The 115,343-nt window shown below is 45.2% G+C and carries 87 protein-coding genes, 8 tRNA genes, 3 rRNA genes, 2 pseudogenes and 1 riboswitch (1 of these 101 cut by a window edge); of the genes and pseudogenes, 65 read left to right on the forward strand and 35 right to left on the reverse strand.

The genetic code is table 11. The features are described 5' to 3' along the window. Positions 1 to 569 precede the first annotated feature (569 nt). From GOL65_RS00715 to GOL65_RS00735, 5 genes are all read left to right on the forward strand, one after another. A complete protein-coding gene (locus GOL65_RS00715) occupies positions 570 to 2,690 on the forward strand; it encodes an FKBP-type peptidyl-prolyl cis-trans isomerase N-terminal domain-containing protein (protein ID WP_179038110.1) in 2,121 nt (706 codons plus the stop codon). A 267-nt stretch (positions 2,691 to 2,957) separates the two neighbouring features. Continuing rightward, a complete protein-coding gene (locus tag GOL65_RS00720) occupies positions 2,958 to 3,272 on the forward strand; it encodes a PTS lactose/cellobiose transporter subunit IIA (RefSeq protein ID WP_140920515.1) in 315 nt (104 codons plus the stop codon). A 4-nt stretch (positions 3,273 to 3,276) separates the two neighbouring features. After that, positions 3,277 to 3,573 carry a PTS sugar transporter subunit IIB gene (locus GOL65_RS00725; RefSeq protein WP_140920516.1) on the forward strand — a complete coding sequence of 99 codons (297 nt, stop codon included), beginning with the start codon at positions 3,277 to 3,279 and terminating at the stop codon, positions 3,571 to 3,573. A gap of 89 nt (positions 3,574 to 3,662) precedes the next feature. Continuing rightward, positions 3,663 to 4,931 (forward strand): PTS sugar transporter subunit IIC, encoded by a 1,269-nt coding sequence (locus GOL65_RS00730; RefSeq protein WP_140920517.1) that lies wholly within the window; start codon positions 3,663 to 3,665, stop codon positions 4,929 to 4,931. Between the two features lie 16 nt (positions 4,932 to 4,947). Continuing rightward, entirely contained in the window at positions 4,948 to 6,006 is a 1,059-nt protein-coding gene (locus tag GOL65_RS00735; protein ID WP_179038111.1) for a tyrosine-protein phosphatase, read from the forward strand. Positions 6,007 to 6,075: 69 nt separating this feature from the next. Here GOL65_RS00735 and GOL65_RS00740 read toward each other — a convergent pair whose 3' ends face one another. After that, complete coding sequence (locus GOL65_RS00740; protein WP_140920519.1) at positions 6,076 to 8,763, reverse strand: sigma 54-interacting transcriptional regulator; 2,688 nt, start codon at positions 8,761 to 8,763, stop codon at positions 6,076 to 6,078. Positions 8,764 to 9,217: 454 nt separating this feature from the next. On the opposite strand from GOL65_RS00740, the gene GOL65_RS00745 reads away from it, so the two are divergent. The 4 genes from GOL65_RS00745 to GOL65_RS00760 all read left to right on the forward strand — a co-directional run bounded on the left by GOL65_RS00745 (position 9,218) and on the right by GOL65_RS00760 (position 11,314). Beyond that, a complete protein-coding gene (locus GOL65_RS00745) occupies positions 9,218 to 9,595 on the forward strand; it encodes a BON domain-containing protein (RefSeq protein WP_140920520.1) in 378 nt (125 codons plus the stop codon). A gap of 99 nt (positions 9,596 to 9,694) precedes the next feature. Further along, complete coding sequence (locus tag GOL65_RS00750) at positions 9,695 to 9,856, forward strand: DUF1328 domain-containing protein (RefSeq protein WP_140920521.1); 162 nt, start codon at positions 9,695 to 9,697, stop codon at positions 9,854 to 9,856. 156 nt (positions 9,857 to 10,012) lie between these two features. Continuing rightward, positions 10,013 to 10,540, forward strand: coding sequence for a hypothetical protein (locus GOL65_RS00755; RefSeq protein ID WP_140920522.1), 528 nt, complete (start codon positions 10,013 to 10,015; stop codon positions 10,538 to 10,540). A gap of 21 nt (positions 10,541 to 10,561) precedes the next feature. Continuing rightward, complete coding sequence (locus GOL65_RS00760; RefSeq protein ID WP_140920523.1) at positions 10,562 to 11,314, forward strand: toxin-antitoxin system YwqK family antitoxin; 753 nt, start codon at positions 10,562 to 10,564, stop codon at positions 11,312 to 11,314. Here the strand turns inward: GOL65_RS00760 and GOL65_RS00765 are convergent. Beyond that, on the reverse strand, positions 11,307 to 11,984 hold the full coding sequence (locus GOL65_RS00765) for a hypothetical protein (RefSeq protein ID WP_179038112.1): 678 nt from the start codon (positions 11,982 to 11,984) through the stop codon (positions 11,307 to 11,309). The two genes, GOL65_RS00760 and GOL65_RS00765, sit on opposite strands and share 8 nt — an antisense overlap. A gap of 160 nt (positions 11,985 to 12,144) precedes the next feature. Continuing rightward, positions 12,145 to 13,008 (reverse strand): YicC/YloC family endoribonuclease, encoded by an 864-nt coding sequence (locus GOL65_RS00770; RefSeq protein ID WP_140920525.1) that lies wholly within the window; start codon positions 13,006 to 13,008, stop codon positions 12,145 to 12,147. A gap of 188 nt (positions 13,009 to 13,196) precedes the next feature. On the opposite strand from GOL65_RS00770, the gene rph reads away from it, so the two are divergent. Continuing rightward, positions 13,197 to 13,913, forward strand: coding sequence for a ribonuclease PH (gene rph / locus GOL65_RS00775; protein WP_130590045.1), 717 nt, complete (start codon positions 13,197 to 13,199; stop codon positions 13,911 to 13,913). 85 nt (positions 13,914 to 13,998) lie between these two features. Beyond that, positions 13,999 to 14,640, forward strand: coding sequence for an orotate phosphoribosyltransferase (pyrE, locus tag GOL65_RS00780; RefSeq protein WP_140920526.1), 642 nt, complete (start codon positions 13,999 to 14,001; stop codon positions 14,638 to 14,640). A 72-nt stretch (positions 14,641 to 14,712) separates the two neighbouring features. Here the strand turns inward: pyrE and glpX are convergent, their stop codons facing one another. From glpX to GOL65_RS00795, 3 genes are all read right to left on the reverse strand, one after another. Continuing rightward, positions 14,713 to 15,723: a class II fructose-bisphosphatase gene (gene glpX / locus GOL65_RS00785; RefSeq protein WP_140920527.1), complete on the reverse strand. Its 1,011-nt coding sequence runs from the start codon at positions 15,721 to 15,723 to the stop codon at positions 14,713 to 14,715. 530 nt (positions 15,724 to 16,253) lie between these two features. Further along, entirely contained in the window at positions 16,254 to 17,765 is a 1,512-nt protein-coding gene (gene glpK / locus GOL65_RS00790) for a glycerol kinase GlpK (protein WP_140920528.1), read from the reverse strand. Positions 17,766 to 17,813: 48 nt separating this feature from the next. Continuing rightward, on the reverse strand, positions 17,814 to 18,632 hold the full coding sequence (locus GOL65_RS00795; protein WP_140920529.1) for an MIP/aquaporin family protein: 819 nt from the start codon (positions 18,630 to 18,632) through the stop codon (positions 17,814 to 17,816). A 486-nt stretch (positions 18,633 to 19,118) separates the two neighbouring features. Between GOL65_RS00795 and zapB the strand changes: the two genes are divergently transcribed. Continuing rightward, the gene (zapB, locus tag GOL65_RS00800; RefSeq protein WP_140920530.1) at positions 19,119 to 19,358 is read left to right on the forward strand and encodes a cell division protein ZapB; all 240 of its coding nucleotides are present in this window, start codon (positions 19,119 to 19,121) and stop codon (positions 19,356 to 19,358) included. A gap of 77 nt (positions 19,359 to 19,435) precedes the next feature. Here the strand turns inward: zapB and GOL65_RS00805 are convergent, their stop codons facing one another. The 8 genes from GOL65_RS00805 to priA form a co-directional block, all read right to left on the reverse strand. Then, entirely contained in the window at positions 19,436 to 20,305 is an 870-nt protein-coding gene (locus GOL65_RS00805) for an AraC family transcriptional regulator (protein WP_140920531.1), read from the reverse strand. Between the two features lie 228 nt (positions 20,306 to 20,533). Further along, complete coding sequence (rraA, locus tag GOL65_RS00810) at positions 20,534 to 21,019, reverse strand: ribonuclease E activity regulator RraA (protein ID WP_140920532.1); 486 nt, start codon at positions 21,017 to 21,019, stop codon at positions 20,534 to 20,536. Positions 21,020 to 21,170: 151 nt separating this feature from the next. Further along, positions 21,171 to 22,088 carry a 1,4-dihydroxy-2-naphthoate polyprenyltransferase gene (locus tag GOL65_RS00815; RefSeq protein WP_140920533.1) on the reverse strand — a complete coding sequence of 306 codons (918 nt, stop codon included), beginning with the start codon at positions 22,086 to 22,088 and terminating at the stop codon, positions 21,171 to 21,173. 207 nt (positions 22,089 to 22,295) lie between these two features. Then, positions 22,296 to 23,627 (reverse strand): HslU--HslV peptidase ATPase subunit, encoded by a 1,332-nt coding sequence (gene hslU, locus GOL65_RS00820; protein WP_140920534.1) that lies wholly within the window; start codon positions 23,625 to 23,627, stop codon positions 22,296 to 22,298. Between the two features lie 11 nt (positions 23,628 to 23,638). Beyond that, positions 23,639 to 24,169: an ATP-dependent protease subunit HslV gene (gene hslV, locus GOL65_RS00825; protein ID WP_108901085.1), complete on the reverse strand. Its 531-nt coding sequence runs from the start codon at positions 24,167 to 24,169 to the stop codon at positions 23,639 to 23,641. 196 nt (positions 24,170 to 24,365) lie between these two features. Beyond that, positions 24,366 to 25,211: a cell division protein FtsN gene (gene ftsN / locus GOL65_RS00830; RefSeq protein ID WP_140920535.1), complete on the reverse strand. Its 846-nt coding sequence runs from the start codon at positions 25,209 to 25,211 to the stop codon at positions 24,366 to 24,368. A gap of 76 nt (positions 25,212 to 25,287) precedes the next feature. Further along, positions 25,288 to 26,310, reverse strand: coding sequence for a DNA-binding transcriptional regulator CytR (cytR, locus tag GOL65_RS00835; protein ID WP_140920536.1), 1,023 nt, complete (start codon positions 26,308 to 26,310; stop codon positions 25,288 to 25,290). 278 nt (positions 26,311 to 26,588) lie between these two features. Beyond that, positions 26,589 to 28,784 carry a primosomal protein N' gene (gene priA, locus GOL65_RS00840; protein ID WP_140920537.1) on the reverse strand — a complete coding sequence of 732 codons (2,196 nt, stop codon included), beginning with the start codon at positions 28,782 to 28,784 and terminating at the stop codon, positions 26,589 to 26,591. A 287-nt stretch (positions 28,785 to 29,071) separates the two neighbouring features. Between priA and rpmE the strand changes: the two genes are divergently transcribed. After that, positions 29,072 to 29,287, forward strand: a complete 216-nt coding sequence (gene rpmE / locus GOL65_RS00845; protein WP_027273653.1) for a 50S ribosomal protein L31 — start codon at positions 29,072 to 29,074, stop codon at positions 29,285 to 29,287. Positions 29,288 to 29,490: 203 nt separating this feature from the next. Here rpmE and metJ read toward each other — a convergent pair whose 3' ends face one another. Further along, the gene (gene metJ / locus GOL65_RS00850; protein ID WP_130590057.1) at positions 29,491 to 29,808 is read right to left on the reverse strand and encodes a met regulon transcriptional regulator MetJ; all 318 of its coding nucleotides are present in this window, start codon (positions 29,806 to 29,808) and stop codon (positions 29,491 to 29,493) included. 251 nt (positions 29,809 to 30,059) lie between these two features. Between metJ and metB the strand changes: the two genes are divergently transcribed. The 3 genes from metB to metF all read left to right on the forward strand — a co-directional run bounded on the left by metB (position 30,060) and on the right by metF (position 34,895). Continuing rightward, a complete protein-coding gene (gene metB / locus GOL65_RS00855) occupies positions 30,060 to 31,220 on the forward strand; it encodes a cystathionine gamma-synthase (RefSeq protein WP_140920538.1) in 1,161 nt (386 codons plus the stop codon). Between the two features lie 2 nt (positions 31,221 to 31,222). Beyond that, positions 31,223 to 33,658, forward strand: coding sequence for a bifunctional aspartate kinase/homoserine dehydrogenase II (locus GOL65_RS00860; protein ID WP_140920539.1), 2,436 nt, complete (start codon positions 31,223 to 31,225; stop codon positions 33,656 to 33,658). A gap of 349 nt (positions 33,659 to 34,007) precedes the next feature. Continuing rightward, entirely contained in the window at positions 34,008 to 34,895 is an 888-nt protein-coding gene (gene metF, locus GOL65_RS00865; RefSeq protein WP_140920540.1) for a methylenetetrahydrofolate reductase, read from the forward strand. A gap of 112 nt (positions 34,896 to 35,007) precedes the next feature. Here the strand turns inward: metF and ppc are convergent, their stop codons facing one another. Further along, the gene (gene ppc, locus GOL65_RS00870; protein ID WP_140920541.1) at positions 35,008 to 37,644 is read right to left on the reverse strand and encodes a phosphoenolpyruvate carboxylase; all 2,637 of its coding nucleotides are present in this window, start codon (positions 37,642 to 37,644) and stop codon (positions 35,008 to 35,010) included. Between the two features lie 231 nt (positions 37,645 to 37,875). Beyond that, on the reverse strand, positions 37,876 to 39,030 hold the full coding sequence (gene argE / locus GOL65_RS00875) for an acetylornithine deacetylase (protein ID WP_140920542.1): 1,155 nt from the start codon (positions 39,028 to 39,030) through the stop codon (positions 37,876 to 37,878). 174 nt (positions 39,031 to 39,204) lie between these two features. Here argE and argC point away from each other — a divergent pair, with 174 nt between their 5' ends. The 4 genes from argC to argH all read left to right on the forward strand — a co-directional run bounded on the left by argC (position 39,205) and on the right by argH (position 43,898). After that, a complete protein-coding gene (argC, locus tag GOL65_RS00880; protein ID WP_140920543.1) occupies positions 39,205 to 40,209 on the forward strand; it encodes an N-acetyl-gamma-glutamyl-phosphate reductase in 1,005 nt (334 codons plus the stop codon). Positions 40,210 to 40,220: 11 nt separating this feature from the next. Continuing rightward, the gene (gene argB, locus GOL65_RS00885; protein WP_140920544.1) at positions 40,221 to 40,994 is read left to right on the forward strand and encodes an acetylglutamate kinase; all 774 of its coding nucleotides are present in this window, start codon (positions 40,221 to 40,223) and stop codon (positions 40,992 to 40,994) included. A gap of 92 nt (positions 40,995 to 41,086) precedes the next feature. Beyond that, entirely contained in the window at positions 41,087 to 42,304 is a 1,218-nt protein-coding gene (locus GOL65_RS00890; RefSeq protein ID WP_140920545.1) for an argininosuccinate synthase, read from the forward strand. A gap of 217 nt (positions 42,305 to 42,521) precedes the next feature. After that, the gene (gene argH / locus GOL65_RS00895; protein WP_140920546.1) at positions 42,522 to 43,898 is read left to right on the forward strand and encodes an argininosuccinate lyase; all 1,377 of its coding nucleotides are present in this window, start codon (positions 42,522 to 42,524) and stop codon (positions 43,896 to 43,898) included. Positions 43,899 to 43,976: 78 nt separating this feature from the next. Here argH and GOL65_RS00900 read toward each other — a convergent pair whose 3' ends face one another. After that, a complete protein-coding gene (locus GOL65_RS00900; protein ID WP_140920547.1) occupies positions 43,977 to 44,549 on the reverse strand; it encodes an Ail/Lom family outer membrane beta-barrel protein in 573 nt (190 codons plus the stop codon). A 648-nt stretch (positions 44,550 to 45,197) separates the two neighbouring features. Here GOL65_RS00900 and GOL65_RS00905 point away from each other — a divergent pair. Further along, positions 45,198 to 46,376: a DUF4056 domain-containing protein gene (locus GOL65_RS00905; protein WP_140920548.1), complete on the forward strand. Its 1,179-nt coding sequence runs from the start codon at positions 45,198 to 45,200 to the stop codon at positions 46,374 to 46,376. 539 nt (positions 46,377 to 46,915) lie between these two features. After that, the gene (locus GOL65_RS00910) at positions 46,916 to 48,358 is read left to right on the forward strand and encodes a capsule assembly Wzi family protein (RefSeq protein WP_140920549.1); all 1,443 of its coding nucleotides are present in this window, start codon (positions 46,916 to 46,918) and stop codon (positions 48,356 to 48,358) included. A 137-nt stretch (positions 48,359 to 48,495) separates the two neighbouring features. Here GOL65_RS00910 and GOL65_RS00915 read toward each other — a convergent pair whose 3' ends face one another. The 4 genes and pseudogenes from GOL65_RS00915 to GOL65_RS00930 all read right to left on the reverse strand — a co-directional run bounded on the left by GOL65_RS00915 (position 48,496) and on the right by GOL65_RS00930 (position 56,865). Next, positions 48,496 to 52,443: a two-partner secretion domain-containing protein gene (locus tag GOL65_RS00915; protein ID WP_140920550.1), complete on the reverse strand. Its 3,948-nt coding sequence runs from the start codon at positions 52,441 to 52,443 to the stop codon at positions 48,496 to 48,498. 81 nt (positions 52,444 to 52,524) lie between these two features. Next, positions 52,525 to 54,231 (reverse strand): ShlB/FhaC/HecB family hemolysin secretion/activation protein, encoded by a 1,707-nt coding sequence (locus tag GOL65_RS00920; RefSeq protein WP_140920551.1) that lies wholly within the window; start codon positions 54,229 to 54,231, stop codon positions 52,525 to 52,527. A 353-nt stretch (positions 54,232 to 54,584) separates the two neighbouring features. Beyond that, positions 54,585 to 56,033: a dihydrolipoyl dehydrogenase gene (locus GOL65_RS00925; RefSeq protein ID WP_179038113.1), complete on the reverse strand. Its 1,449-nt coding sequence runs from the start codon at positions 56,031 to 56,033 to the stop codon at positions 54,585 to 54,587. 92 nt (positions 56,034 to 56,125) lie between these two features. Further along, positions 56,126 to 56,865: pseudogene (locus tag GOL65_RS00930) on the reverse strand (glutathione peroxidase). Between the two features lie 161 nt (positions 56,866 to 57,026). Here GOL65_RS00930 and oxyR point away from each other — a divergent pair. The 3 genes from oxyR (at position 57,027) to GOL65_RS00945 (ending at position 59,129) form a co-directional block, all read left to right on the forward strand. Continuing rightward, complete coding sequence (gene oxyR / locus GOL65_RS00935; RefSeq protein WP_140920553.1) at positions 57,027 to 57,953, forward strand: DNA-binding transcriptional regulator OxyR; 927 nt, start codon at positions 57,027 to 57,029, stop codon at positions 57,951 to 57,953. A 139-nt stretch (positions 57,954 to 58,092) separates the two neighbouring features. Further along, entirely contained in the window at positions 58,093 to 58,725 is a 633-nt protein-coding gene (gene fabR / locus GOL65_RS00940) for an HTH-type transcriptional repressor FabR (RefSeq protein WP_108901107.1), read from the forward strand. A gap of 29 nt (positions 58,726 to 58,754) precedes the next feature. Beyond that, positions 58,755 to 59,129 (forward strand): YijD family membrane protein, encoded by a 375-nt coding sequence (locus GOL65_RS00945; protein ID WP_140920554.1) that lies wholly within the window; start codon positions 58,755 to 58,757, stop codon positions 59,127 to 59,129. A gap of 85 nt (positions 59,130 to 59,214) precedes the next feature. Here GOL65_RS00945 and trmA read toward each other — a convergent pair whose 3' ends face one another. After that, positions 59,215 to 60,318 carry a tRNA (uridine(54)-C5)-methyltransferase TrmA gene (gene trmA, locus GOL65_RS00950; protein WP_179038114.1) on the reverse strand — a complete coding sequence of 368 codons (1,104 nt, stop codon included), beginning with the start codon at positions 60,316 to 60,318 and terminating at the stop codon, positions 59,215 to 59,217. A gap of 130 nt (positions 60,319 to 60,448) precedes the next feature. Further along, a riboswitch (cobalamin riboswitch) is annotated at positions 60,449 to 60,655 on the forward strand. 69 nt (positions 60,656 to 60,724) lie between these two features. On the opposite strand from trmA, the gene btuB reads away from it, so the two are divergent. The 9 genes from btuB (at position 60,725) to GOL65_RS00995 (ending at position 69,276) form a co-directional block, all read left to right on the forward strand. Continuing rightward, positions 60,725 to 62,572: a TonB-dependent vitamin B12 receptor BtuB gene (gene btuB, locus GOL65_RS00955; RefSeq protein WP_140920556.1), complete on the forward strand. Its 1,848-nt coding sequence runs from the start codon at positions 60,725 to 60,727 to the stop codon at positions 62,570 to 62,572. 23 nt (positions 62,573 to 62,595) lie between these two features. Then, positions 62,596 to 63,387 carry a glutamate racemase gene (murI, locus tag GOL65_RS00960; protein ID WP_140920557.1) on the forward strand — a complete coding sequence of 264 codons (792 nt, stop codon included), beginning with the start codon at positions 62,596 to 62,598 and terminating at the stop codon, positions 63,385 to 63,387. A 378-nt stretch (positions 63,388 to 63,765) separates the two neighbouring features. Continuing rightward, a 16S ribosomal RNA gene (locus tag GOL65_RS00965) occupies positions 63,766 to 65,308 on the forward strand. Positions 65,309 to 65,382: 74 nt separating this feature from the next. Next, a tRNA-Ile gene (locus GOL65_RS00970) sits at positions 65,383 to 65,459 on the forward strand. 131 nt (positions 65,460 to 65,590) lie between these two features. Continuing rightward, positions 65,591 to 65,666 (forward strand) — tRNA-Ala (locus GOL65_RS00975). 201 nt (positions 65,667 to 65,867) lie between these two features. Next, a 23S ribosomal RNA gene (locus GOL65_RS00980) occupies positions 65,868 to 68,773 on the forward strand. A 126-nt stretch (positions 68,774 to 68,899) separates the two neighbouring features. Further along, positions 68,900 to 69,015 (forward strand): 5S ribosomal RNA (gene rrf / locus GOL65_RS00985). Together the 16S, 23S and 5S rRNA genes with 4 tRNA genes alongside form the textbook arrangement of a ribosomal RNA operon. A gap of 56 nt (positions 69,016 to 69,071) precedes the next feature. Further along, positions 69,072 to 69,148 (forward strand) — tRNA-Asp (locus tag GOL65_RS00990). A gap of 52 nt (positions 69,149 to 69,200) precedes the next feature. After that, positions 69,201 to 69,276 (forward strand) — tRNA-Trp (locus tag GOL65_RS00995). Between the two features lie 93 nt (positions 69,277 to 69,369). Here the strand turns inward: GOL65_RS00995 and hdfR are convergent. Continuing rightward, complete coding sequence (gene hdfR / locus GOL65_RS01000; RefSeq protein ID WP_140921366.1) at positions 69,370 to 70,206, reverse strand: HTH-type transcriptional regulator HdfR; 837 nt, start codon at positions 70,204 to 70,206, stop codon at positions 69,370 to 69,372. A gap of 116 nt (positions 70,207 to 70,322) precedes the next feature. On the opposite strand from hdfR, the gene GOL65_RS01005 reads away from it, so the two are divergent. Continuing rightward, entirely contained in the window at positions 70,323 to 70,661 is a 339-nt protein-coding gene (locus tag GOL65_RS01005; protein ID WP_130590082.1) for a DUF413 domain-containing protein, read from the forward strand. Positions 70,662 to 70,686: 25 nt separating this feature from the next. Here GOL65_RS01005 and GOL65_RS22520 read toward each other — a convergent pair whose 3' ends face one another. Both GOL65_RS22520 and GOL65_RS22525 read right to left on the reverse strand, forming a co-directional pair. Continuing rightward, positions 70,687 to 71,310, reverse strand: a complete 624-nt coding sequence (locus tag GOL65_RS22520) for a magnesium chelatase subunit ChlI family protein (RefSeq protein WP_407657446.1) — start codon at positions 71,308 to 71,310, stop codon at positions 70,687 to 70,689. After that, a complete protein-coding gene (locus tag GOL65_RS22525) occupies positions 71,253 to 72,215 on the reverse strand; it encodes a YifB family Mg chelatase-like AAA ATPase (protein WP_407657447.1) in 963 nt (320 codons plus the stop codon). The genes GOL65_RS22520 and GOL65_RS22525 overlap by 58 nt, the downstream gene beginning before the upstream one ends. Before the next feature lie 327 nt (positions 72,216 to 72,542). Here GOL65_RS22525 and ilvL point away from each other — a divergent pair, with 327 nt between their 5' ends. The 7 genes from ilvL (at position 72,543) to GOL65_RS01045 (ending at position 79,893) form a co-directional block, all read left to right on the forward strand. Then, positions 72,543 to 72,641 (forward strand): ilv operon leader peptide, encoded by a 99-nt coding sequence (gene ilvL, locus GOL65_RS01015; protein ID WP_130590084.1) that lies wholly within the window; start codon positions 72,543 to 72,545, stop codon positions 72,639 to 72,641. 150 nt (positions 72,642 to 72,791) lie between these two features. After that, entirely contained in the window at positions 72,792 to 74,441 is a 1,650-nt protein-coding gene (gene ilvG / locus GOL65_RS01020) for an acetolactate synthase 2 catalytic subunit (RefSeq protein ID WP_140921368.1), read from the forward strand. Further along, entirely contained in the window at positions 74,438 to 74,695 is a 258-nt protein-coding gene (gene ilvM, locus GOL65_RS01025; protein ID WP_130590085.1) for an acetolactate synthase 2 small subunit, read from the forward strand. Before ilvG ends, ilvM begins: the two co-directional genes overlap by 4 nt. Positions 74,696 to 74,715: 20 nt before the next feature. Further along, a complete protein-coding gene (locus GOL65_RS01030) occupies positions 74,716 to 75,645 on the forward strand; it encodes a branched-chain amino acid transaminase (protein ID WP_130590086.1) in 930 nt (309 codons plus the stop codon). Between the two features lie 71 nt (positions 75,646 to 75,716). Continuing rightward, complete coding sequence (ilvD, locus tag GOL65_RS01035) at positions 75,717 to 77,567, forward strand: dihydroxy-acid dehydratase (protein WP_140921365.1); 1,851 nt, start codon at positions 75,717 to 75,719, stop codon at positions 77,565 to 77,567. 5 nt (positions 77,568 to 77,572) lie between these two features. Continuing rightward, complete coding sequence (gene ilvA, locus GOL65_RS01040; protein ID WP_140921364.1) at positions 77,573 to 79,117, forward strand: threonine ammonia-lyase, biosynthetic; 1,545 nt, start codon at positions 77,573 to 77,575, stop codon at positions 79,115 to 79,117. A gap of 80 nt (positions 79,118 to 79,197) precedes the next feature. Further along, entirely contained in the window at positions 79,198 to 79,893 is a 696-nt protein-coding gene (locus GOL65_RS01045; protein ID WP_140921363.1) for a DUF2461 domain-containing protein, read from the forward strand. 11 nt (positions 79,894 to 79,904) lie between these two features. Here the strand turns inward: GOL65_RS01045 and ilvY are convergent, their stop codons facing one another. Next, entirely contained in the window at positions 79,905 to 80,786 is an 882-nt protein-coding gene (ilvY, locus tag GOL65_RS01050; RefSeq protein ID WP_140921362.1) for an HTH-type transcriptional activator IlvY, read from the reverse strand. Between the two features lie 163 nt (positions 80,787 to 80,949). Between ilvY and ilvC the strand changes: the two genes are divergently transcribed. The 3 genes from ilvC (at position 80,950) to dctP (ending at position 85,692) form a co-directional block, all read left to right on the forward strand. Beyond that, entirely contained in the window at positions 80,950 to 82,428 is a 1,479-nt protein-coding gene (gene ilvC / locus GOL65_RS01055; protein WP_140921361.1) for a ketol-acid reductoisomerase, read from the forward strand. A 137-nt stretch (positions 82,429 to 82,565) separates the two neighbouring features. Then, a complete protein-coding gene (gene rep, locus GOL65_RS01060) occupies positions 82,566 to 84,590 on the forward strand; it encodes a DNA helicase Rep (RefSeq protein WP_140921360.1) in 2,025 nt (674 codons plus the stop codon). A gap of 121 nt (positions 84,591 to 84,711) precedes the next feature. Beyond that, positions 84,712 to 85,692: a TRAP transporter substrate-binding protein DctP gene (gene dctP / locus GOL65_RS01065; RefSeq protein ID WP_228723023.1), complete on the forward strand. Its 981-nt coding sequence runs from the start codon at positions 84,712 to 84,714 to the stop codon at positions 85,690 to 85,692. A 44-nt stretch (positions 85,693 to 85,736) separates the two neighbouring features. Here the strand turns inward: dctP and gppA are convergent. Both gppA and rhlB read right to left on the reverse strand, forming a co-directional pair. Then, positions 85,737 to 87,235: pseudogene (gene gppA, locus GOL65_RS01070) on the reverse strand (guanosine-5'-triphosphate,3'-diphosphate diphosphatase). Positions 87,236 to 87,272: 37 nt separating this feature from the next. Beyond that, positions 87,273 to 88,556 (reverse strand): ATP-dependent RNA helicase RhlB, encoded by a 1,284-nt coding sequence (rhlB, locus tag GOL65_RS01075; RefSeq protein WP_140921357.1) that lies wholly within the window; start codon positions 88,554 to 88,556, stop codon positions 87,273 to 87,275. Between the two features lie 145 nt (positions 88,557 to 88,701). On the opposite strand from rhlB, the gene trxA reads away from it, so the two are divergent. The 14 genes from trxA to wecG all read left to right on the forward strand — a co-directional run bounded on the left by trxA (position 88,702) and on the right by wecG (position 103,838). After that, complete coding sequence (gene trxA, locus GOL65_RS01080) at positions 88,702 to 89,028, forward strand: thioredoxin TrxA (protein WP_140921356.1); 327 nt, start codon at positions 88,702 to 88,704, stop codon at positions 89,026 to 89,028. Between the two features lie 491 nt (positions 89,029 to 89,519). Next, entirely contained in the window at positions 89,520 to 90,779 is a 1,260-nt protein-coding gene (gene rho, locus GOL65_RS01085; protein WP_047782390.1) for a transcription termination factor Rho, read from the forward strand. A 72-nt stretch (positions 90,780 to 90,851) separates the two neighbouring features. Then, positions 90,852 to 91,949 (forward strand): UDP-N-acetylglucosamine--undecaprenyl-phosphate N-acetylglucosaminephosphotransferase, encoded by a 1,098-nt coding sequence (wecA, locus tag GOL65_RS01090; protein WP_140921355.1) that lies wholly within the window; start codon positions 90,852 to 90,854, stop codon positions 91,947 to 91,949. A 21-nt stretch (positions 91,950 to 91,970) separates the two neighbouring features. Continuing rightward, positions 91,971 to 93,011 carry an ECA polysaccharide chain length modulation protein gene (gene wzzE / locus GOL65_RS01095; RefSeq protein ID WP_140921354.1) on the forward strand — a complete coding sequence of 347 codons (1,041 nt, stop codon included), beginning with the start codon at positions 91,971 to 91,973 and terminating at the stop codon, positions 93,009 to 93,011. A gap of 69 nt (positions 93,012 to 93,080) precedes the next feature. Beyond that, a complete protein-coding gene (wecB, locus tag GOL65_RS01100) occupies positions 93,081 to 94,211 on the forward strand; it encodes a non-hydrolyzing UDP-N-acetylglucosamine 2-epimerase (RefSeq protein WP_140921353.1) in 1,131 nt (376 codons plus the stop codon). Continuing rightward, positions 94,208 to 95,470: a UDP-N-acetyl-D-mannosamine dehydrogenase gene (wecC, locus tag GOL65_RS01105; RefSeq protein WP_140921352.1), complete on the forward strand. Its 1,263-nt coding sequence runs from the start codon at positions 94,208 to 94,210 to the stop codon at positions 95,468 to 95,470. Before wecB ends, wecC begins: the two co-directional genes overlap by 4 nt. Further along, on the forward strand, positions 95,461 to 96,534 hold the full coding sequence (gene rffG, locus GOL65_RS01110; RefSeq protein WP_179038116.1) for a dTDP-glucose 4,6-dehydratase: 1,074 nt from the start codon (positions 95,461 to 95,463) through the stop codon (positions 96,532 to 96,534). Before wecC ends, rffG begins: the two co-directional genes overlap by 10 nt. A gap of 113 nt (positions 96,535 to 96,647) precedes the next feature. Further along, entirely contained in the window at positions 96,648 to 97,529 is an 882-nt protein-coding gene (rfbA, locus tag GOL65_RS01115; RefSeq protein ID WP_140921350.1) for a glucose-1-phosphate thymidylyltransferase RfbA, read from the forward strand. Beyond that, positions 97,507 to 98,220, forward strand: coding sequence for a dTDP-4-amino-4,6-dideoxy-D-galactose acyltransferase (gene rffC / locus GOL65_RS01120; protein ID WP_140921349.1), 714 nt, complete (start codon positions 97,507 to 97,509; stop codon positions 98,218 to 98,220). Before rfbA ends, rffC begins: the two co-directional genes overlap by 23 nt. A 42-nt stretch (positions 98,221 to 98,262) precedes the next feature. Beyond that, positions 98,263 to 99,393: a dTDP-4-amino-4,6-dideoxygalactose transaminase gene (rffA, locus tag GOL65_RS01125; RefSeq protein ID WP_140921348.1), complete on the forward strand. Its 1,131-nt coding sequence runs from the start codon at positions 98,263 to 98,265 to the stop codon at positions 99,391 to 99,393. Position 99,394: 1 nt separating this feature from the next. After that, complete coding sequence (gene wzxE / locus GOL65_RS01130; protein WP_140921347.1) at positions 99,395 to 100,645, forward strand: lipid III flippase WzxE; 1,251 nt, start codon at positions 99,395 to 99,397, stop codon at positions 100,643 to 100,645. Further along, positions 100,642 to 101,730, forward strand: a complete 1,089-nt coding sequence (locus GOL65_RS01135; protein ID WP_140921346.1) for a TDP-N-acetylfucosamine:lipid II N-acetylfucosaminyltransferase — start codon at positions 100,642 to 100,644, stop codon at positions 101,728 to 101,730. Before wzxE ends, GOL65_RS01135 begins: the two co-directional genes overlap by 4 nt. Then, the gene (gene wzyE, locus GOL65_RS01140) at positions 101,730 to 103,100 is read left to right on the forward strand and encodes an ECA oligosaccharide polymerase (protein WP_140921345.1); all 1,371 of its coding nucleotides are present in this window, start codon (positions 101,730 to 101,732) and stop codon (positions 103,098 to 103,100) included. Before GOL65_RS01135 ends, wzyE begins: the two co-directional genes overlap by 1 nt. A gap of 9 nt (positions 103,101 to 103,109) precedes the next feature. Then, entirely contained in the window at positions 103,110 to 103,838 is a 729-nt protein-coding gene (gene wecG / locus GOL65_RS01145) for a lipopolysaccharide N-acetylmannosaminouronosyltransferase (RefSeq protein ID WP_140921344.1), read from the forward strand. A gap of 32 nt (positions 103,839 to 103,870) precedes the next feature. Here wecG and sstT read toward each other — a convergent pair whose 3' ends face one another. Then, positions 103,871 to 105,124, reverse strand: coding sequence for a serine/threonine transporter SstT (gene sstT, locus GOL65_RS01150; RefSeq protein WP_407657448.1), 1,254 nt, complete (start codon positions 105,122 to 105,124; stop codon positions 103,871 to 103,873). Between the two features lie 363 nt (positions 105,125 to 105,487). Here sstT and GOL65_RS01155 point away from each other — a divergent pair. From GOL65_RS01155 to GOL65_RS01170, 4 genes are all read left to right on the forward strand, one after another. Beyond that, positions 105,488 to 105,564, forward strand: a tRNA-Arg gene (locus GOL65_RS01155). A 65-nt stretch (positions 105,565 to 105,629) separates the two neighbouring features. Beyond that, positions 105,630 to 105,705 (forward strand) — tRNA-His (locus GOL65_RS01160). Between the two features lie 41 nt (positions 105,706 to 105,746). Next, a tRNA-Leu gene (locus GOL65_RS01165) sits at positions 105,747 to 105,832 on the forward strand. Between the two features lie 39 nt (positions 105,833 to 105,871). Next, a tRNA-Pro gene (locus GOL65_RS01170) sits at positions 105,872 to 105,948 on the forward strand. Between the two features lie 93 nt (positions 105,949 to 106,041). On the opposite strand, the gene GOL65_RS01175 is transcribed toward GOL65_RS01170, so the two are convergent. The 5 genes from GOL65_RS01175 to hemC form a co-directional block, all read right to left on the reverse strand. Beyond that, positions 106,042 to 106,422, reverse strand: a complete 381-nt coding sequence (locus GOL65_RS01175) for a DUF1294 domain-containing protein (RefSeq protein WP_140921343.1) — start codon at positions 106,420 to 106,422, stop codon at positions 106,042 to 106,044. Between the two features lie 580 nt (positions 106,423 to 107,002). After that, positions 107,003 to 108,184 carry a protoheme IX biogenesis protein HemY gene (gene hemY, locus GOL65_RS01180; protein WP_140921342.1) on the reverse strand — a complete coding sequence of 394 codons (1,182 nt, stop codon included), beginning with the start codon at positions 108,182 to 108,184 and terminating at the stop codon, positions 107,003 to 107,005. A gap of 2 nt (positions 108,185 to 108,186) precedes the next feature. Beyond that, entirely contained in the window at positions 108,187 to 109,404 is a 1,218-nt protein-coding gene (gene hemX, locus GOL65_RS01185; protein ID WP_140921341.1) for a uroporphyrinogen-III C-methyltransferase, read from the reverse strand. Between the two features lie 17 nt (positions 109,405 to 109,421). Continuing rightward, positions 109,422 to 110,165 carry a uroporphyrinogen-III synthase gene (gene hemD, locus GOL65_RS01190; protein ID WP_140921340.1) on the reverse strand — a complete coding sequence of 248 codons (744 nt, stop codon included), beginning with the start codon at positions 110,163 to 110,165 and terminating at the stop codon, positions 109,422 to 109,424. Then, entirely contained in the window at positions 110,165 to 111,103 is a 939-nt protein-coding gene (gene hemC, locus GOL65_RS01195) for a hydroxymethylbilane synthase (protein ID WP_140921339.1), read from the reverse strand. Before hemC ends, hemD begins: the two co-directional genes overlap by 1 nt. A 365-nt stretch (positions 111,104 to 111,468) precedes the next feature. On the opposite strand from hemC, the gene GOL65_RS01200 reads away from it, so the two are divergent. Continuing rightward, positions 111,469 to 114,015, forward strand: coding sequence for a class I adenylate cyclase (locus tag GOL65_RS01200; RefSeq protein ID WP_407657449.1), 2,547 nt, complete (start codon positions 111,469 to 111,471; stop codon positions 114,013 to 114,015). Positions 114,016 to 114,453: 438 nt separating this feature from the next. Then, positions 114,454 to 115,343, forward strand: partial view of a type VI secretion system Vgr family protein gene (locus GOL65_RS01205; protein ID WP_140921337.1) — the 5' portion only. The gene runs 1,288 nt beyond the window's last position; the window shows 890 of its 2,178 coding nt (coding positions 1-890); the start codon lies at positions 114,454 to 114,456; its stop codon lies off the right edge, out of view.

Here is a 115,343-nt window from a genome sequence, read left to right on the forward strand (position 1 = left end):
TATTAGAACTAACTATAAAAGTAACAATGAGATATTTTGTTGAATGTAAGATCGAGTTTTAGATTAAATGTAGTAAGAGCAACTTCTGTATCAACGATAGTATTGGAATATTTTTTATGCTGTTACTTCAGCAGTAATTCTGTAATTAATATCTTATTGTTTTTCAATGTTATTATTTGATTATCAAAAGATAATGTCAGATACCGATAATTCATTATTATATGCTATTTATATTATTTAATTAAAATACTAATAAAAGCTTATAAAAAATTGAAATTAAATGGCTATGCTTTGTAAATCAGAATAGTTGTTGGCTATTAATCAGGTAGTGAAATTGTATCAATAATCATGAAGTATAATTGAGTTGATTCTTATGTTTTATTTTAAGGTATACACCTGTTAATCAATCGATTTTTTACTTATTATACGGCGATTATATATGCTGGTGTCTTTGAGATGGGTATGTTGAGGGAATGATGGATTGTAATAATAAGAGTCGTTATAGATTTTTTTTCGCTCTAATTTTACCTTTGGTTTTACCTGTTAATGCGGCTTCATTGGATGAAAGCATGATTGGGGTAAGGGTTAAGGGTGGAAGTTCTCATAGCCAAACATCGACTCCTGCTTCTGAAGTCGAATCGCCAAATCGCAGATCTACTCCGGAACAGAGCACAGCATCACCGAAAACCTCCTCTAAGGTAGCTTCCAAAAGTACAAGCGATCGACAACATCAGACTGACTCCAGCAAAAAGATTGCTGAACTTGAAAAGAAAATTTCAACCCTCGAGTCAGAGTTAAAAGCATCTAAAGCTAAACCGCCGGTATCTGATGGAAAAGGCACTATTTCTCAAGCGCAAGAGAGTAAGCTGGATCAGCAGATAACGACGCTAAAATCACAATTATCAGGTGCAGAGTCTCGCCTGCAAGCTATGCAAAAAACGGCAGATGCAGAAAAAAAACAGCTGGCGGAATTGAAGGCTCAGAACGAAAAATTACAAAGCAATAAAACAGAAGAGCAGAAAAAGCAGTTATCTGTATCCGGCGTGCAGATAAATCAAATTGCGGCGTTAGAGAAACAACTGGCTGAGTCCAAAGCGAAGCAGGAAAAACTTCAGGTGAGCAGCGCCGAAGAGTTGAAAAAGCAGCAAACCGCTTCAGCGGCTCAGGCCACACAAATCGCCGCGCTGGAAAAACAGCTGACCGAATCCAAAGCACAGCAGGAAAAACTTCAGGGCAGCAGCGCTGAAGAGCTGAAAAAGCAGCAAACCGCTTCAGCGGCTCAGGCTACACAAATCGCTATGCTGGAAAAACAGCTGGCAGATGCTAAAACGCAACATGACAAACTTCAGGGGAGCAGCGCCGAAGAGCTGAAAAAACAGCAAACCGCTTCAGCGACTCAGGCTAAACAAATTGCTGCGTTGGAGAAGCAACTGACCGAAGAGAAAACGCAGCGTGACAAGTTGCAAAGCATCAGCTCTGAAGAACAGAAGAAACAACAGGCCACTGCTGTTGCTCAAGTAGCGCAAATTGCCGCACTGGAAAAGCAACTGACGGGAGAAAAAGCTCAACGGGAGATACTGCAAGGTAATAGCAGTGAAGAGCAGAAAAAACAGCAAGCGGCATTTGCAGCGCAATTGAAGCAAATCACCGATCTGGAAAAACAGCTGGTGGAAGCGAAGGCGACACCTGCATTAAATACCGAAGAGCAGTCTAAACAGAAGTTGGCCGCAACCCAGTCTGTTCAGGAAATTGAAACACTAAAAGCTCAGTTAGCAGAAGAAAAATCTCAGCATGAGCAGCAGAAGAGTCGTGCTGACACTCTGGTTAAACAACAAGTCGCCGGACAAGAGCTGTTGGCTTTATTTAATAAACAGCTTACTGCCCAGCAGCCACTAGCCAGTAACGCCGCAAGTAAGCCTGATGAGTCGGCAAATAAGCAGGTTACCAACTTAGAAAATGAATTGAAAACAGCTCAGGCTCAATTGAAGGCATTGCAGGAAAAACAAACCGTTGCTACATCTGAAACTGCTGAACCTAAAACTACAGGTGATAAGCCAACCATTCCGAAGAAGGAAGATGAATTAATTGCTTATGCGCTGGGTGTGCAGTTGGGGGATAAGGTTCAGGATTCACTGACAGAAAATGCTGAGTTGGGCCTGAGTGTTAATACTAACTGGGCGTTGCTTGGTCTGGTAGATACCGTGAAGCAGCAGTTACAGGTAGATCGCGGTGTTCTGATGGATAGTCTGAATAAAGTGAGTGATACCATCCGTCGTAATATGCTGGCGAAAAAGCAGGAAGCGGAAAAAAGCGGTAAACAATATCAAAAAGAGTTCGCAGCAAAACCCCAGGTGAATAAAGATCCAACGGGTTTCCATTATCGTATTGAATACGGTGGGGATAATAAGATCCCTGATAATGCCAATATCATGATTTCAGTAAAAGAGAGTCTGGTTGATGGTACGGTTATCGAAGATATGGATGTTCAGCGTCGCTATGTAACTCAGCCGCTGACCAAATACCCTCCGGTATTTAAAGCTGCACTGGCCCGGTTGCGCGATCACGGTAGCATGACGTTGGTGGTACCTCCGGAATTAGCTTATGGTGACCGGGGGTTGGCGCCATTGATTCCACCAGGTTCTACTATTGTCTATAACATTCGGATTGTAGGGGTCACAACCTCGAAATAGGGCCGAAGGTTAATTGATATAACCAAATATAAAAATGGGGTGGAGAGTAATTTCCACCCCATTTTTAATGGTTACCATTCAAGGCCCTTTGGGGCCTTGTGTTTTTGGGCTGCACAATTCAGTTTTATCAGTAAAACACATCGAAACAGATTGAATAAATAATTTTAATCTCATGATAATTATAATTATTTATTGTTTTGGCACGGTTCGTGCAATTATCTTTTTAAACGAAACAGAATCAGAACAGAGTAATACCGGGGGGATATCTTGGATCTTGAAAATATAGTTATGCAAATCATTATCAACAGTGGCGAGGCCAGAAGCCATTGTCTTAACGCCATTCGTGAGGCGCGTCAGAAAAATTATTCAAAAGCAGAAGAGTTACTACAAACGGCAAAAGAGGCTCTTTCACGGGCTCATCAGATTCAAACCGAGATGATACAGGAAGAGATCAGAGGAAACGGACAGCCAGTCTCCATGATTATGGTGCACGCTCAGGACCACTTAATGAATGCGTTAACCGTGCGTGATTTAGCGACGGAAATGATCGAGATAGTCAAAAACCAGAACATAAAGGAGTAATCGAATGAAATATAAAATTATGCTCGCTTGTATGGGTGGCTTCTCAACCAGCATGCTGGTAAAGAAAATGCGTGAAGCCGCAGAGAAACAAGGTATTGATGCTGAAATTGATGCAGTAGCGGAAACGGAGCTGGATAAGTATAACGACCTCAATATTATCCTGCTGGGCCCACAAGTAGGCCATTTGTTGGGTGAACTTCGTTCTAAGTTTGAGACACCTATCATTATTATCGATTCAATGGATTATGGATTAATGAACGGCGAAAAAGTATTGAAGGATGCGTTAGAGCATTTGAAGTAACCACAATTTATAAATAAAAATTCTGTTATATCAGGCGCAGTGCTGTCAGGCAGTGCGGGCCTGGCTTTTACCTAAAAAAGGTGATTTATATGGATACCCGCATTACAGGATTGAGAAATACACTACAAAAAGGCATGGGCGTAATGCAATCCAGCAAATACGTTCAGGCTATTTCTGGCGGCATGATGTTGCTGTTGCCGGTAATGATGGTAGGGTCGTTTGCCAGTGTATTAGGTAGCATCAATATTGAATCTTATCAGTCGTTTATTACCAGTTTTGGGCTAAAGAGTGCTTTTAAATATTGCGCTTCTGCCACTATGAGCATTATCTCTATTTATGTCGTCTGTGCTCTGGCCTATAAAATGGCAGAGTTACATAAGAAAGACGGTATTCTGGCGGCAACGCTGGCAGTGATGGCTTTCTTTCTGGTTACGCCAATCAGTAGTTTTGAAAAAATTAAGGCCATCGAACTGACTTTCCTTGGTGCCCGAGGCATGATTGTGGCCATGATAACCGGATTAATTGCCGCCCGGTTATATGTCTGGCTAATTGATCTAAAACTAACGATTAAGCTCCCTGACTCGGTACCAGATTTCGTATCCAAATCATTCTCCAGTCTGATCCCTGCCTTTATCATTGGTTTTATATTTGCCATGGTTAATGTGCTGTTTGGTCTGACATCATTCAATAATATTCACGATTTTATTTATTATCTTGTCCAAAGCCCGCTGCAAGGGTTAGGTGCAAGCCTGACTGCGGCATTGTTAATTGTTTTTCTGGCTGAGTTTTTGTGGTTTTTTGGTATTCACGGCACGATGGCAACATCAACTATCCTGTTTACTCTATTCTACCCGCTGGATGTTGAGAACCTGAATGCCTTCCAGGCTGGTGAAGCCTTACCGTTTATTGTCACCATGACTTTTATCAATGCGCAGAAAGGACCTCGTTATCTGGCCATGTCAATTCTATTGTTGCGTTGTAAGAGTGCTCAGATGAAGAGTTTGGGTAAAGTTGGTGTGATCCCGGGTTGTTTTGGGATCAGTGAACCCTACAAATTTGGCCTGCCAATGGTATTAAACCCTGTACTGTTTGTTCCATTGATTACGGCAGGTACGTTGAATGTGGCGCTCTCTTACTTTGCTACCGTGATGGAAATTATTCCACGGGTAAATGGCATGCCATTGCCTGCAGCCGGAACACCAGAAATTATCAAAGGTTTTATGATTGGTGGTTGGCAAATGGCGATATGGCACGTGGTTCTACTGGTTGTCGCGATGCTGGTTTACTATCCGTTCATTCGTTATATGGATCGTCAAAAGCTGGTAGCAGAGACCGAAACTGCACCGCAGACTGCATAACTGGTGGATGAATATAATGAATATTATTTTTGAACGAATTAATCAGCGTGAGATTTCCCTCAAATGGGATAACCCACAGGGGCTATCGACGACTGTTGATATGCTACCAACACGTACCTATGGTGCAGAATCAGGGCAGCAATTGATTGAAACAACAAAGGATAATTGTGTTATCCATCACCGTAGTTTCTTCAAGCCAACTTATCGACTGACTTGCGGCAATCAAAGCCATATTGTGTCAGAGCGGGTACTGCCGCTGGAAGGGGCTAATAACTTCCGTGATGCTGGTGGATATGAAACGGAAGATGGCCTGATGGTACGTTGGGGGAAGCTCTACCGTTCCGACCATCTACATCGTTTAACCGATAATGATCTTATCTATTTGCAGCCGCTTGGTATTCGATCGGTGGTTGATTATCGTAATGCAAAAGAGGCAGCAAAACAGCCAAACCGCCTGTGGGCTGATGATATTCAAAGCGTATTTTACACCCCGGATGCCTCTTCGGCAGAACTGGCTGCTAAAGCTTCTAATGATGCGGAGAAAATCGATTTCCTGTTGCAGCTGGCTAAAAGTGGCGATAGCCAGTTGGCTATCGATAACTCGGGCAAGATTATGGAAGATCAGTATCGTGACTTTATTCACCATCCTGATTCTGTCGATGCTTTTCGAAATATGCTGTTGTTGCTGGCACAAAGCGGAGAGTGGGCGGTAAATCAGCACTGTCGGGGTGGTAAAGATCGCACCGGGTTTGGTATTGCGTTAGTGCACCTGGTATTAGGTGTTAAAAAAGAGTCTATTTATCATGACTATATGTTAACCAACGTTCTAAGGGCTGAGCGAAATAGCCGCAGAATGGCGCAGTATCGGGAGCAAACTACCGATCCGAACGTTCTCGGTTTTCTCTCTTCAATGATGGAAACTCGATATTCTTATCTGGATGCTTCTTTGGATGAAATAGCGCAACGCTACGGTAGTGTAGAGCGCTATATTCGTCAGGGATTGGGTATCGATCAGCAAACCATTGACTGCCTGAAAGCAATTTTCCTTACAGCTAAAAGCGGTGGTACCGTATAACCATGTTTTCCTTGTTGCCGGAACAATCAGCAGTTGTTCCGGCTTTTTTTCACCTGGCCTGAGTAGAGATTACTGTCGGTAAAATCGGTGAATTGAACAAAGCTCATCATCCACCAGTGTCACATTAAACGCTTGTTCCAGCGAAGTGATTGCCTGTTTTATTAGTCTTATTTCATCAGCATGCTGTTCAAGATACTGTGGCTTATCTTTAAAGCGGTGTCCCGACTCGCCTGCTTTGAGTCGATCCAGCATACAGGCTATATGCATAATCAAACCGATCAGCAGATTCGTTGACTGTGATACACCCAGTGACGCGATAATTTTATTATTGAACTTACGTATCTCACTGACCAAATAATCTGGCGGTAGATTGACAATCAGCTGTTCCAGCGTGCCGGTAACCAGCGAGTAAGTGGCTTCAGTATCGATTAACGATTGCAAACTGGATATGCCATTACGATGCAAAATATCGGCCAAATCAAACAGTGGAATATCGCAATATATCGGGAAAGGGCTAACAATAGCGATGATCATATAGTCAGCAGACAGGCGTTCAATATGACGTTTTACGCTGGACTCGCTATTGATGTTTAACGGAATGATATCAATTAAATTTTTACGGTAAGAGAGGGATTTTATCAATAAATTTTCAATGACTTGTGCGGTTCCCTCTCCGGTTGTGCACAAGGTAATAATCGCCAGTTTACGACTAATCAAATGTTCCCTGACGGGGGATTGCGTTGAGTCGGTCGGGTTAACTTGCGATGTCAGGAATTGATTTACTTTCTGTACATCCTGATACACCTCTGACAATGAATTACCGTTCATTGCGCTTTGAATCGCTTCAATGACGTGCATGGTGCTGATCAACTGTAGTGAAGCGACTTTTATGCCACATTGCTGTTCAATTGTAGCTGCAAAGGTGGTCAGTGATCCCATGTCTACCAGCAACATAATATCGGACTGATTTTTACTGGTTCGGATGTAATCAATAATGCGTTCCAGCACCTGTTGAGCTTTTTCCTCCAAAGGTGCATTAAATGCTATGGCATAATTTACACCCAGCAATTCATTGGCCGTATCTGCCAGCGCACTGGCGGTATTTTTACCGTGTGCCACTACGAAAATCTGTACGTCATTATGTTGCAGGTCGATGCCCCGCTCACCAAACACCAGAAACATGGTAAGAAAGCCTGCTTCATCAATGGGAAGCGTGACTTCCATCACTCGTTCAATCATATGCAGGCAATCCAGCGCCACATTAAACATTTCACTGTGGGAAGTGCGAATACGATTAAGCTGCGGGTGAACAATACACTTATTGCTGCGCACTCGTTCAACCGCATGTTCAATGTGGTTAGCTAAACCATAATATAGTCGTGGATTTAGAGGGCGTTGAAATTTCACTTCAACATACTGAATCAGTTCTTCGGTGAGACGTAGCGTTTTCTCGGATACCAGGCTGTCCAGCTTGCTGGAGTTATAGTGACGGGTGGCGCTGTTGATATGCATCTGAAAATATTCAGCGATATCATTCTCAATGGTTTTTTCTAATACGCTATCGTCAACACCCAGACTTTTTAACTCAGACATGCGTAAATTTAGCATGTCATAAATATTGTCTGCGGGATGATCTTCAACAAATATGCAGGCATCATCGGCAGAGAAAACGATGCTTTTTTTATTGATGCCAATGATTTTATTCCAGATTTGGCGATGTTCAATATGAGTAAACAAAGCGTTGTTGGCATAGTCTGGCAAAGTACGGCTATACACTTCAATTTGAGCAGTTTTACCGGAGCAATATTCCACATAAGCACTGGCACAGGCAAAACGAATATCTGATTTTAACTGGCCAACATTATTGGCACAGTCGTAGCTGAGTAAGGCCCGTAGCGTATTGGCTGAAACCGTAATTTGGCTATGCAAATGACCAGCTTCCTGACTAAAAAAGCGTTTAATCAAGTTAAAGCGTTCTTCAAACGTTCGCGATCGCAGCGCCGGTAGGGTGATTGCCATAGGAAAGCGTCGGGTAAAGGTATTTAACAACGCTGATTGTGGTGATTCCGTCGTGGCAGCAAAAATACGTACCGGTGCGGTGCGTTCTATCGCGGTTTCTCCCAGGCGACGGTAAATTCCCTTATCAATAAAGGTAAAGAACATCTCCTGCCCTTCGGGGGGCAAGCGGTGAACTTCATCCAGAAATAATATTCCCCGATTGGCTTTTTCCAGCAAACCGATACGTTCTTCATCGGCACCAGTGTAGGCCCCACGTTTGGCACCAAATAGTTGAGCAAGAAGCAGTTGTGGGTTGTTGGCATAATCAGCACAGTTGAAAATGACAAAAGGAGCATCTTGCGCAATTTGTTGAGTTTCGATGGCATAGGCATGAAGCATTTCTGCAAACATAGATTTGCCAACACCTGTTTCACCCAGCAATAACAGGTTCATACCCTGGGGTGGATAGAGTATGGCGGCTTTAGCCTGAGCGACTGCGGAATAAAGGCTGGGATTTTGTTCAACAAAAGTATCTAACTGCTGACTGAGAACCTGTTGCGGAACATCCTGGGCTTCGACACAGAAATAATAGACGGGTTTCCCTTTAGTCTTGGTCGCTTTTCCCTGGTTAACCAGCTTGTTTAATTCACTGCTAACATTAGCACGTGATAAACCCGTATTTTCGGCTAACTGAGAGGCGGTAATACCTTCTGGTTGATTACTCTTTCTCAAATAATCATAAACAATGTCGATTCTCATATTCTTATTATTACTTTGTGATACCAGTCAGTATTGTCAAAGGAGAGCGTGACGGAGTCTCCATATATGGCTGGTTGATTATGGTGACTTTAATTGAATAAATAACGATAACCATGATGCCCCATGGTACACATAAACACGCATACTTCGGATATTAAGTTGGCTATTTTAGAGCTGAGTCTCATTTGTTAAGTCACTAATGGCAAGGACGGAGAAGTGAATATGAATGATGGGCGGTAAACGGCATCGTAAATTTTTTACCAATAGAATTATCAGATAATCAAATAGTTGTTCAGGTAGAAAAATTATTTTTATTTATATGTATTAACGGCATAAAACCAGTTCTTTAATCTGGGTTATGATGAATTCATCATACTTTTCGCTAATGGTCTATACTTATTAATATAGTGTTAACTATAGGGTTAAATATTTTGTCAACAAGAAGGAAAGCGTAATGAAGAATATTCAATTAGCGAAAGTAATGACGGCAGCTGTTTTGGGTACGGTGTTATTAAGCGGTAGTGCATTTGCTGAAGAAAGCGTAGTTGATAAGGCCAAGTCCGCAGCCAGTGATGCCGGTGATAAAATTGAGCACTCAGCGAAGAAAGCCGATCTGTATATGGGTGATAGTGCCATCACAGCAAAAGTTAAAACGGCATTACTGGATGCTAAAGATATTAAAAGTACCGAAATCTCCGTAGAAACCATTAACAGTATGGTTTATCTGACCGGTAATATCGCCAGCAAAGCACAGGCTGAACAAGTGGTTCAACTGGTTGGTAAAGTCGAAGGTGTTACCAGCGTTAAAAATGATCTGGTGATTAAACCCTGATTGAACGGCTCTTGGTTAATTAAACAAGAGTGCCACAGTGTTTCCCCCTAATTCATAGTTTATCTAATTTCATTGCAATTAATGAGTAAGGAGCTGGTTATGTTTCGTTGGGGAATTATCTTTTTGGTGATCGCGCTGATTGCTGCCGCATTAGGTTTTGGCACGCTGGCGGGAACTGCCGCCTCAGCAGCGAAAATCGTATTTGTTGTCGGGATTATCCTGTTTATTGTTAGCCTGTTTACCGGGCGAAAACGGCCCTGAAGGCCATGTGAATATCTGATTCATAAGTGAATATTGATAGCGAAAAAGTCTGCAGAAATGCGGGCTTTTTGTTTTATTGGGGCTTTTGTTTATTGGGTGTATTAGGGTAGCCTGTCTCTTGCTGGTATCACCGACTGGGGCTTGAAGGGAATCGTAATGAAAAAAGGGCTATCACTATTATTCATATTTGCCTGTTTCAGCGTATGGGCCAACTGCGATGATACCCCGCCAGATTTAGCCAACATGCTGAGTCATTCTGTTGGCAGTAAAGATGTTATTGCGGTAGTGAAAGGCAGTATTCATCCTGAATTTGACGCAGAAGGTCAGGTTTATGTGGATTACTTCGATGTCGTCCGATCCTATGGCTTAGATATTTCCAATGGACGTTATCTGTTGAAGGTTAATCGTAACTGGGGCAATGGATGTCACTTTTATGCCGAAGATGTGAAACTCCATGAGCAGGGCGACGCGAAAGGTATGGTTTATCTGGCCTTGAGTCGGGTGCACGGACGTACGTTGGTGATGCCAGAAGGGACGGGATTTGGATTGTCTCTGGAGAATAATATGGTTATTTATCGGACTGGCGATCGGGAAGTTAAGCAGATTGAGCAGCAGTTATTTGAGCAACATGTGCTTAAAGGAATTCCGCTGAAACTTTGGCAGAGGCTAAAGGAAAATGAGTAGATCAAACTGGAATGAACGAGAGTGAGACGAATTCTTTTAGTGATTTTTAGTCTTTTCATCTTTAGTGCAAATGCTGAAGAGATGGAACATAAGGCAAATATGATGACAGCGCCTGAAGCAACATGGAAGAAAGGAGATAAGGTTGCCGAATATCTGATCTCTTTAGATAACGGTTTCTTTGAGATAGACCGTCAATTTCTGGGAATAACCAAAGAGGGTTTCTACCAGGTACAGGATTTTTATCAGAAAGACGGCAGGAAGTTTACCGATCCTTTCTTACTGAAGACGCAGCAAGGAATTCCTCAGGACTGGATGGAGTTTATGGATCTTTCTCCTGCTGTCTTGTCCGGTGATTATTTTCAATACCATGCAGATGGTTCCAAAATGGTGGAGATAAAAAGCACTGGCTTGAACAGCTATCAAAAAAAATCCTGGTATAACAATGGCCAACTGCAAAGTCAGGTTAGCTATGAAAATGGTAAACAAGAAGGGATGTTTACTTTTTGGCATGCCAATGGAAAAAAGCTGCGCGAAGGGGAGTTACTGCACGGCAAGCATAATGGCGTCTGGAAAAGCTGGCATGAAAATGGGGTGTCAGGTACCGAGGTCAGATATATCAATGGGGTACTTGATGGTGAAACATTCGGATGGCATGAAAACGGTCAGAAATACCATCAGGGAATGTACCGTAATGGTAACGCTGTTGGTATGAGTTATGTCTGGGATCAGGATGGGAATTTGGTTGAGGAGAAGGATAATGGCGGTGCTATTTAGCACATAGCCATGTACTGTATTGTTGCTTAGAAACCGGAATTTCAATATTTCGGCTCTTACTGGTTTCACCACATTGGTATATTTCGCTGGTCTTCAAAATTAAGTCGTCATTTTCCCAACGAACAAAATCAATATCGTCATATTTGTCGTAGCCATCATCTAGCTCTTTATGGATATCGACCCATGTTGTTTCAATCATCGGCTGGCTAAAATTCAAAATATGAATACCGAAAGGGCAGGCCCAGAAGCATCCTGACACCACAAGGATATTATTGACAGGGTTATAGATAATATCTGTCCAGATGAAGGTTTCATTCTCTTTGGGAATATAGTGGAACGCCTTATTCTCAGTGATATTAAAAACGCTATAACCATAAAGGTCTGTGCGAAAAATAATATAGATATTTCCATTCGAGTGATTGATTAACTTACAGAATTCTCCACTGTCATCAAGGTTTCGATAACGGTAAATAATGTCGTTTTTACTGTTTAACAATGTATTTTCAGTTGCTGAAATATTAGCTGAGGCATAAGTATTCTTTTCAACTCGATATTCCGGACTTAATTGAATGACTTCGCTGTCCTGAAAATTGGATGCGGTGAAAATGGTTTCCTGTTCTTTTCGCTGGGCCTGGTATTTTTCGGTGCAGGCGATGTTGGTCATGTCCATGTTGGTTTTTTCTCTTCCTGAGTGTGGTTTGGCTATTTTGGTGTTTTGAATCAGATATCAGGATTCGACTGTGGGTTCATGAAACTACATGGTAAAAGGAATAATTGATTGAAAAGCCCGCATGATACGGGCTTAACGCTTTATATAAGAAGAGAGATTCCTACTCGATGTTTTGAATCTGCTCCCGCATCTGCTCAATCAACACCTTCAACTCAATCGCCGATGCCGTCACCTCTGAATTAATCGACTTCGACGCCAGCGTATTCGACTCGCGGTTAAATTCCTGCATCATAAAATCTAAACGGCGACCAACGGCCTCTGGTTTTTTCAGAATGGTATACGTCTCTTTCACATGAGCATCAAGGCGGTCCAGCTCTTCGGCTACGTCAGTACGCTGTGCCAGCATGACTAACTCTTGCTCCAGACGATTATTTTCCAGCTGTACCTGTGCTTCTTCCAGTTTGCTGAGCAGTCTTTCGCGCTGCCAAACCAGAACCTCCGGCATACGGGCACGGACTTTCACCACCTCTGCACTTACCCCTTCCAGACGCTGTTCAATCAGGGTTTTCAGCGATGCACCTTCCCGCTCGCGGGCATCGATAAATTCATTAATGGCGATTTCCAGCGATCCCATCAGTTCGGTACTGATAGCATCCAGATCCTGACTTTTTGCCGACATAACCCCAGGCCAGCGTAGAATATCTACCGGATTAATCTCACCTTCATCGCTCTGCATTTTCACCCAGTTGGCGGCCTGAACCAGCTGTTGTGCCAGCTCTTTGTTCAGCATCATCTCGGTTTGGGCGGAAGGATCAATTTCAAACCGCAGGTTACACTCGATTTTTCCACGGGTCAGACGCGTACGTAAGCGCTCACGAATTACCGGCTCCAGACTGCGAAATTGTTCCGGCAGGCGGATGTAAGTCTCTAAATAACGCTGGTTAACGGAACGGAGTTCCCAGGTTGCGCTACCCCATTCCCCTTTGGTTTCATGGCGTGCATAAGCGGTCATACTGCGGATCATAATCAGGTACCCGTTTGTCGAAGAAAAAAAGATTATACCCTTGAGTGCCAACCCATGATAGGCATTAGGTCACGAAGTCAGTATAATGCGCGGTCACAGAAGCAGGGTGTGTTCCTCAGTATTATCGAGAAGCTACTGTGGAACACCTCCTGAGCCAATCCTGAAACTAAATCAGCGGAGATTATTGCATGCGTCCAGAAGGTCGAAGTGCTCAACAAGTACGCCCTATCACCCTTACTCGCAACTACACAAAGCATGCAGAAGGCGCTGTTCTGGTAGAGTTTGGCGAAACCAAAGTATTATGTACCGCTACCATTGAAGAAGGCGTTCCGCGTTTTCTGAAAGGTCAGGGACAAGGTTGGATTACCGCGGAATACGGTATGTTGCCGCGTTCAACCCACACCCGTAACCCGCGTGAAGCGGCAAAAGGTAAGCAGGGTGGCAGAACGCTGGAAATTCAGCGCCTGATTGCTCGCTCATTGCGCGCAGCGGTGGACCTGACCCAACTGGGTGAGTTTACCATTACCTTAGACTGTGATGTGTTACAGGCCGATGGTGGCACCCGTACCGCCTCTATTACCGGAGCTTGTGTAGCGTTAGCCGATGCGTTGAACAAGCTGGTTGCTGACGGTAAGCTGAAACAAAATCCGATGAAATGCATGGTTGCTGCGGTCTCCGTTGGGATTGTAGGCGGGGAAGCGGTGTGCGATCTGGAGTATGTGGAAGACTCTGCAGCAGAAACCGATATGAATGTGGTGATGACTGACGATGGCCGCATGATTGAAGTGCAGGGTACCGCAGAGGGGGAACCCTTCACTCATGAAGAGCTATTGAGCCTGTTGGCGCTGGCGCGTCAGGGAATTGATACTATCATCAAGGCGCAAAAAGCAGTACTTGGACAATAAGTTGAAAAGCGACGGAGACGTCGCTTTTTTTACGATCGAATTTTTACGATTTAAAGTTGTGTAATCAGTTGAGGAGATGTCGTTTATGAAACCCTATCAGCGCCAGTTTATTGAGTTCGCACTTAACAAGCAGGTATTAAAGTTTGGTGAGTTCCACCTGAAATCAGGCCGAATCAGTCCTTACTTTTTTAATGCGGGTCTCTTTAATACCGGTCGCGATCTGGCTTTGTTAGGGCGTTTTTATGCAGCGGCGCTGGTAGATTCCGGCATTGCGTTTGATCTGCTGTTTGGTCCGGCCTATAAGGGTATTCCTATTGCGACCACCACGGCAGTGGCGTTATCCGAACATCACGATCGCGATGTGCCTTACTGCTTTAATCGCAAAGAAGCTAAAGATCATGGTGAAGGTGGTCATTTAGTGGGTAGTCCACTGGCGGGTCGCGTCATGTTGGTGGATGATGTGATTACTGCCGGTACTGCTATTCGTGAATCCATGGAAGTGATTCGCCAGCATGATGCGACATTAAGCGGCGTATTGATCTCTCTGGATCGTCAGGAACGAGGACGTGGAGAACTGTCTGCCATTCAGGAAGTGAAGCGAGACTACCAGTGTGAAGTCATCACTATTATCACTCTGGATGATTTGGTGGAGTATCTGACAGAAAAGCCGGAGATGGCGGAACATCTGGTGGCGATTAAGGCTTATCAGAATGAGTATGGTGTTTGATATTTTGTGATGAGTCGCGAAATATTTCGTCCACTGAGCATACAGTGGACGAAAGGATACCGGGCTAATTAATTACAGCAAAATATCACAGAGAGCAGGATCTTTACGGTCCAGATAGTGAATTGACTGAATGCGGCGAATGGTACGTGATTTACCGCGAATCATCAGCGTTTCGGTAGTTGCCATATTGCCAGTACGCTGAATGCCATTGAGCAAGTCACCTTTAGTGATGCCGGTGGCAGAGAAAATGATATTGTCGTTACGGGCCATTTCTCCCAGTTTGAGCACTTTACCTGCATCAATACCCATCTGTTTACAACGCGCCAGCTCCTGTTCACCAATACGACGGTTTTCTTCGCTGTCACCTTTAACCTGATGACGAGCCAGCAGACGGGATTGCATATCGCCATCCAGCGCGCGAATAACTGCGGCGGAAATAACCCCTTCCGGTGCGCCGCCGATACCGTACATAACGTCTACTTCACTATCCGGCATACAGGTCAGAATGGAGGCGGCCACATCGCCATCAGGAATAGCAAATACCCGAACGCCAAGCTGCTGCATCTCTTCAATCATTTTATCGTGACGTGGTTTAGCTAAAGTAATCACCGTCAGCTCCGACAGCGGCTTATTGAGTTTTAGCGCGATACGCTTGAGATTTTCGGTTAAAGGCAGATTCAGATCGATAGTGTCTTTAGCGCCGGGGCCTACAACCAATTTTTCCATATACATATCAGGTGCGTGCAGAAAAGCGCCTTTTTCCGCTACTGCTAATACCGCCAGCGCATTAGCCTGGCCCATAGCCGTCATACGTGTACCTTCGATTGGGTCTACCGCGATATCAACCGCATCACCATTGCCAGTACCGACTTTCTCACCGATATACAGCATTGGCGCTTCATCGATTTCACCTTCACCGATGACAATTTCACCGTCAATATTGACCTGATTGAGTACTATCCGCATGGCTTCAACTGCCGCACCGTCCGCTTTATTTTTATCGCCACGGCCTAAGTAGCGATAACCAGCCAGCGCAGCAGCCTCGGTGACGCGAGAAAACTCAATCGCAAGTTCACGTTTCATGTATTGGGGTCCGTAATATATTGAATAATTAAGATGAGTAAAAAACTGCCGGGATCTTACCACAGTTAAAGCGTGGTGAAATGGCGAGGGGAGAGAATAATCCATAGATTAAAGGGCCCGTATGGACCCTTAGGTTGTGAATAAAATCAATTATTGGGCTAAGTCTAATGTTCCAGATTGATAATAAAGTCTGATTTGTTCAGTTTTGTATTTTAAAATAGTCAATTGTCGGGAGGGGCTGCCGTGGGGGTCGACTTGGCGTAAGCCAACGAAGTGCCCGTAGGCAGACCAGGCCCGACATGCACTGAAACCAAGTACGGACGGTCTTCCGGTCGAGTATAAAGCCAATATAAGCACTTTAGACTTTACGACCGGAATATTCATTAAAGTTAATTTATCTGGTTTGCCAGCCGTTCTCTGTTATTGAGTACGATAGTTTTCCGACCGTGCACAAAGGTAATACGGGCTCTTTGTTTTTACGGTCGGAATACCCTCATCAGCTGATTCGAAAGAAGTCTCACAGAGCAACATTACTCATCATGCTCTTCCCAATCACGAGCGCGCTCCACCGCTTTCTGCCAACCTTTGTAACGATAGTTACGTTCGGTGGTTTCAATGCCCGGTTTAAACACTCGCTCGATATCGGCTTTGCTCTTCACTTCATCCAGATCGCCCCAGAAGCCAACCGCCAGACCAGCCAGGTAAGCTGCACCTAATGCAGTAACTTCACGAACCGCAGGACGCTCCACCGAAGTGCCAAGAATGTCTGACTGGAACTGCATCAGGAAGTTATTGGAAACTGCACCACCATCAACCCGTAGGGCTTTCAGACGGGTACCCGCATCAGCCTGCATCGCATCCAGCACGTCGCGAGTCTGATAAGCAATAGATTCCAGCGTCGCACGGATAATGTGGTTTGAGTTCACACCTCGAGTCAGACCAAGAATGGCTCCACGAGCGTACGGGTCCCAATATGGTGCACCAAGGCCAGTAAATGCAGGTACAACGTATACACCATTACTGTCTTTCACTTTGGTGGCGAAATATTCGGAGTCCATAGCATCGGTGAACAGTTTCAGTTCATCACGCAGCCATTGAATAGAGGCTCCGCCAATAAATACCGCACCTTCCAGTGCATAGTTCACTTCACCGCGTGGGCCACAGGCAATAGTGGTTAACAGACCGTGCTCTGATTTAACCACTTCTTTACCGGTGTTCATCAGCAGGAAGCAGCCGGTCCCGTAGGTATTTTTTGCCATACCCGGCTGAACGCACAGGTGGCCAAATAACGCTGCCTGCTGATCGCCTGCCATACCGGAAATTGGAATACGCGTTCCGCCTTTACCACCAATATTAGTTTTGCCATAGATTTCAGACGATGGGCGAACTTCTGGCAGCATTTCACGTGGAATATCCAACACTTCCAGCATGCGCTCATCCCACTGAAGGGTTTTAATATTAAACAGCATGGTACGAGAGGCGTTGGTATAGTCAGTGACGTGGGTACGACCTTGGGTCATGTTCCACACCAGCCAGGTATCAACGGTACCAAACAGCAGCTCGCCACGTTTAGCACGGTCACGAGCGCCTTCTACGTGATCCAGAATCCATTTTACTTTGGTGCCTGAGAAGTAAGGGTCGACGACTAAACCGGTATTTTCACGGATATAGTCGGTCATTCCTTCTTTTTTCAACTGCTCACAAATACTGGCGGTTCTGCGGCACTGCCAGACAATCGCGTTATAAATAGGTTTACCGGTAGCCTTATCCCAAACGATAGTGGTTTCACGCTGGTTGGTAATACCGATAGCGGCGACTTCGTCAGAACTGATACCTGTTTGCGCCAGTACTTCAACCAGTACTGCGCTCTGAGTTGCCCAAATCTCCATTGGGTCATGCTCTACCCAACCTGCATGAGGGTAAATTTGAGTGAATTCACGCTGTGATACGCCAATAATGTTGGCATCGTGGTCTAATACCACCGCACGTGAACTTGTGGTTCCCTGATCGAGGGCGACAATATATTTTTGCTCAGTCGTCATTGCGGTAACTCCGTGAATTGACGTAGTAAAAAGAGGTAAGAACGGCCATTATTTTTCATCTTCGATAGTGCAGGCTTCACAGGGTAAATTACCACCGATAAATGCCTTATAGCCCCATGCTCCCAGGCAGCCACCGATAATAGGCCCCAGAATTGGTATGATAAAATAAGGAATATCTCTTCCACCAGTGAGGGCGATGTTACCCCAGCCGGCGAAATAGGCGAACAGTTTTGGACCGAAGTCACGGGCCGGGTTCATGGCGAAACCGGTTAATGGGCCCATTGATGCACCAATAACAGCAACCAGAATACCGATCAATAATGGTCCCAGTGAACCACGTGGCACGCCGTTGCCATCATCAGTTAAGGCCAGAATCAGGGCTAACAGGGTGGCAGAAATGACTACTTCTACACAGAATGCCTGAAATACGTTAATTGCCGGGTTTGGATAAGTAGAGAAGGTACCTGCCAGTGACAGGCTATCTACACTGCCCCGGACAATATTTTGAGCCGCTTCTACTTCGTAGAACAGGCTGAAATAGAGAGCATATACCATTGCCGCACCGCAAAATGCGCCGGCAACCTGTGAGAGAATATAAGGGATAACTTTTTTACGATCGAAGCAGGCAAATAACCATAGAGCAACAGTAACTGCCGGATTCAGGTGGGCACCCGATACGCCCGCTGTTAAGTAGACGCCCAGCGCAACCGCCAGACCCCAGATAATACTAATTTCCCATTGCCCAAAACTGGCACCGGCGACTTTTAGTGCAGCAACACAACCGATACCAAAAAAGAGAAACAGTCCCGTACCAAGAAATTCAGCAATACATTGCCCTTTTAAAGTAGGGCCAGCATTTTGGCTCATAAATATAATCCTCCGTTGAAGGGTAGAGTGGCAATTTGATTACCTGTTTTCGCCTCTATTTTTTTAGTTATAGAGGATATGACAAGATTTTATCGTTATCGCGCTATATCGAAAAATAACGAAAGTATAATTTTGTGTATTCGGTCAAGTTATTGCTCTTATGAGTTCGAAAAGTGATAAGTTGAGCAGGTTTCTATTAGGGCATGATTCGTTTCAGATGAGATGAGTAGTTGTCATGATAAGATAAGTAACCACTGGTTTAATCATTTTTTGCCGTTAGTGAGCTAACTGTACTGCCAGATTGACAAAATTTCTGAACATTCGTGCTTTATATAGGTCTATGTCTGGACAGCGTTCGATCAGGTAAATACAATCAGGCTGTTGATTTTGGCGTTCCACCAATGGGATGTGCGAGTCTTGCCGCTAGCGGCTGTTATAAATGTTAGGTTTTCCGCTTTGCGGTTATGTCTATATGAGGACAAAATAATGTCATTTGAAGTATTTGAAAAACTGGAAGCTAAGGTCCAACAGGCTATTGATACTATTACCCTGTTGCAGATGGAAATCGAAGAGCTGAAAGAGAAAAATAACTCTTTATCTCGTGAAATTGAATCATCAGCTAACGGACGCGAGTCATTAGTGAATGAAAACGCTCAGTTGAAGCAAGAACAACAAGCCTGGCAGGAACGTTTACGTCTTCTGTTGGGTAAAATGGATGAAGTTTAATCGCTCCAGCGATGAGCCATCAGACAATAAAAACGCCGCTTATGCGGCGTTTTTATTGGCGCTTTGTTAATTAAACATCACTTCAGCGGTAAATAAATATCCGTCAGTAGCTCATGTTCCGCCACTTCGTGCACAAAATTGAAGTAATGAAAGTAGAGCGGAAAATCACGCAGTTCCTCTCCACTGGCAGGAAGCCATTCACTGTATAAACGACGAGCACTTTCGGTCAGAGTCTGATGCGATCCCTGATGGCGGGCTACGGCACATCGTCCACCGGGTATCAGGCCGTTGACTACACCAAATGGATTATCTTCGGGAATAGCTGCATTTATCGATCCACCAAGATCAAAACGAAACTCTTCAACCGCTGTCGTTGCCGGATCGTGAAAGGCAATTCCATAAGTTTGACTGGTACATACCGGCGATAGTCCGGTACTTTTACGCCATTCAATAAAGTGCGTAGCCGTTACATTGATCAAGTCCGGATTGCCCCGGTGAGTCAACATAGCAATCGGAGTATCAGGAAAGTTGACTATCTTCACTTCCATGGTTTGGGTCCTTATATATTTTTGCTCAGGGATGCGCTGATGCCAGTCAAGCCAGTCGGGCTGTTGCCGAAACTGACTGGGTGTTTTTCCCAGCGCTTGCTTGAAGGCACGACTAAATGACTCGGGATTTTGAAATCCGGCATCAAGTGCAATGTCGATGATTTTTTCCAGCGGGTTAAAGGCCAGTCGGTACGATGCTCGTCTGATTCGCATCCACTGAATATAACGACCTATCGGCATTCCACAGTAAGTGGTGAATTGCCGGTGAAAGTGAAAAGGTGAGAAATTGGCAATTTCACTCAGTAACTCAATGGTCAGTGGGTCATCAAGGTGTTGTTCAATATAGCTGAACACCTTATTAAATCGCCTGGCATAGGCATCGGTTTTATCATCGAACATTACATCCTCCATGCTCAATACTTTGACAGAAAACCATCGGCACAGCCTGACCGATCTTGCTGAGATGCAGAGTGATGATAAATATTATGGGGGAATTGTCGGCAGGATAAAAATGAAGTTGAAACTAAAACATCAGGCAACTGATGTTATATGAAGCCATCGCGGCCCAGTCTGTTTTTAACCGGAAATTAAAATAACGGAAACCCGAATGTTTCCGCTTATTATGGCTTACTCGATGTCCAGCGCTTCTTCTGACAGGATGATACCGGTATTGTCGGCATACAGATGGTCACCAGAGAAAAAGGTTACGCCACCAAAGTTAACGCGAATATCACTTTCGCCGATGTTCTGTGAGTCAGCGCCAACCGGGATAGCAGCTAAAGCCTGAATGCCAATATCCAGCTCTTCCAGTTCATCTACCTGACGAACCGCGCCGTAAACCACCAGTCCTTCCCATTCGTTTTGAACAGCAAGACGGGCTAACTCGGCATCGATCAGTGCACGGCGAACTGAACCGCCGCCATCGATTAGCAATACGCGACCCTGGCCATTCTCTTCCAGCAGTTCGTACAGCAGGCCATTGTCTTCAAAGCATTTAACCGTGGTGATTTGACCACCAAAAGAGGGGCGTCCGCCAAAGTTAGAGAACAGGGGTTCCACAACGTTGACTTCTTCATGATAGATGTCACATAACTCGGAAGTATCATATTTCATAAAATCGTCGCCTGTTTCCGTTGGTTCATTTTTCGCCATGAATAATCAGTATATCCTGATTTTTACAAGGATAGCAAAGCCATCCTGGCATTGAGGCCGCCGGAGCGGCTTATTCAATAGGGATAATGATAAAAATGATTGGTGAGCAGAGTTAGCTAAGTACCACGCCAATAGCAAACAGAATATTGGTCAGTAATGCACCTTTAACCATTTGTTCCAGCATTGGACGCATGGCTACTGCCGTTGGCTCATGTAATACATACATAGCGTGACGGTAAAGTAGCGGTACAGCCAGAATAAACAGCCAGCCACTCCAGCTGCGTAAATCAAACAGGGCGAACAGAACCAGACACAAAAGTGCGCCAGCCAGTAACATGAAATGATAGCGACGGCCCCATAGTGGACCTAAGCGTACTGCAAGCGTGTTTTTACCATTCATGCGATCGTTGTCAATGTCGCGCAAGTTGTTGATATTTAACACGGCAGTTGCTAATAAACCACAGGCGGTAGCTGGCAGCATGACCACGGTATCGAAGGTTCCGGCCTGTAGATAATAGGTACCGGCAACGCTTAACCAGCCAAAGAAAATCAGAACAGAAATATCTCCCAGCCCCATATAGCCATATGGTTTGCGGCCAACGGTATAGGTAATGGAAGCAATAATAGCCAGTAAGCCCAGCCCCAGGAAGCCAATGATATCCTCTGGTTTTTTACAGGCCAGAGCGATAAGTACAATGCCGGAGGCGATAGTCAGAATAATCACAATAATCAGGGCACGTTTCATCTGGGCCTGATTAATCAGCCCTTTTTGCATGCCGCGGTTGGGACCAATACGTGTTTCCGTATCGCTGCCTTTTATGGCATCGCCGTAGTCATTCGCCAGATTAGATAAAATCTGTAGCATCGCCGCGGTCAGCAGCGCCATCAGTGCAATATCCAACTGAAAATGGTGCATCCAGGCTGCCAGCGCAGAACCGGTAACAATCGATGCCAGTGCCAGAGGCAATGTACGGGGGCGCAGACTTTCAATCCAGGCCGCTGTTTTACTTGTTGAGTGAGTTTGGCTCATGTTTTAGTTTTAATTTAGTAACTTTTAATTTGAGAATAATTTCATAGCGGGCAAATCGGCTAGCCGCTAACTATACGCGTATTATAGAGAAGTTAACGAGAGTTTGCTTTGATTCTGGGATAAAACCAAACGAATACTAAGGGATAAGTTTACGGGAGGCTAGTGCCTCCCGTAAATACAACTGATTGAGTAAGGTTATAAAAAACGTTACAGAATGAAACGGCTTAAATCTTCATCATCAACTAATTCATCCAGATGACGACGCACATACTCGGCATCAATATCAATATGGGTACCGTTACTTTCGCTGGCGTCATAGGAAATATCTTCCATTAAACGTTCCAGAACAGTGTGTAAACGACGGGCACCGATGTTTTCTGTGCGCTCGTTTACCTGCCATGCCGCTTCTGCAATACGACGAATACCGTCGGCCTGGAAGTTGACAGTGACCCCTTCTGTTGCCATTAACGCTTTGTACTGCTCGGTTAATGATGCACTTGGTTCAGTCAGGATACGTTCAAAATCTTCAGTGGTCAGGGCTTGCAGCTCAACACGAATCGGTAAACGACCTTGCAATTCAGGGATAAGATCCGAAGGGCTGGCGGTCTGGAATGCACCGGAAGCAATAAACAGAATGTGGTCAGTTTTAACCATGCCGTGTTTAGTCGATACAGTACAACCTTCTACCAGCGGCAGTAAGTCACGCTGAACCCCTTCACGGGATACATCCGGGCCCGAAACTTCACCTCGCTTACAGATCTTGTCGATCTCATCGATAAATACAATACCGTGTTGTTCCACGGCATCAATGGCTTGCTGTTTCAGCTCTTCCGGATTGATCAACTTACTGGCTTCTTCTTCAATCAGCAGTTTAAATGCGTCTTTGATCTTCATTTTGCGCGGTTTTTGCTTTTGTCCGCCCAAGTTTTGGAACATAGACTGTAGCTGATTAGTCATCTCTTCCATGCCCGGAGGTGCCATGATTTCTACACCCATGGACATAGACGCCAGCTCAATTTCGATCTCTTTATCGTCCAACTGACCTTCACGCAGTTTTTTGCGGAATGCCTGGCGCGCAGTGGAGCTGTCAGAATTGTTTTCAGTCTGTCCCCAGTTGTCGCGCGCCGGTGGAATCAATACGTCAAGAATACGCTCTTCTGCCAGCTCTTCGGCACGAAAACGCATTTTCTCAACGGACTGCTGACGCACCATTTTGATGGCAGCATCGGTTAAATCGCGGATGATAGAGTCAACTTCTTTCCCTACATAGCCCACTTCGGTGAACTTGGTCGCTTCGATTTTGATAAATGGCGCATTGGCCAGTTTAGCCAGACGACGGGCAATTTCAGTTTTACCTACACCGGTCGGGCCGATCATTAAAATATTTTTTGGCGTGACTTCATGACGTAATACTTCATCAAGCTGCATACGGCGCCAGCGGTTACGCAGAGCAATGGCCACTGCACGCTTGGCTTTGTTCTGACCGATGATATAGCTGTCAAGTTCACTGACGATTTCGCGAGGGGTCATTTCAGACATCATTACGGTCCTTATTCTTTAGCTTTTAATTCTTCGATGGTTTGGAAACGGTTGGTGTAAATACAGATATCACCGGCAATAGACAGAGATTTCTCCACGATATCTCTGGCGTTCATATCGGTATTTTCCAACAGAGCTCTGGCCGCTGATTGGGCATAAGGGCCACCAGAACCAATAGCAATCAAATCGTTTTCTGGCTGAATTACATCACCATTACCGGTAATGATCAGGGAGGCGGTTTCATCAGCTACCGCTAACAGTGCTTCTAATCGACGCAACATGCGGTCGGTACGCCAGTCTTTCGCCAGCTCAACAGCGGCTTTCGTCAGATGCCCTTGATGCATCTCCAGCTTGCGCTCAAAGCGTTCAAACAGGGTGAAGGCATCTGCAGTGCCTCCGGCAAAACCAGCAATCACACGGTCGTTATACAAACGGCGAACTTTGCGGGCATTACCTTTCATTACGGTGTTACCCAGTGTTACCTGACCATCACCCCCAATTACTACATGACCGTTGCGGCGAACGCTTACAATTGTTGTCACGTGCAGATCCTCATTAGCTGATAAGAGCAGCCTTACATCAGAGGCAAGGCATAATTGGTATTTAGATGGGGGGATGGCGTCAGGTTTTCAACCCTACAGAAGTAAAATATTCAGCAAGCTATCAGGGTGAACAATAGCAGTCTGGCTGCCATGAGGCAGCCAGATATGAGGAATAAATGTTATAATTTACAGTCTATTACTTACCAGAAGCTACAGGGATACAGCTGCTTACGCCATTGCTTTTTAACCGTTGTAAAGTTTTGTCTGCAGCTTCACGATTGTTATAAGGACCCAGAATGACCCGGTTCCAGCCATCGCTGGTGCTGATCCGGCTTTCAATACCGGAGAACGCCAGATTAACTTTCACCGACTCGGCCTGATCGAGGGCTTTGAATGAGCCACACTGAATAATCCAGCGTTGACTTTGTGCCTGAGCCGCGGTCTGGCTGGTGGTCTTCGGTGTTGATGTCACCGGTGCTGGCGTCTGGGTTGGTGTTGACGCTGGCGGATTGGCTTTCTTTGGTGGTGTTTGCGTTTGTGTTTGAACCTGCGGCTGAGTATTAGTCGCAGCAGTATTATTTAACGCCGGTTTAGTTCCACCATCACGAGCAGTAGATGGTCGCCCACTGGCATCGACGCCAGAAAGTTGAATCGGTGGCTTTTGCATATCAGCCTGAATTTGATCCAACATTCTTTTTTGTTCCGATGTCAACGGTGCCTGAGTATTAGTTTTGGGCTGGCCTGTTGAGTTAGGGGAGTTGGTAACCTGACGATTTTCCAGCTCTTTTATGTAGCTCCAACGCTCTTCCGGTTTTGGTGGTAATCCGTCGCCCGGTTTAACCGGAGGTGTTCCGGCAGCCGGTACCGTTTCAGGTTTATGCTGGGTAATATAGTAAAGGCCTCCGCCAAATACGACCAATACGGCGAGGGCAAGCACAATCATCAGCTTGGATGCGCCGCCTGATGAGCTTTTTTTCTTTCTGCTATTTTTTTTACTCCGCGCCCCCGATCGGCTACGGCTTACATAATCTCGTTGTGCCACTATGACTTCACTACGTTTGTTTTTAAAAAACAGATTAAAAGAGAACCGTTATAGTACGTAATATGTGGTACTTTGGCTAGTTGTGTGGTTTCGCGGTACTGGCGCGAACAATCAATTCACTGTCAAGCAAGACAGATCCCCCTTTGGTTCCACTCCCTTGTAGTAGCTCAAGCAGCATCAGCACTGCCTGTCGGCCAATTTTATACCGGGGTTGTGCAACGGTGGTTAACGGCGGATCGACATATTGTGCCAGAGCAATATCATCAAATCCAACGATAGACAGCTGCTCCGGAATACGGATTCCCATCTTTTTTGCCTGAGAAATAGCGCCAATTGCCACAATATCGCTGTGGCAGAATATAGCACTGGGCGGTTGAGGTAATGCCATTAACTGAGAGAGTGCCTCAGCTCCGGTTTCAAAACTTAGAGGGCCAGAGGTGATGTAACTCTTTTCTACTGCAATTCCACTTCGCTGTAATGCCTGAACATAACCCTGTTGACGGTAGTGGCTAAGGTGTAAATGATCCGGACCCGAAATACAGGCAATACGACGGTGTCCCAATCGTTGCAAGTAATGCACTGCATTAAATGCAGCAGTCAGATTATCAATATGGATGGTGGGTAATTTTAGCTCCGGCAGATATTCATTGGCCATCACCATTGGGGGGAGTGGGTGATTGGCTTCGTCATGTCTTTCAAACGGAAAATTGGCTCCCAACAGAATAACACCATTAACCAGTTGCAATATCGTTGGCAGGGAAATGGTTTCGATGGGTTGCTGGCGATTATCCAGAAACAGAACGATATAGCCATAATCAGCCGCGGTCTGTTGAATGCCTTGCATTACATCGGTAAAAAAAGGGTCAGTGATATCCAGCGCCATCGCCAGCAATATTTTGGACTCTCCCTGTTTCTGACCTTTGGTTAGAGCATAAGGAATATATCCCGTTTGTTTAATGGCTTTTTCTATTCTGTCCTTGGTTTGCCAGGAGACCTTTTCCGGCATCATCAATGCCCTGGAGACGGTGGCTGTTGATACGCCAGCCAAATCGGCGACATCTTTCATGGTCACCTGAGCCGGGTGTTTATTTTGTTCCAAAGAGGGGATCCTCCCAATGGCAATATGCCCTATGCATATATAGGATATAGCCTGTTATTCTCCCTGATATTTATTCTTTTGTTTTCAGGAGGAATATTGAATGAAGCGCAGTAGCGTACCCCTGCCTGAACGCAGGCCAATGGCCTGTTATTAACTTGTCTGTTTCAATGAATAAATAGTTGGGACTCATTATTTCTGGCAACAGTTTTATGCTATTCCGTTACTGAATTGTATGCTGTGAATCAACTTTTTAGAGCCAGTTCTCAATAATGTGATCTCTAACCTTCTATTGGATCAATATCGAGCGTCCATTTCACTTTTTTTGCCTGTGGCATTGCGGCTATTTGTAATCTCAGTGCGTGTAAAATTTGCTGCAAACGACCGCGAGAGGGGTGCTGGATCAACAATTGCCAGCGGAAACGACCGCCGCGTTTAGCCTGTAACGCAGGGACAGGGCCAAGAATCCACAGTGAACCGTCGCTGGCTCTGACGTTTTCCAACAGTTCTTTCAGTTGCTGTAAAAATTGCGATGCCTGCTGGTTATCATGATCTTCGGCACGAAACAGGGCATGGAAGGTAAACGGAGGTAAGAAGACGCTTTTGCGCTCTTCAATTGCCTGTTTAGCAAAGGCATCATAGCCTTGATGCAGCAAGGTTTGTAACAGAGGATGTTCCGGATGGTGAGTTTGTAGTAACACTTCCCCCTGTTTACCTGCACGGCCCGCACGACCAGAAACCTGAGTGTACAGCTGAGCAAAGCGTTCAGCGGCGCGGAAATCGGCAGAGAATAGTGCGCCATCCACATCGATCAGGCCAACCAGTGTGACATCCGGGAAGTGGTGACCTTTTGCCAGCATCTGTGTACCAATCAGAATACGAGCGCCACCCTGATGAATATCCGCAAGGTGTTGCTCCAGCGAGCCTTTACGACTGGTAGTGTCCCGATCGACACGAGTGATTGGCGTATCCGGAAACAGGCGAGCTAGTTCGTTATCCAACTGTTCTGTTCCCACACCAACCGGCACCAAGTGGGTCGAACCGCATTTAGGGCATTGATAAGGAACCGGACGTTGGCTGTCACAGTGGTGGCAGCGCAGCATGCGCTGATTCTGATGCAGCGTGTAGTAACGCTCACAGCGGCTACATTCTGCTATCCATCCACATTCATGACATAACAAAGCCGGGGCATAGCCTCGTCGGTTAAGAAACAGAATCACCTGATTATTTGCCTGCAAATGCTCTTTCATTCGTTTGAGCATTGCGGGAGCCAACCCGGCGGTTAGCGGCTGGCCTTTCAGGTCAAGAATATATTGGGTTGCCGGTTTAGCATGACCAGCACGCAGAGTTAGACGCAAATGGTGATACTTACCGCTTTGGGCATTATGCAGACTTTCTATTGCCGGAGTTGCCGAACCGAGTATCACCGGAATGTTTTCTTCGCGGGCATGAAGAATGGCTAAATCACGGGCATGGTAACGCCATCCTTCCTGCTGCTTATAGGAGCTGTCGTGTTCTTCATCGATAACGATAACTCCCAGATGTTTAAACGGCGTAAACAGGGCTGAACGAGTACCAATCACGATGGCGGTTTCTCCCCGCCGTGCCCGCAACCAAACTGCAAGGCGCTCACTGTCATTCAGGCCCGAGTGAACCACATCAACCGGTGCGGTAAAGCGTTCGCGAAAGCGGGCAATAGTTTGAGGTGTTAAACCAATTTCAGGTACTAAAACCAGCGCCTGTCGTCCTTCGGACAGAATATTTTCCAGTACGCTCAGGTACACTTCCGTCTTGCCAGAACCGGTAATCCCCTCCAGCAACCAGACGCCAAACTGTTGGTCATCACTACGAATGGCGCCGATAGCGGTTGCCTGCTCGGTATTCAGTCTGAGGCGTTCACCATTAATTTTAAAATCATCCTGCCAGCGAGTGGCTGCCGGATAGAGCGCTTCTAACTGAGCTAACCCTTTGTTTTTTAGTGCCTGAAAAGCGGCTTCGTTTAAATCCAGCGTACTGATTTGGTGACGATAGATATTGGCTTTACGCAGAGCAGCCAGCGCCTGTTGCTGTTTTGGTGCACGTTTTAAGGTAACCGGATCGGTTATTTGCCCTTCTTCAGTGAGCTGCCACTGCCAGATAGGCGGCTCCTGCGCAGGCTTTCCCTGACGCAGTAAAACGGGTAAAGCATGAAACAGGACTTCTCCCAGCGGAAACTGATAGTAGCCGGAAGCCCAAAGCAGAGTTTTCCATAAGGATGGTGTAAATAACGACTGGTCATCAATCAGGTGATTAATGGTTTTTAATTGTGAGAGTGGGAATTCGCTTTGCTCGCTGGTGCCGATAATAATACCGATGGCTTCCCGCTTGCCAAATGGCACGCTGACTCTGGCTCCGATAATCGCTTGTTCTCCCGGTGGCAGGAGATAATCAAACGAACGATCCAGTGGCACCGGTAAAACGACATTCACAACGCTCATTATGCAGGTAGTCCAAATCTCAGTTAACGGGCTTTGAGTAAACAAAAAATAGCCAAAGCGGAATTAAAATCTTATGGGATGCAGCAGCATACCACAGGCGACAGAGTGTGATGAATAGATGAATGGTTGGCTGCTTGCGTGGTGAATATTAGATCTGTATAATACGCAACCTTTGATTCAGTACACGAATTTTCAGTGCCTGAATTAAACCACTCAACTATTTTTTTACTTCGTGTGGTGTACGGCAATAGTGACCGTATAGCGACACGACATTAGAGAGGTTCATCATGAAACAAGGTATCCACCCAGAATACAAAGAAATTACTGCAACTTGTTCTTGCGGTAACGTAATCAAAACTCACTCAACTGTGGGTCACGATCTGAACCTGGACGTGTGCGGCGAATGCCACCCGTTCTATACTGGTAAGCAGCGTGATGTTGCTACCGGTGGCCGTGTAGACCGCTTCAACAAGCGTTTCAACATGGTTGGCGGCTCTAAGTAATTTTACTGAGCTGAAAGAAAAAGGCGCCTTGGGCGCCTTTTTTGTATCTGAATATTTTGTTTTTCTGTTTACCACGGCAGATTGAATTATTGCTGTTGGTAATACCTACCCGGTAAAAATATCCATTACCCGATAGTGCGGGTAATTAATTATCTTCAATCGTCAGCGATCGTTTTACTCATGCAATGGCAGGATAATTGGAGTTAATAATCCCAACTGTCCGGATCGATACCCTTTTCGCGCATCAATATTTTTGCCGCTTCCGGAATTTCATCGCTGCGTTCTTTACGTAAATCTTCATCATTAGGCAGAGGTTGTCCGGTAAATGCATGAAGAAACGCTTCACAAAGTAATTCGCTATTGGTGGCATGTCTCAGGTTATTAATCTGACGGCGGGTACGTTCATCCGTTAGTATTTTTAATACTTTCAACGGGATGGATACCGTGATCTTCTTGACCTGTTCGCTCTTTTTGCCATGTTCAGCATAGGGGCTGACATATTCGCCGTTCCACTCAGCCATGGGGCACCTTAATCATATAGAAAGCTGAAACTTTAAAGTTGGTCCATTGTGAACTAACTTTACCTGCTCATGAGCTGGCTTCTGGCATGGCTCACGAGTGCATTAAAAGATTATACCTGACAATTTTAACGGATATTTTGCGATTCCTCAATCTACACGGCAAGAAGTTTAGATGTCCAGATGTATTGACGTCTATAATCTAAAGCATTATCTTATTCATCATACTTTATGGTTTTTCCCGGAGTGATTCAGTGAAACGCAAACAGGCAACTATTGCAGTGAGGGGCGGGCTCAATTCAGATGAGCAGTATGGCTGTGTTGTTCCCCCGATTCATCTTTCCAGCACTTATAATTTTATCGATTTTAATCAACCCCGGGCACATGATTATTCTCGTCGCGGTAATCCAACTCGCGATGTGGTTCAGTCAGCATTGGCGGAACTGGAAGGTGGAAGCAGTGCGGTATTGACCAGCAGCGGAATGTCAGCCATTCATCTGGTGTGTACGGCATTATTAACGCCGGATGACTTACTGGTTGCACCGCATGATTGCTACGGTGGAAGCTATCGTCTGTTTGACAGTCAGGCACGTCGGGGAGCCTATCGGGTACTGTTTGTGGATCAGGGGGATGAGCAGGCACTGGCTGCTGCTCTGGCGCAAAAGCCTAAGCTGGTGTTAATTGAGTCACCAAGCAATCCACTGTTGCGGGTTGTCGATATCGCTAAAGTTTGTCAGGCTGCGCATCAGGCTGGAGCCCTTGCGGTGGTAGACAATACGTTTCTGAGCCCTATATTGCAGCAACCTCTTACTCTGGGGGCTGATATTGTTCTGCACTCCTGTACTAAATATCTCAACGGCCATTCTGATGTGGTGGCTGGGGTAGTTATCTGTAAAGATGAAGCATTGGGTACAGATCTGGCCTGGTGGGCAAATAATATTGGTGTTACCGGTGCGGCTTTTGACAGTTATCTGCTATTACGCGGGTTGCGTACCTTAGGGCCGCGGATGAAACAGCAGCAGCAAAATGCACAGGCGGTGATCGCTTATTTACAGCAGCAACCTCAGGTAAAAACGTTGTATCATCCTTCCTTGCCAGGAAATCCGGGTCATGAAATTGCCCGTAAACAGCAGTCGGGTTTTGGTGCCATGTTGAGTTTTGAGTTTGATGGTGATGAACAGGCGATGCGACAGTTCCTTGCTGCGTTGGAACTGTTTACACTGGCAGAATCGTTAGGCGGTGTTGAAAGTTTAATTTCCCATGCGGCGACGATGACTCACGCGGGGATGGCAGCTGAAGCTCGTAAAGCTGCAGGAATATCAGACAGGTTATTGCGTATATCTGTTGGAATCGAAGACAGTGAAGATTTAATTGCCGATCTGGAACAGGCTTTCCAGGCGTCAGCGAAGAGGTAAGTATGACTACATTAGGAGCTTCCGGGCTTCCTGCAAATCGTCAGTTGCATAAGTTTGGCGGAAGTAGCCTGGCAGATAGCAAATGTTATCTGCGAGTGGCCGGGATAATGGCAGAATACAGCCGCGAAGGGGACATGATGGTAGTGTCCGCTGCGGGTAGCACCACCAACCAACTGATTAAATGGTTGCAACTTAGCCAGACCGATCGCATTGCCTCTCATCAGGTGCAGCAAGAATTGCGTCGTTACCAGAGCGAGCTGATTAATGGTCTGCTGCCGGAGCAACAGGCCGCTGAGTTAGTTAAAGTTTTTATTCAGGATCTTGAACGACTAGCTGCATTGCTGGATGGCGCGATATCCGATGCCGTCTATGCCGAAGTGGTGGGCCATGGTGAAATCTGGTCGGCACGTTTGATGGCTGCGCTATTGAACCAGCAAGGTATGGCGTCAGAATGGCTGGACGCACGTGATTTTCTAAGAGCAGAGCGCTCTGCTCAGCCGCAGGTAGACGAAGGTCGATCTTATCCGCTGTTACAACAACTACTGACTCAATATCCGAATAAGCGTTTGGTGGTCACCGGTTTTATTTCCCGTAATGAAGCTGGAGAAACGGTATTGCTGGGGCGTAACGGCAGTGACTATTCTGCTACTCAGATTGGTGCACTGGCAGGGGTAGTCCGCGTGACTATCTGGAGTGATGTGGCTGGGGTATACAGTGCTGACCCACGTAAAGTGAAAGATGCCTGTCTGTTACCGCTGCTACGTTTAGATGAAGCCAGTGAGTTGGCGCGTCTGGCGGCTCCGGTGCTGCATGCCCGTACTTTACAACCGGTCTCCGGCAGTGATATCGATCTGCAATTGCGTTGTAGTTATCAGCCAGAGCAGGGTTCTACCCGCATTGAACGGGTTCTGGCATCCGGTACTGGCGCCAGAATTGTCACCAGTCATGATGATGTTTGCCTGATTGAAATACAGGTTGAAGCCCAGCACGATTTCTCTCAAATTCAAAAAGAAGTAGAACGTATTCTGAATCGGGTTCAGGTTAAGCCGCTGGCAACCGGTGTTCACTACGATCGCAATCTGCTTCAGCTGTGCTATACCTCCGAAGTGGTTAATAGCGTACTGCAAATTCTGGATGACGCCAGACTACCGGGTCGCCTGCAACTACGGGAAGGGCTGGCATTAGTTGCGTTGGTGGGAGCAGGAGTATGTAAGAATCCGCTGCACAGTCATCGTTTCTACCAGCAGCTTAAAGATCAGCCGGTGGAGTTTATCTGGCATGCGGAAGACGACATCAGTCTGGTGGCTGTATTGCGCGTTGGGCCAACTGAGCATCTGATTCAGGGATTGCACGCCAGCCTGTTCCGGGCAGAGAAGTGTATTGGACTGGTGCTGTGCGGTAAGGGCAATATCGGTTCCCGCTGGTTAGAGCTGTTTGCCCGTGAACAAAAGAATATTTCAGCCCGTACCGGATTCGAATTTATTCTGGCAGGGGTAGTTGATAGCAGCCGCAGTGTACTCGATTATCAAGGGTTGGATGCCAGTAGAGTATTGGCATTCTTTAATGATGAAGCCCAAACGATGGATGACAATGCATTAGTCAGTTGGATGCGAGACCATCCGTTTGACGATCTGGTGATTCTTGATATTACTGCCAGCGAAGAGTTAGCGGGTAAGTATCTGGATTTCGCCAGCTATGGATTCCACGTTATTAGCGCAAACAAACTGGCCGGCGCTTCATCCGGAAATGAATATCGTCAGATTCGGGATGCTTTCGCTAAAACCGGTCGCCACTGGCTGTATAACGCCACTGTAGGTGCCGGATTACCGATTAACTATACGGTGAGAGATTTACGCGACAGTGGCGATACCATTCTCTCCCTGAGTGGAATTTTCTCCGGTACGCTCTCCTGGTTATTCCTGCAGTTTGACGGCTCAATTCCGTTCTCTGAGCTGGTGGAACAAGCATGGCAACAAGGGCTGACAGAACCAGATCCGCGTGTTGACCTCTCGGGTCAGGATGTGATGCGCAAACTGGTGATTCTGGCGCGTGAAGCGGGCTATGATATTGAACCGGATCAGGTTCGGGTTGAGTCACTGGTAGCTGAAGGCGCGGAAAATGGCTCGGTTGATAACTTCTTTGAGAATGCCGAAGCATTAAACCACCAGATGCTGGAGCGCTTAGAAGCTGCCAGAGAGATGGGATTGGTTCTGCGCTATGTGGCTCGCTACGACGCCAATGGCAAAGCCCGGGTGGGTGTAGAAGCAGTAAGGGACGATCACCCTCTGGCTTCTCTGTTACCGTGCGATAACCTGTTCGCCATTGAAAGCCGTTGGTACCGTGATAATCCATTGATTATCCGTGGACCAGGCGCCGGACGGGACGTCACCGCCGGAGCAATCCAGTCAGACTTAAACAGACTGGCGAAATTGCTATAGTGATTTTGTTTGAAAATAGTTAATCGTCGGGCTATGCCCGACGTACTCTAATGTTAAGAGTATGGTCCTTCCGGCCGGGCACAAAGACGATTTGAGCACTTTGTTTTTACGGCCGGAATGTCCACTAAAGCTGAAATAGATACGTTTATTATCAACTCAATTTTTACTGTTATTCACGTCTGAGCCTTACTCTCTCCGTTCGTATTTCTTATTCCCCATTAATTTTCAAATTACCTGTTGACAGAACTCATCACTTACGTCATCTTATTTAGATGTTTAGACGTCTAAACGTTCAGAAGTATAACTACAAATCAGGCAAATCAGAAAAGACAAACAGGGTGGACAGAATATGAGTTTTTTTCATGCTAACCAGAGGGAAGCGCTGAATCAGAGCCTAGCAGAGATTAATGGCCAGATTAACGTCTCTTTTGAATTCTTTCCGCCAAGCAATGTGGAAATGGAGCAGACCCTTTGGCAATCCATCGATCGCCTGAAGAATTTAAAGCCTAAGTTTGTTTCTGTGACCTATGGGGCAAACTCCGGTGAGCGTGACCGAACCCACAGCATCATTAAAGGCATTAAAGACAAAACGGGTCTGGATGCAGCACCTCATCTTACCTGTATTGATGCCACACCAGAGCAGCTAAGAGAAATCGCTAAAGATTACTGGGATAGTGGAATTCGCAGCATTGTGGCATTACGCGGCGACTTACCTGCCGGCGGTGGTAAACCTAATATGTATGCTGCCGATCTGGTAGAACTGCTGAAAAGCGTCGGTGATTTTGATATTTCTGTGGCGGCCTATCCGGAAGTGCATCCTGAAGCTAAAAGCGCGCAGGCTGATTTAATTAATCTGAAAAAGAAAATTGATGCCGGTGCTAACCGGGCAATTACCCAATTCTTTTTTGATGTAGAAAGTTACCTGCGTTTTCGCGACCGCTGTGTAGCAACAGGCATTGATGTGGAAATCGTGCCGGGGATTTTACCGGTATCCAATTTTAAACAGCTACAGCGCTTTGCCACCATGACTAACGTACGTGTTCCACAGTGGATGAGCCAAATGTTTGCCGGATTAGATGATGACCCTGAAACCCGTAAATTTGTCGGCGCTTCTATTGCTATGGATATGGTGAAGATTTTGAGTCGTGAAGGAGTGAAAGATTTCCATTTTTATACTCTTAACCGGGCTGAGCTGAGCTATGCGATTTGTCATACGTTGGGAGTAAGGCCCGCATAACTGAGCAGAATATTAAGATATTTTTATTAATATGTTATTCAGGTTTCGACTGTCATAACTAACAGTCGAAACCTGCATCAGGCAGAACTATTTATAGTTACTGCCTGTTTTTTTATCCGGTATTTCTCATCCCTGCCGCAATACCAGCAATAGTAACCATCAGCGCCTGTTCTACTCTTGGATCCGGAGTCTCTTGCTGGCGAGAACGGTAAAGCAACTCGGCCTGCAGTACGTTTAATGGGTCGGTATAGACGTTACGCAGGGCAATGGACTCAGCAATCCACGGTAGTTTTTCCATCAGCTTCTGATCGTTAGACAGCTTAAGAATAACACTGATATCTTCCGCCAACTGGCTACGTAACTTACTACCCAGCGTCCAAAGTTTTTTATCCACCAGACGCTGATCGTAATATTCGGCCAGCCACAGGTCAGCTTTAGCGTAAACCATCTCCAACATATTGATACGGGTATTGAAGAACGGCCAGTCGCGATACATTTCCGCCAACTGCTGTTGTTTACCGTTTTTAATTGCATGTTGTAATGCCGCACCAGCACCCAACCAGGCTGGCAACATCAGACGGTTTTGGGTCCAGGCGAAAATCCATGGAATAGCCCGCAAGCTTTCTACCCCACCATTAGGCTTACGTTTCGCTGGTCGGGAGCCCAGAGGCAGCTTACTTAATTCCAGTTCAGGCGTGGCAGCGCGGAAGTAAGGAACAAAGTCCGGCTCTTCACGTACGATATCGCGATACTCTTTACAGGAGAACTCGGACAGTTCATCCATAATGTCGCGCCATTCTTGCTTAGGATTTGGCGGTGGCAGCAGATTGGCTTCAAGGATTGCACTGGCATAGCTTGCCAGGCTGGCTACCGTAATCTCCGGTAGACCAAACTTAAAGCGGATCATTTCTCCCTGTTCCGTAACACGCAGTCCGCCTTTTAATGAGCCCGGAGGCTGAGACAGTAGCGCATCGTGAGCCGGAGCACCACCGCGGCCGATAGTACCCCCACGGCCGTGGAATAACGTTAAGTCTACACCTGCCTGTTCACAGGTTTTGATCAGTGCTTCCTGAGCATAATATTGCGCCCATGAGGCAGCCAATACGCCAGCATCTTTCGATGAGTCGGAGTAGCCAATCATGATCATCTGCTTATCGCCAATAAAATTGCGATACCAGTCGATATTCAGTAACTGGGTCATCACGTCATTAGCGTTATTCAAGTCTTCCAGCGTTTCGAACAGTGGGCAGACCGGCAGGGCGAAGGTGCATCCCATCTCTTTTAGCAACAGATGTACTGCCAGAACGTCTGACGGTGTTCGAGCCATGGAGATAACATAAGCGGCAATAGAACCCTGCGGGGCTTTAGCCACGACTTTACAGGTATCAAGCACTTCCTGAGTGTCAGCACTTGGCTGCCAGTCGCGTGGGAACAGCGGTCTTTTCGACTGCAATTCACTAATCAGGAATTGCTGCTTCTCTTTTTCCGTCCACTGGTCGTAATCGCCTAACTCAAGATATTTGGTGAGCTCAGCCAGAACATCACTATGGCGAGTGCTTTCCTGACGAATATCAATACGGACCAACGGCAGGCCAAAGCAGCCAATGCGACGCAGAGTATCCAGCAATTGCCCATTGGCAATAATACCCATGCCGCAGGCTTGCAGTGACTGATAACAAGCGTAGAGCGGCTCCCAAAGCTGTTGATTATCAACCAGCATATCATCCGGGCAGTTGACGCGTTCACCGTTCAGGCGGGCGCTCAGGTAACTGTGAGTACTCATTAACTGGGTACGTAATTTCTTCATCAGCTCACGATAGGGTTCCTGAACTTCATCGCCACCGGCCATGGCCCGTAGCTCCGGAGTACAGTCAGACATGGATAGCTCAGAAACCAGTACCTGAACATCTTTCAGAAACAGTTCTGCCGCTTTCCAGCGGCCGTAAATCATCACGTGTTCGGTAATTTTAGCGGTAACGTTTGGGTTACCATCGCGGTCACCTCCCATCCAGGAAGTAAAACGCACCGGAACGGCTTCAACCGGCAAGTTATAGCCAAGAGCATCAACCAGCTGATCGTTAAACTCGCGCATAAACGCAGGTACGCCTTCCCACAGGCTATTTTCTACTACGGCAAAGCCCCATTTGGCTTCATCAACCGGAGTTGGGCGGATCTTACGGATTTCATCGGTATGCCATGACTGAGCAACCAACTGGCGCAGACGGCGCATTATCTGATCCCGCTCATAATCGGCCAAATCGTTGTGGTCTAACTGGCTCAGACAGTTATTCACTTCAATCAGCTTATGGATCATGGTGCGGCGCGCAATTTCTGTTGGGTGCGCGGTGAGTACCAGCTCAATAGAAAGCTGGTCAACGGCTTTACTTACCGCTTCATCAGTAATGTTTTGCTGTCTTAATTTATTGAATAAATCAGCGAATACTGCCGGGTTATTTGCTGCCTCACCGCGAGAGGAAATGCTGTGATACTGCTCGGCAGTATTGGCAAAGTTGAGAAACTGGTTAAACGCTCTGGCAACGGGCAGTAACTGGTCGTTAGACAGGTTTTGCAGCGTAGAGAGTAACGCCTGACGGTTAGTCTCATTACCGGCGCGGGACGATTTTGACAGCTTACGAATGCTTTCCACCCGATCAAGGATTTCTTCACCTAAAGCGTCTTTAATGGTATCGCCTAGAAGGGTGCCAAGCATACTGACATTACTTCGCATCGCGGAATATTGTTCGTTCATAGGTCTCCTGCCGGGTTAATCAAAATATGAAGATGATGTTGTGTTGTCACGTTATTTTTATGGGTACTAAAGTTAGAGTTGTATCACACAATTTGGGTATGTACATAGTTTTGTTGAATCCTTTAAGCATTTCTTATAACCGGAAAATTTCAACAAAAAAATCTACTTTCGTACCATACAAGAAATTAACCACCCCGGATAAGCCGGGGTGGTGTGTAAGAACGGTGCGTCTTATTTTTCTGCGCAGAAGTGGTGAATAACCTGGGTCAAAAGCTGACGGGTTGGTTGAATGAAAGAGGTGGCAAGGAATTCATCCGGTTGATGGGCCTGATCGATAGAGCCGGGTCCAAGCACCAGTGTCGGGCACATTTGCTGCAGGAAAGGTGCTTCGGTACAGTAATTAACGACCTCAGCCGGTGTGCCTACCAGTTTCTCTACAACTTGTACCAGCGCATTATCGGCGGCACATTCATAACCGGGGATAGGGCTGTGCAGGTGCTCAATAGCTACACGGCCCGGCCAACGGCTACTAACCGGCTCCAGTGCCTGATGCACCAGTTCATCTAAATCATTCAGAGTAAGACCCGGTAATGGACGAATATCCATATGCAGTTCACAACAGGCGCAGATACGGTTTGGAGCATCGCCACCGTGAATATGACCAAAGTTCATGGTTGGATATGGAATAGCAAAAGCATCATGATGATAACGCTCTTTTAGTGAATCTCTCAGAACCATCAAATGACCGATAGCATCATGCATCAGCTCAATCGCGTTCACGCCACGGGATGGATCGCTGGAGTGGCCGGACTGACCAGTAATACGGATAGCTTCTGCGATATGGCCTTTATGGGCTCGTACTGGCTGAAGTGATGTGGGCTCGCCAATAATGGCACAATCAGGTTTCAGATGGCTGGTGGAGGAGAAATAACGGGCTCCCGCCATTGAGGTCTCTTCATCCGCAGTAGCCAGTACATACAACGGTTTAGTCAGTTTGCTACTGTCGATATCTCTTAATGCATCAAGAATAAAGGCAAAAAAGCCTTTCATATCTGCGGTTCCCAAACCATACAGCTTGTTGTCATGTTCGGTCAGGGTGAAAGGATCGCGGGTCCAGCGTCCGTCATCAAAGGGTACGGTATCCGTATGACCGGTAAGTAGTAGTCCACCAGGCCCCGCTCCCAGCGATGCCAATAGATTAAATTTATTGCGAGTATCAGGAACCGGTTGTACTTCAACCTTAAAACCCAGCGTACTGAACCATTCTGCCAGCAGGTTAATCAGTGTCTCATTGCTCTGATCCAACGCCGCATCGGTAGCACTAATGCTTGGCGTGGCAATCAACTTACTGTACAACTCGATAAAAGAGGGTAATGTTTTATTCACAATTCACGGCCTGTTTTGCGGGTTAATTCAATATAAATTCATTTATTTTGCATAAAAATACAATAAGGGATTGTCTAAGGGAACAGAATTTCGTACCTTAAGCAATATTCTTCCACATTACCGTAAGCGTACCGTTGTTTCCAAACCTTGTACGCAACTAAACAGGTCTATTTTATGCTTGAGACACTTATCGTCGGCGCAAGTGGTTATACCGGTGCAGAACTGGCAGCGTACTTACGTCGTCATCCTGAGATCAATATCAAAGGATTGATGGTATCAGCGCAGAGTGCTGATGCGGGAAAAATATTTTCAGATCTGCATCCTCAGTTGAAAGGACTGGTGGATTTGCCGCTGCAACCACTAACCAATGTAGCCGAAGCGGCAAAAGGCGTCGATGTGGTGTTTCTGGCGACAGCACATGAAGTCAGCCACGATCTTGCGCCACAATTTTTAGCTGCGGGTTGCGTGGTGTTTGATTTATCGGGTGCTTTTCGGGTTGATTCACCTGAGTTTTATACGCGTTATTACGGTTTTACCCATCAACACGGTGACTGGCTGAAAAAGGCGGTTTACGGTCTGGCGGAATGGCAAACAGAAAAGCTTAAGCAGGCGCAACTGGTGGCGGTTGCTGGTTGCTATCCTACGGCATCACAACTGGCGCTTAAGCCATTGGTTGAAGCAGGACTACTGGATGAGCAGCAATGGCCAGTGATCAATGCCGTTAGCGGCGTTAGTGGAGCAGGACGTAAGGCCAGTATGACTACCAGTTTTTGTGAAGTTAGCCTGCAGCCTTATGGCGTGTTTACGCATCGCCATCAACCAGAAATTGCTGCGCACTTGGGTATTCCGGTGATTTTTACTCCTCATCTTGGTAATTTTCCTCGCGGGATTCTGGCAACTATTACCTGCCGTTTAAAACCGGGTGTTGATGAAGAGCAGATTAAGACGGCATTTTACAATGCTTATCACAATAAACCGTTAGTTCGGGTCTATGAAAAAGGGATGCCAGCGCTAAAATCGGTGATTGGCCAGCCGTTTTGTGATATCGGTTTTGCCGTTGATGGCCAACATATTATCGTGGTGTCGGCAGAGGATAATCTGCTTAAAGGTGCCGCTGCTCAGGCCGTACAGTGTATGAATTTACGCTTTGGCTTCAATGAAACCCAGTCCTTACTCTAGGGAGAAGAAGGATGAATCCATTAATTATTAAACTCGGCGGTGCGTTGCTGGACAGTGATGAAGCAATGGAACGTCTGTTTGTGGCTCTGGCAACATATAAGCAAAAACATCAGCGTCAGTTGGTGATTGTACACGGTGGCGGCTGCCTGGTTGATGAGCTGATGAAAAAACTAACGCTGCCGGTAATTCGTCGTAATGGTCTGCGCGTCACGCCGGAAGACCAAATAGGTACTATTACTGGTGCGCTGGCAGGAACCGCGAATAAGACCCTGATGGCAGCGGCCAGAAAGCACGACATTAATGCCATCGGCCTGTGTCTTGCGGATGGTAATATGGTGGAAGTCAGCCAGCTTTCTGAAGATTTAGGCCACGTAGGCGAAGCCAAAGCTGGCAGCAATAAGCTGATTCAAACACTGCTGGCCGATGACTATTTACCGATTATCAGCTCCATTGGCATTACACCCGAAGGAGCGTTGATGAACGTCAATGCGGATCAGGCAGCGACTGCATTAGCTGCAACGTTGGGCGCTGATTTGGTTCTGTTGTCTGATGTTAGCGGTATTCTTGACGGAAAAGGCCAGCGCATTGCTGAACTTACCGCTGATAAAGCCGAAAAGCTGATTGCTCAGGGCATTATTACCGACGGTATGGTGGTGAAAGTAAATGCCGCACTGGATGCCGCACGTTCATTAGGACGTCCGGTAGATATTGCCAGCTGGCGTAATGCCGAGCAGCTACCGGCACTATTTAACGGTGTTCCGGTAGGAACCCGAATTCTGGCCTAGCCGATACAACCAGAACAGATTTAGAACAGTAAGATATTAATTAACCAGTAGTAACTGAATAACTTTAAGACTTAGCAATCAAGGAATTCGTGATGAATAAGAGTGGTATTAAGAAAATTGTTTTAGCATACTCCGGCGGCCTGGATACTTCTGCGATTATTCCATGGTTAAAAGAGAACTATGGTGACTGTGAAGTGGTTGCGTTTGTGGCTGATATTGGTCAGGAACGTGCAGATCTGGAAGGCGTAGAGCAAAAAGCGCTGAATTCAGGTGCTTCTTCCTGTTACGTTGTTGACCTGCGTGAAGAGTTTATCAAAGACTATGTTTACCCGGTTCTGCAAACTGGTGCACTGTACGAAGGCAGCTATCTGTTGGGTACTTCAATGGCTCGTCCCCTGATTGCAAAAGCTCAGGTTGAACTGGCGTTGAAACTGGATGCTGATGCGGTATGCCACGGCGCAACGGGTAAAGGTAACGATCAGGTGCGTTTTGAAACCACCTATGCAGCATTAGCTCCTCATCTGAAAGTGGTTGCGCCATGGCGCGAGTGGAACCTGCGTTCCCGTGAAGCGCTGCTGGCCTATCTGAAAGAACGTAATATTCCGACTACTGCATCACTGGAAAAAATCTATAGCCGCGATGAAAACGCATGGCACATCTCTACAGAAGGCGGTGTATTAGAAACTCCCTGGAATGCTTCGAATAAAGATTGCTGGGTGTGGACCGTTTCTCCTGAAGATGCACCGGATCAGGCTGAGCTGGTTACAGTAACAGTAGAAAAAGGTCGGGTAACCGCAGTGAACGGTAAAGCAATGAGTCCATTCAAGTGTCTGGAAGCATTGAACGAACTGGGTGCCAAGCACGGCGTTGGTCGTATTGATATCGTTGAGAACCGTCTGGTTGGTATCAAATCTCGTGGTTGCTATGAAACCCCGGGGGGCACCATCATGGTGACCGCGCTGCGTGGTGTTGAGCAATTGGTACTGGATCGCGATAGCTTCAAATGGCGTGAGCAGCTAGGTCTGGAAATGGCCTATGTGGTTTACGATGGTCGTTGGTTTGCACCACTGCGTAAATCACTTCAGGCTGCCGCTGAGTCGCTGGCGCAGGATGTGAACGGCGAAGTGATCGTTAAGCTGTATAAAGGTCAGGCAACGGCGATTCAGAAGAAATCATCAAACAGCCTCTACTCCGAAGAGTTTGCTACCTTTGGTGAAGATGAAGTTTACGATCACAGCCATGCTGGTGGGTTCATTCGGTTGTTCTCGCTGTCTGGTCGTATTCGTGCGTTGAATGAGTTGAAGAAATAGTTCTTTTAACCGGTCCAACGATTGGGATTTATAATAAAAGGGCGATATTGGTATCGCCCTTTTGCTATTTAGCATGTTGTTTATTTTCACTTTAGTGTAGATTTTGCCATAAGAATGCGGTGTCTGAGTTAGCTTCAAGTTAACGCTGGCGTTGATATGGTTATAGTCATCAATCCAAAGTGATAGGTATTGCTTTGATTTTTCAGGAGTAAAAGATATGGCATTGTGGGGCGGCAGGTTTAGCCAGGCGGCGGATCAGCGTTTTAAACTGTTTAATGACTCGCTGCGTTTCGATTATCGCTTAGCCGAGCAGGATATTATTGGCTCAGTGGCGTGGTCGAAGGCGCTGGTGACGGTCAATGTATTAACAGCTGAAGAACAAAAAAAATTAGAAAAGGCGTTAGATGAGCTGCTAGTTGAAGTTCAGGCTGAACCTGAAGCCATTTTAGCCAGCGATGCAGAAGACATTCATAGTTGGGTGGAACAGAAGCTGATTGGTAAAGTAGGCGATTTGGGTAAAAAATTGCATACCGGACGTAGCCGTAACGATCAGGTCGCTACCGATTTAAAACTGTGGTGCAAGGTTCAGGTTAGCTTGCTGTTGAATGCGGTTAAAGAGCTGCAACAGGCATTGGTGATAACGGCCGGGCAGAATCAGGATGCGGTAATGCCGGGATATACTCACCTGCAGCGCGCTCAGCCGGTGACTTTTGCCCACTGGTGTTTGGCTTATACCGAAATGTTATCCCGTGATGAAAGCCGTTTGCAGGATGCATTAAAGCGTATGGATACCAGTCCTCTGGGGAGTGGTGCATTAGCCGGTACAGCTTATCCTATTGACCGCGACCAACTGGCTGGCTGGTTAGGTTTTAGTTCAGCAACTCGTAACAGTCTGGATAGCGTTTCTGACCGCGACCATGTGCTGGAGCTATTGTCTGATGCATCTATTAGCATGGTGCATCTGTCCCGTTTTGCTGAGGATTTGATTTTCTTTAACAGCGGTGAGTCTGGCTTTGTTGAGTTGTCTGACCGGGTGACTTCCGGTTCTTCTCTGATGCCACAAAAGAAAAACCCGGATGCGCTGGAATTGATTCGCGGTAAATGTGGCCGTGTTCAGGGCGCTCTCAGTGGTATGTTAATGACGCTTAAAGGTCTGCCGTTAGCCTATAACAAAGATATGCAGGAAGACAAAGAGGGGATCTTTGATGCACTGGATACCTGGCTGGACTGTCTGCATATGGCGGTGCTGGTATTAGACGGTATTCAGGTGAAGCGCCCACGCTGTCAGGAAGCCGCTCAGCAAGGTTATGCTAATGCAACAGAACTGGCAGATTATTTGGTGGCTAAAGGCATTCCGTTCCGCGAAGCTCACCATATTGTGGGGTCTGCGGTATTGGAAGCTATTAAACAGGGTAAGGCTTTAGAAGAGTTGTCATTAACACAACTTAAACAGTTTAATGCAGTCATCGATGAAGATGTCTATCCGGCATTATCATTGCAATCCTGTCTGGAAAAACGCTGTGCTAAAGGTGGTGTTAACCCTCAACAGGTTGCCAGTGCAATTGATGCAGCGAAAGTTCGATTAGATATTTGATTCTGGTAATCATGTTGTTATAAAAAAGCCCGTAAACACTTTGTTATTTACGGGCTTTAGCTTTTAACTTATACGAGATTAGAAACGGTAACCGGCACCAATGTTAAAACCGTTAGCGGTAAACTGCATGCCTTGGTATTCGATGTGGGTACCTTCATAACCAACATCGATAGCAAAGTTTTCCATTGGGTTAATCTGTACACCTGCACCATACATAAATGTGGATTTGCGTTTACTGCCATCGTTATCCATACGGTACATATACTGATTTTGTTTACTGTATTTGTCAGCAGAATAATCAAATTTGCCTGTAGCTACACCAAATAGGGTATACAGACTAACAAAGTCATTAATTCGGTAGGCTGGGCCAACTGACAATGAGTAGTAATCCACATCGCCATGGGCTTTGACATTATAATTGCTGCGCTGGTAAATTTTATCGGTATCACCACCCATATAGGTGAATGAAGAGATGATGCTCCATGGGGAATCCCATTCATAACGATATTTAACGTTCACACCGTTAACGCTACCAAATTCTTCAAAATGGCTTTGGGAATAACCTAATGTAACGGTTTGATCCTGTGCCTGAGAAATTTGAGTGAGACCTAAACTCAACAATATAATTGTTGATAAAATAGCCTTATTCATTAACTACCCTCCTGGTATGTTTATATTAAAAGCAGGCTGCCTTTATGCTATTGTGAAAAATATCGATTTACATTATTTAAAATAAAGTGTTGGTTTTTGTTTTTAATTGATTGATATATCTCTATTTTGTCGAAAGATTGACGTTGTTTTTAATGAGAGTTGTTCTATGGTTGCTAAATATATTTTTTGCATTAAATAAAATCGAATTTTATTTAAAATAAACTCATTTAATTCAGTCATTCTGGCTAACCACAGCAGTATTGATTATATGTTTCTTAATATTTCTTAATTAACTGAGTTTTAGAGGTAATTATTTTTTGATTATTAATTAATCTGCTACTTACTATAATTTCAACGGCTATAGCGGCGCATTATATGAAAAAAATTTATAAATAAATATAAAAATTCTTCACGATCAAGTAAGGGGTGGATTATTTCTATGGGGTTATCGTTTATATATTAAGAGGATAATAGCTGCATTGATTTACTGAGGTTTCAATTTGGTTTTTTATTATTTACGGTATAATTATCAGCAAGAGTGGGCATTTTCAATTCTTATACATTTCTTTCTGAATGTGCCAGGGATAATGGCACCAGAGAAATAACACAGTTCTGATGATTTTTTATTTAGCCCGAGGGGCTTTTTTAATGCGCTATTTTAGTTTGCTATTTTTGTTACTACTGTCCGCTTGTAAAAATGATGTATTACCCATGGTCACTTCTGAACCCGATCTTTCATTGGTTCCTGTTGAATCTGCCAGCCAGATTTATCCAGTGATTGCACCAATAAATCCACCTGATGGTTTACGTCCCTGCTGTGCATTTGGATATAACCTTGGGGTTAGTGTTATTGGCATTCCGTTACCGGTCTACCAAATTGGCAATATTGTTGAGGCCAATAAACTGGGCACCCATCATTATAGTGATAGCTTGTTGGATACGGCAGCCAACCTGCTGAATATTTCTGACGAACAAGTTGGTCATGTTTATACCGTTCGGGGCGGTTTTCTGGATATCGCTCATATTCGCGATACCGCAGACAATACCTTCTATCTGTTTAGTCAAATTTATCCGCGTTTGGGTCAGGCATGGCAACTTGAATTGGGTGATGAGTTAGCTAAACGCCAGTTTGTGTTTACCGCCTTTACACCACCTTCTACTCCGGAAGAGCGTTATACCTTAAGCGCCTATTTAGCTGCACAGCTCGCTTTTCAAATGGCAGCCTGGCATGAGATTGCTCAGTGGTATGGGTTATTGGATGTTCCCGGATTTTCCGAGGAGGTTTCAGGTTTTTCACCTGAAGATCTTTATTCTAATTTATTAGGCTCAAGGTTAGCTTTAACATCTATTTTGCAAGGGCATGCCGGTAGTCTGGAGCAATATCAACAATCGATGACTCAATTACTGCCAAAGGCGCTGGAGCAACTTGGCGCAGAACCTTCTGAAGGTACTAAGCGGCAGTTTATGTTGTTGGATGGAAAGTGGTGGGATAGCCAGCGTCGGGTGCCTGAAAAGTATTTGGTGCTCTATCGTAATTATGATACGAGCAGTAATCGTATTCCTTCCCATGATTCATTATTAACCGACAGGTTATTACGTCTGAGCTTGCCGGATGTATGGCAGGGTGTTGTGCTAAATCAGATTGGTGAGTTTCGTCTTCTGCCTGGTGATAATATGGAGCGGTTACCTGTACCGGATAATTATTGGACCGTGAAAGATTTTTCGGCTTTGGCAGAACAGGCTCAAATTATAGATGAAAGTGAACTACGTTCAGTCCGCACAATGCCTGAGAGCGTTTCTCATGATGCTATAGCGAAAAAGAATTAATAGCTCAGGTTTCTGACACATTATAAATACAAATAATAACGGATAGTGATGACTATCCGTTATCCAATATTGTTCATAGAGAAAAAACTAAACTTAATTATCAAAAATTATATTGGTAATGTTATATAAGAAGTAAATCTTCGAAATATTCATTTAAGGTATAATTAAGATGATTAATTATCGTTAATGATATTATTTCTTCATTAACTTCATATTTTTTCGATATGAATTCTGGCGAGTTTGAATAGGGTTTCTATTCATTTTCTCTGTGCGTACCAGATATAATTACAGCAATAAAATAATATTATTCTGATGATCTTTTGTAATTATTACAATTAATTTAATGTTGTTAATTTAATTGGTTTTTTTAAATTTCCTTATATATTTCAATGATTTTTTAGTGTTTTGTTGACTCTAGTTACGATTGAAATTATTGTAAATATTATTATAACAACATGTTTGTTATTTGATATTTAGTGGCAGGTATTAGATATTTAATATAACGTGGCATATGGTTAATACAACAGGTACGGAAACCTATGCATAAATTTAATTTTAATAAAAATATTTTACTTGGCTTACTATCCCTGGTTTTATTTTCACCAACTTCTTCTGCAGGATTAATTGCTCCTGATAATGATCTGCGTAACGATCTTGCCTGGTTATCCGATCGTGGTGTAATTAATATTAGTCTTTCAACCTGGCCACTTAGTCAGGAGGAAATAGAACGTACGGTTTCTCTGGCAAAGAGTAATAACCAGAGTGAAAAAAGAGTATTAGACCGAGTTCAACGACGCATTGGTGAAATAAAGTCTAATATCCGTCTACAGGCGTATACCTCAACCGATCGCCCTGGTTTACCGCAGAGTTTTGCCAATCGTTCTTCCAGTGCCCATGGCTTAGGTGTTGCTATTGGAGGAAGTGGCGAGTATTGGGATATTAATCTTCAGGGGATGGTAGAGGGCGATCAATTCATTAATGATTCTTCTCGTTGGAATATGGATGGCTCTTATGGTGCCGTGAAAGTCTTTAACCAGTGGCTGTCTTTTGGTGAGGTTTCTCAGTGGTGGGGGCCTGGTTACGATGGTAGCTTACTGCGTTCAGATTCTTCCCGTCCGGTTATTGGTTTTATGATGCAACGTGCTGAGCAATCACCTTTTGAGACACCGTGGCTGTCTTGGATAGGGCAGTGGCAGTATCAGCTAACGGCGGGTCAACTTGAGCAATATCGTGCAGTGCCAGATGCTAACTTGATTGGTGCCCGCTTTACTATGATGCCAAGCAGCTTTCTTGAGTTAGGAGCCTCACGGATGATGATGTGGGGAGGAGAAGGGCGCCCTGAATCATGGGATTCATTTTGGGATGCTGCAACGGGTGATGACAATACCGGGAATGCTAAGCATGATCCAGGTAACCAACTCGGTGGTTTTGATGCCCGACTTAAACTTCAACCGCTTTTCGGTATTCCAGTAAGTCTCTATGGACAGGTTATTGGTGAAGATGAGGCCAATTATTTGCCATCCAAAAATGCCTATTTATTTGGTATTGAAGGACATCATGCCTTACAAAACAATCAAATTAATTGGTACATTGAAGGGGCGGACTCTCGTTCTGAGTTTGATGATGAAGGTGTTTTCTATAATCATTTTGTATATACCGATGGATATTACCAACAAGGCTACCCGTTAGGGCATGCGATGGGCGGTGGTGGTAGTGCCATTTCTGGCAAAGTTGAGCTGGTATTAGAAGAAGGCCAACGTTGGAGCACAAGAGTAATGTATGCCCGCGTTAACCCTCAAAATCAGAAGATTAACCATGCATTTCCTCGCTCAGATACTCTGAAGGGTATTGAGTTAGGCTGGGGTTATAATTTCGATAGCAAAGTGAGATTGAATACTTATATTTGGTACACTGATAGCGACCATAATAGTCAAGATAACATTGGTGCTAAGTTGGGCGTTGAAATTCCGATTAATTTATAAGTTGCGCAAATGTCTATTGAGTAATGATGGATTAATAACAAAGCACCGTAAGGTGCTTTGTTATTTAAATTTGCTGAATCATCAGATTAATTAAAGATGTTTTTCTATTCAAAAGCATACTATTGCTGCCAATTTTTTTATGGCTTCATAACAGTATAAACCTGAGGAACCAGAACGTTTTGTTTGGTGCCATCAGCCTGAATAACTTCACGATCGATTAGCCATATAATGTCTGAAGTCAGATTATTCATCTGTTCTGATGTTAGTGGAGCTCCTGACGATAAGTTATATTTTTGAGCAAACTCTATTCCCGCATTCATCAGCGCAGCATATTGATCTTCATCATTGGTGTCATGATTTAAAAGACGTTGCCCTGTCAGATTGATTATTTGGTCGCGAATAAATTGTTGTTCGTGGTAACCCTCATTTAAACGTCGGTGAGTACTATTGTGCTCGGTCATTAGTCTGTTGCTCATAAAGTCTGAAGCTAACCAAGTCTTATAATCAGTAAACTTCGGATCGCTTTCTACCTGAGCACTATTACCCACCGCAGGAGTCATGGTATACAGATTGGAGTCAGGTAATGGAATATTTTGAACAGGTGAACTGGCAACAATATTTATTTCACCCGGACCATTTATCTCATTAAATTGCACATTGACTCGATCAATATTCATCGCGCCAAGATTGATATTTGGTCGATAGCTTTGCAGATGTGTATTCACTGAGGTTTGGTTGTTGCCTGATGCAGAATTACTTAGCATTTCAGTCAGATGGGAAGAGGTATTTTTAACTACAGTACCAGATGTATTTTGATGCTTCAGGTTCGCCTGAGCGCCGTCATTGTGCGGTGTCAAAGAATCGGTCTTATCAGCAGCATGAGCACCGGAAATTTTAATATCGATTATCTGATTGGCGTCAATATTCAGGATCTTGCCTGCTTCGATCTGACTTCTATTGTTCAGAACGGTATCTGCAGAAATGTTCAAATTACTACCGGCTAAAATTTTGGCCGGATCGCTTTCTGCCGTATCGGTATCGTTCAGAGGAGAATCAGTGACAGCCTTATCATTAATATTTTGTAGTTGCTTAACCGCCAGCTCCAGGTTTCCAAGAGCCTCGATAGTCGCACTGTGGTTGTTGATCTCGCTTGCATGACCCGAAGCATGACCATTTCCATCCAGCGTTCGGCCAATTGACATATTCCCACCGCTGAAAATCTGTGAATGGGTGTCGTTATTTAAAACATTAGTGCCAATGTTAATACTCTCACGACCGAGCAGTGTGGCTGCGCTACCGTTTTCAAAACGGTTATTTATGGTGTCAGATTTCAGTTGTAACCAGGTACCATGAATACGGCCCGAGCCATAGTTATTAATCTGTTGGGCTTGTAGCCGGGTAAGAACGCCGTCAATCAATCCACGATTGGTTAGGGTTCCGCTGATGTTGAATTGTGTGGTATTCGCTCTGATTTCACCCAAAGCATTATTATTGAATGAGGCGGCATTCAGGGTCAGTTGGTTGGCGTACATTCGGCCGCCCAAATTGCTCCAACTGCCGGTGGTTTCTGCATTGAGAGTATTGTCGACATACAGGTGAGCAGAATCGGTAATGATATCTCCATGCCGTGCCTGTAACATCATACTGTCAGCACTGACTTGAGCGCCGGACAGATTGATTCCATTAGCAGCTACATTGATTTCACCTGTAGCAACAATTTGCCCTTGCAGGTTAGCCGGTTGTTCAACTCTGATGGTGATATTGCCGTGGCCTGCCATATCGCCATTATCGTTAACGCCCGCAGCAAGTAGTGCTTCACTGGTATTATTAAAGTTAGCAGCTACTAACATAATATTATTTAACGCCACCAGTGCTGATGCGTTAATGATATTGTTGGTCGCTCTTAAATTAAGTTCGCCACCACTGTAAACTTTAGAACGATTATAGAAGTTTTGCCCTGAGCTCAGGTTAAGACCAGCAAAGGCGAAAATGTCCGCTTCGTTAACAATTGAACCGTCAGCATTCAGCAATAGCTGATCTTCACTGCGCATTAATTTGCTGTTGATAAAGTTACCACCAGTACGGTAATTACCAGTACCTTTGCTGTACAGCGTGCCTCTGTTATGCAGTGAATCAGCGGTGGTTAATGTCAGATTGCGATCGGAACCTATTGTGCCGGTGTTAGTGACCGGACCAGCGGCATTGATGGTGGCATTATTCTTAGTATAAATAGAGCCATCATTTAGCAAACTTCCTTTAGTTGTCAGGTTCAAGTCGCTGTTGGTACTGATAGTGCCGTTATTGTTGATGCCGCTATCTGCATCAATTTCAACAGCACCGTAGCTATGTAATGTGCCGCTATTCAACAGGCTACCCGGAGTAGTCAATGTTAATCGACTGTCAGACCCAATAGTGCCTTGATTGGTAATATTACCGCCAGCATTCAGTAAAACCAAACCCGTCCCGTAAATCATCCCCTGATTAAACAAGGTCCCGTAGGTCGTCAGACTGAGGTTGCGGTTAGTACTGATAGTACCGTAGTTGGAAATTGACTGGTCAGCGTTAATCCACAGATCGCCTTTACTGTATAGAGTACCGCTGTTAATAAATGCGTTTCGGCTGGTGAGTGTTGCGCTGTCAGATGCATTAATGTTGCCCTGATTAGTCAGACTAGCACCACTCTCAATACTCAGAAAACCGTTACTGATAATTTGAGAGCCTGTTGCATTGTTGAGATATCCCTGGGTGCTAACAGTGGTACGACCGTTACTCTTTAATGTGCCTTTATTATCAATAGTTTTGGCAGAAACAGTCAGATCCTGACCGGTAACGATGGTTCCGCTGTTATTGATGTTCGCGTTACTTTTGAGAGTAGTGTTTTTACTGACAGAAATGGTGCCCTGATTAGTCAGATTATCCTGAGTACTAATGGTGGCATTTCCAGCAGCGTTAATTTTACCTGTATTGCTATTCTCTATTTTGCCTTGTGCGGTGAGAGTAACATCCTGATTACTGTGCAGCGTTCCCTGATTACTTATACCTTGCTGAGTAGAGATTTGCAGGTTTTGTGCACTGCTGATAGTACCTTTGTTCTCAATACGACCATCGGCCGTAATCACTACTGAACCCGCCTGACTACCAATATTGCCAGCGTTACGAACACCAACGCCGTTTTCTGTACCTACCATGCGAATACTGTTAGCGTACATGCCGCCCAGTGCGGATACATCGACTGAGAATTGCGGGCTATTGGCATCACGCCCACCCTGTTTTTCTACGCGTTTAGTATCGGCACTGACTTTGTTTTTACCGGTGACCACATTTAATTCATTGGCCCAGACGCCGGCGTTAACTTCAACTGATTGGGCAACAATATCAGTATAACTTTGTTTACTGCCGTCCAGCCCTTTGCCCTGAATGGTGATTTTTCCCTGACGGACATCATAGCCTTCAAGATTGCCATTATTCATCACCGGAGTACCGGTGGTTAACGTTGTCCGATTGGAGTTGATAAACCCACAGCCGTCACAGGTAATGCCTGACGGGTTGGCAATAACTACCTGTGCTTTTTGCCCGGCGACTTCCACATAACCGTTCAGGCGGCTTGGGTCGCGTGAGTTGACCTCATTCAGAATGACCTTAGCGCTGCCCTGAGCCATATTAGGGTTACCATCAATATAGCCACCCAATTGTGTTTGTACTGATGAGCCTGAGTTATTAAGAATGACACCGCGATTATCTACGTCGAACTGGCTGTATGTGTTGCGTGAAACTCCGCCTGAGCTGGGGGCCTGAATATTAACTTGTGGGGTTCCATTACCGCTACCAAGAACTGTTGGTTGTTGATTGCCCGGTGCGTTCGCATCAGCCACAATATTGGCTTGAGCAGGCAGACTGATACTGATTAAACCTAACGCAATACTGGTCATTAATACTAACGGGGACAGGCCTGCAATGAGCTGACCAAATGTTTGTCCACCACCGGATGATGAGCCTTCTGCTGAGTGAGTACCTGCTATTTCAGGAACTACCATCAGCATGCCTCGCACCCGGTTGAAAATCACGCGATACAATTTCTTGTTCATAAATAAATTCCTTTTATTTCAAAGGCATCATAATTATTATTTGTTGTCTTTCTATTAGATAATTTCAGCATCCATGCAGTCTCAATATTGCCAGTTAAGATTGAACCCCAACGTCACCGGGTCGGTGCGGAAGCCATCCGGCTTCGAGGTGGGTATTCCGGCAAAAACATCATAACTGGTGCGTAAGGCATAGCCTCTAAGCCCCAGAACGGCACCTGCGAGGTGTTTTCCCAGCAGGTAATTACTTCCCCGGCCACCGACTTCGCCGTAATCCATACCAATATACAGCTCTTGTGCTGGCAGCGGTGTACGCCAGGTTAATTCATTACGGGTAAACCAACCGCGGTCAGCCGACAGGCTCAGTTCACCATCAAAACCACGTACCGTATAGCGACCACCGATAGAAAAACGTTCCTGAGAGGTCAGTGCGGTACTTGAAGGAAGCTGGCGTTGATATTGTGAGCGAAAACTGAATTGTTGTTCAAGCAGGTTAAAAGGCCAATCCAGATTTGCAGACAGTTGGGTGATCTTACTCAACGCAGTAGCTTGTCCAACATATTCTTCTGGTGCCGGTTGTGCTCCAAACCAGCGGGTACCTTGCTGGTAGGTGATGCCGGCGTCCAGCGTTATAGCATCAATATAGTGGCGATGTATTAATCCTACTCGCCATGCAGCGGTATTTCGACGCTGAACTTCTATCTCAGTATCGTTAATGTAGTTACGGCTTTCTCTTAGTAATACATCATATGTTAATGTCGTTTTTTGTGATGCATCACGATGTAGTAAACGACTTAAGCCAAAGGTCAGGTTTTTACTTTCACCGCTGTAGTTGTAGTCTTCTATCAGACCTGCGACTTTTTGGTTGTAGCTGTAGGCGCTGGTGGTAGCATTCAGGCTCCAGTAGCCATAAGGTACGGAATAGTGAGCGGCATAGTTGTGGCTTCCCCGATCGTTTTTCCATTGTAAATCGTGGCCACCGGAAATATAGAAGGTATCGTTAAGCGATAAAGGGTTATCCACATACAGGGTTAGTCCTCCCTGATAGCGGCCAGTGCTTACAGTACCTGAGTCATCCAGTGAAGCTCCTAATCGCCAGTGGCGGTTCTGCTTCCAGGTGATAGCCAGCTCGGTTTCCCCTGGCTCTTGCCCCGGCATCATGTTGATATCTGCCTGAGCCGTCGGAACACGACGTAAGTTTTCTAATCCTTGCTCAATATCTCTCAGATTGAGTAGATCACCTTCGGATACGGGAAGGGTATTAAAAGTTTGAATATACCTATCACTATCCGCAGATAGCATTATATGACTGATTTTCCCTTCCAGTATCTTTAACTCTAGTTTGCCACTGGTTAAATCCTGAGGTGGAGCCAGTACTCGGGTAGTGATGTAGCCCTTGTCTATTAAACGGTTTTGCAGGGCGCTCATCAGCAAATTAAGCCCCTCTCCGCCTAAGCACTGACCATTGGCCTGATTAGCGATAGACTGGAGTGATAACCAGTTAGTCAGATATTGGCTGCCGCTTAATTCCACCTGATTGATGGGAAAGCAGGTCTCTTCTGCGGGGAATTGATCAATGGTTGAACTGCCTGCGGGCAACTCGGTTCGTACATCCGGGCGGTCGGGAGAAAGTTGCTGTTCTAGTGCTTTTTGGCGTTCTTGTTGATTAATAACTTGCTGATTGTTGATTTGGTTAAGTTCAGGGGCGGCCTCACTAATCAAAGGGATCAGTGTTATTAGTAATGGAAATGATTTTATATAGTTATATTTTTGAGAAAATAATAATTCCATCTATTCCAAAAGCGAACGCGTTCCATGTCAATTAGTAGGGGGCTGAGCGTAAGTTATATAAGAGGCATTACGCTGTCTACTACTATTTAAGCACCATTAGATAAATAGAGTAATAGTTGAAAGCTCATTAAATCAGAGAAGCTGTTTCTCGAAAACGAGTAAGGTTTTTCTTACTCGTTGTTTATATTACCGCTATTGATAGATAAGAGGTATCACATTTACAAAATATGAGGGTGATATTAACCCCTCACATTTGACAATATCATCAGATGAATGTGTGGTAAAAAGCACCGATTACCAGTGTAATACCAGACTTCACGTTGCTTTTAACGGAAAAGCAGTGAATTAGAAGGTTATTCACCTGGGCAGCGCTGACAGCGCTCTATTTCATCATTACCTAATCTTAATTTAGCATTTAGATCGCGCAATGCCGTTCTTAATCCTTCTTCAATAACTGGATGGTAAAATGGCATATCCAGCATTTGGCCGATGGTCATTTGTTGCTGATGAGCCCAGGCCAGCAGGTGAGCGATGTGCTCAACATTTGGTCCCATCATTTCAGCGCCAAGAAAACGACCGGTTCCTTGCTCACCGTAAACGTGCAGTAATCCTTTGTTACGCAACATTACTCGAGAGCGTCCTTGATTTTCAAAGGAAACCTCACCAATTTCAAAGCAGCCACAGGCACTGAATTTCTGATTTAATTCACGATAAGTAGAACCAACCATGGCAATTTGCGGATCAGAGAATACAACGGAAATAGCACTACGGCGCAGGCCTGGATTAACTTCCGGATATGATCCGGCATTTTCACCGGCAATACGAGCCTGGTCGCTGGCTTCGTGCAAGAGTGGTAGTTGATTGCTGGCATCACCGGCAACAAATATATGTGAAACGCTGGTTTGCATAGTCAGTCGATCGGCAGTGGGTACACCGCGAGCATCAAGTTCCAGTGAGGTATTTTCCAGACCAATTTTGTCGACATTAGGACGACGGCCAGTGGCGGCTAATACGTACTCAACAGTGATTTCCTGAGTTTGCCCTTGGTCATCCTGATAGCGAATGAATACGCCATTATCCCGACGCTCCATCAGTTCTACTTTGGCATCAGGATAAAGCGGGAACTCTTTACTTAGCGTATCTGCGGCATATTGACGAATTGCCCCATCGGTTAATGGACCGACAGCTCCGCCTACGCCAAACATGGTAACTTTCACGCCCAGACGGTGTAATGCCTGACCTAACTCTAAACCAATAACGCCGGGCCCAAATATGGCGACGGAGGCGGGTAAATCATCCCAGTTAAATACATCATCGTTAATGATCAGGCGATCGCCAAGGCTGTCCCAATGTGCAGGCCAGCTTGGACGGGAGCCTGTGGCAATGACAATACGTTTAGCCTGAATTTGAGTGTGGTCGTCTACTTGTAAGGTATTGTCATCAATGAAATGGGCATAGCCATCGATCTTATCTTGTTGAGGGATTTCACCGACCCCTTCCAATACAAAACCAACAAAACGGTCGCGTTCGCGCTTTACGCGATCCATGACTTCTCGCCCGTCGATACGGGTCTCACCTTGTGGATGAACGCCAAATCCTGGCGCGACTTCAATATGATGTACCGCTTCGGCGGCCGCTATAAGGAGTTTTGATGGCATGCAACCGACTCTGGCGCAGGTTGTACCATAAGGTCCGCCTTCAATCATGACGACGTTGGGGGTAAATCGTTTTGCTGCCCGGTAAGCGCCTAGTCCTGAGGTTCCTCCACCAATAACGGCAACATCGACCTGTAATCTTTTCATCCTTAAGACTCCTGAAATGCAAAAAAAAGGCGGACATGAGTCCGCCAAAACTTACCATTGGCTAACTTTAAATACGGTGGTCTAAATTAGTTTTAAACGGTCTCTGCTTGTTTATGAACGGAGAAATACTTTTCTAAATCATCGCTACCGCCGATGTGACGTCCACCAATGAAAACTTGTGGAACGGTAGAACGGCCAGTAATGGCGCGTAGGCTAACGGTTGTTGCATCTGTGCCTAAAATGATCTCTTCGTACTGAAGGCCGCGTTCTTGTAGCATCTGCTTAGCTTTAGCGCAGAATGGACAACCTGGTTTGGTTAATACAGAAATAGATTCTTGTAGTTTGCAATCTGGTGCCAGGTATTTCTGCATAGTATCGGCGTCTGATACTTCAAACGGGTCGCCCGGTTTGTTTGGTTCAACAAACATTTTTTCAATCACGCCGTTGCGAACCAGCATTGAATAGCGCCATGAACGTGGGCCAAATCCTAAGTCTGCCTTCTCAACCAGCATATTCATGCCTTTGGTGAACTCACCATTACCATCAGGATGCCGGCATGTTGCTCAGATTGCCATGCGTTCATAACAAAGGTATCGTTAACTGAAACGCACAGTACGCTATCAACACCGTATTGCTTGAATACTGGAGTCAGTTCGTTATAGCGTGGCAGGTGACTGGAAGAGCATGTTGGGGTAAATGCGCCAGGCAGAGAGAAAACAACAACGGTCTTATTGGCAAACAGTTCGTCAGTAGTGATATCAATCCATTTATCTCCCTGACGGGTATGGAATACGGTTGCAGGGACTTTTTTTCCTTCCTGAGTAGTGAACATGCTTTAACCTCATATTTATTGATTGGATCTGGCGTTAATTTTTATCGCCGCGCGTCATGTTTTTGTTAATGAAGATTATCCATATCGAGGATTAATAGGTATAATCGTTAGTCGCTATCCTATCTATTGTCACCATCTATCTAAACGCAAGGGATTAAGCTATGAATATTCGCGATCTGGAATACCTGGTTGCACTCTCTGAGCATTGCCATTTCAGGCGTGCAGCAGATTCTTGCCATGTGAGCCAGCCAACGCTGAGTGGGCAAATTCGCAAACTGGAAGATGAGCTGGGTGTCATGTTGCTGGAAAGAACCAGCCGTAAAGTGCTGTTCACTCAGGCAGGGATGTTGCTGGTCGATCAGGCCAGAAAAGTGTTACGGGAAGTTAAAGTATTAAAAGAGATGGCTAGCCAACAGGGCGAGACAATGTCCGGGCCATTGCACATTGGTTTAATTCCAACCGTTGCGCCTTATTTGCTGCCACATATTATCCCTATGTTGCATAAAGAGTTTCCTAAGCTGGAAATGTATCTGCACGAAGCTCAGACTAAAGATCTGTTGGCTCAGTTAGACAGCGGCAAGCTGGATTGCGCCATTCTGGCACTGGTCAAAGAGACAGAATCTTTTATTGAAATTCCGCTATATGATGAACCTATGCGTTTGGCCATTTACGCCGATCACCCATGGGCAGGACGCGACAAAATTGTGATGTCCGAATTGGCCGGTGAAAAGCTATTAATGCTGGAAGATGGTCATTGTCTGCGAGAGCAAGCCCTGGGTTTCTGCTTCCAGGCGGGTGCGGATGAAGATTCACATTTTCGCGCAACCAGTCTGGAAACGCTGCGCAACATGGTTGCTGCTGCCAGCGGTATTACTCTGTTGCCATTGCTGGCAACGCCTGCAGAGAAAGAGCGTGATGGTATCTGCTATTTACCGTGCTATAAGCCAGAGCCAAAAAGAACTATCGGTTTAGTCTATCGTCCGGGTTCTCCTCTGCGGGCTCGTTATGAGCAATTGGCCGAGACGATTGCCGGACATATGCCGGGCGTGATTGAATCAGAGCAGAAGAAGATCGCTGCAATTGGATGATGACTCTGTCGGTTGGAGTAAAAGTGATATTTCTTTTGCTTTTTCAACGGTCAGGTTTTAACACAATTTACGGTTAATGGTTTTGAGGCCAACCGTTGATATTTGAAGCCGCAAAATGATAAGTAAGGATTCAGGCGTGATGGGCGTCAGAGCACAACAGAAAGAGCGTACTCGCCGTACATTAATTCAGGCGGCTTTCAGTCAACTAAGTGCGGAAAGAAGTTTCGCCAGCTTAAGCCTGAGGGAAGTCGCTCGCGAAGCCGGTATTGCGCCAACCTCTTTCTATCGTCACTTTCGTGATGTGGATGAATTGGGATTAACCATGGTTGATGAAAGCGGACTGATGCTGCGTCAACTTATGCGCCAGGCTCGCCAGCGTATTGCCAAAGGTGGCAGCGTGATCCGTACATCGGTGGCAACCTTTATGGAGTTCATTAGCGATAATCCCAATGCGTTTCGTCTGTTGTTGCGTGAACGTTCCGGCACTTCGGCAGCGTTTCGCGCCGCGGTGGTCAGAGAAATCCAACACTTTATTGCTGAACTGGCGGATTATCTGGAGCTGGCAAACCAGATGCCACGCAGCTATTCAGAGGCTCAGGCTGAAGCAATGGTAACTATTGTGTTTAGTGCTGGTGCAGAAGCGTTAGATATTGATATAGCCCAACGTAAACTATTAGAAGAAAAGTTAGTCTTACAGTTGAGAATGATTTCAAAAGGTGTGTACTACCTGTATCGCCGTGAACAAGAAAAAGGTGTATTGCCTCACGAATAGAGGCATGACGAATCAAAGGAGAAAGAGCAATGACAGAAAAAGTGAGTAAAGAATACGCGACACTACTGCTGGCATTTATTGCCGGTATATCACTTAACGGATCGTTTAACGCGCTGTTTGATTCAGTAATTGCCTTTTCGATTTTTCCGTTAATTGCTTTGGGGTTCTCTATTTATTGCTTGCATCAGCGCTATGTGACTCAACCTATGCCGGAAGGAACACCAATGCTGGCCTTCTCTTGTTTCCTGTTAGGACTATTTTTGTACAGTGCGATTATTCGGGCTGAATATGCTGGAATGGGGTCTAACTTCTTGCTGACTATTATTTGTGTCGCTCTGGTATTCTGGATTGGCTATAAACTAAAAATCACGACTCGTCATAAAGTAGTAAAACAAATGGACTAATGTTGTTCATCTAAAAAAATAACAATTATAATTTGATGTATAAACTGGCCCCAATAGATATTGGGGCTTTTTTGTTGTGCCTGATTCAGATGCTCTTTTCTAACAGAACGCCGCATTCCATATGGTGGGTATAGGGGAACTGGTCGAACAGTGCCAGTCGGGAAACCTTATGTGTTTGGCTAAGCGTTAGCAGATTCTCACACAGGGTTTCCGGGTTACAGGAGATATAAAGGATTCTCGGATAAGCCTGCACCATTTTCACCGTTTGTTGATCTAATCCGCTGCGAGGGGGATCGACAAAAATGGTTTCGCATTGATAACTGGTTAAATCAATGTCTTTCAGTCGATTAAACTCTCTGACGCCCAGCATGGCTTGAGTAAACTCTTCTGCTGCCATACGAATAATCTGCACATTATCGATTTGGTTGGCGGCAATATTGAACTGGGCGGCAGCCACCGATGGCTTAGCGATTTCAGTCGCCAGAACTCGATTAAAATTGCGAGCCAGTGCTAAAGAAAAATTGCCGTTACCACAATATAATTCTAATAAGTCGCCTTTTGAGTCCCGGGTGACATCGATTGCCCATTCCAGCATATGAATATTCACTGCCGCATTAGGTTGAGTGAAACTGTTTTCCGTTTGGCGATAGATCATTTCCTGTCCGCCTACGGTTAAACGCTCATCAACATAATCGCGATCCAGGCAGATTTTTTGTTTCGATGCCCGGCCTATAAGCTGCAGATTAAACCCGCGAGAACGTAAATCATCCCTTAATCGCTCTGCGTGCTGTAACCACATATCGTCAAGTTGGCGATGGTAAAGCAGAGAAACCACAATTTCGCCGCTGAGGGTGGAAAGATAATCAATCTGGAATAGCTTATGGCGCAGTGAAGCATGGGGTTTTACACCGGCTAACAGTTCTGGCATCAGCCGGTTAATTAGTTCACTGGCGGCAGGGAATACATCAACCCGAATACGCTGTTTGGTCGCCTGATCAAACATGATGTGGTACAGGTCATCCCCTTCGTGCCAGATTCTGAATTCTGCCCGCATACGATAATGGTTAAGTGGTGAGCGAAATACTTCCGGCTCAGGTGCAGAATATGGAGCCATCATTGAGATCAATCGATGTTTTTTATCCGCCAGTTGGGCATCGTATTGGTCGGTTGGCAGCATCTCTGGGGTCATAAGTTTTCTCAGCTTTCAGTGTCACGAATTCATTTATTAAGGCGGAATTGTAGGGAATGATGACGTGATGTCCAGCTTTGATAAATGATTAAAAAACAATAGCAGTCTAGACATCCATACAGGATTGCTTGTAGCATGTACGTGTTCCGGCCTCCCATCAGAGTTAAAAGGGAATCTGGTGTAAATCCAGAGCTGACGCGCAGCGGTAAACAGGAAATAGCAACCGCTCTCTCCACAACATAAGCTGGAGTAGAGCAGACACTGTCGTTACAGATGGGAAGTCGTTGTTAAGTTAATCTCCTTGAGCCCGAAGACCTGCCGGTATTCTGTCGCATTGATTGCAGCCGTCGCGTATACGCGCTGTTTTTTTGCGGCATCCTGCAACTTGAGTTGGATGCTTTACGTTATGTCTATAAAAAAGAAAGTATTAGTCGTAGCACTTTCCGCTACGGCCTTTTCCGTATGGGCTCAGGAAGAGAGCGAAAAGATGGTGGTCACAGCTAATCGGTTTCCTCAACCGGTTTCTACTGTGCTGGCACCAATAGATGTGGTCGATCGCGACCAGATTGATCTTTGGCAAGCAAAAAGTTTAACCGATGTTTTGCGTCGTTTACCGGGTGTTGATATCTCCCAAAGCGGCGGTCGCGGCCAGCTATCTACGCTTTATGTACGGGGAACTGAATCACGTCACGTGCTGGTGCTGGTAGACGGTATCCGTGTACCGGTCTCTGGCATTATGGGAACCGCTGATTTCAACCAAATTCCTATTTCTCTGATACAACGTGTCGAATATATTCGTGGCCCGCGTTCTGCAGTTTATGGCTCAGAGGCCATTGGTGGCGTTATTAACATTATTACTAACGCTGAAAAAGATGGAGCAAAGCTGGAAGCGGGTTTGGGTTCAAATCACTACCAACTTTATGATGCCAGCATCCGCCAAACCGTTGGTGATAAAACCACGCTGACGGCTGCAGGTGCTTTTGAAGACAGTCGCGGTTTCAATATACAGCCAAAATCTTCTTATCCACCAGACAGCGACAAAGATGGATTTCGCAGCAAGTCGATTTGGGCGGGTATTGAACATCAATTCTCATCACAGTTCTCCGGCTTCTTACGGGGTTATGGCTATGGCAATAATTCAGAGTATGACGGCAGCTATGGTAATGAACGCCAATTGTATAGCCGTAACTACGATATGGGGTTGCGTTTCCTTGAAGGAAATTACTCTTCCCAACTGATAGCCAGCTACCAAACGTATAAAGATTACAACTACGATAGCCATAAAGGTTTATATAACGATGGCACCTCGCTGGATGATGTAACTCAACGCAATATTCAGTGGGGAAATAGCTATAAGTTAGATCGTGGCGTAGTAAGTGCTGGTGTTGACTGGCGTCAGGAGAAATTAGAATCTTCCGATAACTATGCATCCGATCGCTATAAGCGAGATAACACCGGTTTCTACCTGACGGGGCAAAAGTCTCTGGGTGATTTTACACTGGAAGGCGCATTCAGAACCGATAAGAACCAGCAATTTGGTTGGCATGAAACCTGGCAGACAGCGGCGGCATGGGAATTTATTCCTGATTATCGCTTCACTATTTCCTATGGTACGGGATTCCTGGCACCTACGTTAGGTCAACTTTATGGTTCAGAGCGTTTTTATATTTCTTCTAACGACGATCTAAAACCAGAAGAGTCTCGCCAATGGGAAGCCGGATTAGAAGGGGATACCGGGCCATTAAACTGGCGTCTGGCAGCATATCGCAACAAAATAACCAATCTGATTGGCTATGAGTCCGATCCAGTTACCTGGGAAGGGCGCTACTACAATATCGAATCTGCTACCATTAAAGGAATTGAGTGGACGGGAACCTTTGATACTGGTCCATTTGAACATCGAATTACACTGGAATATCTGGATCCGCGTCGGGATAAAGACAACGAAGTTTTAGCTCGTCGTTCCAAGCATAAGGCAAAATATCAGATTGATTGGAATATGCTTGGTTTAGATATGGATGTATCATACCAATATTATGGCAAACGCTATGACAACAACACTTCTGAGTATGCGAATGAGCAGAAACGCTTATCCAGCTACAGTACGGTTGATCTGTCAGCGGCTTACCCTGTGACGGAACAGCTAACCGTTCGCGGCAGAGTAGCTAACTTGTTTGATAAAGAGTATGAAACAGCCAGCAATTACGAAACAGCAGGGCGGGAATACTACCTCACTGCAACCTATACTTTCTAACGGTACTATAAGGAGAGACCGTAATGCCAACAGCACTGGTTTTTGATTCAGGTGTAGGCGGGCTCTCCGTATTTCAGGAAATCCGGCAGTTGATGCCGGATTTATCCATCATCTATGCTTTTGACAATGCGGCTTTCCCCTATGGTGAAAAGCCTGAGCAGCTGATTGCTGAACGAGTTGTTAAAATGGTAGCGGCGCTTTGTCAACGTCATCATATTGATATTATTGTCATTGCTTGCAATACCGCCAGCGTGGTCTCTCTCCCTGCATTACGTGAACACTTTAATATTCCCGTTGTTGGCGTGGTTCCTGCGGTAAAACCTGCAGCGCGTTTGACACGCAATGGTCTCGTAGGATTACTGGCGACCAAGGTAACGGTTAACCGACCTTATACTCATGAGTTAATTGCTAACTTTGCTCAGGATTGTCAGATAGAGCTGATGGGATCCAGCCGAATGGTGGAACTGGCAGAAGAGAAGCTGCATGGAAAACCGGTAAGCGCTGATGAGCTAAGAACTATTTTATCTCCGTGGATTAATGGTGATAAAAAGCCCGACACCATTGTATTAGGCTGCACGCACTTCCCTTTATTAAAAGAGGAATTGAGCGCGGTGTTACCGAAAGGCACTTTGTTGGTTGATTCCGGAGCAGCGATTGCTCGTCGGGTATCATCGTTGTTGGCAGATGTTGACTGGCAGCAAGCAGAGAAGCCCGTTAATCTGGCTTATTGTTCGAAAGTTGATGATGAATCCAGGAAGTTAATTCCGGTTTTGCAACACTTTGGTTTTAAATCACTCGATGAGCAGTCAATCTGAAGGCTTTTTGGCTAAACAATCAGCAGTCAGAATGATTTTATCAATTAGCACTTGCCAGATGATTCTGAGTCCCTATAATGCGCCTCCACTGACACGGCAACAGCCGCTTCAGTTCAGACGTTATCGTGCATAAATCTGTGATTTAACACTTGACTCTGACGCGGGAAAGCGTAGTATACGCAGCCCGTGTTGCGGGAAGTTTTTCGCCGCAACATCGCTCTTTAACAATTTATCAGACAATCTGTGTGGGCACTCACAAGACGGTATCTCACGTCATTGCACTTCGGTGTAACGACACAAAAAAATACCAAGTCTTAAAGAGTGACCAGACAGTAATTCATTTGAATTATTGAAAGTAATCTTTGAGCATCAAGCTGTTAATTGAAGAGTTTGATCATGGCTCAGATTGAACGCTGGCGGCAGGCCTAACACATGCAAGTCGAACGGTAGCACAGGGGAGCTTGCTCCCCGGGTGACGAGTGGCGGACGGGTGAGTAATGCCTGGGAAACTGCCCGATGGAGGGGGATAACTACTGGAAACGGTAGCTAATACCGCATAATGTCTTCGGACCAAAGTGGGGGACCTTCGGGCCTCACACCATCGGATGTGCCCAGGTGGGATTAGCTTGTAGGTGAGGTAATGGCTCACCTAGGCGACGATCCCTAGCTGGTCTGAGAGGATGACCAGCCACACTGGGACTGAGACACGGCCCAGACTCCTACGGGAGGCAGCAGTGGGGAATATTGCACAATGGGGGAAACCCTGATGCAGCCATGCCGCGTGTGTGAAGAAGGCCTTAGGGTTGTAAAGCACTTTCAGTGGGGAGGAAGGATGTGAAGTTAATAGCTTCATGTATTGACGTTACCCACAGAAGAAGCACCGGCTAACTCCGTGCCAGCAGCCGCGGTAATACGGAGGGTGCAAGCGTTAATCGGAATTACTGGGCGTAAAGCGCACGCAGGCGGTCTGCCAAGTCGGATGTGAAATCCCCGGGCTTAACCTGGGAACTGCATCCGAAACTGGCAGGCTAGAGTCTTGTAGAGGGGGGTAGAATTCCATGTGTAGCGGTGAAATGCGTAGAGATGTGGAGGAATACCGGTGGCGAAGGCGGCCCCCTGGACAAAGACTGACGCTCAGGTGCGAAAGCGTGGGGAGCAAACAGGATTAGATACCCTGGTAGTCCACGCTGTAAACGATGTCGACTTGGAGGTTGTTCCCTTGAGGAGTGGCTTCCGGAGCTAACGCGTTAAGTCGACCGCCTGGGGAGTACGGCCGCAAGGTTAAAACTCAAATGAATTGACGGGGGCCCGCACAAGCGGTGGAGCATGTGGTTTAATTCGATGCAACGCGAAGAACCTTACCTACTCTTGACATCCAGAGAAGTTTGCAGAGATGCGAATGTGCCTTCGGGAACTCTGAGACAGGTGCTGCATGGCTGTCGTCAGCTCGTGTTGTGAAATGTTGGGTTAAGTCCCGCAACGAGCGCAACCCCTATCCTTTGTTGCCAGCGCGTAATGGTGGGAACTCAAAGGAGACTGCCGGTGATAAACCGGAGGAAGGTGGGGATGACGTCAAGTCATCATGGCCCTTACGAGTAGGGCTACACACGTGCTACAATGGCGTATACAAAGAGAAGCTACCTCGCGAGAGCATGCGGACCTCATAAAGTACGTCGTAGTCCGGATTGGAGTCTGCAACTCGACTCCATGAAGTCGGAATCGCTAGTAATCGTAGATCAGAATGCTACGGTGAATACGTTCCCGGGCCTTGTACACACCGCCCGTCACACCATGGGAGTGGGTTGCAAAAGAAGTAGGTAGCTTAACCTTCGGGAGGGCGCTTACCACTTTGTGATTCATGACTGGGGTGAAGTCGTAACAAGGTAACCGTAGGGGAACCTGCGGTTGGATCACCTCCTTACCTGAAAGATACTGATTGAGTGCAGTGTCCACACAGATTGTCTGATGAAGAATAACGAGCAGAAATACCTTTATAGGCTTGTAGCTCAGGTGGTTAGAGCGCACCCCTGATAAGGGTGAGGTCGGTGGTTCAAGTCCACTCAGGCCTACCAATTTCTTCCCATGCTGCGTTGTCGTCACACTCGTTTGCCGATGCAAACGTCGTATGACTCCGCCTTGCCTGGAAATAAATTGGCTGACTCATCAACTGATGAGTTATTAAGGTATCTGTACGTGACTATATGGGGCTATAGCTCAGCTGGGAGAGCGCCTGCCTTGCACGCAGGAGGTCAGCGGTTCGATCCCGCTTAGCTCCACCATTTAGTCCTGTAAATCAATACTTCAGAGTATATTGGCAACAGTATGCTGTGAAGTATTATGCTCTTTAACAATCCGGAACAAGCTGAAATTTGAATCCTCAGCCAATAGTGAGTAATACACTGACACTAATTGGACTGAGCGAGTCTCTCAATTGTTTACGACTTTAGAATGTTGTCTTTCGAGACACCTTCGGGTTGTGAGGTTAAGTGACTAAGCGTACACGGTGGATGCCTAGGCAGTCAGAGGCGATGAAGGGCGTGCTAATCTGCGATAAGCGTCGGTAAGGTGATATGAACCGTAATAACCGGCGATACCCGAATGGGGAAACCCAGTGCAATTCGTTGCACTATCATACGATGAATACATAGTCGTATGAGGCGAACCGGGGGAACTGAAACATCTAAGTACCCCGAGGAAAAGAAATCAACCGAGATTCCCCCAGTAGCGGCGAGCGAACGGGGAGGAGCCCAGAACCTGAATCAGTTTGTGTGTTAGTGGAAGCGTCTGGAAAGTCGCACGGTACAGGGTGATAGTCCCGTACACCAAAATGCACAGATTGTGAGTTCGATGAGTAAGGCGGGACACGTGACATCCTGTCTGAATATGGGGGGACCATCCTCCAAGGCTAAATACTCCTGACTGACCGATAGTGAACCAGTACCGTGAGGGAAAGGCGAAAAGAACCCCGGCGAGGGGAGTGAAACAGAACCTGAAACCGTGTACGTACAAGCAGTGGGAGCACTCTTTATGGGTGTGACTGCGTACCTTTTGTATAATGGGTCAGCGACTTATATTTTGTAGCAAGGTTAACCGAATAGGGGAGCCGTAGGGAAACCGAGTCTTAACTGGGCGTATAGTTGCAAGGTATAGACCCGAAACCCGGTGATCTAGCCATGGGCAGGTTGAAGGTTGGGTAACACTAACTGGAGGACCGAACCGACTAATGTTGAAAAATTAGCGGATGACCTGTGGCTGGGGGTGAAAGGCCAATCAAACCGGGAGATAGCTGGTTCTCCCCGAAAGCTATTTAGGTAGCGCCTCGTGAACTCATCTTCGGGGGTAGAGCACTGTTTCGACTAGGGGGCCATCCCGGCTTACCAACTCGATGCAAACTCCGAATACCGAAGAATGTTATCACGGGAGACACACGGCGGGTGCTAACGTCCGTCGTGAAGAGGGAAACAACCCAGACCGCCAGCTAAGGTCCCAAAGTCATGGTTAAGTGGGAAACGATGTGGGAAGGCACAGACAGCCAGGATGTTGGCTTAGAAGCAGCCATCATTTAAAGAAAGCGTAATAGCTCACTGGTCGAGTCGGCCTGCGCGGAAGATGTAACGGGGCTAAACCATGCACCGAAGCTGCGGCAGCGATACGAAAGTATTGTTGGGTAGGGGAGCGTTCTGTAAGCCTGCGAAGGTGGACTGTGAGGTCTGCTGGAGGTATCAGAAGTGCGAATGCTGACATAAGTAACGATAAGCGGGTGAAAAGCCCGCTCGCCGGAAGACCAAGGGTTCCTGTCCAACGTTAATCGGGGCAGGGTGAGTCGACCCCTAAGGCGAGGCCGAAAGGCGTAGTCGATGGGAAACAGGTTAATATTCCTGTACTTGGTGTTACTGCGAAGGGGGGACGAAGAAGGCTAGGCTATCCGGGCGACGGTTGTCCCGGTTTAAGCGTGTAGGTGGGTTGACCAGGTAAATCCGGTTGGCTGTTAACACTGAGGCGTGATGACGAGCCACTACGGTGGTGAAGTAGTTGATGCCCTGCTTCCAGGAAAAGCCTCTAAGCTCCAGGTAACATTAAATCGTACCCCAAACCGACACAGGTGGTCAGGTAGAGAATACTCAGGCGCTTGAGAGAACTCGGGTGAAGGAACTAGGCAAAATGGTGCCGTAACTTCGGGAGAAGGCACGCTGGCATTAGGTGAAGTCCCCTGCGGATGGAGCTGAAGCCAGTCGAAGATACCAGCTGGCTGCAACTGTTTATTAAAAACACAGCACTGTGCAAACACGAAAGTGGACGTATACGGTGTGACGCCTGCCCGGTGCTGGAAGGTTAATTGATGGGGTTAGCGTAAGCGAAGCTCTTGATCGAAGCCCCAGTAAACGGCGGCCGTAACTATAACGGTCCTAAGGTAGCGAAATTCCTTGTCGGGTAAGTTCCGACCTGCACGAATGGCGTAATGATGGCCAGGCTGTCTCCACCCGAGACTCAGTGAAATTGAACTCGCAGTGAAGATGCTGTGTACCCGCGGCAAGACGGAAAGACCCCGTGAACCTTTACTATAGCTTGACACTGAACATTGAGCCTTGATGTGTAGGATAGGTGGGAGGCTTTGAAGCGGTGACGCCAGTCATCGTGGAGCCAACCTTGAAATACCACCCTTTAATGTTTGATGTTCTAACTTTGGCCCGTAATCCGGGTTGAGGACAGTGTCTGGTGGGTAGTTTGACTGGGGCGGTCTCCTCCCAAAGAGTAACGGAGGAGCACGAAGGTTAGCTAATCACGGTCGGACATCGTGAGGTTAGTGCAATGGCATAAGCTAGCTTGACTGCGAGAGTGACGGCTCGAGCAGGTACGAAAGTAGGTCATAGTGATCCGGTGGTTCTGAATGGAAGGGCCATCGCTCAACGGATAAAAGGTACTCCGGGGATAACAGGCTGATACCGCCCAAGAGTTCATATCGACGGCGGTGTTTGGCACCTCGATGTCGGCTCATCACATCCTGGGGCTGAAGTAGGTCCCAAGGGTACGGCTGTTCGCCGTTTAAAGTGGTACGCGAGCTGGGTTTAGAACGTCGTGAGACAGTTCGGTCCCTATCTGCCGTGGGCGCTGGAAGATTGAGAGGGGTTGCTCCTAGTACGAGAGGACCGGAGTGAACGCACCACTGGTGTTCGGGTTGTCATGCCAATGGCATTGCCCGGTAGCTACGTGCGGAAAAGATAACCGCTGAAAGCATCTAAGCGGGAAACTTGCCTCGAGATGAGTCTTCCCTTGGACTTTAAGTCCACTGAAGGAACGTTAAAGACTATGACGTTGATAGGTCGGGTGTGTAAGCGTAGCGATACGTTGAGCTAACCGATACTAATGAACCGTGAGACTTAACCTTACAACACCGAAGGTGTTTTGGGATTGAGAGAGTAAAGAAGTCAGATTTCAGCGAATGTTCAGGATTGGAATGAATGGTTGTGTGCGATAGTGATATTGAATGCAACGGTTCATGAAACAGAATATGCCTGGCGGCGATAGCGCGGTGGTCCCACCTGACCCCATGCCGAACTCAGAAGTGAAACGCCGTAGCGCCGATGGTAGTGTGGGGCTTCCCCATGCGAGAGTAGGGAACTGCCAGGCTTTAAATTAGTAACTATCAGAACAATTTTTGATTCTGATAGGGAAAAAGAATCGGTGGAGCGGTAGTTCAGTTGGTTAGAATACCTGCCTGTCACGCAGGGGGTCGCGGGTTCGAGTCCCGTCCGTTCCGCCACTTATTTATATTATGCCTGCTATATTAGCAGGCGTAGTAGTAAGCGTTCTTTAGGGGCGTAGTTCAATTGGTAGAGCACCGGTCTCCAAAACCGGGTGTTGGGAGTTCGAGTCTCTCCGCCCCTGCCATAAAAAAGTAAAAAACCCTTTGTTTTCACAAAGGGTTTTTTATTGCCTGCAATTTAACGAAATAATTTAGATTAATTTATTAATATCAATCGATTATTCACTATCTTCAGTAACACTAAAATTACTAATCAATTTATGAATCAGCTGATGGTGTTCGCTGTTTTGTAGCCAAATTGCATACAAAGGCAGATTAATTGATTGAAGTGGTAACACAGGTTTGAGCTCGGGATGCTGCCTTTGCCAGGATTCAGGCAAAAAAGTACAGCCAGCAGTATTCTTTAACAGTTGTTTTGCCATTAGCGCCGAACTGGTTGTCAGGATTGGTACGATCTCCTGCGTGAAGTATTCTTTTTCCTGCTGTGAAAAGTCCATTCCCCAATCAAGGGAGATATAGGCTCTTTTCTTATCACTGCTTTTACGCTCAGACATCACCAACTGTAATGGTATTGTGGTTATCTTTTCACTGACCAACTCATCCATTTTGGAGGGCTCTGTGGTAATCAAAAGATCTAACTGTCTTTCGTGAAGTTGCTGTACTTGAATATTTCGTGGTGCAACTCTGGCGTCAAACTGTAAATTTTTATGTACTGAATAGAGTGATTCAAGCCAGTCTGTCAGACCGGTTTCCCAAATTAAAGGTAATGCACCAATCGATAACGTATTCTTTTTTTGATTACTTTTTGTGATAGCCGACCGTGCCTGTTGCCAGGTGATCATCAGGTTTTCTGCATAGGGCAGAAGCTGTTCGCCAGCGGCTGTGAGTCGAATATTGTTACGGTGGCGAGTAAAAAGATTAACGCCCAACTGACTTTCCAGCAGCCGTATGCGAGAGCTCACTGCTGATTGTGTGAGATACAGAGATTCAGCCGCCCGACCAAAATGACGGGTCTTGCTCACTTCCAGAAAAGTCTTTAGTAATTCTGTATCCACACTATCTCCAAATAATTTTATCGTAACGATTTAAATTTTTTGTTTTACACACCGGCAAGCCTCACTAATACTCCGCGCCATAACGGCATTAATTTAGATACTTAGGAGTATGTCAGATGGCGGAAAGCTTCACTACGACGCATCGTTTTTTTGACAATAAAAATTATCCTCGCGGTTTTTCTCGCCATGGGGATTTCACCATTAAAGAAGCTCAATTGCTAGAACGTTTAGGTTATGCTTTTAATGAGCTTGATTTAGGTAAGCGTGAACCAGCAACAGAAGAAGAAAAATTATTCGTAGCTGTTTGCCGTGGAGAGCGTGAGCCAGCAACTGAGTCTGAAAAGGTATGGATTAAATACCTTGATCGTATTCGTCGCCCTAAACGTTTCCACACGCTATCTGGTGGTAAACCACAGGTAGATACTGTCGAAGACTTTAACGACACTGACGATTAATTGACGGGGCTTTAAGCCCCGTTTTTTATCCTACAGCTTTATAAAGTTGCAGCAACAATCTATCCATACAGCGATAGCTTAAAGCCTCAGCGATGTGGCTTCTGCTAATTTCTTCACTACCGGATAAATCAGCGATAGTTCGGGATACTTTTAAAATGCGATGCCATCCACGAACAGAAAGCCCAAGCTTTAGTAAGGCATGTTCAAGGAATAGCGCATCTTCCGGATTTAGCTTACAGTTCGATTCCACCTCTTTACTACTTAGCTGCGCATTTACTTTGCCACTTCTTTTGCTTTGAAGCTCTCTGGCATTTAACACTCGTTGTCGAACAGACTGGCTGGATTCCCCTTCTTCCCTACGCTGACTTAATACACCTTGAGGCAACAACGGTACTTCGATAGACAGGTCGAATCGATCGAGAAAAGGTCCGGATAATCGGTTTAGATAGCGCATAACTTGCTGAGGATTCGAACGACTGAGTATCCCCTGATAGTGTCCGGTAGGACTGGGGTTCATTGCTGCAATCAGTTGAACCCGGGCAGGAAAGCAGACTTTTGCGTTTGCACGGGAGATAATAATTTCACCGGACTCTAATGGCTCTCTGAGAGCATCCAAGACTTTTCTCTCAAATTCAGGTAGTTCATCCAAAAAGAGTACGCCGTTATGTGCCAGAGAAATCTCACCAGGTCTGGGTATAGAGCCTCCCCCCCCACCAGTGCTGCCATTGATGCACTATGATGAGGGGCTCTGAAAGGCCGCTTACGCCAGTTTGACGAATTTTGTGGTGTATGGACGAGGCTTGATATAGCTGCGCTCTCTAAAGCTTCCTGAGCGCTTAGAGGTGGTAAAAGCGCATTAAGGCGAGTAGCCAGCATCGTTTTACCTGTACCAGGAGGGCCGAGTAGCAGAAGGTTATGCCCTCCGGCGGCAGAAATTTCCAGTGCTCGTTTTGCCTGTTCCTGACCAATAATATCTTTCAGATCAGGCAAGGATAATGAATCATCCTGAGCAGCTTGTGTAGCCGGTTTATGAAGTGTAGTTTCACTGTCTGACAGGTAATGGCATACCTCAGTCAGGTTTGCGGCAATTAAGTTATTACCTTGCTCGATCAGTGCCACTTCAGTGGAATTTCCTTGTGAAAGAATCAAAATACGATCGTCTCTGGATGCAGCCAGAGCTGCTGGTATGGCACCATTAATTGGTTTTATTTCTCCCGAAAGAGCGAGTTCCCCTAAAAATTCATGTTGCTCCAGTTTTGTTGCGGGAATTTGTTCTGAGGCGGCCAGTATGGCTAACGCAATGGGTAGATCAAATCTTCCTCCTTCTTTAGGTAAATCTGCTGGTGCTAAATTCACCGTGATTTTTTTAGGTGGAAAAGTAAATCCACTGTTTATCAATGCACTTCTTACCCGATCTTTTGCTTCTTTTACCGTTATTTCCGGTAAGCCGACTAAAGTAAAATTGGGCATTCCGTTACTGATATGAACTTCAACACTGACGGCTGGAGCCTGAATTCCTATTGATGCTCGGGTGTGAACGATAGCTAATGACATGCTGAATTATCCGGCTTATTTTTCAGCGGATCCTGTCAGATTTGAAGGGCATCGTTTTATCTATTTTAGAATTAGACTGCATTTTTTAGACTTATATTCCAAATAATTGCTACTTATATGGCTTATATCACTGGTTTTGCGTGTGAACGATCGGGAAAAAATAATTTTTATTCTGATTGATGTTTTATTTTTATGATAAATAAAGATATTTTTTAATTTTTTAGCTTAAGATTCAAAAGAGCAATGAAAAAATAACTTGTCACTTAACACACAACTATGATAACTCTGTAGTCATTCGTTCGACTGATAAAGAATTTTATTGAAACTATGAAGTCTGTAAGCCAAGTGATTAGCCTCGTAATTATTAGTGTGGTGGTGATTATTATCCCACCGTGCGGGGCAGCACTTGGACGAAGAATGACCTGATTAGTGGTCTGAAATTCAAGAACCCCCGCACTGAGAAGTCGGGGGTTTTTTTATGCGTAATAAAAATTCAAGCAAAACACAACGGAAAGCATAACAAAGCAAACAGTATAAAAAACTGTTCTGAGCATTAAGACAAACGGGGTAAGAATGATGAATGGGGCACAGTGGGTTGTACATACATTACGCGAACAGGGTGTTGAGACGGTTTTTGGCTACCCGGGTGGGGCTATTATGCCGGTTTATGATGCGTTGTTTGACGGCGGTATTGAACATTTGCTGTGCCGCAATGAGCAAGGTGCCGCGATAGCAGCGCTTGGCTATGCCCGAGCAACCGGAAAAGTTGGGGTTTGTATTGCGACTTCAGGCCCGGGAGCTACAAATTTGATCACCGGACTGGCAGATGCGTTATTGGATTCGGTTCCTGTTGTGGCTATCACCGGGCAGGTAGCCTCTCCACTGATTGGCACTGATGCGTTTCAGGAAGTTGATGTTTTAGGGCTATCGCTGGCTTGTACCAAACACAGTTATCTGGTGGAGTCACTGGAAGAGCTGCCTGCCATAATCGCTCAGGCTTTTGCTACCGCCTGTAGTGGTCGCCCCGGGCCGGTACTTATCGATATTCCAAAAGATATTCAATTAGCTGCTGGCGACCATCTTAAGCCTGCTTTATTCCCGGTTGAAGAACTTCCTAAGGTGTCCGACGCTGATTTGGCGCTAGCCAGAGAGATGATTACAGAATCCAAAAAACCAATGTTATACGTTGGTGGCGGTGTAGGTATGGCTCAGGCAGTTGATGCCTTGCGTACTTTCACCAAAGTAACGGGAATGCCAGGCGTATCTACTCTGAAAGGTTTAGGTGCTTTTGACGCGCAGGACCCGTGCTATTTGGGCCTGTTGGGAATGCATGGTGCCAAAGCCAGTAACTTAGCCGTACAGGATTGTGACCTGTTAGTGGCTATCGGTGTACGTTTTGACGATCGGGTAACCGGAAAACTCAATGCTTTTGCACCGAATGCAAAAGTTATTCATATGGATATCGATCCGGCTGAATTAGGTAAGTTAAGAACACCTCATGTTGCTCTGCAGGGAGATTTAAATGAAATATTGCCTGCGTTGCAGCAGCCAATGTCCATCGAGAGCTGGCGCAAATCGGTAATGACAATGAAAAACGAATTTGCTGCCCGCTATGACCATCCTGGCCAACCTATTTATGCCCCGCTATTGTTAAAACAGCTTTCTGATAAAAAACCTGAAAACGCCGTAATCACTACTGATGTAGGACAACATCAGATGTGGAGCGCTCAGCATATGTCATTTACCCGTCCGGAAAACTTTATTACATCAAGCGGTTTAGGAACCATGGGCTTTGGCATTCCGGCTGCAGTTGGTGCACAAATGGCTCGTCCTGACGATATGGTGATTTGCGTTTCAGGAGACGGCTCTTTCATGATGAATGTTCAGGAGCTGGGTACCATCAAGCGCAAAAAATTACCGATAAAAATAGTGCTAATTGATAATCAGCGTCTGGGTATGGTGAGGCAGTGGCAGCAACTGTTTTTTGATGCGCGCTATAGCGAAACCAATTTATCTGATAATCCGGATTTTCTGATGCTGGCCGCTGCGTTTGGCATCCCGGGACAGAGTATTTCTCGTAAAGATCAGGTTGAAGACGCTCTAAATGCAATGTTAACCAGTGAAGGTCCCTACTTGCTTCATGTCTCTATTGATGAATTAGAAAATGTTTGGCCTCTGGTTCCACCAGGTGCTGGTAACGAAACCATGCTGGAGAAAGTATCATGACAGAACATCAACTTTATATTCAAACCCGCTTCCGCTCAGAGGTTTTAGAACGTCTACTGCGTGTTGTTCGCCACAGAGGTTTCCGGGTGTGCAAAATGAACATGAACCAGACAGGTAATGGAGATAATATAAATATTCATTTAACCGTTTCCAGTGAGCGTCCTGTCAATTTATTATCTTCTCAGTTAACTAAACTTGCGGATGTCAACAGCGTTGAGATCCTCAATCAAACATCACAACAAATACGCGCATAGCGCGACAAGGAATAGAGACAATGAGTACGAAGAAAGCAGACTACATATGGTTCAATGGCGAAATGACCCCATGGGCTGATGCAAAAGTTCACGTGATGTCTCATGCATTACACTATGGTACTTCGGTATTTGAAGGTGTGCGCTGCTATAACACCCACAAAGGTCCTGCGGTTTTCCGCCATCGTGAGCATATGCAGCGCCTGCGTGATTCAGCAAAAATTTATCGTATGCCAGTTTCTTACTCTGTAGATGAATTGATGGCAGCCTGTCGCGAAACATTAAGTAAAAATAATCTGACCAGCGCTTATATTCGTCCGCTAGTGTTTATCGGTGATGTTGGTATGGGTGTTAACCCACCACCAGGATACAAAACGGATGTCATTATCGCCGCTTTCCCTTGGGGAGCTTATCTGGGAGAAGAAGCCTTGGATCAGGGTATCGATGCAATGGTTTCTTCATGGAACCGTTCTGCACCAAATACTATTCCAACCGCAGCAAAAGCCGGAGGTAACTATCTTTCTTCTTTACTGGTTGGTAGTGAGGCCCGTCGCCATGGTTATACCGAAGGTATTGCTCTGGATGTTCATGGCTATGTTTCTGAAGGTGCGGGCGAAAACATCTTCATTATTAAAGATGGCGTAGTCTTTACCCCAACCTTAACGTCTGCGGCTTTGCCGGGTATTACTCGTGATGCCATCATGAAGTTAACCAAAGATCTGGGCTTTGAAATTCGTGAACAAGTTCTGTCCCGTGAGTCACTCTATCTTGCCGATGAAGTGTTTATGACCGGTACCGCAGCCGAAATTACACCAGTACGCAGCGTTGATGGTATTGAAGTTGGCATTGGCCGCTGTGGCCCTATCACTAAGCAAATTCAGCAGCGCTTCTTCGGCCTGTTCAACGGCCAGACAGAAGACAAATACGGCTGGTTAGATTTAGTAAATCAATAATAAATAAAGCAAACATAATACCAACGGGCGGAGTTACTCCGCCCGGATAAAATAACGGGAGTGAATAAAGCATGCCTAAGTATCGTTCAGCTACAACTACACATGGTCGCAATATGGCAGGAGCCCGTGCTCTATGGCGCGCAACGGGTATGACCGATGCTGATTTCGGTAAGCCAATTATTGCCGTGGTGAACTCTTTTACACAGTTCGTACCGGGCCATGTGCATTTACGTGACTTAGGTAAGCTGGTTGCCGATCAGATTCATGAGTCAGGCGGTGTTGCCAAAGAGTTCAATACTATTGCGGTGGATGATGGTATCGCGATGGGACACGGAGGCATGCTCTATTCTCTTCCTTCCCGGGAGCTGATTGCCGATTCGGTAGAATACATGGTGAATGCCCACTGCGCCGACGCGATGGTGTGCATCTCTAACTGTGACAAGATTACCCCGGGAATGTTAATGGCGTCTCTGCGCCTGAATATTCCGGTTATTTTTGTTTCCGGTGGTCCGATGGAAGCAGGAAAAACCAAGCTATCAGACAAAATCATCAAGCTGGATCTGATTGATGCCATGATTCAGGGTGCCAACCCTGATGTCAGCGATGAAGACAGCGCTCAAATAGAACGTTCTGCCTGCCCTACCTGTGGCTCTTGTTCTGGTATGTTTACCGCAAACTCTATGAACTGCTTAACTGAAGCGCTGGGTTTGGCACTGCCGGGAAATGGTTCACTGCTGGCTACACATAAAGATCGTAAGCAACTTTTCCTGAATGCGGGTAAAGAGATTGTGGCATTAACCAAGCGCTATTATGAGCAGGATGATGCAAGCGTACTGCCTCGTGCTATTGCTAATAAGGCTGCGTTTGAAAATGCGATGGTGATGGATATCGCGATGGGGGGTTCTACCAATACCGTATTGCATCTTCTGGCTGCCGCGCAGGAGGGTGAAGTTGATTTCACCATGAACGATATCGATCGCCTGTCGCGCAAGGTTCCTCAGCTGTGTAAGGTTGCTCCAAGTACCCAAAAATACCATATGGAAGACGTTCACCGCGCCGGTGGTGTTATCGGTATTTTGGGCGAGCTGGAACGTGCAGACCTGTTAAACCGCAATACCAAAAACATCATGGGGCTAAGCCTGACGGAAACGTTAGATAAGTTCGACATTATGCTTACCAACGATAATGCCGTGAAAACCATGTTCCGGGCTGGTCCGGCAGGTATTCGTACCACTCAGGCTTTCTCTCAGGATTGTCGCTGGGATTCTCTGGATGACGATCGTGCAGAAGGCTGTATCCGTGATAAAGAACATGCTTACAGTCAGGAAGGTGGTCTGGCGGTATTAAACGGTAATCTGGCCGTTGATGGTTGTATTGTTAAAACCGCCGGTGTTGATGATGAGTATCTGGTATTCTGCGGTCCGGCAAAAGTATATGAAAGTCAGGAAGATGCGGTTGACGCTATTCTGGGCAAGAAAGTGGTTGCTGGTGATGTAGTAGTCATCCGCTACGAAGGTCCAAAAGGTGGGCCGGGTATGCAGGAAATGCTGTACCCAACGACTTTCCTGAAATCTATGGGACTAGGTAAAAGTTGTGCATTAATCACCGATGGCCGTTTCTCTGGCGGTACTTCCGGATTATCAATTGGTCATATTTCGCCGGAAGCAGCCAATGGCGGTTTAATTGGCTTGGTTCGTGATGGCGACATGATTAATATTGATATTCCAAAACGCAGTATTGTGCTGGATGTATCAGACACCGAGTTAGCCCATCGCCGCCAAACTGAAGTTGCCCGTGGTGATAAAGCCTGGACGCCAACAGCTCGTGAACGTCAGGTTTCATTCGCTTTACGCGCCTATGCCAGTTTAGCAACCAGTGCAGACAAAGGCGCCGTCAGGGATAAAAGTAAGCTGGGAGGCTAACCGTTATGGCTGTTCCATTACCACTCTCTTCTGCACCGACAGGTGCAGAATATCTGCGCGCAGTGCTCTGTTCTCCGGTTTATGACGTGGCTCAGGTCACGCCATTACAGGTGATGAATAAGCTCTCTACTCGCTTAAAAAATACTGTACTGGTAAAGCGTGAAGACAGACAACCGGTACACAGTTTTAAACTTCGCGGCGCGCACGCAATGATCGCCGGACTGAATGAGCAACAGAAAGCCAATGGTGTGATTGCGGCTTCAGCCGGTAATCATGCTCAGGGTGTTGCGTTGTCTGCTACTGGTTTGGGCATTCGTTCTCTGATTGTTATGCCGTTGACCACGCCGGATATTAAAGTTGATGCCGTACGTGGCTTCGGTGGCGAAGTGCTTTTGCATGGCGCTAACTTTGATGAAGCGAAAGCCAAAGCCATCGCTTTATCTGAGCAGGAAGGCTATATCTTTATTCCTCCATTCGATCATCCGGCAGTGATTGCCGGGCAAGGCACCATTGGTATGGAGTTGATCCAACAGGATGCGCATCTTGACCGTATCTTTGTTCCCGTTGGCGGTGGTGGATTGGCCGCCGGTGTGGCGGTATTGATTAAGCAATTAATGCCTGAAATTAAAGTTATTGGCGTTGAGGCGGAAGATTCAGCCTGTCTGGTGGCGGCAATGAATGCCGGACAGCCCGTCGATCTTGAGCGTGTCGGGTTATTTGCCGATGGCGTAGCGGTAAAGCGCATCGGTGATGAGACTTTCCGTCTGTGTCGTGAATATCTTGATGATGTTATTACTGTCGATAGCGATGCTATTTGTGCCGCAGTAAAAGATTTGTTTGAAGATGTCAGGGCAATAGCAGAACCGTCGGGTGCGCTGGCGCTGGCGGGTCTGAAAAAATATGCTGAACAGCATAATCTGGAAGGTGAGCGTCTTGCCTGTATTTTGTCCGGCGCTAATTTAAACTTCCATGGTTTGCGTTATGTCTCTGAACGTTGTGAGTTGGGTGAAAAGCGGGAAGCGCTGCTGGCAGTTACTATTCCTGAGCAAAAAGGCAGTTTTCTGAAGTTTTGCCAGTTGTTAGGTGGCCGTTCAGTGACTGAGTTTAACTATCGTTATGCCAGTGATAAAGATGCCTGCATTTTTGTCGGGGTTCGGTTAACCAGAGGCCAGACAGAAAGAGAAGAGATTATCCGCGAATTACGCGATGATGGTTATCAGGTGGTTGACTTATCCGATGATGAAATGGCTAAGCTACACGTTCGTTATATGGTTGGAGGCCGTCCGGCTAAACCATTAAGTGAGCGGTTATACAGTTTTGAATTTCCGGAGTCTGGTGGAGCTTTGTTAAAGTTTTTGCAGACATTGGGAACTTACTGGAATATTTCATTGTTCCACTATCGCAGTCATGGCACCGATTACGGTCGCGTGCTTGCGGCTTTTGAGCTGGTTGGACACGATGCTGAGTTCGAACAACATCTTGAACAACTGGGATATGATTACCACGATGAAACGGATAATCCAGCGTTCCGCTTCTTTCTGGCGGGATAGTCACAGTAATTATCTGAATGCTGCCGAATAATAAGATTCGGCAGCGTCTGGTTTTTCTGATGACAGGCTAACGGACAGGAGTGATGATGCAATTTAATGGGTTTAATCAGCAGGGACTGACATTCTTACAGGATGTCAGAATTCAAAACAGCAAAGAGTGGTTCGAAGAGCATCGCCATATCTATGATGATGAAATCCTGACCCCTTTTCGTGCACTGGTGACCGACCTGACTCAGTGTATGATGCTTATCGATCCTGAGTTTGAAACTCGTCCCTCTATTGGTAAAACCCTGTCCAGAATTCATCGCGATACGCGCTTTAGTCACGATAAATCCCGCTATCGTAGCCATATGTGGCTGACCTTCAAACGGCACAGCAAAGACTGGAAAGATGCTCCGGTTTACTTTTTTGAGATTGCCCCTGATTTTTATCGTTATGGCTTAGGCTATTACTCCGCCAGTCGGCAAACGATGGATGTACTACGTCTATTAATGCGCACCGAGCCTAAAGATTTTTTAGCCGTAGCCAAATGCAGTAAGCCCCCCTTTGAACTGGTGGGAGAAAGCTATAAGCGTCCATTGATTAAAGAGCAAGATGCCAGCATTGCTAACTGGTATAACCGCAAGTCATTTGCCGTTATGCATACCAGTCAGGAGATGGAAATGGTATTTAATGATGGTCTGGTTTCTCAGTTAGAAAAGGGCTTTAAGCAATTGGCTCCCCTTTATCATTATCTGATGCGGGCAGAAATGATTAAACGCAATCCTGAAGAGTGATTGCGATAAAATCATATCAACTGCCAGAAGGCATGAATCAGAGGCTCATTAAGCCGCTTTTTCTGTACACACACACCTAAATCAAAGGCGGATGTCAGGGTTACGTGGTCCGCCACAGAAATTCGACTGCGGATAGTTTCAGGGCTGTTATCCAGTACTACGCTGGGAATTAGTGCGATACCGCAGCCAAGAGCAACCATAGAAACAATGGCTTCATGACCGGCAACGGTAGCGTAAATTTGCGGATTGCTGATATGGTAGCGACGGAACCACTGGTCGATACGTCTGCGTGTTGGACCATGCTCCGGCAAAATAAAAGGAATATTCGCCCAGTCAGGCTTATGTTCGAGCATTTGAGTGTGTACCGGGCAAGGCAGTGCCGGTGTAATTAACACCAGTGGAACCTCACCGATTTTGCGAAAATCAATGGTAGACGGTAGCGTTTCCGGGTGACCGGCAATGGCCAGATCCGCATCGTTAGACTGAATTTTATCAACCGCATCTGCGGCATCACCGGTGGTCAATTTTATTTCTACATTAGGGTGCAGGGCGCGAAATTGGTCAAGTATGGCTGGCAGATGGCTGTAAGCTGCGGTTACCGAACAGAAGATACGCAATTCGCCACTGAGGGATTCTCCCTCCTGCGTCAGGGCATTTTTTAATTGTTGATAGTGCAATAACGTTTGTTGAGCAAAGATTTTAAGCTGCTGGCCTGCATGGGTGAGTTGCACCGTGCGGTTATCTCGCAGAAATAGCATTTGCCCAAGTTCTTCTTCCATTCTCTGTATCTGTCTGGACAGGGTGGAAGGGCTGACATAGGTTGCTTTCGCCGTTTTACCAAAGTGCTGGCTGTCAGCTAAATGAAGAAATAATTTTAAATCACGAAGATCCACATTAAGGCACCAAATTTAGTATTGCAGAAATTGCAATATCATCTTCTTAATATATCAATTTAAGCAATGCAGATCTTGTCTTATTATGAATTTCAGGTGTACTGCTGTTAATGAGTACCAACACAACAAAGCGCAACATAACAACCAGGAATGGAGAATAATAATGGCTAACTATTTTAATACATTAAACTTACGCCAGCAGTTGGCCCAGTTAGGTCAGTGCCGTTTTATGGGGCGCGATGAGTTTGCTGATGAATCCGGTTTTCTAAAGGGCAAAAAAATCGTTATTGTCGGATGTGGTGCTCAGGGTCTTAACCAGGGCCTGAACATGCGTGATTCTGGTCTGGATATCGCTTATGCACTACGTAAAGAAGCAATTGATGAAAAGCGTGCATCATGGCGTAAAGCGACAGAGAACGGTTTTAAAGTCGGTACCTATGAAGAACTGATCCCTCAGGCAGATTTAGTGGTTAACCTGACACCGGACAAGCAACACTCAGCTGTGGTTCAGGCTGTTCAGCCGATGATGAAAAAAGGTGCAGCGTTAGGTTATTCTCACGGTTTCAATATTGTTGAAGTTGGCGAAACTATTCGTCCGGATATCACCGTTGTGATGGTAGCGCCGAAGTGCCCGGGAACGGAAGTTCGCGAAGAGTATAAGCGCGGTTTTGGTGTACCAACGCTGATTGCTGTTCACCCGGAAAACGATCCAAAAGGTGAAGGCATGGCGATTGCTAAAGCATGGGCAGCAGCGACTGGTGGTCACCGTGCTGGTGTTCTGCAATCTTCCTTTGTTGCTGAAGTTAAATCTGACCTGATGGGTGAGCAAACTATTCTGTGCGGTATGTTGCAGGCAGGTTCAATTCTGTGTTTTGACAAGCTGGTGGCTGATGGTGCCAGTCCGGCTTATGCTGAAAAATTAGTGCAGTACGGTTGGGAAACCACGACTGAAGCTCTGAAGCAGGGCGGCATCACGTTGATGATGGATCGCTTATCTAATCCGGCTAAACTGCGTGCTTTCGCACTGTCTGAACAGTTAAAAGCACTGATGGCTCCGCTGTTCCAAAAGCATATGGATGACATTATTTCTGGTGCTTTCTCTGAAGGTATGATGGCTGACTGGGCAAATAATGACGCTAAATTATTGGGCTGGCGCGAAGAGACAGGCCGTACCGATTTCGAAAATGCACCGCAGCAGGAAGGTAAAATCAGCGAGCAGGAGTATTTCGATCACGGTGTATTAATGATTGCGATGGTTAAAGCCGGGGTTGAACTGGCGTTTGAAACCATGGTGGTTTCCGGCATTATCGAAGAGTCTGCTTATTATGAGTCTCTGCATGAGTTACCGCTAATTGCTAACACCATTGCCCGTAAGCGTTTATATGAAATGAATGTGGTTATTTCTGACACAGCTGAATATGGTAACTATTTGTTCTCTAATGCTGCGGTACCTTTACTGCGTGAGAAATTTATGAGTTCATTACAGGCTGGCGACTTAGGTAAGTCAGTTGCTGCAGCAGAAATTGATAATGCTCAGCTGCGTGATGTTAATGAAGCTATCCGTAATCATCCTATCGAAGTGATTGGTAAGAAATTGCGCGGTTATATGACGGATATGAAACGTATTGCTGTTGCCAGTTAATTGTTTTATTGATCTTTTTAAGACCGGGCAAATGCCCGGTTTTTTTATTGCTGTTTTCTTCTTTCGCCATTTCTGTTGACCAGAGCTATTTTTGTTATAATCCTTTCCTCTTTGTTTTCTGAGTAAGTAACTTCGTTATGCGCATGAACCCCCGCCAACAGCAGGCAGTTGAATTTGTTACCGGCCCTTGTTTAGTGCTGGCTGGTGCTGGTTCGGGTAAAACTCGGGTGATTATTAATAAAATTGCCTATTTGATTCGTGAGTGTGGCTATCAGGCCCGGCATATTGCAGCGGTAACGTTTACCAATAAAGCCGCCAGAGAGATGAAAGAACGTTTGGCACAAACGTTGGGGCGCAAAGAGGCCAGAGGAATTGTCATTTCTACGTTCCATACTCTTGGATTGGAAATTATCAAGCGTGAACATGTCGCGTTGAATATGAAGTCCAATTTTTCGCTGTTTGACGATCAGGATCAGATGGCGTTATTGAAAGAGTTGACGGAGAAGTGGCTGGAGAACGACAAAGTTTTAGTTTCACATTTGATATCAGCCATATCTAACTGGAAGAACGATTTGATTGGTCCATCCGGAGCGGCAGCAGCGGCAAAATCTGAGCGTGATAAGCTGTTTGCTCACTGTTACGACCTCTATGATAAACAGCTTAAATCCTGCAGTATCCTTGATTTCGACGATCTGATTTTATTACCCACTTTGCTGTTACAGCGAAATGAGGAAGTCAGAGAGCGTTGGCAAAATCGCCTGCGTTACCTGCTGGTGGATGAATATCAGGATACGAATACCAGCCAATATGAACTGGTTAAGCTGTTAGTGGGTAACCGGGCTCGTTTTACCGTGGTGGGGGATGACGATCAGTCAATCTACTCATGGCGGGGTGCTCGCCCGCAGAACTTAGTGTTATTAAGTCAGGATTTTCCTGCTTTGCAGGTCATTAAGCTGGAGCAAAATTACCGTTCATCGGGACGGATACTTAAAGCAGCTAATATCCTGATTGCCAACAACCCGCACGTATTTGAGAAACGACTGTTTTCAGAGCTGGGATATGGTGAAGAGCTGAAAGTAGTGACGGCTAATAATGAAGACAATGAAGCCGAGCGGGTCGTAGGTGAACTGATTGCTCATCACTTTATTAATAAAACTGATTATAAAGATTACGCTATTTTGTACCGGGGGAACCATCAGTCACGAATTTTCGAAAAAATGCTGATGCAAAACCGTATCCCGTATCGGATTTCTGGTGGAACTTCCTTCTTTTCCCGACCAGAAATTAAAGATCTGATGGCCTATTTACGTGTGTTGACCAATCCGGATGATGACAGCGCATTTTTACGTATTGTAAATACACCCCGTCGCGAAATTGGTCCGGCAACGTTGGAAAAGTTGGGGACATGGGCCAATCAACGAAGCGTTAGCTTATACCGTGCCAGCTTTGACGTTGGGCTGGAGCAGTATCTCACCGGACGTGGACTTGAGTCGCTACAGCGTTTTACCCGCTGGCTATCTTCTGTTGCTGAAACCTCGGAGAAAGAACCTGTTGCTGCCGTCAGAGATCTGATCCACGGTATGGATTATGAAAGTTGGCTGTATGAGACATCTCCCAGTGTGAAAGCGGCTGAGATGCGCATGAAAAACGTTAATCAGCTGTTTGGTTGGATGACCGAGATGCTGGAAGGTTCCGATCTGGATGAACCAATGACGCTGACCCAAGTGGTCACCCGTTTTACACTACGCGATATGATGGAGCGTGGTGAAAATGAGGAAGATTTCGATCAGGTTCAGCTGATGACGTTACATGCATCGAAAGGTCTTGAGTTTCCTTATGTTTACTTAGTGGGAATGGAAGAAGGGCTGCTTCCTCATCAAAGTAGTATTGATGAGGATAATGTTGATGAAGAGCGCCGCCTGGCGTATGTAGGTATTACCAGGGCTCAGAGAGAGCTGACATTTACTCTATGCCGTGAGCGCCGTCAGTTTGGTGAGTTGGTTCGCCCGGAGCCAAGCCGATTCTTACTGGAGCTGCCTCAGGATGATTTGCACTGGGAAAGTGCCCGTAAGGTTGTATCTGCAGAAGAGCGAATGGAAAAAGGCAAAGGACATCTGGCTAATATTCGTGAACAGCTGGCAAAAGCACGATCGCAAGATTAGTTTTTTAACTAACTGTTTTTATTATTTTTATTTTGGAGTGAGGCGAAGGGACGTTATGTTGTTTATATATTTGATCAGAAAGTTTCTGGTAATGATATTCATCACTTCACTGATACCCTCCATGGCATTAGCAGCCCAAATCCTTACCTATACCGACCATGAACCACTGGGTGGGATGCGAACTCGCTTTATCAATGATGTTTTCTTTCCTGCAATTGAGAGAGAGTCAAATGGTCGCCTGAAAATTGAAGCTCATTGGGGAGGCGAAATTGCCACGGGTTATAAGGCATTAGGCGTTATTGGGGAAGGACACTCTGCGGATATGGGGATTGTTGTGCCGGAATATGTATCTCATGCTTTGCCTTTGCACCAGATATTTAAAAGCTTTCCCATTGGCCCTGCCGGAGATAAGCAGATTGCTTTCTTCCGCCAGGTATATTCCGATATTCCTGATTTTCCAGCAGAGTTGCAGAAAGAGAAAGTGATTAATCTATTTTTTGCAACAGGGTTTCCTGTTGCTTTTCTCAGTTCTGAGCCGCTAAATACTTTAGATGATATCAACGGAGGTAAGTGGCGCTCCGCCAGCTTCTGGCATCAGGATTTTTTACGAAACGCAGGAGCTATTCCTGTGACAATGCCTTGGGGAGAGGGCGTTTACAAGGCCCTGAAGGATGGTTCCCTGAATGGGCTGATGGTTAACATGGACAGTGGATATGATATAAATGCCCATGAAGCGGCACCTAATGTAGTGGTTTCCAGAGACTTATGGCTGGGACACGTTTATCTTTTGGTGATAAATGAGAACACGTGGAATAGACTGGCAAAAGAGGATCGGGAAGCCATTCAGCGGGCAGCTGAGAGCGCATACAAGACCTTAGGCTCAGTGATGGATAATAGTTTTAATGGCATGGTCGCGGAGATGCAGAAGAAGGGTGTAAAAATTCGGATTCTGGCATCGAAGGAAGTGTGGCAGTGGGAAGCAGCTTCTCGCTATCAGGATGTACAGGCCTCCTGGGTAAGAGAACAGGAAGGTAAAAGTATAAAAAATGCAGGATCTGTTTTGGAGAAAGTCCGTTCCATTATGAATGACAGTACAAAATAGAGGCTGGTTCCTCTACATAACTGGCAAAGAAGAAAATATAGATTTCACATTGGAGTGATAATTAGCGGAAGATGGCTATAAGTTTGCCAGCGGCTCTCTTGTTGTAATGCTTCGGCCTGTAAGGGATATAATGAAAGCCATTCTTGATTGATTTCCAGATTAAGTTGCTCTCCCTGAGGGATAAGAGAGATATCCGGAATACGATCAGAATGCCGTGAGCGACACAATAGAATGGCAATACGCAATAAACGCACCAGTCTTTGCGCTTGCTGTAATGATAAAGCGTTCTGTTCAGCCAGTACAGGCAAGTTAATGATATCGGTTTGGTTTATTAGTAAAGCCGCCAGTAATTTTCTTTGTGCAGGAGTAAAGCCAGGCATTTCAGTATGATTCAGCAAGTAAGCAGCATGCTGAGGTGACTGTTTGAAGTCGATGCTTAATCCAATTTCATGGACCTGACCGGCCCAATGAAGCAGCTCTGTCATGTTATCGTTAATGTCCCAGCTATCTTTTAGCTGGCTGCAAAAATAACGAATTAACTGGCTAACTCTGTCAGCTTGTTGCTGGTCGATAGCATACTGTTCTTGAATAGCCTGAATGGTGTTTTGACGGATATCTTTTTCTACCGGTTGATTCAACATGCTGTATATCAGGCCTTCACGCAGCGCACCACCGGCCAAATTCATATGTTCACACCCAAGGTTTCAAAAATAGCGATCAGGATAGAAAGCCCGCTGGGGAAAACCAGTGCTCTTTCTAAAGTCAGACCTGGGATCTCCAGTTCTTCCAGTTTGCCGCATTGAATCGCGCGTTCTTTTAATTGCTGTAACTTATCCAGCGTAATTTGCTCATCCATACCTTGAGCTACCATGATTTCCTGTAGTGCTTGCACCGTGCCTGATGCACCGACACAAATATCCCAACCCTGATATTTTAGCTTATCAGCAATGGGAAGCAGGAGATGATGAGCGGCAAGTTCTGCCTGGTGAAAATTATTGGTGCTTAACGTCCGGTCGTTGAAATAGTGCTCCAGCCAGGTCACACAGCCCATTGGCAAACTGACTAATTGAGAAATATTATCTGCGGTTCCGGTAATGAGCTCAGTGCTGCCTCCACCAATATCGACCACCAGTCGGGATTGCGCTCCCCCAGTGGTATGGGCTACGCCCTGATAAATTAATCTGGCTTCTTCTTCACCGCTAATGATCTTAACCGGATAGCCTAAAATTATTTCGGCTGTGGTAATAAATGTGTTGGAGTTTTTGGCTGCCCGTAATGCTGCGGTGGCAACAATACATACATGAGATGGCGGAATATTATACAAGCGTTCGGCGAACAGGCGTAAGCATTGCCAGCCACGTTGCATCGCCTCTTCAGATAAACGATTTTCATCGTCAAGCCCGGCAGCTAACCGGACTTTTCGCTTGATGCGGTCAATAATCTGGATACGGCCAGCAATTTCCCGGATAACCAGCATATGAAAGCTATTCGAACCAAGATCGATGGCGGCATAAAGAGGCAATTCATCTGTCTGTATGTTCATAAAGCTTTATCAGTTACCCGTACTGGCTGTATCAATATTAACCCGGGCGCTTTCTGTTACGCGGAGGCCCATTCCGACGAGGTCCGCTACTACGTCTTGGATTTCCGGTATTACGCGGACGTGAAAGGCGTTTTGGTGCAGGGAGATCGGTCAGTAATGCTTCGGAGCTATAACGGCTAACGGGAATTGAGTGGCCAATATATTGCTCAATAGCTGGCAGATTTAATGCGTATTGCTCACAGGCCAGAGTGATGGAATGCCCACTGGCTCCCGCTCGACCAGTACGACCAATGCGATGTACATAGTCTTCACAATCATCCGGAAGATCATAGTTAAATACGTGGGTAACTTCCGGAATATGTAAACCACGAGCCGCAACATCCGTTGCTACCAGAATATCAAGATTGCCTTTGGTGAAATCATCCAGAATATGTAAGCGTTTTTTCTGCGCCACATCACCGGTTAATAAACCAACCCGATGTCCGTCAGCGGCCAGATATCCCCATATTTCTTCACAAGCATGTTTGGTATTAGCAAAAATAATGCAGCGTTCAGGCCACTCTTCTTCCAGAAGCGTTTGAAGTAAACGCATCTTATCTTCGTTAGACGGATAAAACAGTTCTTCCTGAATTCGGTGGCCGGTTTTTTGTGTAGGCTCAACTTCAACATATTGAGGATTATTCATATGTTCAAATGCCAGTTCACGAACGCGGAAAGAAAGCGTTGCGGAGAATAGCATGCTTAAGCGTTGAGTCGCTGGTGGCATACGGCGGAAAATCCAGCGAATATCTTTGATAAAGCCCAAATCAAACATGCGATCGGCTTCATCCAGAACAACAACCTGGATAGCACCTAAATCAATATAGTTTTGCTTGACGTAATCCATAAGGCGACCGGTAGTACCAATCAGAATATCAACGCCAGCTTCCAGTACTTTTAACTGTTTCTCATAGCCATCACCACCGTAGGCTAGTCCAATTTTCAGGCCAGTTTCCTGAGCCAGTGCTTCAGCATCATTATGAATTTGGACCGCAAGTTCACGGGTCGGAGCCATGATTAGTGCACGAGGTTGATTGATTTTGCGATTGCTATCAGCCTCATGGGTAAGTAAATAATTAAAGGTAGATGCCAGAAAAGCCAGTGTTTTTCCAGTACCCGTTTGTGCCTGTCCTGCAACATCATGCCCTGCAACCGTATAAGGAAGCGCCAGTGCTTGTATTGGCGTACAGTAATGAAAGCCTTTGTTTTCAAGGGCCTTGATTACCGAAGGGTGTAGTGCGAAGTCGGCAAACTTCTGTTCTGTTAAGTGTGTTTTGCTCATAGTGGTGTAGAATATCAGCTAACCTTGTATTCACGAAAGTATTGCTTTACGAATGCGTATCCGTTGAAATAAAGTCAACATATATTCAACGTTTCTTTGGTTAATATAACACCAATGAAACATATCTAATCCTGTGGAGTCAAACATGAGCGAAAAAATTATTCACTTAACCGATAACAGCTTTGAAAATGATGTATTGAAAGCTGATGGTCCTGTACTGGTGGATTTTTGGGCTGAGTGGTGTGGTCCATGCAAAATGATTGCCCCGATTCTGGATGAAGTGGCGGCTGAGTACGAAGGTAAACTAACGGTTGCTAAATTGAATATTGATCAAAACCCGGCGACTGCACCTCAGTATGGTATTCGTGGCATTCCGACCCTGCTGCTGTTTAAAGATGGTGCTGTTGCTGCAACTAAAGTTGGCGCACTGTCAAAATCTCAATTAAAAGAGTTTTTGGATGCCAGTATTTAATTGATATTAAATTAATTTTTACTGCACATGTGTTCTTGTTTATCCATTATTTTTATGGGTAAACAAGACGCTCTGGTTATCAGATAAAATAAAAATAGTGATATCAAAGCGATTTTTTACTGGAAAAGCTGTCTGTAGGTGCTAATTTATTGGCTGAGCCGTAGACTCTGGTAATAAAGCATGCTACCTTTAATCACGCTTCATGCAATCTTATCTATATACGTAATACGTACTCGTTTTAAAATCGTAGCTTAAAGTTCTTAGAGCAGTTCAATCATGAGCATAGACTGTGAATGCTATGATTTTAAAACAGGTTTAGAATGTATATCCGGGCATTATTTCTGAGTTTCTGATATGTGGTCAGGCATCGTCATACTACTTTTCTGATATAAAATAATGAACGGATATTCTAATAATACAGGCGCGGCGTATACCGCCAGCTATTCACGAAGACTTTTCGAGACAGACCCCGAGTTAAAGAACCCACCATTATGAATCTTACCGAACTAAAAAATACGCCGGTCTCTGAGTTGATTACTCTCGGCGAAAATATGGGACTGGAAAACCTGGCCCGTATGCGCAAACAAGATATTATCTTTTCGATTCTGAAACAGCATGCGAAAAGTGGAGAAGATATTTTTGGCGATGGCGTGCTGGAAATATTGCAGGATGGATTTGGTTTCCTCCGTTCAGCAGACAGCTCCTACCTCGCAGGTCCAGATGATATCTATGTTTCCCCTAGTCAAATCCGTCGTTTTAACTTACGTACTGGTGACACCATTTCAGGAAAAATTCGTCCACCGAAAGAAGGTGAACGTTATTTTGCATTACTGAAAGTTAATGAAGTTAACTACGATAAGCCAGAAAACGCCCGCAATAAGATTCTGTTTGAAAACTTAACTCCATTACATGCTAACTCTCGTCTGCGGATGGAGCGTGGTAATGGTTCTACCGAAGATTTAACCGCTCGTGTTCTGGATCTCGCTTCACCAATTGGTCGTGGTCAGCGTGGTCTGATTGTTGCGCCACCAAAAGCGGGTAAGACAATGCTGCTGCAAAACATCGCACAGAGCATTGCTTATAACCATCCTGACTGTGTGCTGATGGTTTTACTGATTGACGAACGTCCGGAAGAAGTTACTGAGATGCAACGTCTGGTAAAAGGTGAAGTTGTGGCTTCAACCTTTGATGAACCAGCTTCCCGCCATGTTCAGGTTGCTGAAATGGTGATCGAAAAGGCTAAGCGTCTGGTTGAACATAAAAAAGACGTTATTATTCTGCTCGATTCTATTACCCGTTTAGCGCGTGCATATAACACGGTTGTCCCGGCTTCAGGTAAAGTATTGACTGGTGGTGTGGATGCGAATGCTCTGCATCGTCCAAAACGTTTCTTTGGTGCGGCACGTAATGTAGAGGAAGGCGGTAGCCTGACCATTATTGCTACGGCACTGGTGGATACTGGCTCTAAAATGGATGAAGTCATCTACGAAGAGTTTAAAGGTACAGGCAATATGGAATTACACTTATCGCGCAAGATTGCAGAAAAGCGTGTGTTCCCGGCTATTGATTACAACCGTTCTGGTACTCGTAAAGAAGAATTACTGACAACATCAGAAGAATTACAAAAAATGTGGATCCTGCGCAGAATCATCCATCCTATGGGAGAGATTGATGCAATGGAATTCCTCATCAATAAGTTAGCGATGACGAAAACTAATGATGAATTCTTTGATATGATGAAGCGTTCATAATATTCAGTTAAATAGTTATGAGTATTAGAGTAATATTCTGATACTCATAAACTTTATCGAGAGCCGTTAATCGTGAATTTACTCAGTATGAGTGGCGATCTTGTTATCGTCTTTTTGTTCTCTCTGGCTTTTCTATTTATTGCTCGCAAAATAGCCAAGTTTATTGGCTTAGTAGATAAACCAAATTATCGGAAACGCCACCAGGGGGTTATCCCATTAGTTGGTGGTATTTCTGTTTATGCCGGGATTTGCTTGTATCTCTTTCTTAACTGGAATGAGATTGAGCAACCCGGCATTTATCTTATTTGTGCTGGAATTTTAGTTTTAGTTGGTGCTGTTGATGACCGTTTTGATATTAGCGTTAAGTTTAGAGCAACAGTACAAGCGCTGGTAGCGATTGCAATGATGGTTTTTGCCGGTCTGTATCTTCATAGTCTTGGATATATTTTAGGCCCGTGGGAACTGGTGCTTGGCCCGGTTGGTTATGTGGTTACTCTGTTTGCTGTGTGGGCTGCAATCAATGCTTTCAATATGGTTGATGGTATTGATGGCCTGCTGGGTGGACTAGGATGTGTCACTTTTGGTGCTTTAGGTGTTCTATTAGTCATTGATGGCCAGGCATTTTTAGGCTATTGGTGCTTTGCTATTATTGTCGCGATTATTCCTTACTTATTGCTAAACTTGGGTGCGTTTGGTAAACGCTACAAAGTGTTTATGGGTGATGCGGGTAGTACACTAATCGGTTTCACCGTTATCTGGATTTTATTGCAGAGTACTCAAGGTGTTGGTCATCCAATGAACCCAGTGACTGCATTGTGGGTTATCGCAATACCTTTGATTGATATGATTGCCATTATGTACCGTCGGTTACGTAAAGGCATGAGCCCATTTGCTGCCGATAGACAGCACATTCATCATCTTATTATGCGTGCTGGTTTCACTTCCCGTCAGGCGTTTGTGTTGATTACGTTGGCGGCAGCACTATTGGCAGCAATCGGTGTTGTTGGAGAACATATCTTTTTTATCTCTGAATGGATGATGTTGGCACTGTTCTTGCTTGTATTTGTATTGTATGGCTTTTGTATAAAGCATGCCTGGCGTGTAGCTCGTTTTATTAAGCGCACAAAGCGTCGTATGCGGCGAAATCATGAAAATCAGCGAATTTCTTAACCAGAGGCTTTTGTCTTAGACATGAAATCAGAGATCCAGTCAGTTGATAATGAATTAGATATTCGTAGTCTGTGTTATTCATTATGGTACGGCAAAATATGGATTGTTGGCATTGCCATTATTTTTGCAGCTATTGCTTTAGGCTACTCTTATGTAGTCAAACAGGAGTGGAGCACAACTGCAATTACTGATAAACCGACCGTCAGCATGCTCGGCGGTTATTATTCGCAAGAGCAGTTTTTACGCGGGCTCATTCGAACCAGTAGTAATAATGCTGCAGTGGCAGAAACACCGATTACGGAAGATGTTTACAGCGAATTTATCATGCAGCTCTCTTCCTATGATGCCCGCCGTGATTTTTGGCTACAGTCTGACTACTACAAGCAACGTCAATCTGGTGATGTGCGTGCAGATGCGGTAGTGCTGGATGAGTTGATTAACAATATTGTTTTTATGCCTAAAGACGATAAAAAAGGCATGAACGATAGCGTTAAATTGACGGCAGAAACACCAAGTGATGCAAACCAACTGTTGCGCCAGTATATTAATTTTGCTAATCAACGCGCAGTAGCAAGCTTAAATGCAGAATTACAAGGTACCTGGTCAGTGCGCCAAACATCTCTGGCTCGTCAGGTTCAGCGCCAGGAAAAAATGGCGAATGCAGTATACCAGCGGGAATTAAAACGTTTGCAGCAGGCGCTAACCATTGCTCAACAACAGGGAATAACCCGTTCCCAAACAGATGTTCCAGCCGATCAATTACCTAACTCTGAATTGTTCTTATTAGGTAAGCCGATGCTTCAGGCTCGATACGAGGCATTACAGGCAAATGGTCCTGATTTTGAAAATGATTATGACCACGATCGCGCTGTACTTTCTTCTCTGAATGATGGGGCAAAACTGGATAATCAGTTTAAAGCATATCGTTATTTGCGTACGCCTGAAGATCCAATTACCCGAGATAAACCTCGCCGTTTGTTCCTGCTGATTATGTGGGGTGGGGTGGGCGCACTTGTTGGTGCCGGGGTTGCTCTGACTCGCAGACGTAAAAAAGAAATATGATAAGGATAGGTGCTTTAGGGCACCTTAATGGCATAACTGCCGTGATAACTGACTTAAAGAGATAGCTCTGTGAAAGTGTTAACTGTTTTTGGCACGCGACCTGAAGCAATTAAAATGGCTCCATTAGTGCATGCATTGGCCGATGATGACTATTTTGAGTCGAAAGTTTGTGTGACGGCTCAACATCGGGAGATGTTGGATCAGGTACTTAAGCTATTTAATATAAAACCTGATTACGATCTGGATATTATGCGTCCAGGGCAAGATTTGACTGAAATTACCTGTCGTATTCTTGAAGGGTTAAAGCCGGTTTTGGAAGAATTTAAGCCGGATGTAGTCTTGGTTCATGGCGATACCACTACGACTCTTGCCACCAGTCTGGCGGCTTTTTATCAACGTATCCCTGTCGGACACGTTGAGGCCGGATTACGTACTGGCGATCTCTATTCTCCATGGCCAGAAGAAGGAAACCGAAAATTGACGGGCCATTTGGCCATGTATCATTTTTCTCCGACAGAGACATCAAAGCAAAACTTATTAACAGAAGCCATACCTGATAGCCGTATTTTTGTTACAGGTAATACGGTCATTGATGCTTTATTTTGGGTACGTAATCGTATCCATAATGATGTTCAATTAAAACAGGAGATGGAACAGCGTTACTCCTTCCTGCAGCAAGATAAGAAAATTATTTTAGTTACTGGTCATCGTCGCGAAAGTTTTGGTGATGGTTTTGAGCGGATTTGCAGTGCATTGGCTGACATTGCTAGTACTCATCCGGATGTGCAGGTAGTTTATCCGGTACATCTTAATCCAAATGTCAGAGAGCCAGTTAAACGTATTCTGAGCCATATCGATAATGTGATCTTGATTGAACCTCAAGATTACTTACCGTTTGTTTATTTGATGGATCATGCTTATCTAATTTTAACTGATTCTGGTGGTATCCAGGAAGAAGCACCTTCTTTAGGCAAGCCGGTTTTGGTTATGCGTAAAACTACAGAACGCCCGGAAGCAGTTTCTGCAGGTACAGTAAGATTAGTTGGTACAAATATTGCATTGATTTTAGAAGAGGTGAGTCGGCTGTTAACGGATGAAAATGAATATCACTTAATGAGCCGAGCACATAATCCTTACGGTGATGGGAAGGCCTGTCAGCGTATTCTCGATGCTTTAAAAAATAATCAGGTGAAGCTATGAGTTTTGAAACAATTTCAGTAATCGGTCTTGGTTATATTGGTTTGCCTACTGCTGCAGCTTTTGCGTCGCGCAAAAAAAAGGTTATTGGCGTAGATATTAATCAGCATGCGGTAGATACCATTAACCGCGGTGCGATTCATATTGTTGAGCCTGATTTAGATAAAGTGGTTAAAGAAGCCGTTGAAGCGGGTTGCTTACAGGCGGTTACTAAGCCTTTAGCTGCGGATGCATTTTTGATTGCTGTTCCAACACCTTTTAAAGGCGATCATGAGCCAGATATGGTGTATGTGGAAGCTGCTGCTAAATCTATAGCTCCAGTACTGAAAAAAGGCGATCTGGTTATTCTGGAGTCAACTTCTCCGGTTGGTGCGACTGAACAAATGGCCGGTTGGCTGGCGGGAGCTCGTTCTGACCTTACTTTTCCTCAACAGGCTGGCGAACAGGCTGATATTAATATCGCTTATTGCCCTGAGCGCGTATTACCAGGGAAAGTGATGGTAGAGCTGATTCAGAACGACCGTGTCGTAGGTGGTATGACTCCTCGTTGTTCAGACCGTGCCAGCGCGTTATACAAAATTTTCCTGAAAGGTGAATGTGTTATTACCAACTCTCGTACTGCAGAGATGTGTAAATTAACTGAAAACAGCTTCCGTGATGTCAACATTGCCTTTGCTAACGAGTTATCACTGATTTGCGATCATCAGGGGATTAACGTGTGGGAGCTGATTCGTCTGGCTAACCGTCATCCTCGGGTTAATATTTTGCAGCCAGGGCCTGGTGTTGGTGGTCACTGTATTGCTGTCGACCCATGGTTTATCGTGGCGCAAAACCCTCAGGATGCACGTTTGATTCGTATCGCTCGTGAAGTGAATGATGGCAAACCTTATTGGGTGCTGGATAAAGTAAAATCTGCAGTAGCTGATTGTCTGACGGCAACGGGCAAGCGGGCCTCAGAGATTAAAATAGCCTGCTTTGGTCTGGCATTTAAGCCAGATATTGACGATCTGAGAGAGAGCCCGGCGCTGGAAATTACCCACATGATTGCCGACTGGCATGCGGGGACAACGCTGGCCGTTGAGCCAAACGTTCATGAATTACCAAAAGTGCTGGCTGAAAAAGCCCAATTAACTGAAACCGAAAAAGCACTGGTTGACGCGGATGTTTTAGTCATGTTGGTTGACCATCGCCAGTTTAAGGCAGTTAGTCCGGAACAAGTTAAACAACAGTGGATTATTGATACAAAAGGGGTATGGCGTTGAGAAAGATTTTAGTCACTGGCGGAGCCGGTTTTATTGGCTCTGCGGTAGTGAGACATATTATTCAGGATACCAAAGATAGTGTATTGGTAGTTGATAAGCTGACTTATGCCGGAAATCTGGATTCATTGGCTGAAGTATCTGATAGTGAACGCTATTGTTTTGAACAAGTTGATATTTGTGACCGATCTGCGCTGGATCGTATTTTTACACAGTATCAACCAGATTTAATAATGCATCTGGCTGCTGAGAGCCATGTGGATCGCTCTATTGATGGTCCGGCAGCATTTATTGAAACCAATATTGTTGGAACTTATACGTTGCTGGAAGCCGCTCGTCACTATTGGATAGGGCTGGATACTGCATTGAAGCAAGCATTTCGCTTCCATCATATCTCTACTGATGAAGTGTATGGTGATTTGCATGGGACTACGGACTTGTTTACTGAAACAACGCCTTATGCACCAAGCAGCCCTTATTCAGCGTCTAAAGCGTCCAGCGATCATTTGATCAGGGCTTGGCTGCGTACCTATGGTTTTCCAACCATTGTGACTAACTGTTCTAATAACTATGGCCCATATCATTTTCCTGAGAAGTTAATTCCTCTGATCATTTTGAATGCATTAGAAGGAAAAGCATTACCGGTTTATGGTAACGGCGCTCAGGTCAGGGACTGGTTATTTGTTGAGGATCACGCCAGAGCTTTATATAAGGTAGTCACTGAAGGTGTTATTGGTGAAACCTACAATATTGGCGGTCATAATGAGCGTAAGAATATTGAAGTTGTACGCACTATTTGTCAGCTACTGGAAGAGTTGGCGCCATCAAAGCCTGAAGGTGTCGCTAAATATGAGGATCTGATTACTTACGTAACGGATCGCCCTGGTCATGACATGCGCTATGCAATCGATGCCAGCAAGATTGAGCGTGAACTGGGCTGGAAACCGCTGGAAACTTTTGAATCAGGTATTCGCAAGACAGTTTTCTGGTATCTGACGAATCAGGAGTGGTGGCAGCGCGTTCAGGATGGAAGTTATGCCAGAGAACGCATTGGTTTAACATCATAGTTCTGATAACAAAATAACATGGGAGTTCAAAGCAGAAATCCCATCAAAATATTCTATTTATGTAATATCCCTGATTTCCGATTAATACAAGCGTCAGGGAAATGGTGAATTCAATGAAAGGTATTATTTTAGCGGGTGGTTCAGGTACCCGACTGTATCCAATTACGCGCGGTGTATCCAAACAGCTGTTGCCTATTTATGATAAACCAATGATTTATTATCCGCTTTCCGTACTAATGCTGGCGGGAGTTCGGGATATTTTGATTATTTCTACTCCGGAAGACTTACCGTCATTTCAACGGTTGTTGGGCACTGGCGAAGAGTTTGGCATTAAACTCAGCTATGCAGCACAGCCGAGCCCGGATGGATTGGCTCAGGCATTTCTGATTGGTGAAGAGTTTCTTGACGGTGACTCCTGTTGTTTGGTCTTGGGAGATAACATCTTTTTTGGCCAAAGCTTCAGCTCAAAATTGCGTAGTGTTGTTGCTCGTGACCAGGGTGCGACTGTTTTTGGTTATCAGGTGATGGACCCTGAACGTTTTGGGGTTGTGGAGTTTGATGACAACTTCCGTGCGTTGTCCATTGAGGAAAAACCACTTAAGCCGAAGTCAACTTGGGCGGTTACTGGGCTCTACTTCTATGATAATCAAGTGGTCGAGTTAGCTAAGCAGGTTAAACCATCTCCGCGTGGAGAGCTGGAGATTACCAGTATTAATCAAATGTATCTTGAGCAAGGTACGTTGAATGTTGAATTGCTTGGCAGAGGGTTTGCATGGTTAGATACAGGCACTCACGATAGCCTGATTGAGGCTAGTACCTTTGTACAAACAGTAGAGAAACGACAAGGGTTTAAAGTTGCCTGTCTGGAAGAGATTGCCTGGCGTAATGGCTGGCTAGATGATACTAGCGTATTAAAAACCGCACAGCTTCTGGCTAAAACTGGTTATGGGAAATATTTGCAGGATTTACTCGATGTCCGTCCGCGCCAATATTGAGCCTCTTGAGTGGGAGAGTGATTTTTTTTCACTCTCCACGGCTAAGCTGAATTTTAGTGAATCGGTATCTACGCCACTAGATGTGCAAGCGTTGTCTGGTTTTCAACTGGTTCAGGCAAAGGTACCTGCATCACGTGGTGACTGGATAGATACTCTAAGCGCATTGAATTTTCATTTGGTTGAAGGTGAAGTAGATTTTATAGCATCGCTTGATGCTGTAACTGATGGTTCTCCAGATTTATTATTTACCTGCCGGTTAGCTACTGAGCAGGATGTGCCAGCATTACGAGCAGTAGCATCAGATGTTTTTCGCCAGAGTAGATTTCGCGCTCCATGGTATCAGAATGGCGATAGTGGTCGTTTCTATGCTTTATGGGTGGAAAAAGCCGTATCCGGCACTTTCGATCATAGCTGTTTAATACTTGAGGATAAAGAGGGCCATCCTCAGGGCTTTGTGACTTTACGTGATATTGGTGATAATCAGGGGCGTATCGGCCTGCTAGCCGTTTGGTCAGGCTGTAATAATAAAGGTGTTGGCCTTGAGCTGATGAAGATAGCTAAAAGTTGGTGTGTGGCACGAAAATTGAGTCACCTCTGTGTTGCTACTCAGATGGGAAATCTTGCGGCTTTGCGTCTTTATATTCGTAGCGGTGCATCTATCAATAGCACAGCATATTGGTTATACAGATAATTATTTACAGATGTCTAATTAACAAATTACTCAGGTGAAAAAATGATTCCTTTTAACTCTCCTCCGGTTGTTGGTACCGAACTTGAATATATGAAAGCCGCAATGGGTAGCGGTAAGTTATGTGGTGATGGTGGATTTACCCGTCGCTGTCAGCAGTGGATGGAGCAGCACTTTGGTAGCCATAAAGTGTTGTTGACACCATCTTGCACTGCTTCATTGGAGATGGCTGCGTTATTGCTGGATATTAAATCTGGTGATGAAGTTATCATGCCAAGTTTTACTTTTGTTTCAACGGCAAATGCTTTTGTGCTGCGTGGAGCCAAAGTGGTATTTGTGGATGTTCGTCCTGATACGATGAATATTGATGAAACTAAAATTGAAGCCGCAATTACTGAAAATACTCGAGTGATTGTTCCGGTTCATTATGCAGGTGTAGCATGTGAAATGGACACTATTATGAGTTTAGCTAAAAAATATGATCTATATGTGGTGGAGGATGCGGCGCAGGGGGTGATGTCCACCTATAAGGGTAAAGCATTAGGTACCATTGGCCATATAGGTTGTTTTAGCTTCCACGAAACAAAAAACTATACGGCGGGTGGCGAAGGCGGGGCTACGTTAATTAACGACTCTGCATTGATTGATCGGGCAGAAATTATCCGTGAAAAGGGAACTAACCGTAGCCAATTTTTTCGTGGTCAGGTAGATAAATATACTTGGCGTGATATTGGTTCCAGTTATTTGATGGCTGACTTACAGGCTGCGTATCTATGGGGGCAGCTTGAAGCGGCAGAGCCGATTAACCAGCGTCGTCTGCAACTATGGCACAACTATAATGATGCATTTAAAGCGTTAGCAGCACAGGGAAGAATTGAACTGCCAACGATTCCAGTAAACTGCCAGCAAAATGCCCATATGTTCTATATCAAACTGAATGATGTGGAGGACCGTACCCGCTTTATCAGTTATCTGAAAGAGGCGGAGATTATGGCGGTATTCCATTATATTCCTCTGCATGCTTGCCCTGCCGGTGAGAAGTACGGTGAATTTCATGGTGAAGATCGCTATACCACTAAAGAGAGCGATCGTCTGGTTCGTTTGCCATTATTCTTTAATATGACAGATATTAATCAACGTACAGTTATCAATACTATTCTGAATTATTTCGCCTGATATGTCTCTGGCAAAAGCATCAATTTGGACTGCTGCCTCCACGCTGATTAAGATCGGCGTGGGGTTATTGATCGTTAAATTATTAGCGGTCTCTTTTGGTCCCAGCGGTGTAGGGCAGGCAGGTAACTTTCGTCAGTTAATTACCGTATTGGGCGTGCTGTCAGGTGCCGGGATATTTAATGGTATTACACGCTATGTGGCTCAATATCAGCAAGAACCGGAACAGTTGCGCAAAGCACTGGGAACATCCGCCAGTATCGTTTTAGGCTTTTCTACTCTGCTGGCGGTTATCTTTTTACTGTTTGCTGGACCTATCAGCGTGGGATTATTTGGTCATGCTGAGTATCAGAATGTAGTGAAGTCGGTTGCATTCATTCAGATGGGAATTGCTTACGCCAACTTCTTCCTGGCCGTTTTGAAAGGTTATCGTGATGCGGTAGGTAATGCGCTCGGTGTCATTGGCGGTAGCCTGTTTGGCGTAGTCGGATACCTGGTTTGTTACTATCTGGGTGGTTATGAAGGTGCATTGGCTGGTTTAGCGCTGGTTCCCGCACTGGTGGTTATTCCTGCCGGTTTTATTCTGTGGCGTAGAAAAACGGTTCCTTTCGGCTATTTAAAGCCAATGTGGGACAAAGCGTTGGCCAGCAGTCTGGGCAAATTCACCATCATGGCATTGATTACTTCAGTAACGTTACCTGTTGCCTATGTGATGATGAGGAATTTACTGGCGGAACACTACAGTTGGGATGATGTTGGTATCTGGCAGGGTGTCAGCAGTATTTCCGATGCTTATCTACAGTTTATTACTGCTTCGTTTACTGTCTATCTGTTACCCACCCTTTCTCGACTGACTAATAAGTCTGACATCTCACGAGAAATTTTACGCTCGCTACGTTTTGTTTTACCCGTTGTGGCTGTCGTTAGCTTTAGCGTTTGGTTATTACGTGATTTTGCCATTTGGCTGCTGTTTTCCAGCAAGTTTGTTGCCATGCGCGATCTGTTTGCCTGGCAACTGGTGGGTGATGTATTAAAAGTAGGTTCGTATGTCTTTGGCTATTTAGTGATTGCGAAGGCATCATTACGGTTTTATATCCTGACGGAAGTGAGTCAGTTTGCTTTACTAACCGGTTTTTCACATTGGTTGATACCGCAAAATGGTGCTATGGGTGCAGCCCAGTCTTATATGGCTACCTATATTATCTATTTTGTACTTTGTAGCTGCGTTTTCTTTATTTATCGTAGACGATCATGACGACTTTGATTCATATCTTGGGTTCTGATATACCTCATCATAATTTAACGGTGCTGCGTTTCTTTAACGACGTTTTATCAGCACAGGTATCCCATGAGTATGTTAAACACTTTATGGTTGCTGCGAAGGATACTTCGTCATTTGAGTCATTTAACCAGCTAAACATTGAAGGCTATGATGACAAAGCATCGCTGGCTCAGGCTGTGATTGCGTGGGTAAAAGTGGATGCAGACGCGCGTTTTTTATTTCATGGCCAGTTTAATGCTAAATTGTGGCTTGCTCTGCTGTTCAATAAAATTAACCCTAAACGTGTTAGCTGGCATATTTGGGGAGCTGATTTGTATGAAGACTCCACCAGTTGGAAGTTTCGATTGTTTTATCGATTACGTCGTATTGCTCAGGGAAAAGTGGGACATGTTTTTGCTACGCGGGGTGACTTGATGTATTACCAACAGCGACATCCGGATACGCCCTGTTCATTACTCTATTTTCCAACCCGAATGGACCCTACTTATCAACCAACACTAATTGATAAAAACCATAAAAAGACACTGACGATTTTGGTGGGTAATTCAGGCGATCGTACTAATCGCCATATTGAAGCGTTGCAGGAAATTCACCGTCAATTTGATAAAGAACAGATAAAAATTATTATTCCGTTGGGCTATCCAGCGAATAACCATAGTTATATTTCAGAGATTAGTGTTAAAGCGGTGGAGTTATTTCCTCAGGGTCAGGTAACGTTGCTGACTGAACAAATTCCTTTTGATGAATATTTATCTATTCTTTCTGGCTGTGATTTAGGCTATTTCATTTTTAATCGTCAGCAGGGAATTGGTACGCTTTGTTTGCTGATTCAAAGCGGAGTGCCTTTTGTCGTGAGCCGTAATAATCCGTTCTGGAATGATCTTCAGGAGCAGAAGATCCCATTTTTGTTTTATGGCGATAAGGTAAATATGGAAGGGATTCGGGAAATTCAGGAAAAAATCACTACACTGGATAAAAGCCATATTGCCTTTTTTAACCCTAACTATATTAGTGGGTGGAAGCAGGCACTTGTTGTGGCTGCCGGAGAGGTAAAATAATGGAACCTGCACAGTTTGGTGGTTTGTTTGTTGTTTACCTGATATCACTGATATTCATTCTAACCTTAACTTATAAAGAGTTCAGGAAAGTACGTTTTAATTTTAACGTATTATTTTCACTGCTTTATTTATTAACATTCTATTTTGGTTTTCCGTTAACCTGTTTGTTGGTTTTTCAGTTTGATGTACAAGTGGTTGAAGTTGATTCACTGCTTAATGCGTTACTTTCGGCGACCTGTTTTTATGCTATTTATTATGTTTGCTATAAAACCCGATTATTAAAACCGAGTGATAAGCCCCGTCCAGCGCTATTTAATATGAATCGTGTCGAAACCAATCTAACCTGGATGTTGTTGGCTTTGGTAGCGATTACTACCGTTGGGATATTTTTCCTGCAAAATGGTTTTTTACTGTTTAAATTGGAAAAGTATAGTCAGATTTTTTCCAGTGACGTTTCTGGCGTAGCGTTAAAACGCTTTTTCTATTTCTTTATTCCTGCCATGTTGGTTGTCTATTTTCTGAAAGAAAATACCCGCAGCTGGTTTTTGTTTTTGATTAGCACTGTTGCCTTTGGGATCCTGACTTATGTAGTTGTAGGTGGAACGAGAGCCAATATACTGATTGCTTTCTCCCTGTTCTTGTTTATTGGTATTGCCCGTGGACACATCACATTATGGATGTTGGTCATGGCGGGGGTTGCTGGTGTTGTTGGTATGTTCTGGCTGGCGCTAAAGCGTTATGGCATGAATGTATCTGGCGCAGAAGCATTTTATACCTTCCTGTATCTCACTCGGGATACTTTCTCCCCGTGGGAGAATCTGGCATTACTATTGCAAAACTACGACAAGATAGAGTTTCAGGGGCTGGCGCCAATTGTTCGTGATTTCTATGTGTTTATTCCAGGATGGTTATGGCCCGATCGACCTAATTTGGTAGTGAATACAGCCAACTACTTTACCTGGGAAGTGCTGGATTATCATGCTGGTCTGGCAATATCACCAACTCTGATTGGTTCTCTGGTAGTGATGGGGGGTGTTTGGTTTATCCCTCTGGGAGCGGTGCTGGTTGGCTTGATTATTAAATGGTTTGATTGGGTGTATGAGAAGGGACGAACCGAAACCAATCGTTATAAAGGCGCGATTATGCAGGCATTCTGCTTTGGTGCGGTTTTTAATATTATCGTATTAGCCCGGGAAGGTTTAGATTCCTTTGTTTCCCGAGTTGTTTTCTTTGCTCTGATATTTGGACTATGTCTGATTATTGCGAAGCTGCTGTATTGGGTTTTTGACGCCAGCGGCATGATACGCCAGCGAGTCCGTCGTTCTCTGTCTTCCGGACAGGTAAAAATTGATAATGCGAAAGCAGGCTAGGAGAGTAGTGTGAATATTGCTAAATATAGTATTCGCGGTATTGATATATGGGGCTTTCGCAACATGGCTCAGTTTGTCGGCTATCTGTTTGACGATAGTGATATGAAAACCGGGACGTTGGTTGCGATCAATGCAGAGAAGGTGATGACCGCAGAGCAAGATAAACCTTTGCGTGAATTGATTGATGCGGCTGAGTATAAATATGCTGATGGAATTAGTATTGTACGTTCCATTCGCCGTAAGTATCCGGATGCTGATGTACAGCGCATTGCCGGTGCCGATCTCTGGGAAGCGTTAATGGCGCAGGCTGGAAAGCAGGGAGTACCAGTATTTCTGGTAGGAGGAAAACCAGAAATATTGGCAGAGGTTGAGCAAAAACTAAAAAGTCAGTGGAATGTAAATATCGTTGGTAGCCAGGATGGTTATTTCAAACAGGAAGATCGCGATGCTTTGTTTGAGCGCATTCGTGCCAGTGGCGCCAGATTTGTGACGGTTGCAATGGGATCGCCAAAGCAAGAGATGTTTATGCGTGATTGCCGCAAGATCTATTCTGACGCGTTGTATATGGGTGTTGGTGGAACCTATGACGTGTTTACCGGGCACGTTAAGCGTGCGCCAAAAGCATGGCAAAATATGGGGCTGGAGTGGCTATATCGTTTGCTTGCCCAGCCAACCCGCTGGCGTCGGCAGTTTAAGCTGCTTAAGTATGTAGCCTACCATTACACTAATCGCCTCTAGTCGATAGATTATTGTTTAAATTCAACCAACAATTAACTTTCTTTTATTGCAGAAGCCGCCATAGCTGCTTCTTTTTGTTCTTCAGCTTTGCAGACTGCCGCGATAAATACTACGTCAGTTGATGAGTTAATTGCGGTTTCTACCGAGTCCTGCAGAACGCCAATAATGAAGCCAACCGCAACAACCTGCATAGCAATCTCATTCGGGATACCGAACATGCTACAGGCGACTGGGATCAGCAGCAAAGAGCCACCGGCGACACCCGATGCGCCACAGGCACAAATTGAGGCAATAACGCTCAGTAGCAATGCGGTAGGGATGTCAACGGCGATATCTAAAGTGTACACCGCCGCTAATGTTAATACAGTGATAGTCACTGCTGCTCCCGCCATATTGATAGCGGTACCAAGAGGAACGGCAACAGAGTAAGTTTCTTCTTTCAGTTTCAGCTTTTTACACAGGGTCATATTGACCGGAATGTTTGCCGCTGAACTACGGGTAAAGAAGGCGGGAATACCGCTATCACGCAGACAGGTAAACACCAATGGATATGGGTTTTGGCGCGTGATAATAAATGCGATTAGCGGGTTAAGTACCAGCGCAACCACCGCCATACAGCCAATTAATACTGTCAGCAGATGGGCATAGCCACGAAACGCGGAGAACCCTGTTTCCGGATCTGACAACGTAGCGGAGACTAAACCAAAAATACCGATAGGAGCAAAGCGGATCACCAGACGTACAATAAAGGTAATACCGTAAGAGAGATCGCTGACTACTGTTTTAGTGGTATCGGATGCATGGCGTAAAGCCACACCTAACGCGATACCCCAAACCAGAAGGCCAATATAGTTTGCTTCCATCAGGGCTCTGACAGGGTTATCCACCATTTTAAACAGCACTGCATGGAGAACTTCGATTACGCTGCCTGGAGGGCTTAGTGAAGCATTGGTGGTTGCCAAAAGCAATTTTGAAGGAAATAAGAAACTGCCCAAAACAGCAATTAATGCCGCCGCAAAAGTACCAATCAGATACAGCACAACGATTGGTCGCATATTGGTTTTCTGTCCTTTCTTATGGTTGGCTATAGAAGAAGCAACCAAAATAAAAACCAGAATAGGTGCAACGGACTTCAGTGCACTGACGAACAAATTACCTAAAAGGCCAGCAGCCTGAGCGCCGCTTGGTGATACAAATGCCAGAATGATACCGGCGAACATGCCTATTAATATTTGGGTAACGAGGCTACCGCGTAGAAAGCCAAATGGCTTTTTTATGTTACTCACTGTGGTTGATCCCTAAAATAGATATTATTTCCTAAGCCTGTTTTTCCGATCGATTTTTGTGGCAATAAAGCACCGTCACCAATGTGGTGATGTTCAACTAACCGGAAATCTGTGTTTGCTTTTATTAGTGTGCGAATGTATTTCTCATTCGCTAGCACTGACTTTAAAAGAGGTTGAGGAATTCTGGAAGCAAAAAATAACAATAAAGATAAATTTATTATGAGTAAAATATGTTTTACCCTTGTTTTGTGATAAAAAAGTAGTCGAATCGTTGATGAAGTGAGCAATTAGAAAAATTCCTGAAAAAAGGGCTAGACAGATGGGTTCTAAATCCGTACTATCCTCACCGCAACGGCGCACTGCGCGCCCGTAGCTCAGCTGGATAGAGCGCTGCCCTCCGGAGGCAGAGGTCTCAGGTTCGAATCCTGTCGGGCGCGCCATAAACAGTGCGCAGGGCGTGATTAATGTCCAAGGTTTCAATACCGGGTTGAGCAGAGAATTTATGGTGGCTATAGCTCAGTTGGTAGAGCCCTGGATTGTGATTCCAGTTGTCGTGGGTTCAAGTCCCATTAGCCACCCCATTAATTTGTTGATATAGTAAGTTTTAGATTTTTGTGTAATTGCGAAGGTGGCGGAATTGGTAGACGCGCTAGCTTCAGGTGTTAGTGTCCTTCGGACGTGAGGGTTCAAGTCCCTCTCTTCGCACCACACGAGTTTAAAATAACAAATAAAAGGCAGTACCTGATTCGGCGAGTAGCGCAGCTTGGTAGCGCAACTGGTTTGGGACCAGTGGGTCGGAGGTTCGAATCCTCTCTCGCCGACCAAATTTTGAGAACCCCGCACATTGCGGGGTTTTTCTTTATCTGCGTTTTAAAGAGTAGTTTAACTTTCACGCCCGCCTGTTTCTTTCATTAACGTTACCGACTTCTTAGCCACCAAATCAAAATTGCACAGTTAATAATAACCGTAAGCCAGAACATCCATTGAAACGACTTCTTGCTCGACTTATGGCGAAATAATTGTTGTGCCATCAGGGCTCCTGGCCATCCACCGATTACACCCAACCATAGCAGCGTACTTTCTTTAATACGCCAGGTGTGCTTTTTCGCAGCAGATTTATCTTTGCCATAAAACAGAAAAGTTATCAGGCTTAATGTGGCATACAGAATCACTATCTCTGGGGGTAACCAGCTAAACCAAAATGCCAGGGTGATGGCAGAGAAAAACAGGATAATCACCAGTAGAATAGTAAAACTAAAGGCTCGGTATTTTTTTTTGGTATCTGTCCGTGAATTCATACTGTCGTTGATCTCTTGTATTTTTTCTTTGCTTTGTCGTTACTTAAAGACATTTAATGTATTGATTATTATAAATAAATATATAACAGGTATTAGATGTCTCTAAAAAGAGACGTCTTATTCATGCATTTTACGCTGCGCACAAGAAATGTGAAAATAATGGCTAAAATGGAAAATAAAAATAATTCATTAATAATCAATTGATTATAATGTTATCGCTTATTTTAATCTGAAATAATTAAAGTTGGCATGATAAGTGCAATATCTTGTATGTAGATGCTCATTCTCCTTTTTATGATAGTTGGTTTAAGAACCTCTTCATAATCCAATGAATGATGCAGAGCCGAGTAATGGTGTCTATCGTCTAGCTTTATGATGACATTGTCATCAAACATTAGACATAACGTTGAGTGAGACACCACCATGTTGTCCTTTGACCTGATTTTTTTCTCACACTTGCCCTTATAGGCAAGTGTTTTTTTTGCCTGAAATTTATTGCCAGCTATTAAACCTGGCACAATTTGGACAAAATAAAAACGGGCCCAAATTATGGGTCCGTTTCATTGCAATATAATCATTCTTACTTCAGGGATAATGATAACCCCTGACGTCGTATTTGTGCGGCTTCCTGAGAACGATTTAGCTTATCCAGTGCATCTGCCAACAAAGCATAGTCTTTAGCATCAGGATGTTGCTCGATGGCTTGTTTTAGCACCACGCTGGCTTGTTCCCACTCACCATGCTTAATTAACAGTTGGCCCAGTGTGCTGTTTAGCAGTGGTGTTGCGCCGTGTTCCTGAATCTGCATTTTTAACTCTTTTTCCAGCGGATCCGGATTGCCGGATTCCAGCTTCTGAATTAGCAGAATCAGTCTTTCATCATATTGGTGCTTCAATCCATCCAGAATGATTTTCTGTGCTTGCTCATTGTCATCGCAGTCGATGAAATGGGAAGCCAGTTCAACCTGAAGCGTTTGGTTATTACGCACTTTACGTGGCTGATTTTTCCACCATAGCTTCAGTCCTTCGCTACCGCCTTCAGACATGGCCTGATTCATTAAGCCGATATAAGTGTCAAGGCGTAGGGTCTCCAGCGTATCTTCATCGTAAAGCTTAGCTTTCTCAATGGAAGGAATGATCTCCAGTAAGGAGGCATAGCCACCGGTTTTTAGATAGGCCTGCTGTGCCAGACGCAGCACTTCCGGATGGCGTGGTGCATCATTAAGTAACTGGTCGATACCGTGGCGTGCGGCGTGATATTCGCCTTGTGCCAACTGAATGCGGATGCGGGTAATATCAACCGGAAGCTGGTCGGTATCTGCCAGTTCTGCAGCACGGCTCAGATAGTCATTCACACGCTGAGTATCACCATTTTGCTGTGCAGCTTCAGCCGCCAGCAAATAGTTCACTACGGGCTGTTCCGCATGGTCAGCGTTACGGGTAAGTAACTTCTCAACCTGAGAAAAATCCCCTTCGGTTAGCTTAAGCATTGCAGCCCGGGTTTGTTTGCGTGCGCGAGTGCTTTTACGGCCAACAAACCAGCCTTTAGTACGTGCACTGGTATGAAAAATGCGGCGTAGTACCCACTCAAGACAGAACAAAACGATAAACAGTAATGCGATAAGGATAGCAAGACCGGTCACGCTCATTTTAATGTCGTAATTATCCGTTTGGATCATTACCGAGCCCTGATGTCCAGCCAGCATTGGACCTGCAGCTATACCTGCGACCAGTATCAATAATAGAAAGAGTAAACGCAGCATGTTTAACCCTCCTGATTACTGGATGGACGAGGTGCGTCCGGTGCAGGTGCTGTAGTTGGTGCCTGAGCGGGAGCTGAAACCGGAGCTGGTGGTGCAATGTCACGAGTACGTTTTCTCGTTACGGTATCCAGCAGCGACAGGCTTTTCAGTTCTTTCGGCATATCCAGATTAATAGATTGCTGAGAGAGCTCATCAAGCTGACTTATAAATGCTTTGGTTGATGAGTGATCCGGATCGAAATAGGCGCGAACCCAGGTGGAAACGCTGTCCAGTGATTGCTGATAGATTTCACTTTGATGACGGGAAACCGCTCTGGCAGCAATTAGCAGTTTTAATCGCAGGTTTTCTCTCAGATAGGTATCTTGATCCGGTGTTAACAGTGGGCTGGTTAGTTCATTAGCCGGAACATCGCGGGAGCGAATAGTAATGAATTCTGACATAAAACTATGCCAGCTGTTTTTTAAATTCTGACGCCAGTCTTTCAGCTCACCGCTCACTTCAGTACTGCTTTTATCTAACGGAGCGTTATCCCAGTCTGTACTGGCAGATGGCAGGTTCATCACTTGATCGGAGAGCTCATTTAATCTCAGGGCAATACCGTCAAAATCGATCTGGCTTACTGCGGAAATAGAATTGATATCCTGAATAATTGCCTGACGAACTTCGCTTAAGCTTGGGTCATTAAATTCAGACAGTGATTTATCTGCGCTTTTTAACATATTGATTGCTGTTGCTGCATCTTGCTCAATCCACAGCTTACGAGCAGCCATTTTGACCAGAAAATCGGCTTCAGATAAATGCCATATTTTGCTATCGCTGGAAGCGATCGTTGTGACCTTATTTTGTAGCTCTTGCAGAGTTGATACCTGAGCATCCAGTTTATTATTTTGCTCGGCTATCTGTTTCTCGGTATTTTTCAGCTGTTGAGTAAACTCATTTTGCGATGCTAACAGCTGACCATCTTCTTTAGATTGGCCAGTTTTCAGTGAATCAATTTGAGCCTGTAACTGCTGTATTGTTGCCTGCTGGGATGCAGCCCATTGATGACCGTGGTAATAGAGACCACCGCCAAGCGCAATGACTAAAGCGATAGCAATCGCTCCTAATGCAACACCAGACCGGCTACCTTGCCTGACTTTTGGCGTTTGAGTATTTGTTTCTTTTTCAGCTGACACGTTCTCTTGTTCAACTGGTGCTGATGGGGTCGTTGAATCCGTCATCTTGGCACATCCCGTAGTTAAATTTGTTGTAGCGCACGCAATAGCGCATCGTTATCTGCATTATCTGCAATTTGGCAATGTATCCAGCCTAATGTATTGGCCAGTACAGCAAGTCGTTCACTAACTACCAGTAATTGGCAACTAAGTAACCATTTACGATAGCGTTCCGGAACCAATTCGTACAGCTGTTGTAACATTTCTCCACTGGTAATTACCAGCGTGTTAACGTTCATTTGCTGCCAATGATGGTAAAGTTTTTCACCATCGTAAGGTATCGGGTGGCGTTGATAACACTCACAAAATGTTACTTCAGCTCCCCGTTTCTTAAGCTGTTCTGCCAGAAATGGCCTCCCGCCGTTTCCGCGCAAAATCAACACTCTTTTACCGACAACATGCTGTAATTGAGGTGATTTTAGCAGTTGCTCACTGATTTCGCGACCTTCGGGACGAGCTACCGGGCGATTTATCACTTTTTCAAATTCCCCGGCGGTTTTCTCCCCGATAGCCAAATAATCTATATTATCAGGCCAGATATGACATTCTTCGAGCAGCTTGTCTCGTGCGTAATATACAGCATGTTGGGAAGCGGCGATCAGTAGGTCACCCTGACGTAAATTATTCAAATAATCAGGCAGGTTTTTAAGTTCATCACCGGGGGAAAAGCTAATCAATGGGGTATGGCAGGCATTAATCCCCTGAGCAATGAGTTGTTTAACCAACTCTTCACCTGCAGGGGAGGGGCGAGTAACCAGTATGGTCATCAGGACTGATTATCCTGATAGACACGTTGCAGAATTTCATCGGCTCCCTGACTAAGCAGTTCTTCAGCCAGAGCGATTCCCATTTTTTCAGCAGCGGATGCAGGGCCACGACGTTCCCCGCGAATCATTTTACTGCCATCGGGAGCACCAACCAACGCCCGAAGCCAAAGTTCATCACCTTCCAGTTCGGCATAACTGCCAATAGGTACCTGACACCCACCTTCCAGACGGGCATTCATGGCTCGTTCAGCAATAACTCGAGTTTCTGTGGCGGCATCATTTAGCGGCGCTAATAACTCACGGGTTGTTTGATCGTTCAGACGACATTCGATACCCACTGCACCCTGACCTACCGCCGGTAAAGACTCTTCCGGCGTCATAAAATTACGAATACGTTGTTCCAGCTTCAGGCGTTTTAAGCCCGCAGCGGCCAGAATAATGGCGTCATATTGACCATTATCCAATTTGCTCAGGCGAGTACCAACATTGCCGCGCAGATCGGTGATGACTAAATCAGGGCGACGGGCACGAAGTTGGCACTGGCGGCGCAGGCTTGAGGTACCAACGATACTACCGGCAGGTAAATCATCCAGTGAATTAAAGTGATTAGAGACAAAGGCATCGCGTGGATCTTCACGCTCGCAGATGGTGACTAAACCTAAGCCTTCCGGAAAAGCGACGGGCACGTCTTTCATTGAATGCACGGCAATATCAGCGCGTCCTTCCAGCATGGCGATTTCCAGCTCTTTAACAAATAATCCCTTGCCACCTACTTTAGCCAGAGGGGTATCCAGAATAATATCGCCGCGGGTTACCATGGTGACCAGTTCAACCGTCAGGTTTGGGTGGAAAGCCAGTAAGCGATCCCGAACGTAGTGTGCTTGCCATAACGCCAGCGGGCTTTGACGAGTCGCAATGCGAATAGTGTTAGTAGACATGCTTTATCATTACCTTTTTATTATGTCGTCTCATTCTACCAGTTGGGGCCTTTGGTGTCAGCGCAGCATAAAAATTATCAATATTTGAAATAAAATGAAGTATCGACGCTTTTTGCTGAAATTATTTATTATTCAGCAGGAAGGTCTGATATCTACCTCGAATGTTGTATTGAATTGTGAACAAAATAGTGTGAGAAGCGGTGAGGAAAGGGGGCAATACCTTTACGCTTACCTCACAAGGTGTTAAATTGATCACGTTTCTGGCAATCAATGAACGATTGTATTTGCTAAATGGACGAGCAACCAGAATGCAGTTCCTTTAACAATCGTGGGAATCAATCAGGCAAATCGTCTTGCATCTTAATATGACTCTATTAAAGCAGCGATTGGATACGTTAAATCAATTACGTATCGATCGGGCTATGGCGAATATGGGATCTGCTTTCCAGCAGGTTTACATGCTGCTGCCCGTCTTTTTGCATTATCACCATCCGAAAATGCCTGGTTATCAGGATGGTATCGTTCCTAACGGTATTTGTGCCTACATTCCTAATGAAGCTCAAACTCAGTATCTGACGAATTTCTGTCAGAGCACCGATATTCCTCTTAATCAACATGCTACTCAGGCGCTGCCCATTACTGGCGTTTACAGCATGGGAAGTACTTCTTCCGTAGGGCAAAGCCAGTTTTCCGATCTGGATATTTGGATTTGTCATCAGTCATGGCTGAACGGCAACGAACGCACTATTTTGCAGGCGAAATGCCTGTTGCTGGAACAGTGGGCCGCATCGCTAGGTGTAGAAGTTAACTTCTTTTTGATTGACGAAAACCGCTTTCGCCAAAATCAGAGCGGGAAGTTGGATAATGAAGATTGTGGTTCAACCCTGCATATTCTGTTGCTGGATGAATTTTATCGCAGTGCCGTGCGTTTAGCCGGTAAGCCTGTTTTATGGAACGTGGTTCCCGATGAACAGGAGATGAATTATGAAGAGTATGTATCAGCACTATTTGCTGATGGAACATTACAGCGCGATGAGTGGATAGATCTGGGCGGATTGGGATCGCTGTCTGCTGAAGAGTATTTTGGTGCCAGCCTGTGGCAACTGTATAAAAGTATCGACTCGCCTTATAAAGCAGTGCTGAAAACCTTGCTGCTTGAAACTTATTCGTGGCAATACCCGCAGTCACAATTGCTGGCAATAGAAATTAAACAGCGTCTGCATAATGGTGAACTGGACTCTTTCAGTCTGGATGCTTATTACATGATGCTGGAAAGAGTGACCACTTATTTACAGGCGATTGGTGATGACGCCCGTCTGGATCTGGTTCGTCGCTGTTTTTATATGAAGGTTTGTGAACGTCTGTCGGAATCTACAGAAACTATTCCAGCCCAAGGTAACTGGCGGCGGGAAATTCTTAGCCAGTTAACTCGTGATTGGGGCTGGGATACAGAGCGAATGCAGATTTTAGATAATCGTGCCAACTGGAAAATTGAACGCGTCCGCGATGCTCATAATGAGCTGCTGGATGCCCTGATGCAAAGCTACCGTAACCTGATTCGTTTCGCCCGCCGTAATAATTTAAGCGTTAGTGCCAGCCCGCAAGATATTGGCGTGCTAACCCGTAAGTTATATGCTGCCTTTGAGGCGCTACCGGGTAAAGTTACTTTAGTCAATCCGCAGATATCACCTGACCTGTCAGAAAAAAATCTCACATTTATTCAGGTGCCCATTGACCGGGCAAATCGTGCCGGATGGTATTTATATAATCAGGCACCACAGGTTGATTCTATTATTGGCCATCAGCCGCTGGAATATAATCGCTACCTGAGCAAACTGGTGGCCTGGAGCTATTTTAATGGTTTGCTGACGCCGGATACGCGCCTGCATGTTAAAAATAGCCAGTATTGTAGCGATGAAAAACTTCAGATGTTTGTTGCTGATATTGCTAAACATTTCCCATTAAGGGTACCGGCCCCGACGCCAAAAGCGCTATACAGCCCCTGCGAAATTCGACATCTGGCACTGATTGTTAATCTGGAAAATGATCCGACAGAATCTCTGTTGCAGCAAGATACTCCACCGTTTGACCTCGGTAAATTGGATGTATTCAGCTTCGGTAATCAGGAACAGTGCCTGATTGGTAGCGTAGATTTACTGTACCGTAATTCATGGAATGAGGTTCGTACTCTGCATTTCAGCGGCAGTCAGGCGGTGATTGAAGCGCTGAAAACTATTCTGGGTAAGATGCATCAGGATGCGCTGCCGCCTGAATCAGTAGACGTCTTCTGTTATAGCCAGCATCTACGTGGGCTAATTCAGACGCGTCTACAGCAGTTGGTATCAGAATGCATCAGCCTGCGTTTATCCAGTACCCGTCAGGATTCAAACCGTTTTAAAGCATTGCGTCTTGCAGGGCAAACCTGGGGTTTATTTTTTGAACGCCTGAGCGTATCAGTGCAGAAATTGGAAAATGCCGTCGAGTTTTATGGTGCGATTTCCAACAATAAGCTGAACGGTATTCCGGTTCAGCTAAAAGCAGGTCAGGAACATTTACCCGAAATTATTGATGGCTCTGCCAGTGAAGGGATTATTCAATTCTTCTTTGAAGATACGGATAAAGGATTCAATATCTATATTCTGGATGAGCTAAATCGGGTTGAAGTCTATCTGAACTGCCAGGGGTGCATTGAAGAGCTGGTATGCGACGTTAGCCGTTTCTACGCCTCTTCCCATGAACGTTTCACTTACGGTTCGGGCTCGGTCAACTTTAACCTGCCGCAGTTTTATCAAATTATTCAGTCAGAGGGAGAAGCGCGAATTATCCCTTTCAACAGCAATTCAATTTCACCGTTGAGTGCACCATCGGTGCCGATCACTAAAAAAGATATTCTTCTTAGTCATACTTTCTGATTTGCATTCTGGTAATGGATTATATATTTTCTAAAAATTACCCTTATTTTTGACAATAATTAATTTCTGTTAATCAGTTAGATATTATACATTTCTCAAAAAAATCGATGTCATTGGTGAGACTGATTTTATCCGACTTGATAATGACTAATATTCCCCGAAAACTATATTCTGGTAGCTTATAAGTCTTTATATATTGAGAATGTAATGTTTCTGTACATGTTGTGGTTTTAATAAAATTTAATGATATTAATTTATTGCATATTAGTGATTGAAACTACCGACCTAGTAAATATGTCAGGATTGATGGGCTTTATATTTGTGTGCTTTAATTATGCGAAACCATAATGATTCTGAGTGTAAATAGCTGTTTAACATACTGCATGTAAGAAGGGAATATTAAATATTTTTAATATTCATAAATAAGGATGTTACTTAATGGATACTGGCTTATATTTCTCATGTAAAGTTGGAGATTTGCCTGAATCAACCTTTGATGTCGTTGATTTTACATTGGAAGAAGCGTTATCGACCTTGTTTAAATTGGAGGTTCAGGTAGCTAGTAACGATGCCAATATAAATATGGATGAGCAACTTTTACAGAAAGCATCTCTCACTATTAAGGTTGATGGTCAAGTAAAACGCACCATTAATGGCATTATTGAAGAAGCATTTCGTGGTGACAGTGGTTTTCACCGGACTTATTACACTTTCTCTATCCGTCCGGAACTCTGGTTATTAACATTAACTCAAGATAACCGAATTTTTCATTTCAATTCAATTCCAGATATTCTGGATCAGCTATTAAAAAAATATAATATCAGGTTTGAATCAAAGCTGATTGACTCACATAAGCAGTGGGAATATACCACTCAACGTAATGAAACAGACTATGATTTTTTTAGTCGTCTGGCAGCTGAAGAAGGGATAGTTTTCTGGTTTGAAGAAAATCAACTGTTTTACAGTGATAGTCGTACGGGTATGACAGGTGGCGAAAATCTTTTATATAACGCCCATGCCCAAAGTGCTAACCGGGAGTCGGTTATCCATAAGCTACAGTATGGTGCCCGAATGAAGCCCAATGCTGTTCACCTGAAAGACTATAAGTTCTCTCATCCGGATGTTGGACTTGACTCCAAAGTTAAGCAGCCCGGCAAACGCCCATTATTTACTATATATGAAAGCTATGGCCGTTATGATGATGACGGAGTGGCTCAACAGTATGCTAAATATCGTTTGGAAGCTCATCAGGCAAATAGCTTGTCTGGTCAGGCTGAAAGTAATTGTATTCAAATGATGCCGGGTAAGATATTTACTATTGCAGAACA

Source organism: Limnobaculum xujianqingii (genome assembly GCF_013394855.1).
In the GTDB taxonomy this organism is placed as follows: domain Bacteria; phylum Pseudomonadota; class Gammaproteobacteria; order Enterobacterales; family Enterobacteriaceae; genus Limnobaculum; species Limnobaculum xujianqingii.

Bases quoted from the DNA above. Each gene is read 5' to 3' on its own strand.
- GOL65_RS00715 (WP_179038110.1), top strand. From the start codon at position 570: ATGATTGGGGTAAGGGTTAAGGGTGGAAGTTCTCATAGCCAAACATCG.
- GOL65_RS00725 (WP_140920516.1), top strand. From the start codon at position 3,277: ATGAAATATAAAATTATGCTCGCTTGTATGGGTGGCTTCTCAACCAGC.
- GOL65_RS00730 (WP_140920517.1), top strand. From the start codon at position 3,663: ATGGATACCCGCATTACAGGATTGAGAAATACACTACAAAAAGGCATG.
- GOL65_RS00735 (WP_179038111.1), top strand. From the start codon at position 4,948: ATGAATATTATTTTTGAACGAATTAATCAGCGTGAGATTTCCCTCAAA.
- GOL65_RS00740 (WP_140920519.1), bottom strand. From the start codon at position 8,763: ATGAGAATCGACATTGTTTATGATTATTTGAGAAAGAGTAATCAACCA.
- GOL65_RS00745 (WP_140920520.1), top strand. From the start codon at position 9,218: ATGAAGAATATTCAATTAGCGAAAGTAATGACGGCAGCTGTTTTGGGT.
- GOL65_RS00750 (WP_140920521.1), top strand. From the start codon at position 9,695: ATGTTTCGTTGGGGAATTATCTTTTTGGTGATCGCGCTGATTGCTGCC.
- GOL65_RS00755 (WP_140920522.1), top strand. From the start codon at position 10,013: ATGAAAAAAGGGCTATCACTATTATTCATATTTGCCTGTTTCAGCGTA.
- GOL65_RS00765 (WP_179038112.1), bottom strand. From the start codon at position 11,984: ATGGACATGACCAACATCGCCTGCACCGAAAAATACCAGGCCCAGCGA.
- GOL65_RS00770 (WP_140920525.1), bottom strand. From the start codon at position 13,008: ATGATCCGCAGTATGACCGCTTATGCACGCCATGAAACCAAAGGGGAA.
- rph (WP_130590045.1), top strand. From the start codon at position 13,197: ATGCGTCCAGAAGGTCGAAGTGCTCAACAAGTACGCCCTATCACCCTT.
- pyrE (WP_140920526.1), top strand. From the start codon at position 13,999: ATGAAACCCTATCAGCGCCAGTTTATTGAGTTCGCACTTAACAAGCAG.
- glpX (WP_140920527.1), bottom strand. From the start codon at position 15,723: ATGAAACGTGAACTTGCGATTGAGTTTTCTCGCGTCACCGAGGCTGCT.
- glpK (WP_140920528.1), bottom strand. From the start codon at position 17,765: ATGACGACTGAGCAAAAATATATTGTCGCCCTCGATCAGGGAACCACA.
- GOL65_RS00795 (WP_140920529.1), bottom strand. From the start codon at position 18,632: ATGAGCCAAAATGCTGGCCCTACTTTAAAAGGGCAATGTATTGCTGAA.
- zapB (WP_140920530.1), top strand. From the start codon at position 19,119: ATGTCATTTGAAGTATTTGAAAAACTGGAAGCTAAGGTCCAACAGGCT.
- GOL65_RS00805 (WP_140920531.1), bottom strand. From the start codon at position 20,305: ATGTTCGATGATAAAACCGATGCCTATGCCAGGCGATTTAATAAGGTG.
- rraA (WP_140920532.1), bottom strand. From the start codon at position 21,019: ATGAAATATGATACTTCCGAGTTATGTGACATCTATCATGAAGAAGTC.
- GOL65_RS00815 (WP_140920533.1), bottom strand. From the start codon at position 22,088: ATGAGCCAAACTCACTCAACAAGTAAAACAGCGGCCTGGATTGAAAGT.
- hslU (WP_140920534.1), bottom strand. From the start codon at position 23,627: ATGTCTGAAATGACCCCTCGCGAAATCGTCAGTGAACTTGACAGCTAT.
- priA (WP_140920537.1), bottom strand. From the start codon at position 28,784: ATGAGCGTTGTGAATGTCGTTTTACCGGTGCCACTGGATCGTTCGTTT.
- rpmE (WP_027273653.1), top strand. From the start codon at position 29,072: ATGAAACAAGGTATCCACCCAGAATACAAAGAAATTACTGCAACTTGT.
- metJ (WP_130590057.1), bottom strand. From the start codon at position 29,808: ATGGCTGAGTGGAACGGCGAATATGTCAGCCCCTATGCTGAACATGGC.
- GOL65_RS00860 (WP_140920539.1), top strand. From the start codon at position 31,223: ATGACTACATTAGGAGCTTCCGGGCTTCCTGCAAATCGTCAGTTGCAT.
- metF (WP_140920540.1), top strand. From the start codon at position 34,008: ATGAGTTTTTTTCATGCTAACCAGAGGGAAGCGCTGAATCAGAGCCTA.
- ppc (WP_140920541.1), bottom strand. From the start codon at position 37,644: ATGAACGAACAATATTCCGCGATGCGAAGTAATGTCAGTATGCTTGGC.
- argC (WP_140920543.1), top strand. From the start codon at position 39,205: ATGCTTGAGACACTTATCGTCGGCGCAAGTGGTTATACCGGTGCAGAA.
- argB (WP_140920544.1), top strand. From the start codon at position 40,221: ATGAATCCATTAATTATTAAACTCGGCGGTGCGTTGCTGGACAGTGAT.
- GOL65_RS00890 (WP_140920545.1), top strand. From the start codon at position 41,087: ATGAATAAGAGTGGTATTAAGAAAATTGTTTTAGCATACTCCGGCGGC.
- argH (WP_140920546.1), top strand. From the start codon at position 42,522: ATGGCATTGTGGGGCGGCAGGTTTAGCCAGGCGGCGGATCAGCGTTTT.
- GOL65_RS00900 (WP_140920547.1), bottom strand. From the start codon at position 44,549: ATGAATAAGGCTATTTTATCAACAATTATATTGTTGAGTTTAGGTCTC.
- GOL65_RS00905 (WP_140920548.1), top strand. From the start codon at position 45,198: ATGCGCTATTTTAGTTTGCTATTTTTGTTACTACTGTCCGCTTGTAAA.
- GOL65_RS00910 (WP_140920549.1), top strand. From the start codon at position 46,916: ATGCATAAATTTAATTTTAATAAAAATATTTTACTTGGCTTACTATCC.
- GOL65_RS00915 (WP_140920550.1), bottom strand. From the start codon at position 52,443: ATGAACAAGAAATTGTATCGCGTGATTTTCAACCGGGTGCGAGGCATG.
- GOL65_RS00920 (WP_140920551.1), bottom strand. From the start codon at position 54,231: ATGGAATTATTATTTTCTCAAAAATATAACTATATAAAATCATTTCCA.
- GOL65_RS00925 (WP_179038113.1), bottom strand. From the start codon at position 56,033: ATGAAAAGATTACAGGTCGATGTTGCCGTTATTGGTGGAGGAACCTCA.
- oxyR (WP_140920553.1), top strand. From the start codon at position 57,027: ATGAATATTCGCGATCTGGAATACCTGGTTGCACTCTCTGAGCATTGC.
- fabR (WP_108901107.1), top strand. From the start codon at position 58,093: ATGGGCGTCAGAGCACAACAGAAAGAGCGTACTCGCCGTACATTAATT.
- GOL65_RS00945 (WP_140920554.1), top strand. From the start codon at position 58,755: ATGACAGAAAAAGTGAGTAAAGAATACGCGACACTACTGCTGGCATTT.
- trmA (WP_179038114.1), bottom strand. From the start codon at position 60,318: ATGACCCCAGAGATGCTGCCAACCGACCAATACGATGCCCAACTGGCG.
- btuB (WP_140920556.1), top strand. From the start codon at position 60,725: ATGTCTATAAAAAAGAAAGTATTAGTCGTAGCACTTTCCGCTACGGCC.
- murI (WP_140920557.1), top strand. From the start codon at position 62,596: ATGCCAACAGCACTGGTTTTTGATTCAGGTGTAGGCGGGCTCTCCGTA.
- GOL65_RS01005 (WP_130590082.1), top strand. From the start codon at position 70,323: ATGGCGGAAAGCTTCACTACGACGCATCGTTTTTTTGACAATAAAAAT.
- GOL65_RS22525 (WP_407657447.1), bottom strand. From the start codon at position 72,215: ATGTCATTAGCTATCGTTCACACCCGAGCATCAATAGGAATTCAGGCT.
- ilvL (WP_130590084.1), top strand. From the start codon at position 72,543: ATGAAGTCTGTAAGCCAAGTGATTAGCCTCGTAATTATTAGTGTGGTG.
- ilvG (WP_140921368.1), top strand. From the start codon at position 72,792: ATGAATGGGGCACAGTGGGTTGTACATACATTACGCGAACAGGGTGTT.
- ilvM (WP_130590085.1), top strand. From the start codon at position 74,438: ATGACAGAACATCAACTTTATATTCAAACCCGCTTCCGCTCAGAGGTT.
- GOL65_RS01030 (WP_130590086.1), top strand. From the start codon at position 74,716: ATGAGTACGAAGAAAGCAGACTACATATGGTTCAATGGCGAAATGACC.
- ilvD (WP_140921365.1), top strand. From the start codon at position 75,717: ATGCCTAAGTATCGTTCAGCTACAACTACACATGGTCGCAATATGGCA.
- ilvA (WP_140921364.1), top strand. From the start codon at position 77,573: ATGGCTGTTCCATTACCACTCTCTTCTGCACCGACAGGTGCAGAATAT.
- ilvC (WP_140921361.1), top strand. From the start codon at position 80,950: ATGGCTAACTATTTTAATACATTAAACTTACGCCAGCAGTTGGCCCAG.
- rep (WP_140921360.1), top strand. From the start codon at position 82,566: ATGCGCATGAACCCCCGCCAACAGCAGGCAGTTGAATTTGTTACCGGC.
- dctP (WP_228723023.1), top strand. From the start codon at position 84,712: ATGGCATTAGCAGCCCAAATCCTTACCTATACCGACCATGAACCACTG.
- rhlB (WP_140921357.1), bottom strand. From the start codon at position 88,556: ATGAGCAAAACACACTTAACAGAACAGAAGTTTGCCGACTTCGCACTA.
- trxA (WP_140921356.1), top strand. From the start codon at position 88,702: ATGAGCGAAAAAATTATTCACTTAACCGATAACAGCTTTGAAAATGAT.
- rho (WP_047782390.1), top strand. From the start codon at position 89,520: ATGAATCTTACCGAACTAAAAAATACGCCGGTCTCTGAGTTGATTACT.
- wzzE (WP_140921354.1), top strand. From the start codon at position 91,971: ATGAAATCAGAGATCCAGTCAGTTGATAATGAATTAGATATTCGTAGT.
- wecC (WP_140921352.1), top strand. From the start codon at position 94,208: ATGAGTTTTGAAACAATTTCAGTAATCGGTCTTGGTTATATTGGTTTG.
- rffG (WP_179038116.1), top strand. From the start codon at position 95,461: ATGGCGTTGAGAAAGATTTTAGTCACTGGCGGAGCCGGTTTTATTGGC.
- rfbA (WP_140921350.1), top strand. From the start codon at position 96,648: ATGAAAGGTATTATTTTAGCGGGTGGTTCAGGTACCCGACTGTATCCA.
- rffC (WP_140921349.1), top strand. From the start codon at position 97,507: ATGTCCGTCCGCGCCAATATTGAGCCTCTTGAGTGGGAGAGTGATTTT.
- rffA (WP_140921348.1), top strand. From the start codon at position 98,263: ATGATTCCTTTTAACTCTCCTCCGGTTGTTGGTACCGAACTTGAATAT.
- wzxE (WP_140921347.1), top strand. From the start codon at position 99,395: ATGTCTCTGGCAAAAGCATCAATTTGGACTGCTGCCTCCACGCTGATT.
- GOL65_RS01135 (WP_140921346.1), top strand. From the start codon at position 100,642: ATGACGACTTTGATTCATATCTTGGGTTCTGATATACCTCATCATAAT.
- wzyE (WP_140921345.1), top strand. From the start codon at position 101,730: ATGGAACCTGCACAGTTTGGTGGTTTGTTTGTTGTTTACCTGATATCA.
- GOL65_RS01175 (WP_140921343.1), bottom strand. From the start codon at position 106,422: ATGAATTCACGGACAGATACCAAAAAAAAATACCGAGCCTTTAGTTTT.
- hemY (WP_140921342.1), bottom strand. From the start codon at position 108,184: ATGCTGCGTTTACTCTTTCTATTATTGATACTGGTCGCAGGTATAGCT.
- hemX (WP_140921341.1), bottom strand. From the start codon at position 109,404: ATGACGGATTCAACGACCCCATCAGCACCAGTTGAACAAGAGAACGTG.
- hemD (WP_140921340.1), bottom strand. From the start codon at position 110,165: ATGACCATACTGGTTACTCGCCCCTCCCCTGCAGGTGAAGAGTTGGTT.
- hemC (WP_140921339.1), bottom strand. From the start codon at position 111,103: ATGTCTACTAACACTATTCGCATTGCGACTCGTCAAAGCCCGCTGGCG.
- GOL65_RS01200 (WP_407657449.1), top strand. From the start codon at position 111,469: ATGACTCTATTAAAGCAGCGATTGGATACGTTAAATCAATTACGTATC.